Raw genomic sequence first — 113,446 nt, 5'->3', positions numbered from 1 at the left:
TCGGCGGCAAGGAGGACGTGGTCTTCGCGGATCACGAGGTGCTTCTGGAACAGCTCAGGGAGTTCCTCGACGAGGGGCACGATGACCCGTGGGGCGCGGTGTGCGCGGCTTCGGAGTCGGTCTTCGCCCACTTCGCGCACGACCCGGAACTCGCCAGGCGCCGCTATCAGATCGTGCGACAGGTCCCTGTGCTGCGCGAGCGCGAGATCATCACGGTCTTCCGCTACGAGCGACTGTTCGACGACTACCTGCGCGGGGCGCTCCCCGGCGTGGATCCCCTGGACGCGGTCGGCTTCGCCGCCTTGGTGACGGCCGTGCACAACCATGTGCTGCGCCAGCTGCTGCGTGGCCGCAAGAAGGTGCCGCTGGCGACACTGCAGACGGCGCTGGCCGACGTCCGCCGTCGCTACGGGGTCGCGGGCGAGGCGGCCACCGCCCCGGATGACATGGTGGTCGCGGTGTTCCCCCGCTCCATGCCGATCGCCGAGGTCAGCCGCAGGCTGCAGTCACAGCTCGACTAGCTCGACGTGCCGTCGGGTCGTGGAACCGAGTATCGAGGAGTACGATACTTGGTGCCACGAAGGAGTCCCATGAGCACTGCAGCCTCCCCCTTCCCCGGCGAGCGCGTCTCGTCATACGACATCACCGGACGTCAGGACAGCGACTACTACGCCGTCTTCACCGACATCCCCGCCGCCGATCGGGAGGCGTGGGACCGCGCGAAGGCCTACGTCGACGAGGTCGCCCCGCAGATGGCCGACGCCTGGGACCGCGCGGAGTATCCGCTCGATGCCGCGCGTCGGATGGGCGAGATGGACCTCGTCGTCGACGGGGTGCAGCACCCGTCGCTCACGAGCCTGTCGCCACTGGCCGCAGGACTGGTGAACATGGAGATCTCCCGCGGCGACGGCTCCCTGGGCACGATCCTCGCGGTGCAGGGCGGACTCGCACTGCGCACCCTGGCCCTGTTCGGCTCCCCCGCGCAGCAGGAGAAGTGGCTGACGGGCCTCGCCGACGGCTCGGTGCTGGGATCGTTCGCCCTGACCGAGCCCGATCACGGTTCCGACTCCGTCTCGCTGGAGACCGTGGCCCGCCGCGACGGCGACGGCTGGAGCCTCCGCGGAACGAAGAAGTGGATCGGCAACGGCGCCTCCGGCGGCATCACCTTCGTCTGGGCGCGCATCGACGACGAGGGCGCCGAAGAGCATGGCGCCGTGCGCTGCTTCCTCGTGGAGCAGGAGACCCCGGGCTACACAGGCAGCGTCATCCGCGGAAAGGCCTCGCTGCGCGCGATCCACCAGGCACACATCGTGCTGGACGACGTACGGGTGCCCCTCGATGCGGTGCTGCCGGGGACCAAGAGCTTCAAGGACGCCTCGATCGTGCTGTACGCGACCCGTTCCGGTGTCGCCTGGTCGGCGCTCGGACACGCGACCGCCTGCTACGAGGCCGCCCTCGCCTACGCCACCCAGCGGGTGCAGTTCGGAAAGCCCCTCGCCAGATTCCAGATGGTCCAGGAGCGTCTGACCCACATGCTCGAAGACCTCACCGCCATGCAGCTGTACTGCCGGCGGATGGCAGACCTCGAGACCGCCGGTGAACTGCGCCCGACCCAGGCCTCGCTGGCGAAGTTCCACAACACGCGTGCCGCGCGCCGCATCGCCTCGACCGCCCGCGATCTGCTCGGCGGCAACGGCATCCTGCTCGAGAACGGCGTGATGCAGCACATGGCCGACATCGAGGCCATCCACACCTACGAGGGAACCGAGAGCGTTCAGGCCCTGCTGCTCGGGCGCGACATCACCGGGATGAGCGCGTTCGCCTGAGGGCGGATCCCCGGAGTCGACTCACCGGCGTCGGGCGCTCACGTGGCGCTCTCGACTCGCCGCCGACCCCGCGACCGCCTGCACCGCGAGGAGCAGCACGAGCGCCAGGACCGGGACGACCCACCCACCGACCGCGGCGTGCAGGATGCCGAGGCCGAGCGGACCGAAGCCGGCCAGCAGGTAGCCGACTCCCTGCGCCATCGTCGACAGGTGCGCCGTGTGCCTCGCATCCGGCGCGCGGAGCACGATGTACGTCAGCGACAGCGAGATGGCGGCCCCCTGCCCGAGACCGAGCAGCGTCATCCAGAGCCAGGGCGCGGCTCCACCGGGCGCGACGAGGAGGCCGATCAGCCCCGCCGCGCAGAGCAGCGCGGAGAGCACGACGGGGAGCCACGTCGGCCGCATGCGGCGCATCATCGTCGGCACGAGGAGCGCCGCCGCGATCCCGGGAAAACTGGAGTACGACAGCAGCACCCCGGCATCCGACACCGAGACCCCGCCGTCCTGCAGCATCGTCGGAATCCATGTCAGGGCCGCGTAGTAGCTCAGGCTCTGCAACCCCATGAACGCGGTGACCGCCCACGCGACCGGGTCCCGCAACAGCGCCGACATCCGCGGCTCGTCGATGGGCTCCGTGATCGCATCGACGGGAACGCCCGCCACCGCCGGGGAGGTGACGACCCGACGCATCGCCCGGGGCAGCCAGACCACCAGGGCGAGTGCGGCAGGAATCGCCCAGACCCCCAGCGCGCCACGCCACGAGCCGTCCAAGGCGATCATGAACGGCACCGTGAATGCGGCCGCCGCGGCGGCACCCAGGAACAGCGATGTGGAGTACAGCCCCATCATCAGACCGAGACGGTGCGCGAAGTCCTGCTTGATCACGGCGGGCATGCAGACGTTCGCGACCGCGATGCCCGCCCCCACCAACACCGTGCCGCCGAAGAGAGCCACGGGTGAGGGAAGCAGGCGGATGCCGATGCCGAGTGCCACCACGACCATCGTCAGCGCGAGCAGCCGATGCAGTCCGATCCAGCGTGTCAGCGCGGGCGTCAAGAACGCGAAGGCGCCGAAGGCGAACACGGGGATCGTCGTCAGGAGCCCTGCCGCGGCTGCAGGGATCCCCAGGTCCTGCTCGATCGCGGGGAGGACGGGTCCGACAGAAGCGACGCCCATGCGCAGGTTCAGCGCGATCAGCAGCAGGCCGGTGCCCACGTAGATCCCGGTGAGGATGCCGCCGCGCCGGGTGGACGGCGTGGTCAACGGGGTCGGCGCGGTGTCGAACGGTTCCTGCATCGTGGTCATGCATCGAGTCCAGCATTCACCCGGTATGTCAGGAAACACGTACACTGCATTTTGATGTCGAATACCCGCCAATCCTCGCGAATGGTCGACCTGAATCTGGTCGACTTCGATTCCCTGGCGGCCCTGCCCATGGAGGGCGCCTACCGGTTCGCGCACGCCGAGACCTCCCCCCGCCACGCCCACCCGCTCGGACACCTGGTGCATGCCGCTTCCGGAGTGCTGTCGCTGCTCACCGACGAGGGTGCCTGGATCGCGCCGTCGACCCGCATGGCCTGGGTGCCCGCCGGCGCCGAGCATCGTCATCGCGCGCACGGGCGCACGGACATGCGCATCGTCCATCTGACCGACGAGCTCGCCGCATTGCTCCCGGCCTCCCCTGCGGTGCTCGTCGCGACGCCACTCGCGCGCGAAGCCGTGCTGTCGATGACGTCCGACCGCACTCGCAGCGACGAAGCCCTGGACCACCTGCGTCGCGTGATCGTCGACGAAGTCGTGACCGCGCCCGAGCAGCCGCTCCATCTCCCGGAGCCCCACGATCCGCGCCTGCGCCGTGCCGCACGCATCGTCGAGGATGACCTCGCCCTGCCCGTGCCGCTCGGAGAACTCGGCGCACGCACCGGCACCGCCGAGCGGACGCTGAGCCGCCTGTTCCAGCAGGAGACCGGCATGGGGTACCGGCAGTGGCGCCTGCAACTGCGCGTGCATCGGGCACTCGTCCTGCTCGCCGACGGCGCCACGGTGACCGACACGGCCTCCGCATGCGGGTGGGCCACGACCAGTCAGTTCATCGAGCAGTTCACACCGCTCGTCGGGATGACCCCCGGCCGATACCGGCTGTCACAACCGACCGCGTGAGGGGAAGGACCACGACTGCGGTCGGCTCAGACCACGCGCGCCATGCACACGAGGCGTTCGCGATCGTCCCACGAGGGCACCCGCTCGAATCCCCGCGATTCATACAGACGCACAGGACCACCACGCCAGTCCCACACCGACAGCCGCACCTGCGACGCACCGAGATCGACCGCATCGGCCACCGCCGCGTCCAACAGCGCCGAACCCACCCCGCGGCCGCGCACGTCGGGCTGCGCCCACAATCGCTTGATCTCCGCCACACCATCGTGCACGGACAGCACCACGACCCCGACGATGCGTTCGTCGAGCTGCGCGACCCGCACTCGATGCGCGGCATACGCCTCGGCCGGGTCATCGACCTCGCGGAGATAGCGGTCGGGCAGCGGCACGGCGGAATCGCGCTCGGATCCGTGTTCCTGCCGACTCTTCTCCCGCTCGGTCTGCAGCAGATACGCACGCACAGCCGCACCGACCTCGAGTGCGTCGGGTCCGGTCAAGTCGGCGAGCCGGATCGACGGTCGGTCGAGCCCGGATCCCGCCTCGGCGCTCACGGTCAGTCGCAGCCGCAGCCGCCGGACGGCGTCTTCACCATGAAGCACACGTCGCACACGCCGTAGTCGCGATCCTCGACCGGCTTCGGAGCCTTCTCGGCCCGCGGGGCGGAGACGCGAGGAGTCGTCGTGCGCTTGGCCGCGCGCGGCGGGGTGAGCGGGATGAACTCGCTGGGGTGGCTCACGTAGAAGTACGGCGCCCGGCCTTCGCTCGGCTGCAGACGCAGCGGAGCGGAACCGACGACGAGGCGCTCGTCCTCGGTGAAGCCGTTCGTGTAGGTGCGCCCGATGTGCAGAGGGGCGCCCTCACCTCGACGGATCGCTTCGATGTAGCGACCGCGGTCGATGAACGAGCTGATCCCGATCGCTTCGACGATGGCGGTGATGAACGCGTGGTTGGCCGGATCGATGCGGTGCGCGCGCAACGCCTCCGGGAGCGAACGGTATGGACGGGAGGTGCCTGCGGGGGTCGGCCCCTGTACTTCTTTCATCAGTTCCAGGATCGCACGCCCAGAGGGGTACAGCCGACCGTTTTCCGCTCGTATACGTGCCAAACTGACGTCATGGCCCAGGCGACGATCATCGGCTCCGGCCCGAACGGGCTCGCTGCCGCAGTGACGCTCGCGCGCGCCGGCTATCGGGTGCGAGTTCTGGAGGGCGCCGACACCATCGGCGGCGGGGTGCGCACACGCGAATCCACGCTTCCGGGGTTCCGGCACGACCTCTGCTCCGCCGTGCATCCGGCCGCCCTCTCCTCCCCGTTCTTCCAGGCGTTCGGCCTCGACCGGCGGATCGAGTGGATCCGTCCCGACGCCTCGTACGCGCATCCGCTCGATGACGGGCGCGCAGCGATCGCCTGGCGCGACATCGAGCGCACGGCGGCGGACCTCGGAGTCGACGGATCCGCCTGGACCTCACGTCTGCGTCCGCTCAGCAGCCACATCGACGGCGTGGTCGACTTCACCGGCAACCAGCTGCTCCGCATCCCCCGCGATCCGTTGACCGCCGCGCGTTTCGCGATCCGGATGCTGGACCAGGGCACTCCCCTGGCAGCTCGCGCCTTCCGCACGGAGGAGGCGGCGGCGCTCATCTCCGGGGTGGTCGCGCACGCCAACTCGCCGCAGCCCTCCCTCGCGGGTGCGGCGGCCGGGCTGCTGCTGGCCGCGCTCGGACACGCAGGCGGCTGGCCGTACCCGCGCGGAGGCGCGCAGCGCATCGCCGACGCGATGGTCGCCGACATCGAGCAGCACGGCGGAACGATCGAGGCGGGCACCCCCGTCTCCGATCTCGGTGCCCTGGACTGGGGCGACCCGCATCAGGGCGACCTGCTGCTGCTCAACACCTCGCCGCGACTCGCCCTCACGCATCCCGACGTGCCCGCCGGCTACGCACGGGCCCTCCGCTCGTACCGGTACGGGCCCGGAGCAGCGAAGGTCGACTTCGCGCTCGACGGCCCGATCCCGTGGACGAACGCCGACGTGGCAGCGGCCCCGACCGTGCATCTGGGCGGCACCCGCGCCGAGGTATGGGCGAGTGAGAACGCCGTCGCCGCCGGACGCGTGGTTGAGCGCCCGTATGTGCTCGCCGTGCAGCCATCGGTATTGGACTACTCACGCGCCCCCGCGGGGAAGGCCGTGCTCTGGGCGTACATCCACGTGCCCCCGGGTTCGGACCTCGACCCGACCGAGCTGATCACCGCCCAGGTCGAGCGCTTCGCTCCGGGCTTCCGCGACCTCGTCCTCGCGCACCACGCCGTCCCGGCGTCGTCGCGCGAGGCGATCAACCCCACGGAGATCGGTGGTGACATCTCCGGTGGCGTCTTCGACATGCGCCAGGCACTCCGGCGCCCGGTTCTCTCCCCCTCGCCGTGGCGCACGCCGATGCGTGGCGTGTACCTGGCGTCCGCCTCGACACCCCCCGGCCCCTCCGTGAACGGGATGGCCGGTTGGCATGCCGCCTGCACGGCGCTGCGGGATGCCGGAGAACCCGCCACCGTGACCGACCTCTTCGGCTGATCGTCCTCCCCTTCCGCCGCGGATCATCGGCGGCCAGGATGGGAGGATGCGCTACGACATCCCCGCGCCGATGCTCGCCAAGGCGGCGCCGGCCGTGCCCGACCCCGCGAAGACGCCGGGCGGATTGCTGTACGAGCCGAAGTGGGACGGCTTCCGTGGACTCATCGCCTGGGACGGGGAGACGGTGGAGATCGGGTCACGAGGCGCCAAGCCCCTGACCCGCTACTTCCCCGAACTGGTCGACGTGATCCCCCAGCTGCTTCCGGAACCGTGCCTGCTCGACGGCGAGATCGTCGTCGCCACCGGACCGGACGGCTCGCAGCGCCTGGACTGGGAGGCCCTCAGCCAGCGCATCCACCCCGCCGCCTCACGCGTCGCGAAGCTCGCCGTCGAGACCCCAGCCATGTTCATCGCGTTCGATCTGCTCGCCGTCGGGGTCGACGACCTGCTCACGCAGTCGTTCGAGACGAGGCGCGCACGCCTCGAGACCCTCATGGAGGGCGTCGGATATCCGCTGCACATCACCCGCACGACCCGCGATCGCGAGGCCGCGGTGCGCTGGCTCGCCGAGTTCGAAGGGGCAGGGCTCGACGGTGTCGTCGCGAAGCCGCTCGACCAGCCTTACGCGCCGGGAAAGCGCACTCTGTTCAAGATCAAGCACGCCCGCACCGCCGACGTCGTCGCGCTCGGCTATCGCATCCACAAGTCCGGATCGGGAGTGGGTTCCCTGCTGGTCGGGCTGTACGGCGACGACGGGGAGCTCCACCAGGTCGGCGGCGTGGCCGCGTGGAGCGATGCCCGTCGGCAGGAGCTCGTCGAAGAGCTCTCCCCGCTGGTCGAGCGCGACGAGTCGGGCGACGCCGTGACCGCCGAGGGCGAGCGGTCGCGATTCAGCGGATCGAAGGATGTGTCGTTCGTGCGGCTGCGCCCGGAGCGGGTGCTCGAGGTGCGATACGACCAACTCGAAGGCGCGCGGTTCCGCCACACCGTGCAGTTCGAACGCTGGCGCCCCGATCGCGACGCCTGCTCATGCACCTATGAGCAGCTGGACACCGTCGAGGGCTACGACCTCGCCGATGTCCTGAGCTGAGCGGGAGCCCTCACTCCTTCTCGGCCGGGGTGCCGTCCTCGTCCCAATTCGCTGCGACCTTCTTGCTCGGCTGCACGCGCGGCGGCTCACCCGGCATCTTCGGGAACTCCGGCGGGAAAGGCAGTTCGCCGAGACCGTTCTGCGTGTCACGCTCCCACCACTCCAGCAGCGTGTCGATGCGGCCAGGGTTGTGCGGCATCGACGCCCACGGGTCGTTGACCTCGCCCAGACGCTTCGGGATGCTGCGCACCGTGAACACCTTCGGATCGAGACCGTCGAGCTCGTCCCAGGCCACCGGCGTCGACACGGTCGCTCCGGGAAGCGCGCGAGGACTGTAGGCACCGGCCATCGTGCGGTCGCGGTTGGCCTGGTTGAAGTCGACGAAGATGCGCGCGCCCCGCTCCTCCTTCCACCAGTTCGTCGTGACCTGCTCCGGCATCCGTCGCTCCAGCTCACGCCCGGCGGCGATCACGGCGTGCCGCACCTCCAGGAACTCGTGGGTCGGCTCGATCGGCGCGAACACGTGCAATCCTCTGTTGCCGCTGGTCTTGGCGAACGCCTCCAGACCCGCCTCACGCAGCACCTCGCGCAGGGTGTGCGCGGCCGTGACCGCGTCTGCGAAGTCGGTACCGGGCTGCGGATCGAGGTCGATGCGCAGCTCGACGGGGTTGTCCGCGTCAGTGGCGAGCGACGCCCAGGGGTGGAAGACGATCGTGTTCATCTGCACGGCCCACACGATCGCGCTCGCACGGTTCAACACGATCTGCGGATGCTGGCGCCCGCTGTTGTATGTCACCGTCACCGCGTCGACGAAGTCCGGGGTACCTTTGGGCGGGTTCTTCGAGAAGAAGCCCTCGGCCCGCGCCCCGCCTGCGGGTCCGATGCCGTCACGGAACCGCTCGAGCGAGACCGGGCGGTTGCCGTTCGCCGCCAGGAACGGCACCGCGACGAGCTGCACATACTCGGCCAGCTCCGCCTTGGTGATGCCGAGGTCGGGCCAGACCACACGGTTCGGGCTGGACAGCGCGACCTCGCGTTCTCCATCGGAGTCGGCGACGGTCAGGGTCACGCGTTCTGAGGCCATGCTCCGACCCTAGAGCGCCGCCCGGACAGACGGAACCCCGCCGACGCGGACAGTGCGCGGAGTCCGGATCGTCCGTGTCCGGGTCGGTTCAGTCGCCGAGGTCGACCGCGAGCACGAGGACCGGCGTGAGCGCAGCCCGCTCGACGACGATCGACGGACCGGCCGAGTCCACGATCACTCCGGCGATGTCGGCGTGGCTCGTGAGGACCTTCGCCAGCTGCTCCGGCGCGAACGGGAGCGGACGGTCGCCGCGTCCGAGCGCGATGACCTCGAGCGGGTGCGAGAACAGCTGCAGGAACCGACGTCCGTCGGTCGTCTGCGCTTCGGCGATACCGACGGGGCCACCGCCGGAGCCGTCGTTGACCGCGACCCACATCCGCGTGGTCGCAAGGGCTTCGCCGACCTTGACGACGGAATCCTGTTCCCGGGGAGCGGCGAGGATGCTCTTCACCGTCATGTCGACATCGGCCTGCTCGAGCGTCTTCTGCAGCAGCTCCGTCGGGAACACCACCCGATGCGGGGCCGACGCGTTGTCGACGATGAGGCCGGCGAAATCTCCGGACACGACCTGCTGCAGCACCGAGGTGACCGGCTGGGCGACCGCCGAGGTCGACGACGGGTCCGCTTCGAGCTGCACGGAATCACGTACCGCGCCGGCCGAGCTGAACGCCAGCATGTACTGGTTGTCTTCACTGTCGCGGACGACGGCGACGGAGAGCGCCTTCCCTTCGCTGATCTGGGCACGCGCATCGCCGTTCACGCGGATGTAGAGGTGTCCCTGAAGCGCCTGACGCATGACGCCGAGGAGCTGGTCGTTGGTCGCGCCCGCCTCGATCTCGCTGAGGGCCTCACGCAGGAGGACATTGTCCTTCATGCCGGCGACGGTCTCGGTCTGCTCCGGCGGCAGCACGGAGGCCAGAGGCAGGCGCCGCTCCTGGGGCGTCTCGGGCTGAACGGGCGGAGAGGGAGAAGCCTGCGGCGCGGCGGGCGCCGCAGAGGCGGACGAGGCGTCGGAGTTCGAAGTGCCGTCGGACGTCGGAAGGGAGACCTCGGGGCCCGCCTCGGCACCGACGCCCCGGAACGCCTGCACCGAGATCCCGATCGAGGGCGCTTCGACGGGCTGCTCGGCGGTCGGGCTCTCTGATGTCGTGTGCTCTCCGGCGACCGCGCCCGCACCGTTCGGCGTGGTGTCGTTCGGTGTGGTGTCGTTCGGCGCGCTATCGCTCGCGACAGCCTCGGCGGTGGGGGCGACGACATCGTCACCGGACTTCTTGCGGCGGGAGAAGAGGGCCATATGAGCCAGCCTAACCGGCAATCCGGTCGGTGTTTCGCCGAGGCGGAAACACCTGCGGTGGGCTAGATCTTCTCGATCGGCGCGACCTTGATGAGGAGCTTCTTCTGCCCCGCCGAGTCGAATCGCACGTGAGCGATGCGCTTGGCCCCCTCGCCCGTCACCGCATCCACCCGCCCTTCGCCGAAGTCGACGTGACGGATGCGGTCGCCGGCGGCGAGCTCGAGATCACCGTTGTCGCGCATCTTGGCCGTGACCCGGTTGGGGAACTTGTCCATCGCCGTCGACAGCGGCTTCAGGGAGTCTCGACCCGGCAGCGACTTCACCGCGAAACGATCGCCCGAGCCCGAGCCGCCGAAGCCCCCCTGGCGACGCGCGTTCAGTGCGCGCGACTGCATCCCCCCGCGCGAGTTCACGTCGCCCGGAGACTGTCGCCAGTCGATCAGGCCCGCCGGGATCTCCTGCAGGAAGCGGCTGGGCATCGCCACCGTGACCTCGCCGAACTGCGCCCTCGTCATCGCGAGAGAGAGGTGCAGACGCTTGCGCGCACGCGTGATGCCCACGTAGAAGAGACGGCGTTCCTCCTGCGGTCCCCCGGGCTCGCCGGCCGAGATGCGGTGCGGGATGAGATCTTCCTCGACGCCCGTGACGAACACGGCGTCATACTCCAGGCCCTTCGCCGTGTGCATGGTCATGAGCGAGACCGAGCCCGACTCGTCGTCGAGGTCATCGGCATCCGAGACCAGAGCGACCTCGGTGAGGAAATCGACGATCGTGCCCTCCGGGTTGTTGCGCGCGAAATCACGAGCCACCGCGACGAATTCGTCGAGGTTCTCCACGCGCGCCTCGTCCTGAGGGTCGCGGCTCGCACGCAGGGCGTCGAGGTATCCGCTCTTGCCCAGCAACAGGCTCAGGCCGTCGGCCACCGCGGTGGGGGGAGGCAGCTCGCCGCTCGCGGGGGTCAGGATGGCGGCGGCTTCGGCGAGCACCGCGTCGAGCTGCCCGATCGCCGTCTGGATCTTCGGCCCGACCCCGAGCTGACCCGGCATCGACAGTGCATCGCGGAAGCTGATCCCGTGCTCCTCGGCGAACCGTGCGATGGCCGTCTCCGTGACGTCGCCGATGCCGCGCCTGGGCTTGTTCAGGATGCGGCGCACCGACATCTCGTCGGCCGGGTTCGCGACGGCGACGAGGTAGGCGAGCGCGTCCTTGATCTCGGCGCGATCGTAGAACTTGGTGCCGCCCATGATCTTGTACGGCACCGCCGAGCGGATGAAGATCTCCTCCAGCGCACGGGACTGCGAGTTGGTGCGGTAGAACACCGCCATCTCGGAGTAGGGCATGCCGGCGCGGTGCAGGGCCTCGACCTCGTCAGCCACGAACTGCGCCTCGTCGTGCTGCGAGTAGCCGGTGAAACCGATGATGGGATCGCCGTCGCCCTTGTCGCTCCAGAGCTTCTTGTCCTTGCGATCGAAGTTGTTGCCGATCACCGCGTTCGCCGCCGACAGGATGTTCTGCGTCGAGCGGTAGTTCTGCTCGAGCAGCACGACGCGGGCGCCGGGGAAGTCACGCTCGAACTCGCTGATGTTGCGGATGTCCGCGCCGCGGAACGCGTAGATCGATTGATCGGAGTCGCCGACCACGGTGAGCGAGGCACCGGGTTCGCCGGCGTCTGCCGTGGGGGCGGGATCGGGCTCGAAGATCATCATGCCGTTGGAGGCATACGGATCCGGCGCGGCACCGGCAGCACCGGACACGGGGCGCGTGAGCTCGTGGATCAGCGAGTACTGCGCGTGGTTCGTGTCCTGGTACTCGTCGACCAGGATGTGACGGAAACGACGACGGTAGGTGTCGGCGACGTGCGGGAACGCTCGGAACAGATACACGGTCTGCCCGATGAGGTCATCGAAGTCGAAGGCGTTGGCCTTCTGCAGCTGCCGTTGGTAGTCGGCGAAGACCTCGACGAAGACGCGCTCGGCTGGGTCGCTCATGTTGGCCTGACGCGCATACGACTCGGCGTCGGACAGCTCGTTCTTCAGCTTCGAGATGCGCGACTGCACGGACGCGGGTGTGAGCCCGTAGGCATCGGCCTCGTGCTCTTTGACCAGGCGCTTGAGGAGAGCCCGCGAATCGCCCGAATCGTAGATGGTGAACGACTTCGTGTACCCGAACTGCTCGGCCTCGCGACGCAGGATGCGCACGCACGCGGAGTGGAACGTGGAGATCCACATGCCACGGGCGGCATCGCCGATCAGCCCTTCGACACGCTCGCGCATCTCGCCCGCGGCCTTGTTGGTGAAGGTGATCGCGAGGATCTGGCTCGGCCATGCCTCTCGGGCCCGCAACAGCGAGGCGATGCGGCGGGTGAGCACGCTCGTCTTGCCCGATCCGGCGCCCGCGACGATGAGCAGCGCCGGGCCGCGGTAGGTGACGGCCTCGAGCTGCTGAGGGTTGAGGCCGGCGAGGAGATCGTCCTGCCCCGGGGCTCCCGACGAGCGAGGACCGGCGGTGGAGGGGACGATGAGAGGAGCTTCGGTCATGGCCCTATGAGTCTAGGCGTCGGCACCGACACCGCGGCACGGCCTCGCGCCGTCCGGAGGCCTGCTCACGACGCGGCGTCCCGAGCAGGCTACCGGGTCTCCAGCGCGAGACGTCCGGCCAGGAGCACGTACGTCGCGGCGAAGGAGCGGCGCAGCCACGTCATGACCCTCGGTCGCCCCAGCACCTGGGCGCGCATGGTGGCCGCGAAGACGCCGTACAGCGCGAAGACCACGAACGTGAGCGCCATGAACACCAGGCTGAGCCCGACCATCTGCCAGGTGCCGTTCGGCGTCTGGGCCGGGACGAACTGGGGCAGGAAGGCGAAGAAGAAGATCGTGAGCTTGGGATTGAGCACGTTGATGAGGACAGCGGTGCGGATCACACGCCAGGACGACAGCGGGGCGACGCTCTCGTCGGCCTGGATCAACGACTTGTCCCTCATGGTCTGCCAGGCGAGGAACAGCAGATAGGCGATGCCGAACCACTTGATGGTCTCGAACGCGATCGCGGAGGCGTTCAGGATCGCTGCGAGCCCCGTGATCGCGGCGATCATGTGCGGGATGACACCGAGGGTGCAGCCGAACGCGGCGATGACTCCGGCTCGGCGCCCTCGCGAGATGCCCGCCGCTATCGAGTAGACGGCACCGGTCCCCGGCGTCGCGACGATCACCAGGGTGGTCAGCAGGAATGCGATGCTCATCGACGGCCCTCCGCGCGCGGTCCTTCCGCGCCTCCCCCATGTCTAGCGGTGCCGGGGCCCGCGCGCATCCTCCATTGCAGATGATCCACGCGGAGCGGCGGGCACGTGACCGTCCGGCCATGGGAGGGCGCACACGAGCGCACGCGCGCGCCCCCTCCCATGGCTCATGCCGTGCGCTTGCGCCGCACGGCCACCGCACCGGCGGTGAGCAGCATCAGCGCCAGTGCGACGGCGGCGACGGGGAGTTCCGCACCGGTCGTCGCCAGCCCACCGACCCCTGCCCCGGCCTCTCCCCCGGCCCCGGCCCCGTTACCCGCCGCGACGCGGAGGTCCGCCCAACCGAGGAGCGCGCCGCTCGCGTCGAACACCGCGATCCTGTGCGCGCCGAGCGGAGCGTCCGCCGGGACGGTCACCGAGATGGTGCCCGCGTCCGTGAGCGTCCCCGACGCGATCCGCGTCGGGTCGGAGTACATCCACACCGACACGTCCGTTCCCGTGCCGCCGGCCCCGACCGTGATCGTGACCTTCTGCCCGCGGGTCGCGACCGACGGGTCCACCGTCAGACCGTGGCGATTGTCGTCGACGAGGCCGGTGCCCGGGAGCGGCGGGGTCTCGCCGCCGGGGGTGCCGTCGTCGACTCCCGGCAGCGTTCCCGTGCGCAGCGCCTCGGAGGCGAACCCGTCGGCGAACCACCACACCGGGCGCTGTCCGTCGACCGACAGCGAGGCCGGCGCGGTCGCGAAGCCCTCGTTGTTGATGTCGGGCATCCCGGCAGGGCGGGCGTAGTGCACGAGGCTCGGCTGCCCGGTGCCGTTCAGCGTGATCTCGGCGGAGCGGCCCTGGCAGCCGTCGTCGCACACGGCCCACAGGGTGTTGCGCACGGTGTCGTAGTCGAGCGCCATGACTCCGGTGAGACCGGGAGCGATCTCCGACACGAGCGTCGCGGAGCCGTCGGCCCCGAGGGCGAATGCGTAGACGTGACCGTTGTCCTCGACCGCGACGAAGAACAGCCCGTCACCGTGACCGGCGTAGTCCCTCGGGTCGTACGCCGCACCCGTCCTGTCATCGAAGAGCTTTCCGGCGAGCGCGGCATCCGGCACCCACTGCACGGCCTCCATGCCGAGGTTCGCCCCGACGGCAGGAAGCAACGCGGTCAGATCCCATTCCTGCTGGGCGACGAGATCGCCGTCCGAGGCCTCGGGGTCGACCTTCAGCACCACGTTCTGGTTCACGCCCTTGGCGCTGTTGTCGCGTTCGGACGCCACGTAGACGAAGCCGTCTCCGTCGACCGTGATGCCTTCGGTGTCGGGGCCCGCGGCTCCCGGATTCGCGGCGTCCTTCTGGAAGCGCACGCGCTTGCCCGCATCCCACCCTTCCGCCTTCTCGACCGAGCCGTCGGCGTGCGCATCGAGCTTCCAGATGCGGCCTTCACCGTTGTCGACAGCCCAGAGGAAGGCGCCGTCGGCGGTCTCCTGCACGTCGAGGCCCGAACTGTCCTCGAGGAACGTGGGGATGCCGTCCACCACGCGCACCTCGGCAGAGCCGGGCCACGGCGACACGGCGACCTCGCCGGGGCACACGTTCGCGGTGCCCTTCGTGGGCGCTGCGGTGACAGCGAACGCGCCGGTCGTGTCGGGGCAACGCCCCCAGGTGGTGGCGGCGTGGCCCGCGCCCCAGGTGGTCTCGTCCACGAGCAGGTCGCCGTCGAACACCCGCACCGCATCGCCGTCACCGAGACCGAAGCCGAACTGCGCCCGCTCGATCACGAGGTACTCCCCCGCGCCGAGGAGGGTTCCGGCCGGGATCGCGTACGCGTGGGTGTCGTCGTCGTCCTTCACCACGATGCCCGACACATCGAGCGCCGTGCTCGTCGGGTTCACGAGCTCCACCCAGTCGTCGGGCGAGCCGCCGTCGGATTCGACCTCGTTGATGCGCACGGGGTTGCCGCAGGCGTTGCGCAGCCCCTTGGTCGAGACCGCGATGTCGACGAAGTCGCCGGTGCCGTCGGCGCAGCGGGCGAGGACCCCTGCGGCATGCGCGGCGTACACGTGCTCATCGACCGTGTTGCCGTTCGCGTCGCGGATCGACACGGTATCGCCGTTACCGAGCCCGAAGACGAAGTTCGCCGGCTGATCGAAGACGAAGTAGCCTCCGGGCTGCAGGATCGTGCCTGCGGGCAGCGGGGTCGCCTCACCGGCATGACCGGCGGGATCGCTGTCCATCACGGTCCAGCCGGAGAGATCCACCGCCGTGCTGCCCGTGTTCACGACCTCGATCCAGTCGGTGGTGTCGCCGTTCGACTCGATCTCGTTGATCACGACGTCGGGCATGACGCACGAGTTCGTGGCGCCCGGGGTCGGGTGCGCGAGCACGAAGGAGCCGACGCCGTCGGGGCAGCGCGCCAGGGTGGCCGCGGCGAAGTCGCCGTCGATCGCCGCATGCCCCTGCCACGGGAGCGTGTCGTCGATCATCGCGCCCGAGGTGTCGTAGAGGCGGATGCGGTCGGCGCTGCCGATGCCGATCGGCTCGCGGAATGCAGCCTCGACGCCTCCGGAGACTCCGACCGTACCCTCTTCGACCACGAGGAACTGTCCCGCGCCGATCTGCGTTCCCGGGAGGAACTGCCAGCGGTGATCGTCCGAGTTGTCCCGGATCTCGTAGCCCGAGATGTCGAGCGCAGCGGTGCCGGGGTTGTAGAACTCCACCCAGTCGGCCGGCTGCGAGTCGACCTCGTTGATCACGATCGAACCGGCGACAGGAGCAACCGTGCAATCGTTCGCAGCGCCGGGCGTCACCTGCGTCGCCGGCGCCCAGGCACCCGTGCCGTCAGGGCAGCGCGCCCACACCGACAGCGGCGCGGTGTTCGCATACGCATAGGAGTCGACCTCGGTGCCGTCCGGGTCGAAGAGCACGACCTCGTCGCCCTTGCCGAGCCCGAACGCGAAGTCGACGTCCTTCACCAGCACCAGGAACTCCCCCGGGGCGAGCGACGTGCCATCCGGGGCCGCGCCGAAGGTGTCGCGCTTCTCGTCCGCGATCTTCCACCCCGCGAGATCGACCACCTCGGTCCCGGCGTTGTAGATCTCGACCTGGTCGGCGAGGCCGGTCGCCGCGTCGTCGTAGACGATCTCGTTCAGGACGAGACTCGGAGCGGTCGACGTCGCCACGGACGGGCGGATGCCGGGGTCGGCGCCGATCGCGGCGAGGGGAGTGGCGAGCAGGGCGGCGGCGCTCAAGGCGCACACCGCCGTGACCGCCGCTGCACGGTGCAGGCGGGGCATGGAGACTCCTGGGTGGCTGGGCCGGCAGACCCCATGGTGCAGGGCCGGACCGGAGGGGGGACTCAGTCGGGTACCCGCCCAGACCACCGACCCCACGTGGCCGCAGAGGATCCGCCGAGTGCACGGCAGATGAACGGAAGGTGGCCATCCGCTGCCCACGTCTTCGCCGTTCCCGGTTCCCGTCCCGGTCGCACTTGCCGCCGCATCAGAGCGTCCGGAACGGCGGGTGGTGCGACCGGAACGTGCCCGAGGGGAAGAGCCTCAGGCGATGCGCGTGCCCGGGGGCAGCCGGCGAGCCGGCGTCCGCGTGCGCGCCCATGCCCCCGCGAACAGCGAACCCGCGATGACGATCTGCACCCCCAGGCCGACGAACCAGCTCGGCACCGTCGAGTCGATCACCTCTTGGGGTGTGCGGTACCCGCCACCGGGGTCGCACTCGTCCCAGCGCTGTTCCAAGGGCGAGAGCTGCGCGCTGCGCAATCCGTACTTGATCTGACCGAACATGTCGACGGGATAACCCCCCGTCGCGTACTCGGTCGGGGTCGCGTCGGCGAGCACGACGAACGGGTTCGCGGCGAGCGTCCACCACACCAGATCGAACCGAGGCACATCCTGGGTGCTGTTCACCTCCCAGCGATCACAGTCCGGCGTGCCGTTCGCGTCGTACGGGCGCGAGTACACGGTCGCTTCGCTGCGCACCGCCATGCCGCCGAGTCCGAACACGATGAGCGTTCCGAACACGAGCGCGGCGACGACCAGGTAGGTCGTCGCGACCGAGAACAGCGGACGCGCGATGAGTCCACTCAACCCCACTCCGATCGCGGCCACGATGATGATCTCGGCCGCGAGCACGAGCAGGGAGATGAGCAGCACGGCCGGGTTCGCTCCCCCACCCAGCAACGACAGGGCCAGGAACGGCACCGCGACCACCAGGAAGGCACCGCCGGTCGCCACGGCCGCGACGAGCTTGCCGAGCATGATGTCGCCGGTCGACGCGGCGGTCACCTGCACGGCCGCGAGCGTCGCGGCATCGCGATCCCCGTTGATCGCGTTGCCGCTGAGCGTCGGCGACACCAGCACGACCAGCAGCAGCACGATGTTGACGACGATCGAGTAGACGCCGGCACCGACCGCATCGCCCCAGGAGTACACGGCGAACGAGAGCCCCGTGACCCCGAGCAGCACCAGGGCGAAGACCCCGAGCAGCACATACCAGCCCACGCTGCGCAAGCGTTGGGTCAGTTCGAGTCGGGCGATGATGCCGATGTTCGCGAGGCTCATGCGCCCGCCTCCGTTCCTGTGGATGCCTGGGGTGGTGTCGCATGATGCAGGTTCAGGAACGTGTGCTCCAACTGGTTCTGCGCCGGAGCGAACTCCACGACCGGGAGCCCCGCCTCGATCAGATGCCGAAGGGCCTGTGCCGCGGCATCCTCTCCCTCGAATCCGACGAGCACCGCTCCGCGATCCTGCGAGAGGGATTCGGGGGCGATACCGAGATTCGAGGCCACCTGCCAGGCATCGGCCTTCATCCGATCCTCGGTCGCACCGGCGAGACGCACCCGCCACGCGCGCAGCATGCTCCGCGCCGGTGCGGCATCGACGACGGCACCGGCGACGAGGAAGACCGCGTCGTCGACGACCTCTTCGAGCTCCGAGAGGATGTGGCTCGAGATCAGCACGGTGCGCCCCTCCGCCGCGAAACGGCGCAGCAGCACCCGCAGCTGCACCCGCGCCTCCGGATCGAGACCGGAAGCCGGTTCGTCGAGGAGCAGCACCTGCGGGTCGTTCACCAACGCGCGTGCCAGGCCCAGCTTCTGCTTCTGCCCTCGCGACAGCACCTTGGCCGGGGAGTCGGCGAGTTCGGTCAGCCCGACGAGGGCGAGCAGCTGCTCCGCACGGACCGCGGCCTGCGGCTTCTCGATGCCGTACAGGCGGGCGGTCGTGACGATGGTCTCCCGTGCGGTGAGCGACGGCCACGCACCGAGAGCGTCCGGCATCCATCCGAGCAGGCGTCGTGCGGCGAGCGGATCGACGGAGGGGTCGACGCCTCCGATGCTGATCGTCCCGGTGTCGGGAGCGAGGAGGGAGGCGAGCATCAGCAGCAGAGTGGTCTTGCCTGCTCCGTTCGGCCCCACGAGGCCGGTGACCCGGCCGGGCTCGGCCCGGAGAGTGGCGCCCCTCACCGCCTGCACCGTCCCGAACGCTCTGCTGACGTCTTGCACCACGATTCCGGTCATGCGGTCAGTCTGGCATCCGGAGTCCGTCGCCTCCGGGACCTCGGGGCGGATGCTCAGGCCCGGCCGCAGAGGGGTGACACAATCAGCTCATGCGCACGATCCTCAACATCATCTGGGTCATCCTCGCCGGCTGGGCCCTGTTCCTCGGGTACGTCCTCGCCGGCATCCTGCTGTGCATCCCGATCATCACGATCCCCTGGGCGATCGCCTCGTTCCGCATCGCCGCCTACGCGATCTGGCCGTTCGGCCGCGAGGTCATCAGCAAGCCCACCGCGGGTGTCGGGTCGTTCCTCGGCAACGTGCTGTGGGTGATCCTGGCCGGCTGGTGGCTCGCGATCGGACACATCGTGTCCGGAATCCTGCTCTGCATCACGATCATCGGCATCCCGATGGGCATCGCCGACTTCAAGATGGTCCCGATCTCGCTCATGCCGCTGGGCAAGGAGATCGTCTCCACCCGCCGCGGCGCCTTCGACCGCACCCTCTGAGCGGGAATCCGCCGACACGGGCCCGCTCTGCACCGGCCCCTCTACACTGGCCCGATGGATGCCGCCCGTCTGATCGCGTGGGATCAGGAGCTCCGATCGGCGCATTCGCGTCTGCGCGCCGCGCTCGCCGCCACGCGCGACGCCCTCGACCACGGCACGGACGTCCCCGATGCCGCATCGGAACTCGTGCTCTACTGCGTCGGATTCTGCGCCGCCCTCGACGGCCACCACGGCGCCGAGGATCGGCAGCTCTTCCCTGCTCTGCGCGCGGAGCATCCGGAGCTCGGCGGGATCATCGACAAGCTGATGCAGGATCACTCGATGCTCGCCCACCTGCTCGACTCGCTGCGCGGTGCAGCCGAGCGCGGCGACGATGCGACCGCGATCGGCGGTCACCTCGACGGGATCGCCGCGATCATGGAATCCCACTTCCGTTTCGAGGAACGCGAGATCCTCGAGCCCCTGCGCGCCCTGATGCTCGAGAGCGACGTGCAGAGCGTGCTCGGACCGCTCTGACGCCGCGGACCTGCGCGACCGCATCAGCTGCGGAAGAAGGCGACGCCCAGATCCGGATGATCGACGAACACGCCGTCCACGCCCTGACGTGCGATGACGCCCCACTCCGCCTCGTAGTCGCCGTAGGCGCCGCGCCCGCCCGGACCACGGAATTCCGCCGCGAGGAAGGCGTTCTCCGGCCGACACGTCCACGTGAAGACCTGCAGCCCTCGTGCATGCGCATCCGCGACGATCGTGTTGCCCCGGTCGAGCAGCATCTTCTTGCTCACGCTGATGCCGTCGACCTGTCCGACAAGGGCGTCGAGTCCCTTCGGGGCGACGGTCTCCTCGTAGGTGAGAGCATGTTTGCCCTCGGCCACCAGGAGGTCGTACGGACGCCCCGATGCCTCGATCAGGTAGATGTACGACGCGGAGATCCCGCGTTCACGCAGCTGCCCGAGCACGGTCGACTCGAAGCACTCGATCACCAGCGGCAGCTCCCCCTCGGCCCATCCGGCGTCGCGCAGCTCGCGGTCGATGAGGGGGGCCAGGTCGAGGCCGATGCTCGCGAAGTACGTGGCGTGCTTGACCTCGAGCACCACGCCGATCTCGCGTCCATGCTCCGCCGATCCGTCGCGCACGATGTCGAGCACATCGCGCAGGCGCAGGATCTGCTGGGCGCCGTCGAAGCTCGCGCTCGATGCCCGCACCTCGGGCAGCCGCTCGCGGATGCGCAGGGTCGACAACTCGTCCCACGTGAAGTCCTCGCTGAACCATCCCGTCAGCGCCTGCCCGTCGACGCGCTTCGTCGTCTTGCGGTCGGCGAACTCCGAATGTTCCGCGACGTCGGTCGTGCCCGAGATCTCGTTCTCGTGCCGCACGATGAGCACGCCGTCCTTGGTCGCCACGACGTCGGGTTCGACCGCATCCACCCCCATGGCGAGAGCGAGCTCATAGGAGGAGCGGCTGTGCTCCGGGCGATAGCCGGGCGCACCGCGGTGCCCGATGACGAGGGGTGATTTCCTGGGCACGCTCTCAGCGTAGAACACCCCGGCGATGCGCCCTCCCGAGTATCGTGGAGGAAAGAGACCTACTACCCCCCTTTTGGAGTGAGGCCCACCAATGAGCAACTTCGCTTTCAACAACCCTGCTTTCCAGCAGCAGGACCCGCGCAACGTCGCGACGTACCCGGGCGGACCTCAGGCTGCCCAGGGCGCGCAGAACGCCTCGCTCCAGCACGGGGCGATGGACGCTGCGGCCAACGCACAGCTCGAGGGCATGTACGCCGCCCCGCCGGCCGGAGCGATCGAGACCGACCGCATGTCGGTCGAGGACACGGTCTGGAAGACGGCCGGCCTGTTCGGCATCCTGCTCGTCACCGCCGCGATCGGCTGGGTGCTGACCCTCGGCGGCCTGGACGTGCCGCGATATGACCCGTACAACCCCGCGCCCGTCAGCATGCTGCCGTGGATCGTCGGCGCGCTCGGCGGCTTCGTGCTCGCGATGGTCATCACCTTCACGTCGCGCAAGAAGGTCCGTCCCGCGCTGATCTTCGCCTACGCCGCGTTCGAGGGCCTCTTCATCGGTGGCATCTCGGCGTTCTTCGAGGTCATCTACCCCGGCATCGTCTTCCAGGCGACGCTCGCGACCGTCTCGGTCGTCGGGGTGACCCTGGCTCTCTTCGCGAGCGGCAAGATCCGCGCGTCGAAGAAGGCGACGAAGATCTTCATGATCGCGATGATCGGCTACCTGGTCTTCTCGCTGCTGAACCTGGTCCTCATGTGGACCGGAGTGCTGCCCCAGGGCCAGGCCTTCGGCCTGCTGAGCGCCAACATCTTCGGCATCCCGCTCGGTGTCATCATCGGCGTGCTCGTCGTCATCATGGCGGCGTACTCGCTCGTGCTCGACTTCGATCAGATCCAGCAGGGCGTCCGCAACGGTGCTCCCCGCAAGTACGGCTGGCTCGGCGCCTTCGGCATCATGGTCACGGTCGTCTGGCTCTACGTCGAGATCCTGCGCATCATCGCGATCGTCCGCGGCAACAACTGACCGCGCACCGATCCGACCGCGTCGAGAGGCCCGACTCCCCTGGGGAGGCGGGCCTCTTCGCACATCCAGGCATGTGTGCGCAAGGGGTTGGCACGCGAGCAGCGATGTCGGCACTCTGGATACCAGAAGCCCCGGCACCCCGGGGCTCCCGATCCACAGGAGCTGACCATGAGTTTTCTCGGCTTTCTTCTTCTCGGCCTCATCGCCGGAGCCATCGCCAAGCTGATCCTTCCCGGCAAGCAGGGCGGCGGCTGGTTCATCACGCTGCTCCTCGGCGTCGTGGGCGCGCTGCTCGGCGGCTGGCTCGGCAGTCTGATCCTCAACCGTCCGCTCACCGAGTTCTGGGACCTCGGCACCTGGCTCCTCGCCATCGCCGGTTCCATCATCGTGCTCCTGATCTACGGCCTGATCGCCGGTCGCGGCCAGAAGGCGCGCAGCTGACGGCATCCGCCGTCGACGCCACGCGCGTCACCCTGATGCCCGTCCCCTTCGGATGCCTCGTGCACCCGAAGGGGGCGGGTCATTTCTGTGCCCCTCGTGCCTTCCGCTCCAGCAGCGATCTCTCCCGATCATTGCCGGCGAGTCCGGCGGCGACGGTGAACTCGCTCCGGGCTTCCTCCTCGCGCCCGAGCCGACGCAACAGTTCGCCGCGTGTCGCGGGCAGCAGGTGGTAGCCGTGCAAGGCGCCCGAACTCGACAGCTGGTCGATGATGAGCAGAGCGGACGCCGGCCCGGTCGCCATCGCCACCGCAGCCGCTCGGTTGAGCTCGACCACCGGCGACGGAGCGAGCCGCCCGAGCGCCTCGTAGAGCAGCACGATCCGTTCCCAGTCGGTCTCCTCGACAGACGCCGCCACGGCATGGCACTCGGCGATCGCCGCCTGCAGCCCATAGGCACCGCGCCCGCGTCCGAGAGCATCGGCGGTCGCCAGCGATGCACGTCCACGCGAGATGCGGCCACGATCCCAGCGCCGACGGTCCTGATCGGCAAGCAGCACCGGGTCGCCGTGTCGATCAACGCGCGCCCCGAATCGCGCGGCCGTCAGCTCCATCAGCGCCAGCAGGCCGTGCACCTCGGGTTCCTGCGGCATCAGCGCGGCGAGCACGCGCCCGAGACGGATGGCCTCGTCACTCAGCTCGGGGCGCATCCAGTCGGGCCCGCTGCTCGCGGCGTGGGCCTCGTTGAAGATCAGATACAGCACGCCGAGGATCGCACCGATGCGCGGCGCACGCTCCTCGCGGGAAGGCACCTCGAACGGGACGTTGGCGGCGGAGAGCGTCTTCTTCGCCCGCACGATGCGCTGCTGCACGTTGGCGGTCGGCACGAGGAACGCGCGGGCGATCTCCTCGCTGGAAAGCCCACCCACCACCCGCAGCGTCAGAGCGACCTGCGCCTCTTTCGAGAGCACAGGGTGGCAGGAGATGAAGATCAGGCGCAGCACGTCATCATCGACGGCGTCCGGATCCCACAGCAGGTCTCGCCCCTCCCGCTGCTCCTGCTCCAGGTCGTGTGCGAGAAGGGCGACCCGCTCGTCCAGACGTTCCTGTCGACGCCACCGATCGATGGCCTTGCGTTTCGCGACCGCGGTCAGCCAGGCCCCGGCCTTGCGCGGGACGCCGTCGACCGGCCACTGCCGCAACGCATCCACCAGCGCCTCCTGAGCCAGGTCCTCCGCGAGGCCGAAGTCACCGACCATACGCGTCAGAGCTCCGACGATGCGGGCGGACTCGATGCGCCACACGGCGGCGACGGCGCGCTCCGCAGACCCGGTATCGGGAGCGGAACGCGCCGTCTCGCTGTGTGGGGAAGAGTCCGTCACCGCTGTGCCATCACTGCCGTGCCATCACTGCCGTGCCGCGCGCTGAGCTGCTTCCTCGCGCCAGCCCTCTTCCTTCTGGATCCACTCGTTGTCCGCCGGGAAGTCCTCGACGCCGGTCACGCGACGCACCTCGAGGTACGACCCACGTCCGAGAGGTGCGCGACTCGCCCACTCCGCCGCCTCTTCGCGCGTGGGGACCTCGATGATCCAGAAGCCGTTGAACAACTCCTTCGTCTCGCCGTAGGGGCCGTCGGTGATGAGCGGCTTCTCGGTGCTGAAGTCGACCACGAAACCCTCGGCCGCATCGGTCAGGCCCTCGCCCGCGACGAGCACTCCGGCCTTGATCATCGACTCGTTGTACTTGCCCATGGCCTCGATGACCTGCTCGAAGGGCATGTCCTTGTAGGCCTCGACGGCCTCGTCGGTCGCGCGCATGATGAGCATGAACTTCATGATGTTCTCCTTGTTCGAAGGGCCGTCTCTCGACCCTCTCATCAATGACGTCGAACGGGAACGACTCGGATCGACATCATCCCGGAATTCTTTCTGAAGAACTTCTCGGGGCGGTCGTAGACTCGCTCCCGTGACCGCCGCAGACCTCGTACAGAGCATCCGATCCGCGCTCCGTGATGAGGCCGATCCGGAGCTGGCACCCGCGCAGCAGGCGTACATGAAGTCGGCGCTGCCCTTCCTCGGCGTACGTGTTCCCGGGGTGCGAGCCGTGACGCGTGGGCTCGCGCGCGAGGTGACGGACACGGCGGTGTTGCGCGGTACGGCACTCGTGCTGTGGCGGGAGGCGGCATTTCGCGAGGAGCGCTACGCCGCCAGTGCTCTGATGGCTCTGCGTCCGGTGCGAGCCCGACTCGACATGCTCGATGTGCATGAGGAGATGATCCGCACAGGAGCGTGGTGGGATCACGTCGACGAGGTCTCGCATCGGCTCACCGAGACGCTCGATGCGCACCCTGCCGAGATGACGCCGGTGCTGCGGACGTGGTCGCGCGACGACGACTTCTGGGTGCGCCGGGCGAGCATCATCTCCCAGCTCGGACGCAGAGGTGCCACCGATCGCGAGCTGCTCGCCACTGTGATCGAACCGAACCTCGCCGACACCGAGTTCTTCATCCGCAAGGCCATCGGCTGGGCGCTGCGCGAGCTCGGCAAGACCGACCCGGCGTGGGTGCGAGCCTTCGTCGAGTCGCACGAGCTGTCGCCGCTCTCTCGCCGCGAGGCGCTCAAGCTGCTCTAGATCACGCTCCGGTCGCAGTTCCTGCCGCGCGGGCCGCCGTGAGGCGACAGAAAGTGCGACCGGAGCGGTCAGCCGGAGCGGTCAGGCGACGCGGTCAGGCGACGCGGTCAGGCGACGCGGTCAGACGCGACGGGACGGGCGCGCGGCGACGTCGGCGATCGCCGCGGTCAGGGCGTCGAGCGAACGCTGCGGGCTCCAGGCCGCAGCAACCGACGGGGCCTCGGCGCTCAGCGCCGCGAGCCGATCGGGGTCGGTCAGCAGCGCGCGGATCGCCTCGCCCAGCGCCTCGACGTCGCCGCTCGGGACCAGGACGCCACCGCCCTGTTCCAGCACGTCACGGATGCCGTAGCGGGCGTCGTATGACACGACAGGGGTCCCATGCAGGAGTGCCTCGACGATCGACAACGGCTGGCCCTCGAAGGCGGTGGCCGTGACGATCATCGACGCCCGATCGAGCACGGTGCCGGGCGAATCGGTGTAACCCGCGAGCAGCACGCGGTCCCCCGCGCCGAGCTCCTCGATCAGCGCGCGCAGCCGATCCTCTTCGGGCCCGCCGCCCCAGATCTCCATCCGGGTTCCGGCGACGCCCGCGGCGAGGAACGCCCGGATCGCCTGATCGATGCGCTTGCCTGGCGCGAGACGACCGAGCACGACGACGAGCCCGTCTTCGCGGAGGTCGTCCCGATGCTCCACCGGGGCGATCGGGTTCGGCACCACGACATGAGAAGCCGCGGAGCCGAAACGCGCCACGACATCGTCGCGCTGGGTGGTGGTCGGCCAGATGACGGCGTCGAAACGGTCGGTCAGCCGGAACCAGCGCGTCCAGAGCGTGTTCATCGGAGCATCCGGGGTGTACGGCGCCTCCACGTGCATGGTGTGGATCGGGTGGACGATGCGCACACGCGGATCGGACCAGTCGGCGATGAGCTCGCCGAGCTGCCGGGATTCGCAGATCACGACGATGAGACGATCACCGAACGCGTCCGCGACGTGCTCGAGCCAGGCCCGGTAGAGCCCGCGGAACCCGTGCAGCGCCCCGACCACCTCGCCTGCGGCGTCGTGGACGAGAACGGGTTCCTCGGTCAGATGCCAGTCCGGATTGCCGGGGATGATCGGTAGCGCGGCGAACGGCCGGCCGTCGACATCCGTCAGCACGCGGTACTCGACGTCGGGGTCGGCGGTCACCGCGGGGTCGGCGGCAGCGCGCAGCCAATCGGCCGCTCCCCCACCGGAATCCGTGGCCTCGTCGAACAGGTTGCGCATGCGTGAGGGGTCGACGAGCGCCCCCTGCTCCGCGAACGTCCGACGTTGCGCGGCATGATCGGCAGCCGTTCCCGGGTCGAACGTGAGCAGCTGCGGACCCGCCCCCTCCGCGACCCCGGCCTCGGCGAGCTGCCGGGCACGTGTGAGCGTCGCGATCGTGTAGCCGCCGTCCATGCCCGGGATCAACCGACTGGACAGCACCACGTACTCGGCGTCGGGAAGCACCGGCGCCGCACCGGGGAGCATGGCGCTCCCTACTCCCACTCGATCGTTCCCGGCGGCTTCGACGTGACATCGAGCACGACGCGGTTGACGTCGCGCACGCCGTTCGTGATGCGGTTCGAGATCTTCGACAGCACGTCATACGGCAGACGCGTCCAGTCGGCGGTCATGGCGTCTTCGCTCGACACCGGGCGCAGCACGATCGGGTGGCCGTAGGTGCGGCCGTCGCCCTGCACACCCACCGAGCGCACGTCGGCGAGCAGCACGACGGGGCACTGCCAGATCTCCTGGTCGAGGCCGGCCTTGGTCAGCTCCTCGCGGGCGATGGCGTCGGCCTCACGCAGAATCTCGAGACGGTCAGCGGTGACCTCACCGATGATCCGGATACCGAGGCCGGGCCCCGGAAACGGCTGGCGTCCGACGATCGCCTCGGGGATGCCGAGCTCGCGACCGATCGCGCGGACCTCGTCCTTGAACAGGGCGCGCAGCGGCTCGATCAGCTCGAAGTCGAGGTCGTCGGGAAGGCCGCCCACGTTGTGGTGCGACTTGATGTTCGCCGTGCCCGCACCACCGCCGGACTCGACGACGTCGGGGTAGAGCGTGCCCTGCACGAGGAACTTCACGGGAGCGCCGCCCGAAGCCTTGGCCTCGGCGACCAGGTCGAGCTGCACCTTCTCGAACGCACGGATGAACTCGCGTCCGATGATCTTGCGCTTCTCTTCCGGGTCGGTCACCCCCTGGAGGTGGCCGAGGAAGGTCTCTGCCGCGTCGACCGTGATCAGACGCACGCCGGTGGACTCGACGTAATCCTTCTCGACCTGCTCGCGCTCGCCCTTGCGGAGGAGGCCGTGATCGACGAAGACCGCGGTGAGCTGGTCGCCGATGGCCTTGTGCACCAGTGCCGTGGAGACGGCGGAGTCGACACCGCCGGAGAGCGCGGAGATGACCCGAGCGTCGCCCACCTGCTCGCGGATGCGCTCGATCTGCTCGGCGATCACGTTGCCGCTGTTCCAGTCGGACGCGAGGCCCGCGCCCTTGTGCAGGAAGTTCTCGAGCACGCGCTGACCGTGGTCCGAGTGCTTGACCTCGGGGTGCCACTGCACGCCGTAGAAGCCGCGCTCCTCGTTCGCGAACGCCGCGACCTTGGTCGCATCCGTCGTCGCGAGCACGTCGAAGCCCTCGGGGGCCTTGGCGACCTGGTCGCCGTGGCTCATCCAGACGTTCTGCTCGGCCGGCTGACCGCCGAGCAGCGTCCCGCCGTCGCCGGTGATCACGGCATCCGTGGCGCCGTACTCGCGCAGACCGGTGTTCGCGACCTCGCCGCCCAGCGTCTGGGCCATGTACTGGAAGCCGTAGCAGATGCCGAGGGTCGGCACCCCGAGGTCGAAGACCGCCGGGTCCAGCTTCGGCGCTCCCTCCTCGTACACCGACGAGGGGCCTCCGGAGAGGATGATCGCGACCGGGTTCTTGGCGGCGATCTCCTCAGCCGTGGCGGTGTGCGGCACGATCTCGCTGTACACACCCGCCTCGCGGACGCGGCGGGCGATCAGCTGCGCGTACTGCGCGCCGAAGTCGACGACGAGCGCAGGACGCTGCTGGGTCTCGGACTGTTCGGTCAACGGACACCTTCCGGGGCGGGGGCGGAGGCCTCGGCGGCCTCTCTGGTGGCGAGATAGGTCTTGACTTCACGGGCGACGACGGCCTCCATGAAGAACGACAGCAGCGGCACGACGCCGCCGAGCGCGAGCAGGATGAAGCGCGGGAACCGCCAGCGCATCAGGCTCCACATGCGGAAGCACGCGAAGAGGTAGACGACGTAGAACCAACCGTGCGCCACGAGGATGAACAGCGACAGGTTGAATCCGTCGCCCAGCGAGGTCATCTCGCAGGAGTTGGTCATCGGGGCGAACAGCGACCACCACTGGCAGTCGGGCCCGGCGAGCACGCCGGCGAACCAGAGCGGTCCTCCGGAGCCTCCCATGAAGAGCTCGAGGTGGATCGGCGTGTACTTGAGCACCATCTCGGTCAGCAGCAGGAGCAGCATGACTCCTGTGATGATCGACGCGATCTGGTAGAACTTCAGCGCACCGCGGATCGCCGGAAAGCTGGCGACTTTCGGTTCGGGCATGCGTCCAGTCTAGCCGCCGGGAAATCGTGTCGAATCCGGGCACCATCGTGCGGAGAGAGCGCTGCGCATCGGTCAGGAATCGAGAAGCACGCGGGAAGACGCGCTCGTAGCGTCGTCGACATGAACACCACGATCGATTCCCTCACCCTCGACGTCCCCGACGTGGACGCCGCCCGCTCGTTCTACGCGCACGCGTTCGACCTCGGCGATCGCCTGCGATTCCGCACCGCGGATGCCGACACCACCGGCTTCCGCGGCTACACCCTGTCGCTCGTCGTCTCCCAGCCTGCGAATGTGCGTGCACTCGTGGATGCCGCGGTCACCGCCGGCGCCACGGTGATCAAGCCCGTGTCGAAGTCGCTGTGGGGCGTCGGCGGCACGATCCAGGCCCCGGACGGCGCGATATGGAAGGTCGCGACCTCGGCGAAGAAGGACACCGCTCCCCCGAGCCGGACGGTCGACGAGATCATCCTCCTGCTCGGAGCGGACGACGTCGTCGCATCGAAGACCTTCTACACGGAGCGCGGCATCCCGGTCGGCAAGAGCTTCGGCCGCAGCTATGTGCAGTTCGACACCGGAGCCGGCCCGATCGGCCTCGGCCTGTACCGGCACGCATCCCTCGCGAAGGACGCGGGCGTGCCCGCCGAAGGATCCGGCTCGCATCGGATCACGGTCAACGGCGTGCTCGGCGCTGCGGTCGACCCCGACGGATTCGTGTGGGCTCCCGTCGCAGTCGACGCCTGAATCCCGGACGACGTGGCGAAGGCCGCCGGGAGAGTCCCGACGGCCTTCGCCTGTGTCATCCCCTACCCGATCAGAACCACCGGGTCAGCAACTCCCAGAGCCAGTCGAGGATCGCACCGATGATGCCGCCGGCACGGTTGACGGTGACCGTGGCGGTCGCCGCGTCTCCATCGGCCTGCGACGCCGCCACGGTGTACTTGCCCGACGGGGCGCTCTTCGGCACGGTGACCGAGGTGCTGAACGTACCGTCGGCGCCGACCTGGACGGTGCCGACCTGCACCGGCTTGCCCTTCTTCGGGCGCAGCTCGATCGACACGGTCTCGCCGGGCACGTAGCCCTCACCGGTGACCTTGAGGCTCTTGCCCGCGGTCACCTTGGACGAGCCGAGGGCGATCGTGCCGGCGAACTCGGCTTCTCCCTCGATCGTGAACGGCACCTGCACCGTAGTTCCGGTACCGGCGACGTTCACGGTGAGCACCTGCTCGCCGAAGACACCGGACGGAACCGTGAAGGTCAGGCTGGCGCGCCCGCCCTCGTCGGTGGTGTCGACGACCGCCGGGTCGACCGCACCGGCCGCGATCTGCGTGTCGCCGAGCGACAGCGACACCTCACCCGGAGCCGGCTCGCCCGCGCTGAAGGCCAGCGAGGAGAGCGACACGGTCACCTGGTCTCCGGCGCTGTAGCCGTCGGCATCCGCGGGGCTGACCGCCACGCCGACCGCGCGCTGGGCGTAGTCGGGGCTCGCGGTCTTGTTCGCGTCGAACCAGTCGACCATGGACTGCAGGTCGACCTTGCCGGTGTCGCGCTTGCCCGTGCCCTCCTTGAAGGTGAAGAAGTTGTCTCCACCGGCCGCGAGGAACGAGTTGGCGGCGACCGTGTAGTTCTTCGCCGGATCGAGCGGGGCACCGTCGAGGGTGATCGAGGTGATCCGCGAACCCTGCGCTGCGGCGGGATCGTAGGTGTAGACCAATCCCTTCGAGACTCCGAGCTTCAGGAACGGACGAGCCGAACCTGCCGGCTGCCACTGCTCCTCGAGCACGCCCTTCAGCTGCGCCCCCGTGAGCGTCAGCGTCACGAGCGTGTTGGCGAACGGCTGGACCGTCGCCGCTTCACGGTAGGTGACGTTGCCGTCGGGGTCGGACGCGCCGGCCGACGCGTACGTGAGGTTCGCCCGGATGCCGCCCGGGTTCATGATCGCCACATCAGCGCCCGTGGACCACTTCTGCACATCGGCGACGAAGTTTCCGATGGTGGACTCGCCACCGCGGTTCTCGGATCCGTTCGTCTGACGCGCGCGGTTGAAGTCGGCCGTGATGTCGCCGACCTTGATCGCACCCAGCACATCGGCCTCGGCCTTCGCCTTGGCCACGATGTCCGCGACCTCGGGGACGGCCGGGTAGAGCGGCTTGCCCCCAGCGGTGAGGGGCTTGATCTCGTTGGTGATCGAGATCAGGTCCTTCGTCTTCGGGTCGACCTTGATGTTCATCAGGCCCAGGTTCTCGCCATACTGCCCCGCGGAGACGACCGGGCGGCCGTCGATCACGTGGTTGTAGGCGAGGTGGGTGTGCGCCGACACGATGGCGTCCACGTCGTCATCGACCCCGTAGACGATCTCGCCGAGGGGCGAGTCCGGCGTGATGCTGGAGAGCTCGACGCTGGACGCGCCTTCGTGCACGAGCAGGATGACGACATCCGCCTCGCCGTTGGACTCATCGCCGTCGCGCAGGTCGTCGGCCACCGCGTTCACGGAATCGACGATGCTGCGGACCTCGAGGTCCTTGATGCCCTCGGGCGAGACGAGCGAATCGAGGTCTTCGGTGACCGCACCGACGAAGCCGACCCGCACGCCGTCGAGCTCCTTCACCCAGGCCGGTGCGAGCGCGGGCTCGCCGGTCTCGGTGACGAACACGTTCGAGGAGATGTACTCCCAGTCCGCGCGCTCCTGCACGCGATCACGCAGGTCTTCCCAGCCCTGATCGAACTCGTGGTTGCCCGCCGCACTGACGTCGAGGCCGGCCGCGTTGAGCGCGTCGATCGTGGGGTTGTCGTCGTTGATGAACGAGGTGAACGTCGACGCGCCGATCAGGTCGCCGGCACCGGCGAAGATCGTGTTCGGGTTCGCCTCACGGAACTGCTTGACCGCACCGGCCAGGACCGCCGCACCCGCCGCAGCGCCGTCGGCCTCGATCCGACCGTGGAAGTCGTTGACCGTGACGACGTCGATGCTCACCGGCGGGATCTCCGAGGAGACGCCGACGATGATGGGGTCGTGGTCGCTGGAGCGGTAGGGCGTTCCCTGCTCGGTGGCGCCGAACGCGTAGCCGCGGTCGCTCCATTCCGGGGAGTTGATGCCCCACACGCCCGCACCGGTGATCGACGAGGCGAGCGACGGCGACGCGATCACGTGGTCGAGCGAGCCGAGCTCGCCGTCGAACGAGTACGTGTACTGGCCGGAGGCCTTGTCGGCGACCAGGTCGCTCCACCCGTTCGAGGTGAACACGTCGATCGGATCTTCCTTGCCATAGGCGTTGAAGTCGCCGATCAGCAGCATGTCACCGCTGCCGGTCGTCTGCTCGAGCTGGTCGGTGAAGGCGAGGATGGCGTTCGCCTGCTTCACGCGGTCGGCGTTGAAGAAGCCCTGTCCGTCGGCCGGCTCCGCTCCTGCTCCCTCGGGCGGCGACTTCGACTTCAGATGGTTCGCGACGACGGTGACGACGCGGCCGTCGATGTCGAACGCCTGCGCGATCGGCTCGCGGGCGTTGCCCCACACGGTCTCGTCGGTGACGGTGACGCTGTCTCCGACCCGCTTGACCGCATCCTTCTTGTAGATGATCGCGTTGGTGATGAAGTCGGTCGTCGCCGCGTTGTTCAAGGCGGCGGGAGTGGGCACGTAGCCCCACACGTCGCTGCCGGCGTCGGCGTTGAGGCCGGCGACGAGGTCCTTGAGGGCGGTGTCGATGGGCTTGCCCAGCTTGACCGAGTTCTCGATCTCCATGAGCGAGACGATCTCGGCGTCGAGCCCGTTGATCGCCGCGACGATCTTGGACTTCTGGATCGCGAACTGCGCCGCGTTCGCCGCACCTCGGGCGTTGGAGTTCTCGCTCTTCAACGTCGTGAAGTAGTTGTAGACGTTGAAGGACGCGACCTGGACGTCGCCGCCCACGGACGGCGCGCTGTCGGTGCGCGGGTTCGTCGCCTCGAAGCCGACCTTGAGGTCGGCCGACGAGGAGTCGTCGATCGGCACGACCGGCTGCAGGCGCCAATCGTTGAAGCCCCACTGCAGCACGTAGCCGTTGTCGCCGAAGTCGACGGTGTCGCCGTTGCGGACCACCGTGTCCTTCGTGAAGTAGGGCTGCTCGCCGGGGTGGCCGCTGTTGGACACCTGGATCGACCAGCCGTCGTCCAGCAGGATGCGGTTCGCCCGGTTCGCCGCGGCGATCGCGGCAGCCTCGGCGCCGGGACGCGTGGTCTCGGTGCTCTTCACGGCGAGTGCGTCACCGGCATTCAGCCAGAGCGTGCCGAAGTTGAAGAGCTGGTGGCTGGAGGCGAGACGGTAGGTCCCCTCCGGAGCCACGTACATGTTCTCGAACTGCTCGCGGTCGGCTCCCTGCACCGCGGCGGGCAGCGGTGTGACGGCGGGAACACCGACGCCTGCCGTGACGACGGAGACGTCGGCGGCCGCGGCCGGGTTGATCTGCGTCTGTCCGAAGTACTCGCTCACAGAGCCCGTCACCGAGACGAGGTCGCCGATCGCGAGGGTCGGGTTCAGCGCGTTCAGGAAGACGAAGACGCCATCCGAGGCACCGGGCGTCGCGTCCGTCGCGCCGCCGGAGCCCTGGGTCTGGATCACGATGCCCTTGTAGCCGCCGGTGCGGTAGTCGGCAGTGACCACGCCCTCGACCTGCACGGTCTGCCCGTTCAGCGGCGAGACGTCGGTCGTGCCCTGGACCTCGGCGATGGTGGCCGTGGTCGGATCCGTGCCCGGACCGGTGCCAGGGTCGGTGTCGCCGGAGTTCTGCGGGGTGATCGTGGGCGAGAGCGTGAAGTCGGCGCTGTTGACGTCGGTGTCGACGCCGCCTGTGCGGTTGAGCGACTTGACGTCGGTGTTGCCGGAGGGCGCGGTGGCCGCCGTGCCCTCGAAGGTGTTCGAGGTGCCGTAGCCCAGCAGGTCGACGACGCCGTCGACGCCGACGGCCGAGCCCGGCGTGAGGCTCACAGCCGCGGTGCCCTCGACGAGCGCGAGTGTACCGTTGGTCCCGCTCGGGGTCAGGGTGCTGACGGCATCCGGTGCGGGCAGCTCGGCACCGTTCGCGCCGTTGCTGTTGCCCTGCACCAGGTAGTAGCCGCCGGCGGGGATGACGCCGGTGAGCGGAGCCACGCCGTTGAACGCGGCCGTCCCGTTCGCCGAGCGGTACTGCAGCGACATGCCGTCGAGGGTGATCGGAGCCGAGGTGGGGTTGTACAGCTCGACGAACTTGTTCTTGAACGCCGCTCCCGCGCTGCCGCCGGAGAGATACGCCTCGTTGATCACCACCCCTGTGCCCGAGGTGTCGGCGGTGGCGGGAACGGCGGCCAGCGAGCCGAGGCTCAGCGCGGCGACACAGGTCACGGCGAGAGCGCCGATGCGCCCTCGACTTCTACGGTGCGAGACGGGAGCCATGCGGTTCCCCTCGTCTGGAGCGGACATCATCGGTGCGGTCTCCTCGGTCGGGTTCGACACTTCTCAGGACTGTCACGGCACACAGGGGAAACTCCCAGCGTGCTCACATGGTTGCGAGCATACGGAGCGGTCCGGACATCCTCAACGGAGTTTTCCGATTCGTCATCGAGCGATCACCGGATGGCCGGAACGACCCCTGACGAAGGTCACTACCCACACACGATGGCGCACAATTGCGCACATGAACGCGCGCGGATGCGCGTGAGATCAGGCGGTGGTGCCGCCCTGCGCCTCGTCCTCGAACTCCTCGACCTCGCGCTCCCAGGCATCCTTCGCGAGGCGATACCAGAGATAGAACGCGAAGCCGGCGAAGATGGCCCACTCGACCGCGTAGAAGACGTTGAGCCAGTTGACGGGAGACATCTCATCGGGTGCCGGCGAGGAGATGTCGACCAATCCTGCCGTCGCCGTGGTCGAGGCGAGGTAGGGACGGTAGACGTCGAGTTCCTCGACATCGTGCCAACGGCTGAGGAGCGCGGCCGGCGACATGCGATCCAGCCGCTGCGGATCGGAGTGCGGCGGTACACGGGGACCCTCGTCCGAGATGATGCGTCCGGTGACCTCGACCTCGGAGCCGTCGGCGCCGGCTTCCAGTTCTTCCACGGCCGCGTCAGCCGTCTGCTGATCGGGAGCCCAGCCGATCGCGACGGCGATGGAGGTGCGCTCGGCGACCCGCAGCTGACCGGTGACCCAGTAGCCCTCGACATCGTCGTTGAAGCGGCTCGACACCACGATGAAGTCCCCGGGAACCCAGGTGCCGGTGGTCTCGACCCGCTGACCCACGAGCGGCTCGGGCAGATAGGCGCCCGGCTCGAGGACGTCGGTGAGCTGCTGGACCTGCTCGGTGGCTCCGGGAGCGGGCGGATCGGTCTCGATCGCGCGCTCCAGCTGCCACTGTCCGAGCCAGGCGAAGACCCCGGCCACGAGGAGGCAGAGCAGGAGCATCCCGATCCAGCGTCCCCGCAGCATGACCTCGCGGAGAGTCGGGGGGAACAGAGCAGGAGTGGTCACGGTGGAGCGCAGGACCCTCAGGCCTCGTACGGTGCGAGCACGACCTCGACCCGCTGGAACTCCTTGAGGTCGGAGTATCCGGTGGTCGCCATCGACTTGCGCAGCGCACCGATGAGGTTCGCGGTGCCGTCTGCCACGGGCGCCGGGCCGTAGAGGATCTCTTCGAGCGTGCCGATGCCGCCGACCTCGACACGGTGGCCGCGCGGCAGCTTGGGGTGATGCGCCTCGGGCCCCCAGTGGAAACCGTGGCCCGGTGCGTCGGTGGCACGGGCGAGCGCGACACCGAGCATGACCGCGTCGGCGCCCATCGCGAGAGCCTTGACGATGTCGCCGGACGTGCCCACGCCGCCGTCGGCGATCACGTGCACGTAGCGTCCGCCGGACTCGTCGAGGTAGTCACGGCGAGCGGCGGCGACGTCGGAGACTGCCGTCGCCATCGGCGCGTGGATGCCGAGGGTGGCGCGCGTGGTCGACGCCGCTCCCCCGCCGAAGCCGACGAGCACACCGGCGGCGCCCGTGCGCATCAGGTGGAGGGCCGCGGTGTAGGTCGCGGCACCGCCGACGATGACGGGCACGTCGAGGTCGTAGATGAACTTCTTGAGGTTGAGGGGCTCTGCGACACTCGACACGTGCTCGGCCGACACCGTGGTGCCGCGGATCACGAAGAGGTCGACGCCGGCGGCGGCGACGGTGTCGTAGTACTCCTGAGTGCGCTGCGGGGTGAGGGACCCTGCGACCGTGACGCCCGCTTCGCGGACCTCGGCGAGGCGACGGGTGATGAGCTCGGGCTTGATCGGCTCGGAGTACAGCTCCTGCATCCGCACCGTGGCCCCGGCATCGTCGAGACCCGCGATCTCCGCGAGCAGCGGCTCGGGGTTCTCGTAACGCGTCCACAGGCCCTCGAGGTCGAGGACCCCGAGTCCGCCGAGCTGACCGAGCATGATCGCGGTCTGCGGGCTCACGACCGAGTCCATCGGCGCGCCGAGCACCGGGATCTCGAAGCCGAAGGCGTCGATCGTCCAGGCGGTGGACACGTCCTCCGGGTTGCGCGTGCGCCGCGAGGGCACCACCGCGATGTCATCGAACGTGTACGCGCGGCGTGCACGCTTTCCTCGGCCGAGCTCGATCTCCATGGTCACCCCACCAGCCTACCCGGCGGCCGGACGGGCCCGTGCTGGAAGACTGGCTCCGAGACCGGGAGGACGACATGAGGACCGAGACCGTGGACGTCGTGGTGGTGGGCGGCGGCGTGATGGGGCTGGCGACGGCGTGGGAGCTGGTGCGACGAGGACGTCCTCCCGTCGTGGTCGACCGGTTCGCACGCGGCCATCATGAGGGCGCTTCGCACGGGGCGACCCGCAACTTCAACAACGCGTACGACGAGGATCACTACCTCGATCTGCTCGTGCGCGCCCGCGCCGGGTGGGATGCACTGGGTGACGTCGACGGCGAGCCGCTCCTGCGCCTGCACGGACTCGTCACCCATGGCCACCCCGACCTCGCCGCGGTGCACGCGGGGCTCGACGCCCGCGGCATCCCGAGCGCGGTACTCTCCCCCGCCGAGGCGAGCGCCCGGTGGCCGGGGATGCGCTTCGACGGCGACGTGCTGTGGTCCTCCGACGCCGGAATCGTGCGCGCGACGGAAACACTCCGCGAGCTGGAACGGCGGATCGTCGCCGGGGGCGCAGAGGTGCGCTGGAACATGCCGGTCGCGCACATCGACGAGCACCGGGACGGCGCCGCGGTCGATCTCGCCGACGGCAGCCGGCTGCGTGCGGAGATCGTCATCGTGACCGCCGGCGCGTGGACGCAGAAGCTCCTCGCCCGCTTCGGCCTGCCGCGACTCGCCGTCACCGAAGAGACGCCGGCGCATTTCCGGCCGCTGACCGACGCGACCTGGCCCTCGTTCAATCACTACGTCGATCCCGCGGCATACCCTGCCACCGTCTACGGCATGCCGACGCCCGGCGAAGGCGTGAAGGTGGGTTTCCACCGCGTGGGAGATGTGGTCGACCCGGACGCCCGACCGCACCTGCCCACGCATCAACGCGCGCTGGCGGACTACGTGCGCGAGTGGATGCCGGGGCTCGACGCCGCGTCCGCCGTGCCGATCAGCTGCACGTACACCTCGACCGACGACGGGACGTTCGTGCTGGATCGCCGGGGCCGGATCGTGGTGGGCGCCGGATTCTCCGGTCATGGCTTCAAGTTCGCCCCGGGCGTCGGCGGGATCCTCGCCGACCTCACGATGGACCCCACCGCGCGCGCCGCTGCGCCCTTCCGGTTGCCCTGATCCGCGCCGGACGTCAGCGTGTGCGCGCCACCCGCTTCTCGTCCCACACCGGCTCGTCGGATTCGTACACGTCCCCGTCCGATCCGAACACCAGGAACCGGTCGAACGATCGCGCGAACCAGCGGTCGTGGGTGACGGCGAGCACGGTCCCCTCGAATCGCGCCAGCGCGTGTTCGAGCGCCTCGGCCGACTCCAGGTCGAGGTTGTCTGTCGGCTCGTCCAACAGCAGCAGCGTCGCCCCGGAGAGCTCCAGCAGCAGCACCTGGAACCGCGCCTGCTGTCCACCCGAGAGCGAATCGAACGTCTGCTGAGCCTGCCGCACGAGGCCGTACCGGTCGAGCGCCGAGCTCGCGGCATCACGCGGCATCCCGGCGCGTCGATCGTCGCCGCGGTGCAGGATCTCGAGCAGCGTGCGTCCGACGAACTCCGGATGCGCATGCGTCTGCGCGAACAGGCCGGGTACCACGCGCGCACCGAGTGCGGCTGTGCCGGTGTGCTCCACCGCGCTCAGCTGCTCGCCGGTCGAGGTGACATGGCCGAGCGTCGCATCGGGATCGCTGCCGCCGTGCGCCAACAGCCGCAGGAAGTGCGACTTCCCCGATCCGTTCGAGCCCAGCACGGCGACCCGGTCGCCGTACCAGACCTCGGCATCGAACGGACGCATGAGCCCGGTCAGCTCCAGCCGCTGCGCGACCACCGCCCGCTTGCCCGTGCGCGCGCCGCGCAGTCGCATGTCGAACTCCTGCGCGGGCGGCCGCTCCTCGGGCGGGCCGGCTTCCTCGAACTTGCGCAGACGGGTCTGCGCCGCCTGATACCGCGACGCGAAACCGTCGTTCGCCGAGGCTTTCACCTTGAGGTTCGCCACCAGGGTGCGCAGCTTCTCGTGCTGCTCGTCCCAGCGCCGGCGCAGCTCGTCGAGCCGGTCCATCCGGTCGGTCCTCGCCTGCTGGTAGGTGCCGAAGCCGCCACCGTGCACCCAGGCCGTCGCGCCGGCTCCCCCGGGTTCGAGGGTGATGAGCCGATCGACCGCACGAGCGAGCAGCTCGCGGTCGTGCGACACCAGCAGCACGGTCTTGGGCGTCTGACGCAGTTGTTCCTCGAGCCAGCGCTTGGTGGGCACGTCGAGGTAGTTGTCCGGCTCGTCGAGCAGCAGCACCTCGTCGGGCCCCCGCAGCAGCGCCTCGAGCGCGAGCCGCTTCTGCTCACCCCCGGAGAGCGTGGTGAGCTCGCGATACCGCGCCCGCTCGTACGGCACCCCGAGGGCAGCGATCGTGCACTGGTCCCAGACGGTCTCGTGCTCGTAGCCTCCGGCATCCGCGTACTCGGCGATCGCCGACGCGTAAGCCATCTGCGTGTCGTGCTCATCGCGTTCGATCAGCGCGTTCTCCGCCGCCTCGAGCCCTTCGGCCGCCGTGCGGATGCGTGCAGGAGCGACCCGCACCAGGAGCTGCTGGACGGTCTCGCCCGCCTCACCGTGACCGACGAACTGGTCCATCACGCCGAGTCCGCCGTCGATCGTCACCACGCCGTCATCGGCCGTCTGATCGCCGCGGATGATGCGGAGCAGGGTGGTCTTGCCCGCGCCGTTCGGGCCGATCAGCGCGCTCGTCGAGCCGGCGCCGACGCGAAAACTCGCCTCGTCGAGAAGAGGTCTGCCGTCGGGGAGCGTCAAGGAGACGCTGGATACATCGATAGAGCCCACGGTGCGTGGCCGTCCTTCCGCCCGCGCATGCCGAGCCGACCAGGCTATCAGCAGGAGCGGGCATGCTCCACACCGCGGCCGGAGATGCTCCGAACGGTCAGACCAGAACGCTCGACGTCGGCACGGGAGCGGCGAAGAGATCGAGCACGGGGCAGTGCGCGTCGACGACGGTACGCAGGTTCTCGTACTCCTCCGGGGTGTTCGGGCCGGTGATGTCGACCGCCACCCGCACGTCGTGGAATCCTGCACGCCCCGACTCGTCGAGGCCGAACAGCTTGCGCACGTCGAGGTCACCCTCCGCAGTGATCTCGATCCCGTCGATCGTGAGCCCGAGAGCCTGGGCGTAGAGCCGGTACACGACCACCTGACACGAGACGAGCGCACCCAGCGCATACTCGACCGGGCTGGCCGCCACGTCGTCACCCGCGAGCGCGCCCGGCTCGTCGACGATGAAGCGGTGCTTGCCTGCGCGGATCTCGGTCGCCACGGAGCCGATGCCGCGCCCAGTGACCCGATACGTCAGCCGGGCATTGGCGTCGTCCGCTGCGATCCGGTCGTTCCACGCCGATCCGGCGTCGGTGAGGCGCTGCGCGCGCTCGGGCGGTGTGACATCGGCGACACCGGCGAGCTGGTCCTGGAGAAGAGTCATGGCCCGACGGTAGCGGCCATCCCGCGTGCGCTGCCGGCCATTCGTCATCCGGCTTCACACCGGGACACGCAGCGTCACGACGCCGAGAAGTTCTCCGCTCGGGTCAGCGTCGCAGCTGCTCGATGCGCTCGGACTCGCCCCACGCGCGGTCCGCCGTGAGAACGGGCATGTCGAGACGTCGCGCGAGTGCGAGACACAACCGATCTCCGAGTGAGAGCCCGCTCCCGCGCTCCCATGACTCCGCGGCGGCTTCGGCGTCGCGCTGAGACACGGGTTCCACCCGCACTCGATAGCTGAGCAGCAAACCGGAAGCGACCTCCCAATCGGCACCGGATGCGCGCACCTTCTGCGCGAGCTCCGACCAGTTCGCCGCTCCGATCACCGACTCATCGAGGACTTCCTCGACCCGATCGGCGCCCGGGTCTCCCTGCAGGAACGCGAGGAGCGCTGACGCGTCGACCACCATCACGCAGCCGCGTCCTCGGAGTTCGCTGATCTGCGTCGCTCTGCAAGAAGGGACTCGAGGGCGTCCTTCCCTTCCAGCTGCGACCTCACCAGCGCCTTGGCTTGCTCCCGGGTGACGAGAATCACGCCTCCCGCCGTCTCGATCATGAGCAGGGGAACCCCCTGCTCCCAGTGCTGACGGGCACGGAGCTCGGCGGGGACCACCAGGCGCCCACGGTCGCCCATCGGTGCAACGAATGTGGTACCCATGCCCCGAGAGTACCCTCCGGCTCGATGAGGGACTCAGTCGGGCCGGCTCAGGCTCATCAGCACTTCGGTGCGAGGCGCTGCCGGCAGGAAGAAGCGGAACTCCGTCCCGACACCCTCCTGACTCGTCACGTCCATCGTCCCCCCATGCGCCAGCACGATGGCCCGGGTGATCGTGAGGCCGAGCCCCACCCCCGGTACCGCGTTGCGCGTCGCGGTCGATGCACGGAAGAAGCGGGTGAAGAGCATCCCCTGCTCGTCCTCCGGAATGCCCACTCCGGTGTCCGCGATCGAGAACTCCACGCCTCCGTCGAGCGTCCGCACTCGAGCGGTGACCGTACCGCCTCGCGGCGTGAACTTGATGGCGTTCGAGAGCAGATTGTCGATGGCCTGCCCGATGCGACCCGCGTCGACGAAGACGGGGATCGCATCCGCCCCGACTTCGGCCACGAGATCGATGCCCTCGCGCTGCGCATGCGGCCCGGCCGACGTCACGGCCGATCGCACCAACTCGGCGACGTCGGTCTCCTCGCGCTCGAGCGGGAACCGCCCCGACTCGACCTGCGCCGTGAAGAGCAGGTCGCCCACGAGGTTGAGCAGACGCTGCGCGTTGCGCTCGATGATGCCGACGAACTCCTGCTGGTCATCGGTGAGCGGCTGCCCCGGATCGTTCTGGAGCAGATCGAGGAAGCCGATGATCGCGCTGAGAGGCGTGCGGAGCTCGTGCGAGATCATCCCCACGAACTCATCCTTCATGCGGGCGACCTCGACGGCCCTGGTCTCGTCGGTCAGCACGAAGAGGTAGCCCTGCTGTGCGCCGGCGCCGTCCTTGTGCGGGCTGACCGTCACGCGTGCCGGAACCGTGGTGCCCCCTGCCGTGACCACCTCGATGTCGCTGTCCACCGTCGACCCGGCATCGGCCTGCGCGAACAGCGCTTCGATCCCGGCGGCGAGCTCGGCATCCCGCGGAGGATTCCCCCGCACGACCTGCGCGTCCTGCGCGTTCTCCGCGGCGAGCATCGAGAGCGCGGCGGTGGAGAAGAAGCGATCGATGCGCACGTCGCGGAGCGCCTCGTCGACCGGCAGCCCGAGAAGCCGCACCGCGCCGGGGTTCCACGCCGTCACGATGCCGCGCCGATCCGTGGCAATCACCGCCTGTGCCGTGATGGACGACCAGAGGCTCTCGAACGAGTCGAGCAGCTCACGGTACTGACGCTCCTTGTCGCGCAGCTGCACGATCATCGCGACGTTCTCCGACAGCGCCCTGGTGCGTTCGGCGACGAGCTCCTCCGCCTGCTCCACGCGCATGCGCTGCTGTCTCGAGAGCTGGTTGATGACCGCCGCCACCGCCGAGAACACGAGCGGTCCGACCACGCCGCGCAGCCATTCGACCGAGGTCTCGGGCGGGTCGGTGAAGTACGGCATGAGCAGGGCGATCGAGGTCAGCCCGCCGACCACGAACACCCAGCGGATTCCGGGCGCCGCGGCCAGCCAGACCACGGGGAGGAGCACGAGCGAGGAGAAGAGCGAGGTGGCGCCGCCGGTGCCGGTGCGGAAGAGGCCGAGCCCGGCGATGTCGACGATGGGGATGAGGAGGACGGCCCACCCGTCGATCGTGCCGCGCGCGGTGAGCACGGCGGCGAACGCGGTCGCCGCGAGGACCACCGCGATTCCCGCCACGGCCGGTGCGACGTGCGTGATCGGCAGGTCGGGGACCCACCAGGTCAAGATCGCCGCGATGACGGTCGCGATGACCGTCGGCGCCTGCTTGAGCAGCGGGCTCGGGTTGTCGAAGACCTGATACCAGCGGTTCTCCGCCCGGTCGAGCGGAGTCGCCCTCATCGCCGCACCGTCCCCACGATGGCGTGCAGGTCGGAGCCGGTGATCGGCTTCGGCAGGGCGGCATCGGCCGGCGGATAGTCGGCGGCGTCGAGCACGGAGCTGATCACGAGGAAGCACTCGGGGAACCGCTCCCGGACCAGCCGCGCGCACTCCTGACCCGAGATGCCGGGGAGGATGAGGTCGAGCACGGCCAGCACGGGATCGATCTCGGGGAACGCCGCGATCGCCGACTCCGCGTCGCGGGCGATGAACACGTCGAAGCCCTCACGATCGAGGTATCGACGCAGCAGGGCGGCCTGGTCGGGAGCGTCCTCGACGACGAGGGCCAGCGGCCTCCCGGTCATCGAAGGAACAGCTCTCGCACGACGACGATGATGACGACGACGACCAGGGCGAGCAGGGCTTGAGGGATCAGTCGCCGCTCTCGTCGGGCGTCCGCGGCGATCTCCTCGACTTCGGCATCGTGCGACGGGGTTGCGGTCATGAGTCGACACGTCCGATCTTCTCGGTCTTGATCCAGGAGGCGTCGGCTCGACGCCATTCTTTGATGTAGGAGTCCACGGTGATCGCACACAGCAGCGACCCGTAGCCGCAGATGTACAGCAGCAGACCGGCGAAGAACCGTCCACCGGGAAGAGGCTCCACCGCGCGCGCCAGCCAGATGCCGAGCATCGAGATCGGGCCCCACAGGTAGAAGATCACGGCCCAGACGAAGCGGGATTGATCCGTCAGCCCCAGCCCGACGGCGGTCAGGAGCGATTCGAACGCCCAGGGGAAGAGGGCGATCGCCATCAGGATCAGGGCACCGAGCCCCGGGAACATGATCGCCTCGCGCCAGGAATGTCTGCCGGTCCGCGGGTCGAGCTGCACGGAGTAGAGCATCGAGAAGAGGTAGATGCAGGCCGCGGAGATCCACATGAAGCGGAAGACGAACTCGGCGATGTCGCTGTGCAGGACGAGCAGTGCGAGCATCCCCGCAGCCGCGAGCAGCATGAAGGCGGGCAGCAGCAGGATCGTGAACCAGGCCAGCCCGAAACCGAAGCTGCCCAGGTTGTGTTCGCGGCTCGGGCGGAACCAGAGCTTGCGGTAGATCGAGGTCAGCTGCACGTTGCCCCGCGCCCAGCGCAACCGCTGCTTCCACAGGCTGTCGATCGTGCGCGGCTCCTCGGCCAGCACGACCGCGTGCGGCTCGAAGACCATCCGACGTCCCTTGAGCTGACCCTCGAAGGTCGTCATGGTGTCTTCGGCGAGCGTGCCCGTCGGGATGCGTCCCCCGATGGCCTCGAGGTTCGCCCGCGAATGCAGCTGCGCGCCACCGGCGAGGCAGGCGATCGCACCGCCCACGTTCTGCACCCGGCGGGCGGAGAGCTGGCCGATCACGTACTCGATCGCGATGAACCGGGTGAGGTAGTTGCGGTCGCGGCTGCCCTCAGCGATGTACGCCGTCACCGCGCCGACCTTCTCGTCGGCGAGGTGCCTGGTGAGCTTGCGCAGCGAGTCGCGCGCGAAGATCACGTCCGCATCCATGATGAGCACCGCTTCGGTCCACGAGTCGGCGAGGACCACATCGAGACCGTGGTTGAGCGTGTGCGCCTTGCCCTCGCCACCCTTCTCGCGCCGCAGGTGCACGACGCGACCCGGATGGGCCTGCGCCTTCGCGCCGACGATCGCCGGGGTGTCGTCCGTGGACGCATCGTCGACGACGAAGACCCGGAGGCGTTCGGCGGGATACTCCAGCTGCAGCAGTCGTTCGATGGCCGGACCGATCACCGCGCCTTCGTTCCAGGCCGGGATGATGACGGCGACGTGCGGGTGGTACGGCGCCGCCTTGCCGTAGTGATTGCGGAACGCGTGCAGCGGCAGCACGAGGAACTGCAGCCCGGTATTGATCACGGGCAGCGTTCCCACCAGCACGCAGAGCAGGAGGACGATGACCAGCACGGCCTCCAGCACCGAGAGATCCGTCATCACGACACCTCCATCGCGTCGAGCAACGCGATCACCCGGGAGTATCGGCCGACCTCCGAGGCGTCATGACTGTCGGTGGAGGCGACGATCTCGCCGCCGACGCGCCGCAGGGCGGTCAGTGCCGGGACGCCGGGGCACCCCCACTTCTCGTTGACCTCGACGAGGGTGTCGGTCTCGGCGGCGGCCCGGGCCCAGGCTTCCGTCCGCTCCGGGCCGAGATCGTCTTCAGACAGGCCGATCTTCGGCAGGATCGAGAAGCAGTGCGCGAGCTGGTTCCCCGGGTACCGGCGCATCGTGGCGACGAGCGCCTCGACGAGCTGATCGAGCACATCGTCGGTCGCCCAGCCGGCGGCGATCCGCTCCCGGACCGCCGAGGGCCCGAGAGGACCGGCCGCACCGGGGAACTGATGATCGGCGATGAGGATGCGGTCGATCCCGTCCGGGAGCGTCGGGATGTCCAGCGTTCCCGCGGCGTCGAGGATCTTCGCCTCCACTCCCGTGAGCACCGCGAGACCATCCGGCACCCGGAGGGCCCGCACCGCAGCGAGGTACTCCGGCACCCAGGTGGTGCCCTGTCGCACGTGATCGACCAGACGCAGAGTGGTGAGTCCCGCGGCCGCTGCCGCCTCGACGTTCTGGGCGAGCGTCGATACGGCATCGTCCGAGAACGTCGAGTGGACGTGGTGATCGCCGCGAAGCAGAGCGTGGCTCACAGCTCCTCCTGATGCCCTGCATGGGCGGAGACCAGCACGTCTTCGATCTCGACGATCACGTCCTCCAGGAAGCGCACGGAAGCGACCTCACGGAACGGTACCTGCACCGGCAGCTCGCGCCCCAGGAACAGGTCGGCCACGAGCGACGGGATGTCGACGCCCGCGGCTATCGTCAGCGGCAGGGCCCCGGGAAAGCGCGGATTGACCTCGAGCAGCACGGCACGACCGGTGCGATCGCGCCGCAGCTGCACGTTTGCGACGCCGACCAGTCCGATCGCACGCGCGATCGATGCCGCCGTCTCCTCGAGCTCCGGGTCGCGGACGGTGCGCCCGGCGATCGCCACGCCGGAATCGACCCGGGCACGGGTGCGGGGCACGGCCGCGACGACGTTGCCGGCGGCATCCGCGATGACGTCGACCGAGTACTCCTCCCCCGGGAGGAAGTCCTGCACGATGAGTCCCTCGTCCGTCGGCAGCGCCTCGAGAGCCGCGCGATCGGGGACGAGCCGCACGCCACGGCTTCCCGCGCCTTGACGCGGTTTGGCGAAGACCGGGAACTCCCAGTCGACGGCCTCGGCGTCACGTCCGGCGAGAACCGTGCGCGGGGTGTGTCCGGTCGGCGCGCAGCGCTCGGCGAGCGCGAGTTTGTCGAGCGCGGTGTTCAGGGTGTCCGCCGACGGAGCGGCCAGGACAGCGGGGGCCAGCTCCTCCCGACGCTCGGCGAGCGCGATGAGCTCGACGTCGACGGTCGAGATCACCAGGTCGAGGCCGTCTTCCGCGGCCAGGCGGGCGATCGCCGGTACGAAGTCGGCGTCCCTTCCCGGCGGCACCAGACGCCGCTGCGCCGGTGGAACCAGGTAGATGCCGCTCGCCCAGCCATCCATGTCGGCGGCGAACACGGTCAGATCGGATCGGCGCAGCAGCGACCGGATCACCGCCACTCCTGCCGGTCCCCCGGCACCGGTCACCAGCACCCGCTTGGTCATCAGCTCTCCCGTCGCGTGAGTTCGTGGGCGCCGATGAACTCGGCGGTCTCGCGGACCACTTCGAGAGGTTCGACCGCGGTGCCTCCGCCGAACCTCGACCAGTACCGGGCCGTTGCGGTGACGAACTCGGGCGCCAGGTAGTCGCGGCTCGCGGTCTGCGATCCGAAGCGCTCCAGCAGCCGCAGCTTCTCGTCGAGGTAGTGGTCGATGCGCACGAACCTCGTGGGACGGAAGTCGATCGTGGAGGACGGGCTCTGGTAGCAGGCAACGGTGCCCACGCGCCGCGTCGCGACGATGGTGGCCTCGCTCACGGCGCGGTGATCCTGATGGCGGTCGTGACTCGAATGCGTGTAGACGATCGTCGGCTGGATCTCCTGCACGACCTCTTCGATGATCCGCACCGTGGAGCCGCCTCCGGAGATCTCCGTGTCGACGAGGTCCTTCAGGAACAGACGGGCGCCCAACATGTCGGCCGCGGCCAGGGATTCGTTCTGACGGCTGTCGGCGTCGCCCCCTCTGGCCCCGCGGGAGAGCGTGAGGATGGTGATCTCATCGTGAGCCGCGGCGTGCGCCGCGAGCAGCCCGCCGACGCCGATCTCGACGTCGTCGGGGTGCGCACCGATCGCGAGCACCCGCTCGGGCTTGCGCGCCTCTTCACGGCGTCGCCGCCCCTCTTCGACGAGACGGGTGACCGCCTCCACGAGCTTGCCGTTGTCGAGCGGCTTGGTGAGGAACTCATCCGCCTGCGCCCGCAGAGCAGAGACGGCGTACTCCACCGAGACGTGGGCGGTCATCACCACGACCGGAACCGAGGGAACCGTCTTCCGCAACTCGGCGAGCAGTTCGAGCCCGTTGAGTCCCGGCATCTCGATGTCGGTGACGACGACGTCCGGACGCACTTCGGCGACGCGCTCCACAGCCGAACGGCCGTCTTCGGCGACGTCGACGATGCAGCCGGCTCGCCGCTCGAGCACGGTCTTCACGAGCAGGGCGACGTCCGGATCGTCATCGACGACGAGAACGCGAGGGGATTCCTCCATGTACAGCTCTCCTTGGGGAGGTTCCCTGACCGATGGGGGTCGGTCACGCGATCTCGATGCCCTTCAACACCGGGTCCGCAGGGAAAGTCGAGCGGGGTATGTCGATTCTGGCATACGGCACCGTCCTGGCGACGGCGCCTCTCCTACGCTCCGGCGCGGGCCGCGCGCTTCTCCTCCTGGAAGACCCGGATCGCCTCGTACCGCTCAGCGGATCGGGCCCGCCTCTTCGCCGCTTCGTCTTCGCGATTCTTCGGCGGCGCCGTGGTGACGAGCTCGCTCAGGAGCCGGCTGACGACCACGGCGATCTCACCGACGGCGCTGTCGAACGCCGGCTGGTTGGCTCTCGACGGGGTCGTGGTCCCGGCGATCTTGCGCACGAACTGCAGGGCGGCGTCGTGGCATTCCTCATCGGTCGCTGCGGGTTCGAGGTTGTTCAACGGGACGATGTTCCGACACATACCGGAACGCTACGCCGCCCCGCACGCAGACGGAAGAGGCCGACCGGAGGTCCACGGCGCGGAGGGGATGGTGCGGTCGTGGGGTGGTCGCTACGCTCGGGGGCAACCGGGACCGCCCGTGCGTTCCCTCCCGCCTCGTCGACAGGAAAGCACATGACCAACCCCCCGTTCCCCGAACCGCCAGCGCCCGACTCCTCGAACCCGGTGCCGCCGCCGGCAGCCGCCCCCACTCCGCCTCCGCCCGCCTCGGCACCGACCTGGGATACCGCTCCGGGCGCGGCACCCGCCTCCGGATACCCGGCTCCCGCAGCACCCGCGTATCCGCAGCCGGAACCGACCCCTCCTGGACGCGTGCTGTCCATCGTCGGCCTCGTCCTCGCGTTCGTGGCTGCACCGATCGGCCTCATCCTGAGCATCGTCGCCGTCGTGAAGCTCGGCAAGGCGGGGCAGCCGAAGGGACTCGCGATCGCCGGCATCATCATCGGCGCGATCCTGACCATCGCCGGCATCATCGGGATCATCCTGTTCGCGACGGTCATCGCCGGCCTCATCGGCATGTGTGCCGAGCTGGGCACCGGCGTATGGGAGGTCGACGGCGTCACCTACCGGTGCGGCTGAGCCACCCCCGACGAGAAGACGAGAGGGACCGGATGCGACACGCATCCGGTCCCTCTCGTCGTCTGTGGCGGCTACTTCTTGTAGTTCGGCGCCTCGACCACGATCTGCACGTCGTGCGGGTGCGACTCCTTGAGCCCCGCCGAGGTGATGCGCACGAACTTGCCACGCGTCTTGAGCTCTTCGATGGTGCGCGCGCCGACGTAGAACATCGACTGACGCAGTCCGCCGACCAGCTGATAGGCCACGGCGGAGAGCGGACCGCGGTACGGCACCTGCCCCTCGATGCCCTCGGGGATCAGCTTGTCGTCGCTGGGGACGTCGGCCTGGAAGTAGCGGTCCTTGGAGTACGAGGTCTGCTTGCCACGGGTCTGCATGGCGCCCAGCGAGCCCATGCCGCGGTACTGCTTGAACTGCTTGCCGGACTGGAAGACGATCTCGCCCGGGGACTCGTCGGTTCCGGCCAGGAGCGAGCCGAGCATCACGGCGTCGGCACCGGCGACCAGGGCCTTGGCGATGTCACCCGAGTACTGCAGTCCGCCGTCGGCGATCACCGGAACCCCCGCGGGACGCGCGGCGAGCGACGCCTCGTAGACCGCGGTGACCTGCGGGACGCCCACACCGGCGACGACGCGCGTGGTGCAGATGGACCCGGGACCGACACCGACCTTGACGGCGTCGACGCCCGCGTCGACCAGCGCTTGGGCGCCCTCGCGGGTCGCGACGTTGCCGCCGATGATGTCGATGTGCTCGAACGAGGTGTCGGCCTTGAGACGGCGGACGAGGTCGATGACGCCCTGCGACTGCCCGTTGGCGGTGTCGACAACGAGCACGTCGACACCGGCGTCGCGCAGCGCCTCCGCACGCTCCCAGGCATCGCCGAAGAAGCCGATGGCGGCACCGACGCGCAGGCGGCCCTGGTCGTCCTTGGTGGCGAGCGGGTACTTCTCGCTCTTGTCGAAGTCCTTGATGGTGATGAGGCCGGCGAGCTTGCCGTCGCCGTCGATGAGCGGCAGCTTCTCGACACGGTGCTTGGCGAACAGCGCGATGACCTCGCCCGCGGCGACGCCGACGGGAGCGGTCACGAGGTTCTCCCGCGTCATGACGTCCTTGACGAAGGTGGTCTGACGCTCGAAGCCCGAGACGAACCGCATGTCGCGGTTCGTGATGATGCCGACCAGCTTTCCTTCGTCGTCGACCACCGGAAGACCGGAGATGCGGTACTTCGCGCAGAGGTTGTCGACTTCTTCGACGGTCGCATCCTGCGTCGTCGTGATGGGGTCGGTGATCATGCCAGACTCGCTGCGCTTGACGCGGTCGACGTGCGCGGCCTGGTCGGCGATGGAGAGGTTACGGTGCAGGATGCCGATGCCGCCCTCACGGGCCATGGCGATCGCCATGCGGGATTCGGTGACCGTGTCCATCGCGCTCGACAGCAGCGGGGTAGCGACCGAGATGCGGCGCGTGATCCGCGACGAGGTGTCGGCCTCGCTGGGGATCACGTCGGTGTGCCCGGGGAGCAGCAGCACGTCATCGTACGTCAGTCCGACGAAGCCGAAGGGATCGTGCTGTTCCATGGATTCTCCTTCTGCGCGAGTCGCGCATGTCCGAGTGCGAGGGGGTGGTCGACGTCGGCCGGTGCGGGGCCGCGGCCCGTATGAAGATTCTAAGCGAGACACGCCCGAGAACATTCCCAGAGCCCCGTCGTTACCGGACTGTTGGCAGGGACCGTAGGCGAATCGCCGATCGCGCATTACGCTCAAGTGCGTCGTCCATCCCCGCGGTCGACCCGACACCGCGGAGACACAGCACTCAAAGTGGAGGTTGCGTGGGACCCACAACAATCGCCGTGCAGCGAAAGCGCCCCTGGGTGGTCGCGCTGCTCGCTATCCTCATGGCGCTCACCGCGTTCGTGTTCCTACCCCCCTCATCGGCTTCGGCCGAGACGACGGACGACGGGCAGGAGGTCACGGAGTTCTACTTCGCCGGTGTCGTCACCTTCGACGATCAACCTGTCGAAGGCGTCGTCATGTCCATCGAGGGCAAGGGCTTCAAGGGTGAGACCGAGACCGACGCCGAAGGCAAATGGCGTCTCTACGTGCCCGAGAAGGAGAAGTACACCCTGACGGTCGATGAGTCGACCCTGCCCGAGGGCGTGATCGTCGACGCGACCCAGTTGCCGGAGGGAACGCAGCCGATCGCGGGGACGACAGCCTCCTTCGAGGTCGAGTTCGGTCTCACCGGGACCAAGATCATGAATCTGTTCCTCGGCGAGGGCCAGCGGGTTACGGTCTCCTTCATCGACCAGCTGCTCTCGCGACTGGTCGGCGGCCTGAACTTCGGTCTCCTGCTCGCACTCGCCTCGATGGGTGCCGCGCTCATCTACGGCACCACCCGGTTGTCGAACTTCGCGCACGCGGAGATGGTGACGTGGGGCGGTCTCGTCGCCCTGGTAACGACCACGTTCTGGCATCTCCCGCTCTGGCTCGGCATCGCCGCGGCCGTCATCGGCGGCGGCCTGTTCGGCTGGGCGCTGGATGCGGGGATCTGGCGTCCGCTGCGGCGACGTGGGCTCGGTGTCGTCCAGCTCATGATCGTGAGCATCGGACTCTCTCTGGCCCTCCGCTACGCATTCCAGTTCATCATCGGCGGAGGCACGTACCAGCTCCCCGGCGCCAGCCCCACGCCGCTCCAGTTCGGTCCGATCTCGCTGTCCTACATCGACATGATCGCGATGGGCGTGAGCATCGTCGTGATCCTGGCGGTGGCGTTCTTCCTGACACGCACGCGGATCGGCAAGGCGACGCGAGCGATCTCCGACAACCCCCAGCTCGCCGCCGCCTCCGGCATCGACGTCGACAGGGTCATCCGCTACGTCTGGATCCTCTCCGGAACACTGGCCGCGATCTCCGGCATCCTCTGGGCCTACTTCCGCCCGGGTGTGAAGTGGGACATGGGCATGCAGATGCTGCTGCTGATCTTCGCCGCCATCACGCTGGGCGGTCTCGGCACGGCGTTCGGCGCCCTCGTCGGCTCCCTCATCGTCGGCATCGCGGTCGAGGTCTCGACCCTCTGGATCCCGTCGGACCTGAAGTATGCGAGCGCTCTCGTGGTGCTCATCGTCATCCTCCTCGTGAGACCGCAGGGTCTGCTCGGACGCAGGGAAAGGCTGGGCTGATCACCATGGACTTCGGAAGCATCTTCTCGAACACGGCCGTCTACCTGTTCAGCCCGGTCACGATCGCCTACGCCCTCGCGGCGACCGGCCTCGCCGTGCACTTCGGATACGCGGGTCTGCTCAACTTCGGCATGGCCGCCTTCATGGCCATCGGCGGCTACGGCTACGCCATCTCGGTGCTGAGCTTCGGCCTGCCCTGGTGGATCGGCATGCTCATCGGTCTGCTCGGCGGCGCGTTCTTCGCCGTCCTCCTGGGCATCCCGACGCTGCGCCTGCGTGCCGACTATCTCGCGATCGCGACGATCGCGGCCGGTGAGATCGTCCGCCTCCTGTTCACGACGCAGCTGTTCGACGAATGGACCAACAGCGCCGACGGCCTCGCGCAGTACAACGGCGGATTCCGCGATGCGAACCCCATCCCCACGGGCACCTACGGGTTCGGCCCCTGGATGTACAGCGCGAACGATCTCTGGAACCGCGTCTTCGGCGTGATCGTCCTGGCGGTCGCCATCCTCCTGGTGTGGGCGCTGATGCGCAGCCCGTGGGGTCGTGTGCTCAAGGGCATCCGCGAGGACGAGGACGCGGTGCGCTCGCTCGGCAAGAACGTCTTCGCCTATAAGATGCAGGCGCTCGTGGTGGGTGGTGTGATCGGCGCCGCGGGCGGGATCATCTTCGTACTCCCCTCCGCGGTCGTCCCCGGCAGCTACTCGACGTCGCTGACGTTCTTCCTGTGGACCATCCTCCTTCTCGGCGGCGCGGCCACGGTGTTCGGCCCCACGCTGGGAGCGGTGCTGTTCTGGGTGGTGTTCGCCTTCATGGCCAACCTGCTCCCCTCGATGGCGAAAGCAGGGCTGCTGCCGATGTCCGACAGCCAGGCATCGACGCTGGTGTTCGTCTTCGTCGGCATCGCGCTCATGCTGCTCGTGATCTTCCGCCCCCAGGGCATCCTCGGCGACAAGAGGGAGATGACCTTTGTCAAATGAACTGACCCCCGAACAGGTCCCCGGCCCCGGCGATGACGCCGCGACGGCTGCGCCGTCCACGGGGAGCATCCGCCGCCCGAAGACGACCGGCCTGACCAAGGGAGAGGTCAAGCCCGGCGTCGCCAAGGTGGATCCGATCCTCGTCGTCGACGCGGTCCAGCGTCGTTTCGGTGGCCTGACCGCCGTCGACGTCGATCACCTCGAAGTGCCCCGTGGCGCGATCACCGCTCTGATCGGCCCGAACGGCGCGGGCAAGACGACGCTCTTCAACCTGCTCTGCGGATTCGACAAGCCCAACAGCGGCACCTGGTCGTTCGACGGCACCAGCCTCTCCGGAGTGCCGTCGTTCAAGGTGGCCAGGATGGGGCAGGTGCGCACGTTCCAGCTGACCAAGTCGCTCTCGCTGCTGACCGTCCTCGAGAACATGAAGCTCGGTGCTCCGCATCAGCGCGGCGAGGGCTTCTGGTCGAGCCTGTTCCCCTTCCTCTGGCGCGCACAGGACACCGAGATCGAAGGCAAGGCACGGGAACTGCTGACACGCTTCAAGCTCGACGCCAAGGAGAAGGACTTCGCCGCGTCGCTCTCGGGCGGTCAGCGCAAGCTCCTCGAGATGGCCAGAGCGCTGATGAGCGATCCGACGCTGGTGATGCTCGACGAGCCGATGGCCGGCGTCAATCCCGCCCTCACACAATCGCTTCTCGACCACATCCTCGACTTGAAGGAGCAGGGGATGACCGTGCTCTTCGTCGAGCACGACATGCACATGGTCCGCCACATCGCGGACTGGGTGATCGTGATGGCCGAGGGCCGCGTCGTCGCGGAAGGGCCTCCCGACGAGGTCATGGAGAACCCGGCGGTCGTCGATGCCTACCTCGGTGCGCATCAGGACCTCGACCTGGGAGCGGTCACCGGGCGCATCCCCGTGCTCGAGGACGCCGCGGCGGTCAGACTCCGCGAGAAGATCGAAGCAGAAGCGGAGGCCGAGCTCGAAGCGAGCGATCCGGTCTCCGGGACCGAGGGGAAGGGCAGCGCATGAGCGCGGAGACGCCGACCAACGCACCGCAGGCCGTGCCGCAGGACGACGTCGTCGTCGAGCTGACCGATGTCCATGCCGGATACCTCCCCGGAGTGAACATCCTCAACGGTGCGAACCTCATCGCCCGCCAGGGGGAACTGATCGGGATCATCGGCCCGAACGGCGCCGGCAAGTCGACCCTGCTGAAGGCCATCTTCGGTCTGGTGAACGTACGCAGCGGCGACATCACGGTGAAGGGCGAGAGCATCGTGGGCCTGAAGGCCGACAAGCTCGTCCGGCGCGGGGTCGCCTTCGTTCCGCAGACGAACAACGTCTTCCCCTCTCTCTCGATCGAGGAGAACCTGCAGATGGGGCTCTACCAGAACCCCAAGATCTACACGGAGCGGCTCGAATTCGTGACCGGCATCTTCGCCGAGTTGGGAAAGCGGCTGAAGCAGCGCGCAGGCTCCCTCTCCGGCGGCGAGCGGCAGATGGTCGCGATGTCGCGCGCGCTGATGATGGACCCGTCGGTTCTGCTGCTCGACGAGCCGTCGGCAGGTCTCTCCCCCGTGCGTCAGGATGACGCGTTCATCCGGGTGTCCGACATCAACAAGGCCGGCGTCACGACGATCATGGTGGAGCAGAACGCCCGACGCTGCCTGCAGATCTGCGACCGCGGGTATGTGCTCGACCAGGGCAAGGATGCCCACGAGGGCACCGGGCGGGATCTGCTGAACGACCCGAAGGTGATCGGTCTCTACCTCGGAACGCTCGGCACCGACGCGGCCTGAACCGCCGACACCGACGCGGCGACACCACGACAGGACATCACACGACAAAGGCCCCGGATCGGATCCGGGGCCTTCGTCATGTGATCGTCTGATCAGTTGGTGCGGGTGATCATGTTGTCGGCACCGTACTTGTAGATGCCGATCGATGCGCCCTGCGGGTCGCCGGCCTCATCGAAGGTGATGTCGCCGGAGTAGCCGTCGTAGTCGGCCGTGCCGCCGTCGTTGATGATCTTGGCGCACTCGGCGAAACTGGTGCACTTCTTGCCGTCGCCGGAACCGCCCGAGACCTCCTGCATCTTGGCCGCGATGTCCGCGCCCTCGGTGGAGCCCGCCGCCAGCGACGCCAGAGCCACGAGGATGACGGCGTCGTATGCCTCAGCCGCGTAGGTGAAGTCCTTGACCTCGGGGTTGCCCTCGCCGGTCCAGTAGTCCTGCAGACGCGAGGTGAAGTCGTCCGCGAGCGCAGGACCGGCCTTGGTTCCCTGCGCGCCCTCGAGCGAGACCGGGATCTCCGTGCCGTAGTCGGACAGGTTGCCGTCGACCATGTAGAACTTGTCGGCCGAGATGCCGGCGTTCACCAGCAGCGGTGCGATGGTCTTGAACTGGTCGAACGACACGATCGCGACCGCGTCGGGGTTCTGCGCCTTGATCGACTCGACCTGCGCGTCGAACTGCGCGTCGCCCACGTTGAACGAGACCGACTCGACGACCTCGCCGCCGGTGCTCTCGAACGTCTTCGTGATGGCGTCGTTGAGGCCGGTGCCGTACGCGTCGTTCTGGTAGATGATGCCGAGCGTCTTCGCGCCGTCCTCGGCGATCAGGTTGCCGAGCACCTCGCCCTGCAGCAGGTCACTGGGGGCGGTGCGGAAGTACAGGCCGTTGTCATCCCACGTGGTGAAGTCGGGCGACGTGTTCGACGCCGAGATCTGCAGGATGCCTGCGCTCACGTTGCCGTCGAGGATGAGCTTGGAGACGCCCGACGCCGCGGCGCCGACGATGGCGGAGACGCCCGCGCCCTGCAGCTTGGTGATCGACGTCTCGTAGGCCTTGGTGTCGGTGTCGCCCTCGTCTTCGGCCGTCAGGTCGATCGTGACGCCGGCGGCGGCGTCGTTGACCTCCTGGACGGCGAGCCCGACACCGGACTCCATGGGCGGGCCGAGGAACGCCAGCGAACCCGTCTGCGGAAGCAGCGAACCGAGCTTGAGCGTCAGATCGGCGGCGGGCTTGTCGCTGCCGCCGCTCTCCGAGCTCGGAGTGCTGCTGCAGCCGGCGATGACGATGGCGGATGCACTGATCAGTGCGATCCCGGCGAAGACCTTCGCTGTGCGCGAGCCCTTCAATGCGTTCATGATGCTCCCTTGCGTAACTGAACGTGGATTGTGGCCACAATCGGGTGCTCTAACACTAGGGCGTGAGCTCGGCGCACAGGGGTCGCAAGTATCTCGGTGCGTTAACGATCCGACACCCGGTCCCTCTGCGGATGAGTCCGGGGATCAGGCGGGTTCAGCCCGCGGAATCCTGCGTCCCCGACGCGCCGCGAGCAGCAGGTCGACGATGAAGACGCCGATCGCGATCCACACGATGATGAAGCCCGCCCAGCGTTCGGCAGGCATCGGCTCATGCAGCACCAGGACACCGATGAGGAACTGCATCACGGGGGTGATGAACTGGATCATGCCGATCACGGTGAGGTTGATGCGTCGGGTCCCCGCGGCGAAGAGCAGCAGCGGGACGGCCGTGGCGACACCGGCGAAGGCCAGCAGCAGCGCATGCGCCCAACCGTTCGTCCCCATCGTGATCCCCGTGGTCTGTGCGACGACGATCAGCTGCACCACCGCGATGGGGATCAGCCAGAACGACTCCAGTGTCAGACCGCTGACCGCATCGACGGCAGGGCCGATCTTCTTCTTGATGAGTCCGTAGACCCCGAAGGACGCGGTGAGTGACAGCGCGATCCACGGGAACTCCCCGTAGGCGACGACGATCACGATGACGGCGATCGCGGCGATGCCGATCGCCGCCCACTGCAATCGGCGGATGCGCTCCTTCAGCACGAAGACGCCGAGCAGGACGGTCGTGATCGGGTTGATGAAGTAGCCCAGACTCGTCTCGACGACGTTGCCGCTGAGGGTTCCGATCAGGAACACCTGCCAGTTGACGTAGATCAGCAGCCCCGCGAGCGCCGTCCAGCCCAGCAGCCGGGGTTGCCGGATGATGACGCCGAACGCCGCCCAGCCGCGCATGACCGTGAGCAGCAGGAGGCAGAAGACGAACGACAGCAGGACGCGCCAGGCGACGACCTCCCACGGCCCCGTCGGCACCAGGAGGAGGAAGTAGAGGGGAAGCACACCCCAGAGGAGGTAGGCCCCACCGGCATAGGCGACGCCGGCGGTCTGCGCGGCGCGGGTGGTCTGTGGTGGCACCGCACAACCCTATGCCCGCGGCGGCGTCGCGAACGGCGCCGCCGGCCCGTCGATCGCAGTTCGGCAGGAATCGGACGCTCGCTGGCGGATGCAGAAGGGGCCCGGATGCGATACGCATCCGGGCCCCTTCGATGGCCTTGCCCGCCCCTCAGGAGAGACGGGAATCAGGTTCCGCAGATCAGCGGACGACGACCGCCAGGACGTCGCGAGCCGACAGGACGAGGAACTCGTCTGCGCCGAACTTCACCTCGGTGCCGCCGTACTTGCTGTAGAGCACGCGGTCGCCGACAGCGACGTCGAGCGGAACACGGTTGCCGTTGTCGTCGATGCGGCCGGGGCCGACCGCCACGACCTCGCCCTCCTGGGGCTTCTCCTTGGCGGTGTCGGGGATGACCAGGCCACTCGCGGTGGTCTGCTCGGCCTCGACCTGCTTGATGACGATGCGGTCCTCGAGCGGCTTGATGGAAACCGACACGGTCTACCTCTTCTTTCTTGACGCTGACACGAAAGACTTGTTCGCACTCTCAACCCGAGAGTGCTAATCCAGTCTAGGCGCTCGGCTGGCACTCACGCAATGCGAGTGCCAGTGCGCGCCGCAGTTCGACGACTCGCACGGGCAATTAGGCTGAGCGGGTGGAGATGTCCGAGCTGCGCGCCCTGCTGACCCCCGCCGGTCTCGAACTGCTCGACGCGGTCGGGCCCATCGAATCGACCGCCGATGTCGCCCGCACCGTCTCGCGGCTGCGCGCGGGCGGCCACTCCCCCGAGCTGGTCTCCGCCGTCGTCGGCCAGGCCCGCCTGCGCTCCAGGGCCACCGCGAAGTTCGGGCCCTTCGCCGCACGCATGCTGTTCACCCGCGCGGGGCTGGAGCAGGCGACGAGGCTGGGCGTCGCAGCCCGGCATGCGCAGCGGATCCGTCACGCCGGTTTCACCCGTGTCGCCGACCTCGGCTGCGGAATCGGCGGTGACGCCCTGGCCTTCGCCGGCGCCGGACTCGATGTGCGCGCCGTCGATGCCGACGACGTGACCTCGGCGATCGCCGCCTACAACCTGGCCCCGTTCGGCGACAGCGCGGTCGTCGACCATCGCACGGCCGAAGACGCCTTCTCGTCGCTGGACCCGGGAAGCGCGGTCTGGATGGACCCGGCCAGACGCACTTCGGGTCACAGCGAGACCCGACGCGTCTCGGCCGACGACTACTCCCCCTCGCTGGACTGGGCGTTCGAGGTGGCGGCTCACCATCCGACCGGTATCAAGCTCGGACCGGCACACGACCGCGACGCTCTGCCGGTCGACGCCGAGGCGCAGTGGGTCAGCGCCGACGGCAGCGTGGTCGAACTGGTCGTCTGGAGCGGCGCGCTCGCCCGGGAAGGGGTGCGGCGTGCGGCCCTCGTGATCCGCGACGAGCGCTCGCACGAGCTGACGGCGCCGGCGGACGCCCCCGATGAACCCGTGCGCGAGCTCGGCGCATTCGTGCACGAACCGGACGGCGCCGTGATCCGTGCGCGGCTGATCGGCGAGGTCGCCCGGAGCCTGGAGGCGGGAATGCTCGACGAGCACATCGCCTATCTGACCTCCGACGCGGCGTTGACGAGTCCTTTCGTGCAGTCCTTCCGGGTGCGCGAGACCCTCCCGGCCCATCCCAAGGCGATCAACGCCGCCCTGCAGGCGCAGGGCATCGGGCGCCTGGAGATCAAGAAGCGCGGAGTCGACGTCGATCCCGCCGCGTTCCGCAAGAAGCTCACGCTGCGTGGGGACCAGGAGGCGACACTCATCCTGGCCCGCATCGGCGATCAGCGCCGCGCGATCCTCGCCGACCGGGTGCCCGCAGCGAACTGACCCCCGCTCAACGCTCCGCGTCGCGACCCGGCGGCTCGACCACGATGGGGTCACCGGGAGGCGCGTCGACCCGGACGGTATCCCCCGGCTCCGCGCCGGTCACCGGCGCGTCGGTGATGGTCAGATAGGGCGTCTGCCACCTCGTGAACCGCGCCTCGAGCACCGAGGAGCCGACGACCCCGCCGGAAGCCCCGTCGACGTCATCGATCCGCGCTTCGATCCCGGATTCCGCTGCCGCGTCGAGAGATGCGCACGCCGTCAGATCGACGGCGTCGACGACGAGGCACTTCTCGATCTCGCCCTCGTGAGAGAGACGATCGCCGACCCACACCGGGGCCGTGCGGAAGTAACCCACGATCTCGATCGTGAACGCGAACCCCTCATCCACCAGTTCCTCTGCCCGCGTGCGCTCGTCGCCCGCGAACTGCGAGGGCGCCGTGGAGGGCATCGACCAGTGCTGGAGCACGACCATCGGCTCCCCCGTCGTCGATACGAGCATCGTGGCGTTCACACCCCCTACGCCACGCGGGTCGCCGTCCGGGTCGTCGTCCGGCGCGGCGAGCGGCACGGGAAACGACACGCTCAGGCCGCGTCCGGTGTCGGCGACCGGCAGACAGTTCGACTGCGACTGTTCGCCCGCATCGAGGATCACGCACACGATGCTGCCGTCGTCCTTGGTCGCGTACCATGCCAGGGCCTCCTCGTCCCGAGCGACAGCACGGAGCGAGCCGGGGTCGAAGTCGGCCGCGGCGAGCACCTCTCGGCGTTCCTGCTGCGCTGCCGTGAGCGTGATGCTCCCGTCTCGTGGCGCGAACACGACCCCACCGATGGCGGTACCGAGCGCCAGAAGCAGGACGGCGAGCGCCGACACGCCCCACCGATAGCGCCGAAGGGCACGGCGAACCGCGCCCCATGACCGTAGCGCATCCACCGGCTCAGACTCAGGCGCAGGCACAGGTACCGGCACCGGCACAGGCACCGGCACAGGCACCGGCGCATCCACCGGCTCAGACTCAGACAGAGGACGCTCCGGGCCGATGCTCACCGCGAGTGGCTCCGCAGGAGTCGGCGTGCTCGTCGACATCGCGGATCGTCGAGCGTCCTCGAGCTCACGCAACCGCCGGAGCTCGTCATCCGTCACCACACCGTCACGGGCGTAGGCCCTGCGCCGGAGCGCGCGGAGCTCGTCGGCGTCAGCCTCCCCCTGCACGGCCGGCACCCCCCTCACGCCTGATCGTCAGAGAGGAGTTCCCGTTGCTCGCGGTCGGAAGCTCGAGGCGCACGAGCTCGCCGCTCGCATCGTCGAGCACGTTCAGCACCAGCGTGGCACCCTGCTCCTGCATCGTGAGTGCATCCGCGCAGACGCGCGGGAAGCGGTCGTCCGAGCCGTCGTAGATCAGGCAGGTCTGGAAGCCCTCGAGCTCCATCCCCGTCCACACCGGCACCTCTCCGTCGTAGCCGATGACCCAGAGCGAGTTGATCTCGAACCCCTGCCCGGCGATCCGCTTCGCCTTCTCCGCCTCCTCGGCGTTCTCGTAGATGACGCCGTTGGTGGTGCCGGGGCCGTACTCCGACGTGTGGACGGCGACGGCGGGCTCCCCGGAGGGGGCGAACATCAGCTGCACATTGAGCTCGCGTCTGATCTCGTCCTTCGACTCCAGCGTGACCGCGCCGAAGAGCCCCGTCCTCTCGACCGTCTCGGTGCGCTCGCAGGTGGGCAGGGCCGACGGGGATGTCGCCACGAGCAGGCACGTGCTCTCTCCGTCGTCCTTGGTCGCCGCCCAGATGACGGCGCCCTGTTCCACCGCGAGGGCGCGCAGGGATCCCTGATCGTAGCGCCCACCCGCGATCAGGGCGCTCTGCCATTCCTGCTGCTGCGCACTCAGGGCGACCGAAGCGGTGCCGGATCTGCCGAAGAGCATCCAGCCGCACCCCACACCGACGATCAGCAGCACCGCGACGGCGATCGCGGCCGCCCGCCAGTGCACGCGCAGCAGTGGGAGGACGCGCGGGGCGATGTCGTGCGAGGCTGCGTCGTCGGCAGCCGTCCCCGCCGCAAGCGACGTCTCCGCATCCGATACCTCGGCGGCATGTGTGCCCTGGCGCTCGGTTCCGGCGTCCGGGAGATCGACCGGGGATCGTCCAGCCGCCTCCGACGCGGAGGAGGTCACGGCATCGACGGGTGGCGCCTCGCCGTGCGGCGCGATCGGACGCGCGACCCGGCGCTCCTCCAGCTCGCGCAGTCTGACCGCGTCGGCGCCCGTGAGCGAGGAGTCCCGGGCATAGGCCCGCGCCTGCAGGGAGCGCAGTTCCTCGAGCTCCGCCCCGTCCAGCACCGGTCAGCCGAGTCTCTCGAACTGCATGCCGGCCCAGACCAGCCAGCCCAAGCTGTAGACCGTGGCGCAGAGACCGAGCACGAGCGCCCACCGCGCGATCGCCCGGCTCTCGACAGGGCGACGCAGCGACATGATCGCCGCGATCACCGAGACCACCGCGACGGGGATGCCCCAGCCGACGAAGAACGATGCCCCGAGAGCCACGATCGCGGCCAACAGCGCCCACGGAGCGAGACGGGTGTCGTCGATCGGCACGGATCCCGTCGACGGCTCCCACTCCGTGTCATCGGGCGCATCGATGTCCGGCCCGGTCGCGACGACCGGTTCGATGCCGACCGGCCCGGTCGGCATCTTGGTGTAGCCGTCACGGCGGGCGCCGGGCAGACGAGCGCTGCCGGCCGGATGCTCGACCTCGCCGCTGGGACGTTCGATGCGCGCCGCCGGCGTCGTCGAGGGTGTCGCCTCGGGAGAGCCGGACACGTCGCTCATGCCGACACCGCCTCCGCGATCTGGATCTCGGTCACGGGAAGCGTCGAGTCCGCACCGAAGTCCAGGGTGGACGGACGGCGGCCGGACGAGATCAGCTCGGCGGCGAGCGCCGCGATCATCGCGCCATTGTCGGTGCACAGGGACAGTGGCGGAATGCGCACCGTGACCCCCGCGGCTCCGGCCCGTTCCAGAGCGACCTCGCGCAGACGCCGGTTGGCGATCACGCCGCCTCCGAGCAGCAGCCGCGGCACACCGAGGTCGGCGCAGGCGGCCAGCGCCTTCGTGACCAGAACGTCCACCACTGCTTCCCGGAAGCTCGCAGCGACATCGGCGACCGGGACCTCGACCCCCTCGGCTTCACAGCGCTCGACCCAGCGGGCCACCGCCGTCTTCAGCCCCGAGAACGAGAAGTCGTAGCGGTGCTTCGCCAGGTCGGAGGCACGGGACAGCCCGCGGGGGAACCGGATCGCGTTCGGGTCGCCGTCGGCCGCTGCCCGGTCGATCTCCGGTCCGCCGGGATACGGCAGCGACAGCAGACGGGCGACCTTGTCGAACGCCTCTCCCGCCGCGTCGTCCATCGTCTCCCCCAGCAGCTCGACGTCGGTGGTGAGGTCGCGCACATGCAGCAGCGAGGTGTGTCCACCGGACACGAGCAGCGCGACGGTCGGATACTCGAGCGGAGCGGAATCGGCGGTGAGGATGTCGGCGGCGATGTGCCCGACCAGATGGTTCACCGCGTACAGGGGCTTGTCGAGCGAGACCGCCAGGCCCTTCGCCGCGCCGACGCCGACCATCAGTGCGCCGGCGAGCCCAGGGCCGCTCGTGACGGCGACCGCGTCGAGGTCGTCCAGGCGCACATCGGCCTCGGCGAGTGCCGCATCGATCGCCGGCTGCAGCGCCTCGAGGTGCGCTCGGGCGGCGACCTCGGGCACGACGCCGCCGTATCGCGCGTGCTCGTCCATGCTCGAGGCGATGGTGTTCGAGAGCAGGGTACGTCCGCGTACGATGCCGATGCCCGTCTCGTCGCAGCTCGTCTCGATGCCGAGGACCAGCGGTTCGCTCATGACTTCGCCTCCTCGGCCGTGGCGCCCGGCACCGGGTGACCTGGCAGTTCTCGACGCATCACGATCGCATCGACGTCGTCGGGCTGATAGTAATGCGGGCGGCGGGCGATCTCTTCGAAACCCTCGGCCCGGTAGAGCCCCTCGGCAGAGGGGTTGTCGGCCCTCACCTCGAGGAAGATCTCGCGCGCACCACGCTCCGAGGCCGCCGCGAGCAGCGCCCGCAGCAGCGTCCTGCCCCGCCCCTGGCCGCGGTACTCGGCGAGCAACGCGATGGTCTGGACGTCGGCGTCGGCGCTTCCCTGCAGGGCGCGCACCCCGCCGTAGCCGACCACCGCGCCCTCATGCTCGTCGACCAGGTACCGTCCGTGCGGGCTCGCCAGCTCGGCGGCCATGGTCTCCGAGCTCCAGGCGTCCGACGGGAACGACCGGTTCTCGATCGCCATGATCGCGTCGAGGTCTTCGACGGTGGCGTTGCGAAGCGTCATGTGCCCACCTTCTTCGGGGCGCCGGGGAGCGTGACGTCGGGGTGACGCATGTAGAGGGGCTCGTCGCCGGCGAGGGTGCGACCGGCCGCGAGCGCGCGTGCGCCGACCCGCGCCAGATCCGTCCCGGAGAGCGTCGCCACATCGATACGTCGGATGCCGTCGAGGTACGCGTCGGCCTCTGTGGCCCGCACGAGCACGGTGTCGGAGACGGTCACCGGGATGCCGTCGTCGTCGAGGCCGTGGAACACGGTGATGGCGACCTCGCGGCGGCGGGCGTCCGTCACGATCGCGAACGGTGCGGTCGCGGCGTCGGCCTCGAGAGCGGTGAGTGCTGCCGCGAGATGGCTGGGGACGGGGATCACCGGCAGTCCGCGCCCGAGGGCGAAGGTGCGCGCTGCGGCTATGCCGATGCGCAGCCCGGTGAAGGGACCGGGTCCCATGCCCGCGACCACGTGGGTGATCTGGGCATCGCCCGCCTCGTGGAGAGCACGGACGAGGAGGTCGCCGATGACCTCGGCATGGCCGAGCGGGTCGACGGCACCGGCTTCGGCGCGTCGCGTCCCGTCGGCATCGATGAGGGCGACAGCCGTGCCCAGGGAAGTATCGACGGCAAGGATCACGACTCCAGATTAGCCGCCGCCGCCTGAGGAGAGCGGCCTACGGGAGCCCAGGTCCGGGGTCAGCCGAGCGGGGCGCGCAGCGGGTAGTCCTGATCCTCGAGGATCACCTGCGATGCGGCTCCCGTCGTCCGGTTGACGATCACCGGGGCGAGGAGATTCACGCTCACGCCCTCAGCGGACGGATGGGCGACCACGAGGATCAGCGCGTCGTCCGGCGATCCCAGCGCAAGCCCCTCCGCCTGCTCGTCGGTCAGGGTCGGCGCGTACTCGCTCAGAACGCTCCGGGGATCGACGAGGTAGAGGCGCAAGGCGGAGTCGTCGACAGCGCGCATCGAGAAGAGCCCGTCGGATCCGTCGACGGGTGCGAGCGCGAAGTCGACGTGGGGGGCGAGTCCCGGCGGCGGGGCGAGGAAGGTCAGTGCGGCGGTCATCGGAGGAAGTCCATGAGCGAGGGCTGGAGGACGCGCGCATTCACGGCGAGCGCCGAGCGGTACACGAGCTCCTGTGCCTGCAGACGCACGAGCACCTCGATCGAATCGACGTCCTCCACCGCCGTCCTGCGGGACTCGAGGGACACGGAATTCTGCACTGCCGCCTCCTTGGCGCGTTCGATCTGAGCCTGTCTGGTGCCCACGGAGCCCTGCACCGCGAGCATGGCCGTACGGCGACCGTCGATCTCGCCGAGACGGGGACCGACGTTCGTGCCGGATCGGAGGTCGGCGACGATCTTGTCGACGAGGGCGAAGACCGAGTCGTCTCCGGTGCCGTACACGGCGGCGCCGTCGGTGTCGACGCGGACGGATGCCGCGTCCGACACCCGTCGGGTGACCTCGGCTCCGGGTACCCCGCTGTGACTGTAATCGGCAGCGAAGGCCGCGGTGTCGGAGGTACCGGCGAACACGGAGCGTCCGAGCAGCCGGGTGTTGGCCTGGGAGAGGAGCTCTTTGCGGATGCCCTCGAGCTCGACGGCGAGGGCCTCCTTGGCGGTGGCGTCGAGCGCGCCGTCGTTCGCGCCCTGGGCGGTGAGGTCGCGGACGCGCCCCAGCAGGGCCGTGCTCGCGGTGATGGCCGTGTCGGCGGCGGTGACCCATGCCAGGCCGTCGTCGATGTTGCGGGCGTACTGCTCGGTGCGGCGCTGTTCGGCATGCAGTGCGAGTGCGGCTGCCGCGGCTGCCGGATCGTCGGATGGGGCGGCGAACGCGCGCTGGGACGTCGCCTGCTCCTGCAGACGCGCCAGCTCGGAGAGGTTGGACTGCAGCTGGCGCATGGCCGTCTGCGTCATCGCGGATGACGTCACTCGAGAGATCACGGTGCTCCTTCGCTCAGCGTCCGACGAGACCCGTGCGGTTGATGAGCACGTCGAGCGCCTCATCCACCGCGGTCATCACGCGGGCTGCGGCCTGGTAGGCGGTCTGGTAGGTGAGCAGGCTGATCGTCTCCTCGTCGCCGTCGACAGCCGCGACCGACTGCTGTGCGCCGACCGCGGCGACCGCAGCGGAATCGGAGAGCTTGGCGCGCTGCACGTCGGCGGCCGTCGCGACGCCGAACCGGGTGACCTGATCGGACCAGATCGCATCGGGAGAGCCGGCCCGCCGGCCGATCTGGGAGATCAGGTCGGCGTTCGTCGCGTCCAACGCCCCCGACCCCGGGGCGGCGAGCGCCAGTTCGGAGGCGGATCCGACCGCGACCTTCAGACCGAGCGCTGCGGATCCGGTGGCGGGGAGGGTGAAGAAGTCGCCGCCGGCCTGGCCCGTGGAGGTGACGCCCGCCCGGTGCTGCGCGTTCATCGCGTCGGCGAGGGCCGTCGCCACCGTGTCGTAGGTGGCCGCGAGTCCGGCGAGCATGCCGCCGTCGGCCGCGGGTGCCAGAACCGAGAGCGAGGCGCCGAGCTCACCGCCGTCGATCGACACGGGGAGATCGGGCGCGGACGCCCAGGAAAGGCTGAAGCGCTGACCGGAGTCGATCGAGGCCGGGCCCGTCAGCACGAGATGGCGGGCGTCGGAACCCGAGACCAGTGCATTGCCACCGAGGCGGACCGTCATCGTGCCGTCGGCCTCGATCGTGGCCGCTGCCCCGGACATCCTCGCCACGTTCTGCGCGAGGACGCTGCGCTGATCCATCAGTTCGTTCGCCGAGCGACCGGAGGCGAGCGCGTCGCGGATCTCGTCGTTGAGCACCGCGATCTGGTCGGCGGTCGCATTCACCTGCGAGACCGTGCGGTCGGCGGAGTCGCGGGCGTTGCTCCATTGCGTGGCGACGTTGCGATACCCGCCGGCGATGTGCGAGGCGAGCTCCTTCGCCGATTCGAGGATGCTCGATGCCGCCGCACCCGAATCCGGGGTGTTCGCGAGATCCTGCCAGCCCGACCAGAACTTCGACAGCCGCGCCGCGAGTCCGTTCGCGGTCGGCTCGGCCAGCGATGCCTCGATCGTGGTCGCGGCCACGGCCCGGGTGGACCAGTACCCCGAGGCACCGAGGGCGTCACGCACCCTGGCGTCGAGAAGAGCGTCACCCAGTCGCGCCACCCCGTCGATGGACACGCCGTGCCCAGGGAGGGCACCGACGCTGAAACGGCCGGTCTGCGCGATCGCGGCGACCGCGGAGGTCGTCACGCGCTGGCGCGTGTATCCCTCGGTCTTCTGGTTGGCGATGTTCTGCCCGACCACGTCCATGCCGCGCCGGGCGGCCGCCAATCCGCTGGCCGCCGTGTTCAGTCCACTGAAGGTCGACATGATCCCCTCTCGGTCACATCTCGGTGTCGATGATGCGCGCAGCGTCGTCGCGTGCGCGGTCACCCTTGGTCGTGTACTCGCCGGTGTCGTGTCCGAGTGCGGCGATGGTCTCCTGCGTCGCGCGGAGCACGCCGCTGAGCTGCTCGGCATTGGCGTCGCGCATCTGCTCGACCTCGGCGGCGAGCTTCGTGAGCGCGCGCAGGTGGTCGGCGAACACCTCCTGCCATGCGCCTTCGGGGGCGTGCGCGATCAGTTCGCGGATGGTCGTCGCGTCGGGAGCTCCCCACTCCTCGGCGACGGTCGCGACCTCGACGGTGCGGGCGAGCCCCGCGCCACGCAGCCTGTCGAGTACCTGATCGATCTCGCGCGCGGCAAACTGGATCCATTGGGATCTTCCGGCGGCGAGCAGCAACTGCTGCTCGTCGAGTTTGAAGAGCAGCATCTCGAGCAGTTCACGCTCGCGCCACAGCTGTATCGATAGTTCGTTGGCTCCCATGATCCCCTTTTCCCCAGTGATCGCCCCGCCTGACAACGCGGCCAAAGGTCACTATCGGCCAGCGCTCGCCTAACGTTACTATGTGGAACGGCGATGGACAGTTCTCCCCATGTACAGATCACGAGAAGTGTGATATGTGCATCTGTTCATCTCCTCGGAACTTCCGGAGTGCATCCAGAGAGGTGGATCATCCCCCATGTCGTCGCGCGCTGAGCGCAATCTGCTCATCGAGAGCAACCTCCCTCTGGTCGGATACCTCGCCGCCGAGACCCATGCCCGTGCCACCCATATCCCCCGCGACGAGCTCGCCGCCGTCGGAGCGCTCGCGCTCGTGACCGCGGCCGAGGCCTTCGACCCCGAGCTCGGAGTGCCTTTCGGCGCCTATGCCCGTCGTCGCATCCTCGGCGCCTTCGCCGACGAGATGCGCTCGATGGACTGGGCCTCCCGGGGCATCCGCAAACGCATCAAGGAGACCGTCGCCGTCCGCGAGACCCTGACCGCCGGTCTCGGCCGGACCGCCACGGCGACCGAGGTCGCCACGGCGATGGGCGTTCCGAAAGAGGTCGTCATCGAAGCGCTCGGCGATGCCGCCAGGACGCTCACCACCATCGACGACCCCTCGGCCCGGGACGTCGCCGCCGACATCCCCCTCCCCGAGGAATCCGCTCTGATCGGGGAACGGCGCGAGGTGCTCGAACAGGCCGTCGCCGCCCTTCCCGAACGGATGCGCCGGATCGTGCAGGCCGTCTACTTCGACGAGCGTCCGGTCAAGGAGATCGCCGAAGAGCTGGGCGTGACGCACTCGGCCGTGTCGCAGCAGCGGTCGGAGGCGATCCGGTTGTTGCGCGACGCCCTGGATCGGTTCTTCGCCGAGGGGACCGCACCGACCACCACGACGCGGGTCTCCGCCGGCGCCCGCGATGCCTACTTCACACGGATCGCCGACGTCGCGGGTTCCCGGATCGCCGGGGTCTTCCGCGATCCGGCACCCGCCTGAGCCGATTCCCGCACGCACGGCTAACGCCCGCGTCCCCTCCGCCGATAGGTGTGACCGGGAGACCACGGATGGTCTCCCGCACAACACCATTCACGGAGGAGAACCCTTATGGGTATGCAGATCAGCACGAACGTGTCGGCCCTCAACGCCTACCGCAACCTGTCCAACACCCAGAACGACCTGTCGAAGTCGCTCGAGAAGCTGTCCAGCGGCTTCCGCATCAACCGCGCGGCCGACGACGCTGCAGGCCTCGCGATCTCCGAGGGCCTGCGTTCGCAGGTCAACGGTCTGAACGTCGCGGCACGCAACGCCCAGGACGGCATCTCGGTCATCCAGACCGCGGAAGGCGCCCTGACCGAGGTCCACTCGATCCTGCAGCGCGTTCGCGACCTGACCGCTCAGGGTGCGAACGACTCGAACAACGCGAAGTCGCGCGACGCGATCCAGAAGGAGATCAACACCCTCGGTGATGAGCTCACCCGGATCGCCGGCAGCACGAACTTCAACGGCATCAAGCTGCTCTCGGGTGGCGACACGCTGACGTTCCAGGTCGGTGCGGGCTCCGTCGCCGCCGAGGACCAGATCTCGGTCGCCCTGACCGACTTCGCCACCCTCGGTGCCGACATCAAGACGCTCGCGGCGACCATGACGGACGCGGCGACGTACGGTACCGCACTGGCGGGCATCGACACGCAGATCCAGGCGGTCTCGACCGCACGTGCCGGCTACGGTGCGCTGCAGAACCGCTTCGAGTCGACCATCAACAGCCTCAACGTGTCGGCGGAGAACCTCGCCGCTGCCGAGAGCCGTATCCGCGACACCGACATGGCGTCCGAGATGGTCAAGTTCACGTCGAAGAACATCCTGTCCCAGGCAGGTACGGCGATGCTGGCCCAGGCCAACCAGGCCAACCAGGGCGTGCTCCAGCTCCTGCGCTGAACCATGCCATAGGGTCCGGGCGCCCACCGGCGCCCGGACCCTGTCCGCTCCCGACCTGGAAAGGCGACCATGTCCCTCTCGCTCGACGGCCTCGTCTCCGGCCTGAAGACCACCGAGGTCATCAAGGCGCTGATGGATGTCGCGGCCATCCCCCGTTCGCTGCTCAAGGCGAAGATGGATGACAAGAACGGCATCGTCACCCAGTTGCGGACACTGAACACCGCCGTGCAGAACCTCGCCACGGCGGCGGAGAAGGCCGCGACGCGCGACGGGCTGGCCCGCTTCACCACCACGTCGTCCTCTCCCACGGTCACCGTCGCCACCCGCGAGGGCGCGGCGCCGCTCGCGGCCGACATCGTCGTCGACAAGGTCGCCAAGAACCACACCATCGTCTCGGCCGCCTCCAACGGCTGGCCCGTCGACCCGCCCGTGATCACCCTCGAGAACGCGAAGGGCGAGCGCGTGCAGGTCACGGCCGACTCCTCGTCCATGCAGGATGTCGCGCGGGCCGTGAACGAAGCGGGCTTCGGCATCGTCGCCGCGGCCGTTCCCGCCGGACGCGACGCCGACGGCAACCCCATGCACCGCCTGCAGCTGCGTGCCGCCGATTCCGGGGAAGCCGGACAGTTCCGCGCCTATCGCGGAGACACAGCGGCGGTCGCTGCGGGCACCGCCTCCGACATCTCCACCGAAGCAGGAGCAGCCGTCATCGACGTCGGCGCCGATGCGCAGGTGCGGCTGTGGGCGGGCACCAGCGCCGAGCAGGTGTTGACGTCGTCGAGCAACACGTTCACCGACCTGTTCGACGGCGTCGACGTGACCGTCTCCGCCGTCTCCGCGGCCCCCGTCACCATCGGCGTCGCCGTCGACACCGCGGCACGCACCAAGGCGTCCGCCGACTTCATCGCCGCCGTCAAGGACATCCTGACCCGCATCGACAACGGCTCGAAGGCGACCGTCGCCGCCAAGCAGGGCGACAAGACCACACTGGGCGTCTTCACCGGCGACAGCGCGGTCCGAGGACTCCGCACGGCCCTCGCCGACGCGGTGCAGCACCCCGTGAACGGCGTCTCCCCGTCGTCTATCGGCATCTCGACCGACATGTACGGCGTGCTCAGCTTCGACGAGAAGAAGTTCGCCGAGGCGCTCGCGAAGGACCCCGACGCGGTCGCCGGGCTGTTCTCCGACATCGCCTCGCGGGTGCAGGACACCTCGAAGGTCTACTCCGACAAGTACGACGGCCTGCTCACCACGCGCATCACCGGCCAGGAGAGCGAGGTGAAGGGTCTCGGCGAGCAGATGGAACGCTGGGACGTCCGCCTCGCGCAGCGCAAGTCCACTCTCGAGCGCACCTACGCCCGCCTCGAGGTCATGCTGTCGCAGCTGCAGTCGCAGTCCTCGTACCTGTCGTCCCAGATCGCCGCCCTGCCGGGCTCGAGCTCGAACTCCGGGAAGTGAGCATGAACGCCGCCCTGCGCGCCCAGCAGCGCTACCGTGACGACGCCGTGCTGTCGGCACCGCCCGAGCGTCTCGTCACGATGCTCTACGACCGTCTCCTGCTCGACATCGAACGCGGAGAGGTCGCCCAGCGCGCCGAGGACTGGGAGGAGGCGAACGCCCAGCTGCAGCACGCGCAGGCGATCGTCTCGGAACTGTCCTCGTCGCTCACCGACGACTGGAACGGCAGTGCGGGTCTGCGCTCGCTGTACGTGTTCCTGTCGCAGACGCTCATCGGGGCCAACATCGGTCGCGATCCCGAGCGCACGCACGCCTGCCACGAGATCATCTCCCCCCTGCGCGACGCCTGGCACGAGGCCGCGCGCGCGGTGGCCGAGGCGCGGGCGTGAGCGTGGAAGAGTGGACCTCGCTGCTCGACCGACTCGAGCAGGAGGCCGAGCAGATCCTCGACGCCGCGCCCGGTGCCGCCGCCGAGGCCACCCTCGCCCCATGGACGCCCCCGCGCACGCCGCTTCCCGCTTCTCTCGCCGACCACGCCCGGCGGGTGATCGACCTCCAGCGCTCAGCGATGGACCGTGCCCGTTCCGACCTCGACGGCATGCGTCGGCATCTCGGCGCCGTGAGCCGCATCCCGAGCACGCGCCGTCCCGAAGAGCCCGCCTACCTCGACATCGACGGGTGAAACCGCTTCCTAACATCGCGGACGACCCTGCCGATAGAGCAGGGCGAGCACGGATGGCTCGCAAGACTCGGCCATGGATCGGCCATACCAGCCACACACGGGGAGCCGGTTCGTGTTCGATTCTGTGACCATCAACGCACTGACGAGTGCGCTCGACGGCCTCGCGCAGCGCCAGCGCGCGATCTCCGACAACATCGCCAACATCAACACCCCGAACTATCACGCCAAGCGCGTGCAGTTCGAAGAGGCGCTCGCCCGCTCGATCGATGCCGGCGACGGACGGGTCGGCGCGACGGTCGGCACCTCGCTCGAGCCCACGCGCCTGAACGGCAACAACGTCAACCTCGACACCGAAACCCTGTCCAGCATCGACACGATGCTGCGCTATCAGTTCGCGACGCAGGCCGTGAACGGATCGTTCACGTCGATGCGCACCGCGATGAGGACCTCATGACCTTCGACGCCATCGGCATCGCCGGCACCGGCCTGACCGTGCACCGCAAGTGGCTCGACGCCATCAGCGACAACATCGCCAATATCAACACCGCCGCCCCCAGCAACGGGGCGGCCTTCCGCGCCAGGTACATCCTCGCCCAGACGAGCGATCAGTCCCCGGGCGTATACGTGGCCGGAACCGCGCAGGGCAGCGCGCAGGGACGCCTCGTCCATCAGCCCGACCATCCCCTTGCGGACGCGGACGGCTACGTGCGCTACCCCGACATCGACCTGGGTGACCAGATGAGCCAGCTCATCCTCGCCCAGCGCGGCTACCAGGCGAGTGCGGCCATCGTCGACCGCGCACGCAACTCCTACGAATCCGCCCTCCAGATCGGACGCAGCTGATGGCCTCACTCCCCGGCATCGAAGCCATCTCCTCCGGTTTCACGCTCGCCCCGCCCGCCCCCGCGACGACCAAGGCCGCCGACGACACCGCCTTCGCGAGCAGCGTGACCGGGGCCATCGACGAGCTGCGTTCGCTGCAGTCCGAGTCCGACAAGCTCAAAGTCGCGGCCGTCACCGGCGACCTCGACGACATCCACTCCGCGATGATCGCGTCCTCGCGCGCATCCGTGACCCTCGAACTCGTCGCCGCCGTGCGCAACAAGGGTGTCGACGCGTTCAACGAGATCATGCGGATGCAAGCCTGATGCCCCAGGCCGTCACGAACGTGTTCCAGCGCATCGGACGCGTGATCGCGGGCTTCTCGCTCGCCCAGCGCACGATCGCCATCATCGGCGTCGCCGTGCTCGCCCTCGGCATCGTCGCGCTCTCCAGCTGGCTCAGCCGCCCGACGTACACGCCGCTGTTCTCCGGCATGAGCGCCTCCGACGCGAACGCCGTGGTCGAACAGCTGCGGTCGTCATCGGTGCCGTACGAACTCGCCGACGGAGGAGCGACCGTCCTCGTCCCCGAGAAGGACGTCTACGACCAGCGGCTCGCCGCCGCGTCGGCGGGGCTCCCCGGCACCAGCTCCGGCGGATACTCGCTGCTGGACAAGATGGGCGTCACGACGAGCGAGTTCCAGCAGTCGGTGACCTTCAAGCGGGCCATCGAGGGCGAGCTCGCCGCGACGATCTCCTCGATCAAGGGTGTGACCGCCGCATCGGTGCAGCTCGCGATCCCCGAGGAGAGCGTCTTCGTCTCGGAGACCGTCGATCCCACCGCCTCCGTCTTCGTGGAGACCTCCGGCAGCTCGACGCTGTCGCCGAAGCAGGTCGAGGCCATCGTGCACCTGACCTCTGCCGCGGTCAGCGGCATGAAGCCCGAGAACGTCGCCGTCGTGGACCAGAGCGGGCAGACCCTCTCCGCCGCGGGCGTCGGGACCACCGGCGGCATCGACCAGCAGGCCAGCGACTACGAGGCGCGGGTCACCGCGAACGTGCAGCAGATGCTCGACACCGTCGTCGGGCCCGGCAACGCCAAGGTGACCGTCGTCGCCGAGATCGATCACTCGGTCAACGAGCGCGTCGAAGAGACCTACACCCCGGCCGAGGGCGCTCCCCCGCTCACGGAGCAGACCAGGACCGACCGGCAGAACGGCTCGAGCTCGAACGCCGGCGTGCTCGGCCCCGACAACATCGCCGTCCCGTCCGCCGACGGCGACGGAACCTCCGAGTCCACCGAGACCTCGAAGACCAACGCCGTCAACAAGAGCACGCAGAGCACGTCCACTCCCGCCGGATCGCTGCTGCGCCAGTCGGTCTCGGTCGCGGTCGACGCGGGGGCGGGCGGTGACCTGAGCACCGCTCAGCTGAGCGACCTCGTCGAGAGCGCCGCCGGTATAGACACCGAGCGCGGAGACTCGATCGCGGTCGAGCTCGTCTCGTTCAACCAGACCAGCTCCGAAGCGGCGCAGGCCGCGCTCCAGGCCGCGAAGGACGCCGAGGGGGCCGCACGTCAGGCCGCGCTGCTGAACACGATCATCATCGCCGCCGCCATCGCCATCCCCCTGCTCGCCGGCCTCGCCGCCCTCATCATCCGTGCACGCCGACGCAGCAGCGCCGACACCGAGTTCGACCAGCTCTTCGGCGAGCGCCCGCCCGCGCTCACCGTCCTCGATGCCGGCGCCACCGCGGCGATCGACCAGGCGCCGACCACTCCGCTCGCCTTCCTCGAGACGACTCCCGACCCGGAGCCGGAGCCCGACCCGGAACCCGCGCAGGTCAGCCTCGAGCGCCGCCGCGCCGAGATCGACTCCCTCACCCGGCAGGACCCGAAGCGCACGGCCGACCTGCTGCGGACCCTCATCGACGACAGGCAGCAGGTATGACCGGACTGACCGACAGGCAGACGGCGGCGGTCGTGCTGATGAACCTCGATCGCGCGCAGGCGATCGAGGTGATGAAGCACCTCTCCGAATCCGAGGCGGAGGCGGTCGCCGCCGAGATCATCGACCTGCAGAACCTCGATGCGGCGACCACAGCGCAGGCTCTCGGACAGTTCCACCGGATCGCCTCGGGCCACCTGCCGCCCGCCCGTGGCGGCCGCGACATCGCCGCGGGACTGCTGGAGGCGACGTTCGGCGCCGAACGTGCCGCCGCCGTGCTCGGCAGAGTCGGTTCCTCCTCGATGACGTCGTCCTTCGAGTTCCTCGGATCCGCCGACCCCGCGCAGCTGGCGACCCTTCTGGACGGCGAGCTCCCGCAGACCGTCGCCCTGGTGCTCGCCCACCTGCCGACCGACCGCGCCGCCGCGGTGCTGGCCGCCCTTCCCGACCCCACCCGCACCGATGTCGCGCATGCGATCGCGACGATGGGAACCGCATCGCAGGAGGCCATCGCGATCGTGGCGGATGCGCTCAAGGCGCGGACCGGGACGTTCGCCGCACGCGACACCCCCGAAGTGCTCGGCGGTGTGGAACCGCTCGTCGAGATCATCGCCCGCTCCGGGGCGACGGTCGAGAAGGCCCTCCTGGCGAGCATCGAGGACAGGGACAGTGCCCTCGCGGAGGACATCCGCTCGCGCATGTTCACCTTCGCCGACATCGTCAAGCTCGACGACCGCGACACGCAGCGCGTGCTGCGGGGCATGGACATCCGCTCGCTCGCCCTCGCGCTGAAGGGTGCGCACCAGCCCATCGCCGACCTCATCCGGCGCAACGTCTCCGAACGGAACAGGGAGAACCTCGACGAGGAAGCCCGCACCCTCGGCCCGGTGCGCGTGTCGCAGGTGGAGGAGGCCAGAGCCGAGATCGTGCGCACGATCCGCGCGCTCGAGGCGGCCGGCGACATCACCGTGCAGCGCGCGGACGAGGACGAGTATGTCTACTGACGCCTTCTCTCCGGTGCTGTTCCCGCGTCTCGACGGACGCGGGAGCGGAGAGGAGCATGCCAGGGCGAAGACGCGCGGCTATGCCGACGGACACGCGGAAGGCTTTCGCGCCGGCCGCGCCGAGGCGGAGGCGGCACAGCGCGTGGCGGAGGAGGCATGGGCCGCCCGTGAGGCGGTCGAAGCCGGAGAGGTCGCGCGCGCGGTCGCCGTGCTCCACGCCGCCGCTCGGTCGCTGAACGAGCGCGAACGCGAACTGACCACGGCCGCGCAGGACCACGTGCTGCGGTGCGCGATCGAGCTCGCGGAGCTGATCGTCGCCGGTGAGCTCTCCGATGCCGGCGCCTCCGCCGCAGCCGCCGCGCGACGAGCCGTCAGCGGTGTCGACCCGTCGGAGATCCGCGAGGTGCGCCTGCACCCGGACGACCTCCGGACGCTTCGAGGATCGGCAGCCGAACCGGCCGGCATCGCGCTCATCGCCGACGACACGCTCGCCCGGGGTGACGCCATCGCGACCCTGCCCCACGGGCACATCGACGCCCGCGTCGCCCGTGCGCTCGAGCGCGCCCGCCGCGCCCTCGCCGAGGCCGGTGCATGAACGCCTGGGACGCGGTGCGCGAAGCGGTGCGACCGGAGCGGGTCGGCGAGGTCTCCCAGGTGCGCGGGCTGAGTGTGCAGGTGCGCGGACTCGAGGGAGCGGTCGGCGACGTCGTGACCCTCGACGGCATCGATGCCGAGGTCGTCGCGATCGGCGAGGGCGGACTACGATGCATGCCGCTCGCCCCCGTCGCCGGCCTCACGGTCGGCGCTCCGGCGCGCGCACGCGGAGGGGCGCTGCGTGTACCGACCGGTACCGCGCTGCTCGGACGGGTCCTCGACGGGCTGGGGCGCCCGATCGACGGGAAGGGGCCCCTGACCGGTGCCGTCCCCGTGAGCCTCGACCATGCTCCGCCCTCGATCATGGGGCGCGACCGGATCGACTCGCCTCTTCCCCTCGGCGTACGCGCGCTCGACACGCTCGTGAGCGTCGGACGCGGGCAGCGTGTCGGCCTCTTCGCCGGCTCCGGTGTGGGCAAGTCCTCGCTGCTGTCGATGATCGCGCGCGGCACCGAGGCGGAAGTCACCGTGATCGCCCTCGTCGGCGAGCGCGGTCGCGAGGTGCGCGAATTCATCGAAGACGATCTGGGACCCGACGGGCTCGCCCGCTCGGTCGTCGTCGTCTCGACCTCGGACCAGCCGGCCATGGCGCGCATCCGTGCGGCCTACACCGCCACGCGGATCGCCGAGGCGTTCCGCGACGACGGCGCCCACGCCATCCTGATGATGGACTCGCTCACCCGCGTGGCGATGGCGCAGCGGGAGATCGGCCTCTCGGCCGGGGAGCCTCCCGCCACCCGGGGCTATCCGCCTTCGACGTTCTCCCTCCTCGCCGGCCTGCTCGAGCGGGCGGGCACCGACACCCGCGGCTCGATCACCGGCATCTACACCGTGCTCGTCGACGGCGACGACCACAACGAGCCCATCGCCGACACCGTCCGGTCGATCCTCGACGGTCACGTGGTGCTCGATCGCGCCCTCGCTCTCTCCGGTCACCATCCCGCGATCGACGTGCTCGGCTCGGTGTCGCGGGTGGCCGGCAAGGTCACCGCTCCCGAACGCCGGGCGCAGGCGGCCACGCTGCGCGCCGTGCTCGCGGCGCGGCGGCGCGCGAACGATCTCATCGACATCGGCGCGTACCAGGCCGGGGCGGACGCCCGCATCGACGCGGCGATCGCCCACGAGAAGGCCATCAGCGCCTTCCTCACCCAGTCCCTCGACGAGACGAGCGAGATCGGCGAATCCTGGCGGCGGCTGGACGAACTCGTCACGGCGTTCGGAGGAGTCTCATGACGCGGTCCTTCTCCCTGGCCGGTCTGCTGCGCGTACGCGAGATCCAGGAGCGCGCGGCGGCTCAGCGGCTCTCGCGCGCCGTGATCGACGCCCAGCACACCGAGGCCCGCGACCGCTCGCTGCGCGCGCACCTGTCGGGCGTCGGGAGCGAGGCCGTCGACGTGCGCTCCCTCGCCGCCCTCGCTGCCGCCCGTGTGGCCGGCCGGACCCTGCTCGCCGACCTCGCGACGCTTTCGGAGCTGCAGGAGCAGACGGTCGATCAGGCACGGACCGAGCACGCGGACGCGCGACGAGCGATGCGCGGACTCGACAGGCTCGCCCAGGCGCACGCACTGCAGGTGCGGGCCGCCGAGCTGCACGCGGAGCAGGCCGAACTCGACGAGATCGGCGCGCGCGCCCAGACGGACAGGGAGGGCCAGGCATGACGTCTCTCGGCATCGTGGATCTGCTCGGCGCGCGGACGAATCGCGCATCGGGTACACCCGCCCATTCCCGGCAGGTCACGCCGGGAGCTGCGGCATTCGCCGACGTCATCCTGGATGCCTCGCGCGCCTCGACCGATGATGCTCTCGCCGGATCATCCGCCGCGTCGCCTGCCGCGTCGTCTGCCGACGGATCATCTGCCGGCGGATCATCGGCGGACGGTTCGGCGTCGGACGCGCCGATCCCGTCTCCCCCGGCTGTCCTCCCTGCGCCCACGCCGAGTCACCCGGCGTCTCCGGATGGTGCCGTGGTCGGCATCGCCGGCTCGGCGGCCCGAGCCCCCCTCGTGCCGGGGCCTGCGCCGGACGGCGCGGATCCGACGACGATCGCCGAGGGGACGATCGAGGACGAGGCCGGTGCCGCAGGGCTCGCCACGCACACCGGGTCGATCGGCGCTCCGGCTTCTCCGTCGGCGGCTCCGGCAGCGGTCCCCGCGAACGCAGAGACCCGCATGCTCGCGTCGTCGCAGAGTTCCACTCCCGGACCCACGGCCGCTCCTGTTCCGGGAGGCGTCGCGCCTGCGGTGACGGCCGCGATCGGCACGGCCGGCCACGCAGCGCCGTCGGCGAGCCCGGCTCTCCCGACCGTCCCCCGCATCAGCGTCGGTGGGAATCCGACCCCGACCGTCCTCGACGGTCCCGGAGCCCCGATCCCGACAACCCGGACAGGAACGTCGGAGACGTCCGCGACCGTCGGCGACAGCTTCCCGGATGCCGCGACATCCGCTGCTGCGGCGACCTCGACTCCCGTCGCTACGGCGTCTCCCTCGCCGACAGCCACGCCGACAGCGACGCCGGGTGACGCGGCCCTCCCTCCCGTGGGCACCACGCCCGCCCCTGCGCCCGTGACCTCCGTGGCGGCTCCGGTCGCGGTCCCCAGCGCCCGGCCCGCGCTGCTCCCGCAGATCGCCGCGCCCGTGGTGTCGCTCGCCCAGGCTCCGGACGGCGACCACAGCCTCACCCTGACGGTGTCGCCCGAGAACCTCGGTCCCGTGACCGTGCGGGCGCACATCTCCGGCGGTGCCATCCACATCGAGCTGCACGCGCCGAACGACCTCGGCAGAGAGGCGCTCCGTGCGATCCTCATCGACCTGCGCCGCGACCTGGCCGCTGCGGCACCGCACGCCTCGCTCCTGCTGTCGAGCGCGGACGACGGCGCGGCGTCGTCGAACCCGCAGCATTCCGCCCCGGGCAACGGCACCGGTTCCGGGAGCAACGGCGGTTCCGGGAACGGCGCCACCGGGACTCACGGCGGCCAGCCGGGAACCGGCACGGGTCGCGACGCGAATGCCCTGCCCACCACGCCCGACGGCGCTCTGCCGACTGATCCGTCGTCACCCGCAGGCCCCGCCTCTCCCCCGTCCCTCATCGCGCCGCACGGCGGCATCGACGTCTTCGCCTGATCCGAGAGGAACCCATGACCACGGTCGACCCCATCTCCGGCACCATCCCGCCCTCCGGCGTGCAGACGGGCAGCACCACGCCCCCGACGGAGCGCAAGAAGACTCTCGACTCCGAGGTGTTCCTGAAGCTGCTGGTCACACAGCTCACGAACCAGGATCCGAGTTCGCCCATGAACACCAACGAGATGATCTCGCAGACCACGCAGCTGGCCTCGATGGAGCAGTTGACCGCGCTCACGGCGACCTCGACCGAGAGCTTCGCGCTCAGCATGCGCCAGACCGCAGCCGCTCTGATCGGCCATGAAGCGCAGTACGTCGATGAGAAGGGTGTCACACAGAAGGGCATCGTCACCTCGGTGTCCTACGCCGGCGCCGTGCCCCTCGTCACCATCGGCGACGCCTCCATCCCGCTTGACGCCGTCTCCGGCGTCGCCCTCGCTCCCCGTTCGCAGTCCTGACCAGTCCCTTCCAGAAAGGCATCACCATGCTCCGCTCTCTGTTCGCCGGAATCTCGGGTCTGCGTTCGCACCAGACCATGCTCGACGTCACCGGCAACAACATCGCCAACGTCAACACGACCGGATTCAAGGCCTCGGCCGTGCAGTTCCAGGACTCGCTCTCGCAGCTCGTGCGCAACTCGATGATGCCGCAGCAGGCCGCCGGCGGTCAGAACCCCGCCCAGGTCGGTCTCGGCGTGCAGGTCGCCGGCATCAGCACGAACTTCGCCTCCGGGGCTCCGCAGCCCACCGGCGTGCCGACCAACCTCATGATCGCCGGCGACGGGTTCTTCGTCGTGCGCTCGGGCGGCGAGACCCTGTACACCCGCAACGGCGGCTTCTCGTTCGACGCGAGCGGCAAGCTGGTCTCGGCCGACGGCGCACTCGTGCAGGGCTGGACGGCCCAGAACGGCGTGATCGTGCCCGGTCAGGGCATCGGCGACATCCGTCTCCCGGTCGGAGCGCTGAGCCCCGCAACGGCCACCACCACCGCCCGCGTCACCGGCAACCTGCCCTCCGGTGCGGCCGTCGGCGAGCAGCTGGTGCGCGACATCAAGACCTACGACGCCGAGGGCACGGCCACGTCGCTCCGCCTCACCTTCACCCGCACCGCCACGGGATGGAACGTCACCGAGCCTGGCGGCACCAACACCGCCCTCACGTTCACCGACGGCAAGCAGCCGGCGGCCTCCTCCATCGTCTCCGGCGGTGTCACGGTCGACCTCTCGGCGGTCACCGGGTTCGCCGACGTCAGCGATGTCGCGATCAAGGAGCAGAACGGCAAGCCGGCCGGCACCCTGAGCTCGTACGCGCTGATGAACGACGGCAGCCTCGTCGGCACATTCAGCAACGGCGACACCGAGGTGCTCGCCCGCGTCGCACTGGCAGGGTTCGTCAACCCGGGCGGACTCGAGAAGGCCGGATCCTCCCAGTACCGCCCGAGCGGGAACTCCGGAGAGCCGACGCTCGGTCAGGCCGGCACCGACGGGCTCGGCGGCATCATCAGCGGCGCGCTCGAGATGTCGAACGTCGACCTGTCGCAGGAGTTCACCAACCTGATCGTCGCGCAGCGCGGCTTCCAGGCGAACGCCCGCATCATCACCACCAGCGACGAGGTGCTGCAGGAGCTCACGAACCTCAAGCGCTGACGCCGCCCTCGCACATCGCGTCTGCGTCGTCGCTGTCACCCGCTGCGGGTGAGAGCGACGACGCAGACCCTGGACCGCAGATGTGCGCTTACATAGAATCCTCAGGACATGACCACGTGGGCTCCGGCGTCGCACCACATCTGATCCGCTCATGCGGCATCGGCAGCCTGTACTCCTTCGTTGCCCTCGCGGCTTCCCCACGAAACGAGCACAATGTCCAGGACGAATCGACCCGCCGAGAACCAGCTGCGCCGCTTCCTCTTGGCCCTCATCGCCATCATCGGGCTCGTCGGTGCCGGACTGGTCGTCCCGCTGGCCGCCCAGGCCGCAGAATCCTCGCTCCGCATCGACAAGCTCGTCGACGGACTCGATACACAGGACTCCCTGCAGCCCGGCGATGAGTTCACCTACACGGTCGATCTGGTCTGCGACGACGTGGACTGCCTCAACGTGGTCCTCACGGACACCCTTCCGGCCGAGTTCGCCGGCTTCCAGTTCGTCGGCTCGTCGTACACCCCCTCCACTCTGCCGCTGAACGTCACCACGACCGGATGCGTCGAAGAAGGCGGTGTACCCGTCGAGGTCACCGACGACTGCTCGGTCATGGTCGTCTTCGAGCAGCCCGTGGATGGCGGAGTCGGCCTCGAAGCCGGCGGAACCCTCAAGCTCAGCGTGGTGCTGCGCGCACCGCTCGACCTGCCCGCCGACTGGGCGTACAACGGCGACACCGTGACGAACACCGCGACGGCGGACTGGGACAACGGTCCAGGAGACGTCCCCGCGACCATCTCGGACACGGCGGATGCGGTCGTCACGATCGACACGGTCATCGGGGTCGAGGCCAGCAAGAGCTGGTCGCCCGCCTCGCAGCAGTTCGACCCCGGCGCGACCTCCCAGATCACGATCGGCGCCCAGAACCAGTCGAACATCGGCGGCGACGCACTCGTGATCCAGGAGCCGACGGGCGCCGTCGACGGAGCGGCGACCCTCAGCGCCGACAATCCTTTCCGCATCGTCGACTTCCAAGGGTTCGTATCCACGACCCTTCCCCCGGACGCGACCACGGTCCAGGTCGACGCGTATGTCTACGACGAGGGAACGGGGACGTGGAGCTGGCAGACCGGCACACCGGGCAGCGCTCCCGGGCTGCCGGCCGGCGTCGACCCCGGTGATGTCGGCGGCATCCGCCTGACCTATGCCGGTGGCACCATCGCCTCGGATGCCACCGCCTCCACGGGCTTCACCGTGGAGCAGCGCGCGACGGATCGCAACGACGAGAGCTCGCTCGCTACGGGCGCCTCCGTCACGAACAGCGTCACGTCCATCGTGAACGCACCCGGCGGCGCGACGGCGAGCGACGAGGCAACGGCGCCCTACGAGATCGGTCCGCTGACCGTCGACGTGGTCGCGGGCAAGACGATCACTCCGGCGGAGCTCCCCGCCGGCGGAGACGCGATGGCGGAGCTCACGGCGACGAACACGTCGAACGGCCCTGTGCAGAGCCTCAGCATCTCCGATCTCGGCTTCTTCGACGCCGAGATGCTCTTCGGCGGCTTCCCCTCCGGCATCCCGTACCCGGACGGAGCCACCGCCGGCGCGATCACCTGGTACATCGACGGGGTCGCGCAGCCTCCCGTCCCGTTCGCGGACGGGGACGCGCCGACCCCGCCCACAGGCACCGTCACCGGCTTCGTCATCGACTTCACCGGCCAGATCCCTGCCGGCACGGTCGCGACGATCGACGTGGGAATCGAGCCCTCGCTCGCGCTCGTCAGCACCGAGGCACCGACGCACCAGCGGACGAACAGCATCGACGTGACCGCGACCAACGACGTGGGTACCGCTGACGACGCAGCGGCCGATGACATCACGGTCTACTTCCCGCAGATCGGGGTCGCGGTCGACAAGCAGATCACGCCGGGCGGCGCCGTCGAACCGGGCAACAGTGTGGTCGCCAGCCTGACCGCGACCACCGAGACGGGCGTCGCGCAGGTGGATCCGACCCAGATCGTCGTCGAGGACTCCTGGCGCGACGACCAGGCGGACGACTTCTGGAACGCGTTCGACATCGTGGCGATCGCGCCCACCCAGGTCCCGCCGAACACCACCGCGACGGTCGAGTACCAGCGGCCGGACGGATCGTGGGCGACGCTCGCCACGGTCAGCACAGGCGAGACCGCGCAGACGTTCCAGATGAGCCGTGCAGAGTTCGCGGCCGCGCTCACGCCACCCGATCTCCCCTCCGACGTCACCGGGATACGGTTCACCTTCGACAACCCGGACGGATTCTCCCAGGGGTTCAGCGTCGTGCCGAACGTCGTCTTCGATGCGCGGGCCGACCTGCGCGACGGATCCGGCCCCACCGACCCGCGGGATGCCCCCGAGGACGAGCAGTCCGCGCAGGAGCCCACTGTCTATGAGAACGAGGCGAGCGCGCAGAGCCACGGGGAGGTCGACGGCCTGCCCGAGGGGATCGACAGCGACGTCGTGACCGACCAGGACACGATCGGCGTGCAGACTCCCGCCACCGGCGAGGGCGTGGGCGTCGACGCGAACAAGCGGTGGGTCCAGACGAGCGACAAGACCACCGATGCCGACTTCCTCGATGCGCAGTCCGGCGCGATCGTCTCCACGCGCAACGAGTGGCGGACCGGGACCCGCGGAATCGACACCCTCGTCCTCACCGATCCCGCCACGGCTCCGGACATGGATCCCCCGGGCGCAGCGACCACCGTGTTCCAGGCTTTCGACCTGCTGAGCATCGATCCGGTCACTCTCGCCGACGATCCCCTGCTCGCCTGGGACGACATCACCGAGGTCTGGCTCTTCGTCGATGGCGTGTGGACCCCCATCGCCGCGCCGGGAGGAACCTGGATGGGAGCCGACGGATTCGTCGGCTACACGCTCACGCCCGCGCAGACCGCCGGGACGACGGGAGTCCGCCTGGTCTACGAGCCCGATGACGCCGCACGCACCGCGAGCACGGATCCCACGCGACCCGAACCAGGCTCCGGACTCGCGACCTCCGCCGTCGGAGAATACCGGCCGACCTTCCTCACCTGGGAGCTGCGCAACGTCGTGCGCGACGACACGGCGACAGGCGACCGCTGGGTGAGCGCCGACGAGACCTTCAACGACCCCGACCCCGGCATCGTGTGGAACAGCCTCCGCGGTGACTGGACCTCGGCAGCGGGCAACGGCAGCGACTCGGAGCAGGACAACATCACCCTGATCGACCAGCCGCCGCTCGTCTCGGTCGAGAAGACCGTCACGCCGTCGAGCGTGACGATCCCGGAGTCCGCCGACGTCGACCCCGCGAACTATCCGGACGTGACGTTCGACATCGATGCCAGGAACGACAGCACCGCACGCGCGTCGTACGTGCGCGTGACCGATCCGATCCCCTGCGCGGCCGGAGCGGCGGACCAGTGCGTGAGCGCTCCCGGCGCCTGGGCGGATGACCCGTTCGACGACGCGGTCTACGACGCGGACACCAACCCCTACGAGCGCCTCACCGTGCAATCGCTCACCTTCGCCTACCCGGTCGAACAGGTGGACCCCGCCGCGTCGACCGTCACGCTCTGGGACCGTGCGACCGATGGCACGCTCAGCACCCGCACACTCTCCGTGACCGACGCGGGAACGCTCACCGCCGTCGATCTGGCCACCGTGGTCGGGATCAGCGTCGTGTTCCACGGCATCGACCCCACGACCGAGGGCGGCAGCATCCGCGCCGGGGAAGATCTGAGCGTCGGGATCGTCACCAAGGTGCGGCAGTACGAGCGTTCGGATGCCGATCAGCTCGTGGAGCCCGGCACCGTCGCCAACGACGTGATCGCCCAGTCCTACGACCCGGTCCTGACCCCTTCCGGCAACGCCTCGACGCCGAGCGACACCGCGAACGACACCGTGGTGCTCGTCAGCGCTCTGCTGGATGCGACGCTCGCGAAGACCATCGATCCGGAATCGATTCTCGAGACCCAGCTGCAAGACCCCGTCACCGTGACACTCGATGCGACGGACGGCTCCTCCACCGCGGCGACCCAGCAGGTCACCATCACGGATGCGGACGCCGCCTTCTGGAACGCGATGCAGTTGGCCCCCGACCCTGCGCTGACCGTGGTGCTGCCGGCCGGTGCCGACCAGGTGCGGATCGACGCGCTCGTGGGATCGACCTGGGTCGAAGGTGCGTTCGCGGCGACTGCGGCGCTCCCCACGGCGGCGGATCCGGCCGCGATCGTCGGCCTTCGGGCGGTGTTCCGCAATGCCGCCGGAGAGGTCTTCTCGCGCAATGCACCGCCCGACGACTGGACCGCGCAGCTCGCGTTCGACATCGTCGCGCTCACCACACAGAGAGATGGCACCGACCTGTCGCTGCCGACGACGCTCCCGAACACGGCGACGGTCGTGAGCGAGCGACTCGATGGACTGTATGCGGATGCCGACGCCGACGCCGATGCCGACCTGACGATCGATCCCGGCACGCACGAGCTCGATGTCGTGAAGTCGCAGCCCGGAACCAGCCACGTCGTGTCCATCGGCGCCAGCCTCCCGTGGACGCTGCAGTTCACCAACACCGGCACCGGTTTCCTCACGATCGACCAGCTCGTCGACACGCTCCCCGAATACCTCGATTGGGACTTCTCCCCACCGACCTATCAGACCTCGGCGGGGGGCACGCTGTCGACGAATGTGTCGGCTCTGATCGACAACGCCGGCAAGAACGTGACCTTCACCTGGCCGGAGGGCGGGAATCGGATGTCACCCGGTGAGGTCTTCACGATCACCGTGAACCTCGTGCTGGCCCCGGGACTCGCTCTCGACGAGTTCACGACCAACACGTTCGTCGTCACGACCGATGAGGCGCTCACCGCCTGCACGAATGCGTCCGGCAACGGGGAAGGCACGGTATCCGGCCTCGACGACGACCAGTGCGGAACGACCAACTACGTCCAGCCGTCACCGGGAGGATCCCTCGCGGCGTACAAGTACGTCAAGGGCGAAGTCGACGGCGACCTGGTCGACGGCGAGGTCAACCTGAACAACCCCGACGCGGCCTGCCCGCTCGACCCCGACGGCTACACCCGCACACCGTGCGCCGCCTACACCGCTGTCGGCGCCACGGACGACTGGCGGCTCTCCGTCGTGAACAGCGGCACGGTCGGATTCGAGACCGTATCGATCGTCGATCCTCTGCCGCGGATCGGCGACCGGCTGCTGGCGACCGGCGCTGCACGCAACACCACATTCGACCCGGTGCTCCTCCCCGAGTCCCTGGCCGCGAACATCCTCCCGGTCGGAGCGACCCTGACCCTGGACGTGACGACCTCGGCTTCGCCCTGCGTGGGCACGGGATCGAGCTCGGCATGGTTCGGCGATCTGCTCTGCGACACCACCGCGACCTGGGTGCCCGTCCGCTCCTACGCCGGCGCGTGGGAGGAGGTGACCGGAATCCGGGTCACGATCGACTTCACCGCCACGGCGGCCGGGTCGTTCGGCCCTGGCCAGGTGCTGTCGCTGCACTACGAGACGCAGAACGTTCCGGAATCGCCGGAGTATCCGGACCTCGCTCCGATCACCGTCCCCGATGCCGGGGGCTTCGCGTGGAATCAGATGGGCGCGGTGGGCACGGATGCCGGCGGGCGCGAGTACTCCGTGGCCCCCGTGCAGGCCGGGGTCACCCTGCTCGACGGCGACCTCGGGGTGCAGAAGGTGCTGGCCGGCGACACGGGGGGAGCTCCGGACAGCTTCGATTTCCTCGTCGAGTGCACGGTCGCCGGCGTTCCCCTCGTGCTCCCCGCAGGCGGCACCCTCACCGTGTCGAGCGCGGACGACCTTCGCACGCGCCTCGACGGGATCCCGCTGGGCTCGGTGTGCCGAGTGTCCGAGACCGGTGCGGTCGGTGCCTTCGGAGAGGGGTCGAGGCTCAACGACGGCCAGACCGTCACGATCACCACCCCGGCCACCGGAGGTGAGCCGCCGACGTCTCAGATCGCGGCGATCACGAACGTGTACCTCGTTCCACCCCCGGATCCGAATCCGGACGGCGGCGGCGGCGGCCTCCCGTCCACCGGAGTCGACGGGCCCGCCGTATCCCTGTTCGCAGGGATCGGGATCCTGCTCATCCTCGCCGGGGGACTCCTGGTCCGCCGTCGACGTCACGGGGTCGCCCTCACCTGACCGTCTCGTCGTCGGGAGGTTCGGTCCGGCTGTTCCGACGTCGATGCTCCGGCTGCGGGTTGTCCGGCTATCCGAACTCGCGGAGCTCCGATGTCATCTCACCGCCGGCATCGCCCGTGTTGACGGTGCCCTTCGGCTCGAAGAGGATCGCGTGCACCTCCTGATCGGCGCGCGGGCAGTGCTCGACGCCCTTCGGGACGACGAAGACATCGTTCGGTCCGAGCACGACATCGCGGTCGCGCAGCTGGATCGTCAGCTCTCCGTGCACCACCATGAAGAGCTCGTCGGTATCGGGGTGGGTGTGCCAGACGAACTCGCCGAGCAGTTTGACGACCTTGACGTCGTAGTCGTTGATGCTCGTCAATCGATGCGGCTGCCAGTGCTCGGTGATGCTCGCCAGCGCCGCCTGCACGTTCCGTGTGTCTTCGTCCACCCCGTCAGCCTAGGCCGCCGGGTTTCGCCGGTACTGTCGTCTGAGGGAGAACGGAGCCGGTCATGAACGCGGTCGACGCTGTCGGCACCATCGCCGAGGTCCTCTCGTGGATCGGCCTCGGCATCGGGCTCCCGCTGCTCGCGATCGTGCTCCTGGTGAAACTGCACGACGGCTCCTGGGTGCCGCACGAGGTGGTCATCGTCGAGGACGACGGCGGCCGGGCGCGAGCACGCTGGTTCGCCGCCGGCGACTTCTGGGAGCGCCCGCTGCGCGCGGAGGAATCGGTCCATTGGCACGGGCGGGAAGAAGCCGACGCGTTCCTCAGTGAACGGCACCCGAGCCTGATGCGGTTCGAACCCCGACGGCCCCTGCTGCATGCGTTCCAGGTGCTGGGGATCACGCTGGCCGGGGTCGGCGCGGCCTCCGTCATCCTGTCGATCGTGCTCCTCTTCCTCGGCTGAACGGATGCGGTGTCCGCTGAGAGGGATCCCGGGCAGGATGGAGGCATGCCCGAATCCCCGCTCGCCTCCCGACCCTGGCTCGACTCCTACGCGGAGGGTGTCCCCGCGGAGATCGCGGATCCGTCGCAGACTCTGCCCGAGATGCTGTCGGCGACTGTGAAGTCTTTCGGGCGGCGCCCGGCACTGGACTTCTTCGGAGCGGTCACGACCTATCGCGAGCTCGGGGAGCAGGTCGAGCGGGCGGCCGAGGGTCTGCGGCGCCTCGGCGTCGGCCACGGCGACCGGGTGGCGCTGGTGCTGCCCAACTGCCCTCAGCACGTGGTCGCCTTCTACGCGATCCTCCGGCTCGGCGCGATCGTGGTCGAGCACAACCCGCTCTACACCGCGCGCGAGCTGCGGCATCAGTTCGAGGATCACGGCGCCCGCGTCGCGGTCGTGTGGGACAAATCGGTCGACACGGTCGCCGGATTCCCCGTCGATGTCAAGGTCGAGCACATCGTGAGCGTCGACATCACCACGGCGATGCCGCTGTCGAAGCGCCTCGCGCTCCGCCTGCCCCTGCCCCGGGCCCGCGAGGCCAGGGCGAAGCTCACCGGCGCCCCGAAGGCGCGGCACCTGATCGCGTGGAAGAGCCTCGCCGATCACCGACGCCTCTCCCGACGGGTGGGGGGACCGGGCCTGGAAGACATCGCCCTGCTGCAGTACACGAGCGGGACGACGGGTGTCCCGAAGGGAGCGATCCTCACGCACGCGAATCTCCGTGCCAACGCGATGCAGGGGCGGGCGTGGGTGCCGGGTCTCGTCGACGGCGAGGAGACGTTCTACGGCGTGCTGCCGCTGTTCCACGCCTACGGCATGACCCTGTGCCTCACCTTCGCGATGAGCATCGGCGCGCGACTCGTCCTCTTCCCGACGTTCGACCTGGGATTGGTCACCGCGGCGGCGCGTACGACGCCGCCCACCTTCCTTCCCGCCGTACCGCCGATCTACGACGCGCTCGCACGTGCGGCCGGCCGAGGAACGATCGACCTCTCGACCGTGCGCTTCGCGATCTCCGGCGCCATGAGCCTTCCGGTCGCCACGGTGAAGCGCTGGGAGGAGGCGACCGGCGGTCTGCTCGTCGAGGGCTACGGCATGACCGAGAGCTCACCGGTCGCGCTGGGCAACCCGATGGGCCCGACGCGTCGCCCCGGCACCGTCGGGGTGCCCTTCCCGAGCACGGAGATCCGCGTCGTCGACCCGGCCGACCCTGCGGTCGACCTTCCCGCCGGCGAGCCCGGCGAGCTCCTCATCCGCGGACCGCAGGTCTTCCAGGGGTACTGGGGGCGTCCGGGCGAGACGGCAGATGCCCTGCTGCCGGACGGCTGGCTCCGATCCGGCGACATCGCCCAGGTCTCCTCCGACGGGTTCGTGAGCATCGTCGACCGCCTCAAGGAGCTCATCATCACCGGCGGGTTCAACGTGTCTCCCAGCGAGGTGGAAGACGCGCTGGTCGCCCATCCCGATGTCGTCGCCGCGGCGGTCGTCGGTCTGCCGCGACCCCACGGCGGAGAGGAGGTCGCCGCCGCCGTGGTGCTCCGCGACGGTGCGGCCCTCGACGTGGATGCGCTGCGCGACTTCTGCCGCACCCGGCTCACCCCCTACAAGGTGCCTCGCCGGATCACCGCCGTCGACGACCTCCCCCGGTCGCTCATCGGCAAGGTGCTGCGTCGTCAGGTGCGCGACCGCCTGCTCGCCGACCGCTGAGTCGTCTCGGTCGCACTGCGAGCACGAAGCATCTCGGAGCGACACCCACGTGATCGCAGTCCCGCCGGTTGGCCCTTCAGTTGCCCATCTCCGCCTGGATCCGCCGGTCGAGGTCGTCGAGCTCCGCGAGCAGTTCGGCGGCGACCCAGACACGGTCCCGCTTGCGTCCGGTGATCTCTTGCACGAATCCTGCCGCTTCGAGCTGAGCGATGGCCTTGTAGGCCTGTTGCTCCGACGAACCTGAGCGCTGCTCGATCTCGCCTGCTGCCATGACGGGGTGATCGTAGAACCCGGGAATCAGCGCGGCGACCGCAGAACCGGCCCGCGGGCGCAGCTCGTTCGCCCACTCGGCTGGAAGACCTTTGATGCGGGCGATGGATTCGCGCGAGCACGAAGCCGCTGCGCGGGCCGCCCGGGCGAACAGCGCAATGAGCGGCGACGGCTCACCCCGCCGATAGTCGCCGAGCGCGGCGAAGTACTCGTCCCGTTTGGCGAGAAGCCCGCTCGCCAGGGGAACGACGGCGTTGACGGCAGCGCCACGGCGACGAAGCACGGCCGACACGAGGGCGCGGCCGAGACGACCGTTGCCATCCGTGAACGCATGGATGGACTCGAACTGCGCATGTCCGATCGCCGCCTGCACGATCACCGGGATGTCGTCTCGGTTGAGGAAAGCGATCAGGTCGTCCATCAACGCGGCGACTCGTTGCGGTGCCGGTGGCACATGAAGCGCACCTCGCGGCGAGTGGTCGCTTCCCCCGATCCAGTTCTGCATGTCACGCAAACGACCGGCATACGCCGCTTCGACGGGATCGTCCTTCATCAAGTCGTGGTGAGCGATGAGGAGGTCCTCGACCGCGAACAGACCTCGGTCGCCGACTCCGGCGACGAGGCCATGCAGTGCCGTGCTCGCCGCCACCATGCTCGTGGCCGAGGCGTTCGAACGGTTGCCGGCCAGCGCCCTGGCGTAGTCGGTCGCGCTGGCGGTGATCCGCTCGATCTTCGACGACGCGACGGATTCTGTGCGCATCATGAATCGGCTCAGCGCCGCCGAATGCCCCTCCGCGTCGGTATCCGCTTGCGCGATAGCAAGCAGAGCACCCTCCGAGGCGACGACTGTCGCCATGGGGGCGGCGTAGTCGAGACCCGCGATCATCGGGGGGATCGTGGCGTCGACGGATGCCAGCGTCCGATCGTCCCGAGTGTCGCCACGGACCTGTTGGCGCCACGGAAGCGTCTCCACGGTGTGTGCCGGCCACCTGGTTCCCGGCGTACTTGCATCAGTGTCCACAAAGACGAGTATCGCACTCGTTACTAAGGTTTAGATCAATTAAAGACGAGTAATGTCGGACTGCTCGCGCTTCTGCTCCACGCCGACGGCAACTTCGTCGCGCGAACCTCCCGAACCGGGCCTTGCTAACGACCGGAGCCGGCCGGCCGACAGTCACCCCCGACAGCCCAGGACGGGCCGTCGGGTCCGTGCTCCCCGGAACACGGACGGATCTTTCCAGGATGGAGCCCATGATCGTCCTCACGCGCCTGAACCGTTCGCGGTTCGCGGTGAACCCCGACCTGATCGAACGTGTCCAGGCCACGCCGGACACGACGCTCATCATGGTCGACGGTGCGACCTTCGTCGTGACCGAGACGATGGATGACGTGATCGCGCAGATCACCCGGTTCCGCGCCGGAGTGCTCGCCACGGCCGCCGCTCTGATCAGCACCGCCGGATCGGATTCCGCCGCCCCCGATGCCGAGGGCGGTCTCTGATGGATCCGTCTCTCATCCTCGGACTGGTCCTCGCGTTCGGCGCACTGATCGCCATGATCAACCTCGAGGGCGCCACCATCGGATCGCTGCTGATCCCCGCCCCGATGGTGCTGGTCTTCGGAGCCACGATCGCCGTCGGCATCGCGAGCGGCACGGTGCGCGATGCGCTGCATGCGGTCAAGTCGCTCCCCCGCGCCTTCCGCGGCGAGCGCCGCACCGCGTCGAGCATGATCGACACGGTGGTCGGCTACGCCGAGAAGGCGCGCGCCGAAGGGCTCCTCGCCCTCGAGCAGGGACTCGAGGACGAGAAGGACCCGTTCCTGCGCCAGGCGCTGCAGAGCATCGCGGACGGGACCGACGCCGAAGACCTGCGAACGCTGCTGGAGGATGAGCTCACCTCGACCGCCGCCCGCAACCGCACCGCCTCACGCTTCTACATGACGCTCGGCGGCTTCGCGCCCACGGTCGGCATCATCGGCACCGTCGTCTCCCTCACGCACGTGCTGGAGAAGCTCGACAAGCCCGACACGCTCGGTCCCATGATCGCGACAGCGTTCGTCGCGACACTGTGGGGTCTACTCTCGGCCAACTTCATCTGGTTGCCCATCGGCGGACGCCTCCAGCGTCTCGGCGAGCTCGAACTCGAACGCATGACCGTGCTCATGGAGGGCATGCTCGCGATCCAGGCCGGCGCACCGCCGCAGTTCGTCGGCGAGCGCCTGCGAGCCCTCGTGTCCGAACGCTCCTCCGCCCGCTCCGGCCGGAAGGCCCGCACCCGAGCAGCCGAGGAGACGGAGCAGGCGTCATGAGCGTCCGTGCCCGTCGCCGCGTGCCGCAGGAGGAGCACAGCGGTCCGGACGAGCGGTGGATGGCGTCCTACATGGACATGGTCACGGTGCTGATGTGCATGTTCATCGTGCTGTTCGCGATGTCGACCGTCGACCAGGAGAAGTTCGAGGCTCTCAGCGCCTCCCTCGCGACCGGCTTCGGGCAGGAGCCCTCGGACGAGATCGACGCAACGACAGGCGTGGTCGTGCCTCCCGAACTGGTCGATGAGAAGGGCGAGGACTTCGCCGACATCGACCTCGCCGCTGCGCAGACCGAGTTCAACGAGCTGTCGGCGCTGCGTGAGCGCCTGCGTCAGGTGCTCGCCCAGAACGGTCTCGAAGCCGACGTCACCTTCACGATCGATGAGCGCGGCCTCACGATCGGCCTCGTGAGTGCCGAGACCTTCTTCGACACGAACAGCACGACGCTCAGTGCGAAAGCGCTCCTCGTCCTCGACGCGCTCGGCTCGGTGCTGGTCACCACCGCCAACGAGATCTCGGTCGAGGGCCACGCCGACGTGCGCGGATCGGTCGCCCCGTACCCCACGAACTGGGAGCTGTCCGCCGGACGCTCCACCCAGGTGCTGCGGCACCTCGTCGAGGCCTCGGGGCTGCCGCCCGCGCACCTGAAATCGGTCGGATTCGGCGACACGAGGCCGGTCGCCCCAGGCGACTCCCCCGATGCCCTGGCCCAGAACCGACGGGTCGACATCGTCGTCCTCTCCGATGCGAACGAGGAGGTGCGCGCGCTCATCCCCCAGGCACAGGCGGGAAAGCCGTCCTCCTGACCCGCCTTCTCACCTAACGCACGCCGTTCACCGCCCGATAGTCCGGTTCGTGGTGATCGAGGACAGCGTGCGCTCCGACGTGCGCGCGGAAACGGCGACGAAGAGCGCCGACGTCGAGGTGTACGACTTCGGCCGTTCGGCGACCCTCTCGCGCGAGCACACCCGAGCACTGGAACTGGCCTTCGAGACCTTCTCCCGCCAGTGGTCCGCGCAGCTCTCGGCGAAGATCCACGTGCGCGCCACCATCGCGGTCGAGCACGTCGGCATGATGACATACGGCGAGTACGCCCAGTCGCTGCCGACGACGACCACGATGATCGTGTGCGCCCTGCCCGACTCGGAAGAGCGCCTCATCGTGCAGCTGCCGACCTCCGCCGCGACCGCCTGGATCGTGCAGATGGTGGGCGGACGAGCTTCCGCAGCCTCAGAGGACCGCACGTTCACCCCGATCGAGCAGGCCCTGATCCGATCGCTGATCGTCGACGCGATCGACCACCTCACCGGTGCGCTCGACGGTCTTCTCCCCACCGGGGTCGCCTTCAGCGGCATCCAGTACAGCTCGCAGTTCGCCCAGGTGGCAGCATCCGGCGAACCCGTCATCGTCGCACGGTTCTCGATGCGGCTCGCCGGTCGCACCGTGCCGACGAGCGTGATGCTGCCGGCCTCCGTGCTCGCCGGTTTCACCGTGCGTCCGTCCGACGACGAGCGCACCGCGGCACCCGCCCGGATCCGTCGCCAGGTCGAGATCGCCCCGGTCGAAATCGCGCTGCGACTCGCACCGCGAGCCGTGCTGCCCCGCGAGGTCCTGGATCTGTCCGTCGGCGACGTCATCGCGTTCCCGCACTCCGCCGATCGTCCGATGGTCCTCTCCGTCGGTGATCAGACCGTCGCCACGGCGGCCGTCGGCAGTGCCGGAGCGCGCCTGGCCTGCGTCGTCACCACCACCGTCCCCGATCCCGCTTTCGCCGAGGAGCCCGCGTGACCAGCACCACCACCTACGAGTCCGCCGTCGCCGCCGCCTTCGCCGCATCGTTGCCGACCGCCTCCCCTCTCGTCGCGCGCGCCTCGCAGGTCTCCGGCGACACCGGCGACGCCCTGGTCGTGCAGTTCGTCGGCGAGGCGAGCGCGCAGTTGGCGGTGCAGCTGTTCGAACCCGAGATCCTGGTCGACGGCCTCGGCGGCACGCCCCTGGCCGACCGGCTGCGCGATGCACTGGAGAGCGCGACCAGCGCGCTCGGTGCCGGTGCCCTCGGCGCAGGCACGGTCGGCGATGCCTCCTCCCTCTTCGCCGACCCGGCCGTGCAGCTCTTCGACCTCCAGGACGACGCCGACCACACGGTCGGCCGGCTCGCCGTCGTCGTGACGCGCGCGCCCGCCGGTGCCTCCTCGTCCTCGCGGCGGCTGCACCGCATCGCGGGCGTCGAGATGGAGCTCACCGTCGAGATCGGGCGCACCAGGATGGCGGTGCGCGATGTGCTCGATCTGGAACCGGGACGCATCGTCGAGCTCGATCGCTCCGCCGGCGCTCCGGCCGACATCAAGCTCAACGGACGCATCATCGCGCACGGCGAGGTCGTCGTCGTCGACCAGGACTATGCGGTGCGGATCACCCGCATCCTCGAGAACGTCGAGGCCTGACCCTGGACGACCTCCTGCTCGGCCTACGGGTCGTGCTCTCGCTCGCCGCAGTGCTCGGGGTGCTGTGGTTCCTGCAGCGACGCGTCGCGCGCACGCAGGCGCGTCGCCGCGACAGCGAGGCGATCACGGTGCTCGGGCGCCAGGGGGTCGGCCCGAAGGCGCAGATCGTCGTGATCCAGACGGAGGACGCCCGGTACGTGCTCGGCGTCACCGAGCACGGCGTGAACGTCGTCGACCGTCTGCCGGTCAGACCCGCAGATGAGCCGGAGGAGACCGCACGGTCGACGTGGTCGGCGACGACGTCAGAGGCGGCGTCCGACGCCGAGGAGTTCGACCGCATCCTCGCCGCCACCGCCCTGACCGAATCGGCGGCCGGCCCTCCCGTGACGCCGGCGCCGCAACGCCGGGTCCGTCACCGGAACGACCCGCTGCGTGGCTCCATCCTCTCCCCCGAAACCTGGCGGCAGACCGCCGAGGCCATCCGGCGCACCCGATGAGCGTCGCCCGTGGGGTCGTCGACGGGCGCGCGCTGCGGCGAATCGCGCTGATCCTCGCCGCGGCCGCGGTGCTGGTCGTCGTGATGACGCTCCTGTCGGGCACGGCCGCCCACGCACAGGTGACCCCGGACGACCCGGGCGAGGGCGTCACGATCGACATCAACGGCGTCGACGGCGGTCCGTCCGGCTCGATCCTGACCCTGCTGGGCATCACCCTGCTCTCGGTCGCCCCCGCGCTCCTGCTGATGATGTCGTCTTTCACGAAGATCTTCGTGGTGCTGGCGATGACCAGGAATGCCCTCTCGCTGCCGACCATCCCGCCCAACCAGGTGCTGGCCGGCCTGTCGCTCTTCCTGTCGCTGTTCATCATGTGGCCGGTGCTCACCGAGATCAACACGGTGGCAGTGCAGCCCTACATCGACGGCACGCTCACCTTCACGCAGGCCATCGACGTCGGCCAGCTGCCTCTGCAGGAGTGGATGCTCCGCTTCACGCGCGAAGAGGACCTCGCCCTGATGACCCGGATGGCGGGTCAGCCCAACCCCGAGGACCCTTCGAGCGTCCCGATGTACACGCTCATCCCCGCGTTCATGATCTCCGAGCTGCGGGCCGCGTTCATCATCGGCTTCGTGATCTTCGTCCCGTTCCTGGTCATCGACCTCGTCGTGGCCGCGGCGCTGATGTCGATGGGGATGATGATGCTCCCGCCCGTGATGATCTCGCTGCCGTTCAAGATCCTGCTGTTCATCCTCGTCGACGGCTGGGGGCTCATCATCCGGGCGCTGCTCGAGAGTTACGGAGGGGTGGGATGAGTCCCGAAGCCGTCATCGACATCGGAACGCAGGGGCTGCTCATCGCGGCGAAACTCGCCGCGCCCGTGCTGGTCACCGCCCTCGTGGTGGGCTTCGCCATCTCGCTGCTGCAGTCGATCACGCAGGTGCAGGAGGTGACGCTGTCGTTCGTGCCGAAGATCGTCGCCGTCGGGATCGCCCTGCTCATCGCGGGCAACTGGATGATCGCGGAGATGATCGCCTTCACGAACGAGATGTTCGCCCGTATCCCCTCGCTGCTGAGCGGATGACGACGTGTACATCCCGATCGACTTCGCCTGGCTGGAAGCCACGATGCTCACCGCCGTGCGCATCACGGCCTTCATCATGATCGCCCCGCCGTTCTCGTACGGGGCGATTCCGGTGCGGGTGAAGGCGATGCTCGCGATCGGGCTCTCCCTCGCGGTGGGCACGGCCGTGGCCCCCGGCTACGTGAACCTCGACACCGGCCCGTTCCTCGGGGCCCTGGTTCTGCAGCTGGTCACCGGTGCCCTGCTCGGCTTCCTCGTGCTGTTGTGCTTCTCGGCGCTGCAGGCGGCCGGCAGCCTGATCGACGTGTTCGGCGGGTTCCAGCTCGCTCAGGCTTTCGACCCGCACTCGCTCGTGAACGGCGCCCAGTTCACCCGGCTCTTCCACCTGACCGCGCTGACGCTGCTGTTCGCGTCCGGCGGGTATCAGCTGATCCTGGCCGGGCTCGCCCGCAGCTTCGAGGCCGTGCCCGTCGACGGCATGTTCCAGGCGGCGGGACCCGCAGAGCTCCTCGTCGACGGGGTCTCGCAGATGGTGCTCGCCGCCGTGCAGATCGCCGGGCCCCTGGTGCTCGTGCTGTTCCTCGCCGATGTCGGGCTGGGACTCATCACCCGCGTCGCTCCCGCGCTGAACGCGTTCGCGATGGGCTTCCCGGTCAAGATCCTGCTGACGCTGCTGCTCGCGGGCGCCGTCTACGCCGTCCTCCCCGGCATCGTCGATTCCCTCGCCGCGCAGGCCCTGCGCATGATGCAGGGGGTGCACGAATGAGCGGTACGGACAGCGGCGAACGCAGCGAGAAGGCGACGGACAAGCACCTCAGCGAGGCCCGCAAGAAGGGGCGGCTGTCACGCAGCCAGGATCTGACCGCCTGGCTGGGGATCGGCGCGGCGGCCGTCACGATGCCGGCGGCCATCGCCCTGGGGGCTTCGGCGGGAACCGAGCAGCTGCTCACGCTGACGTCCCTGGTCGATGCTCCGACACCGCAGGCGGCTCTGGCGGCCCTCGGGCGCGGACTCGCCTCCGTGCTCCCGACGCTCACCGTGATGCTGGCCGCCGTCGCGATCGTCACCCTGATCGGCGCGGTCATCCAGGGCGGGGTGCATCTGAAGCCGCTCACCGGCCGTTTCGAACAGTTCAACCTCGTCACCGGGATCCGCCGGGTGTTCGGCATGCAGGCCCTCTGGGAGGGCGCCAAGGCCCTCATGAAGACCGCGGCCATCGGCATCGCCCTCTGGTTCGTGATCGCGAGCCTGATGCCCGTGCTGACCGCGAGCGGCGCGCACTCGATCTCCCGCCTGCTCGGCACCGCGAGCGAGGGCACGACCGCGCTGCTGCAGACCGCGATCGGGGTCGGCCTGGCCCTCGCCGCGATCGACATGTTCGTGGTCATGCGCCGCAACCGCAAGCACACACGCATGACCAAGCGCGAGATCCGCGACGAGAACAAGAACTCCGAAGGCGATCCGCTGATCCGCCAGCAGCGACGTTCGCGTCAGCTCGCCGTCAGCCGCAACCGCATGATCGCGGCCGTCGCCGGCTCCGACGTCGTCGTGGTCAACCCGACGCACATCGCGATCGCCCTGCGGTACGAGCCCGGCCGCGCCGCCCCCAAGGTCGTCGCCAAGGGCAGCGGGGTGATCGCCGAGCGCATCCGCGACGAGGCCGTGCGCGCCGGTGTGCCGCTGGTGCGCGAGATCACCCTCGCCCGGGCCCTGCACGCCGCGTGCGAGCTGGGCCAGGAGATCCCCGAAGACCTGTACAACGCCGTGGCACGCGTGCTCGTGTTCGTCGACTCGTTGCGACGACGCGGGGCGGCCCGCGGCATCCACTCCCTTCCCTACCGGAGGACCGCATGAGACAGCTGCTTCCCAAGCTCGGGGTGCCGATCGGCGTCGTGGGCATCATCATGCTCCTCGTCGTGCCGGTGCCGCCGTTCCTGCTCGACATCCTCATCATCCTGAACATCATGTTCGCGCTCGTGATCCTGCTCACGTCGATGTTCGTCAAGAAGCCGCTCGATTTCTCCGTCTTTCCCTCGCTGCTGCTCGTGGCGACGCTGTTCCGGTTGGGACTGAACGTCGCCTCGACCCGTCTGGTGCTCGGCGAGGCGTACGCAGGGCAGGTGATCGAGGCGTTCGGCGCCATCGCGGTCGGCGGCTCGCTCATCATCGGCGCCGTCGTGTTCCTCATCCTGGTCGTCATCCAGTTCGTCGTGGTGACGAAGGGCGCAGAGCGCGTCGCCGAGGTCGGTGCACGATTCACGCTCGATGCGATGCCCGGCAAGCAGATGGCCATCGACGCCGATCTCAACGCCGGACTCATCACCGATGCGGAGGCGCGCGAGCGTCGCGCCGAGGTCGCTGCCGAGGCCGACTTCTACGGAGCGATGGACGGTGCGTCCAAGTTCGTGAAGGGCGACGCGATCGCCGGTCTCGTCATCATCATCATCAACGTCGTGGGCGGCATCGCCATCGGCATCGTGCAGCACGGCATGACGATCGACGAGGCCGTGAACACCTACAGCCTGCTCACGATCGGTGACGGTCTGGTCACGCAGATCCCGGCGCTGCTGATGGCGGTCTCCACCGGCATGATCGTGACCCGCTCCACGGCGGAGGCGGAGATGGGGACGGCGGCATCCGCCCAGCTCGGCCAATCCCGCAATGCGCTCATCATCGCCGGCTGCGCCGCGATCATCATGTCGCTCATCCCGCACATGCCGATGCTGCCGTTCGTCGCGATCGGCGCCCTCCTCCTCCTCATCGCCCAGCGCATCAAGGCGACCCAGAAGCGCGAGGAGGCGGCCGCCGCCGCGCAGAGCCCCTCCGCCGCCCCGGCCGACCAGCCCGAGGAACTCATCGAGAAGATGCGCGTGCATCCGCTCGAGATCCTCCTGGCCCCCGACATCATCGATCTGGTCACCGGCGGACCCGACGATCTGCTCGCGCGTGTCAAGGCCCTCCGACGCCGGATCGCCCTCGATCTCGGGCTCATCGCGCCGCCCGTCCGCACCCGCGACAGCATCGAGCTGCCGCAGGCGACCTACGTCATCCGCATCGCCGGTGTCGAGACCGGCCGCGGCACGGCGCCGGTCGGTTCCGTGCTCGCCCTCGGGCAGGGGCTGGACAGCCTCCCCGGCACCGCGACGCTCGACCCGGTCTTCGGGCTCGAAGGCAAGTGGATCCCGATGGAGATGCGCCACAGCGCCGAGTTCGCCGGTGCGACCGTGATCGACAGGGCGAGCGTGATCATCACGCACCTGTCCAGTGTGATCCACGCCCACGCTGCACGCCTGCTCAGCCGCGAAGACGTGCGCCAGCTCACGGACGCCCTCAAACAGGTCTCCCCCGCTGCCGTCGAGGAGCTCACGCCTGCGCTGATGTCCTTGGCCGAGGTCCAGCGCGTCCTGCAGGGCCTCCTCGCCGAACGGGTGCCGATCAACGACCTCAGCCGCATCTATGAGGCGCTCGCCCTGCGCGCCAGGGTCTCCACCGACCCCGAGGGCCTGATCGAAGCCGCACGGGCCGCGCTCGGCCCCGCGATCGCCGCCCGGTTCGCGGATGCCGGCACCCTGCGCGTGGTGATGATCAACCCGATGCTCGAACAGGCGATGCTCGAGAGCCTGCGCCCGGGCGACGACGGCAGCCAGATCGTGTTCGATCCGCAGCGCATGGAGGCGGTGGTGGATTCCGTGAAGCAGGCCGTCGCCTCGGTACACGAGGGCGGCGAGCCGGTGCTGGTGTGCGCACCGTCGCTGCGGCCGGCCGTGCGACGCCTCGTCTCGGCGCAGACGGACGGCCTCCCTGTGCTCTCGTACACCGAGGCGACCGCGGCCGCCCTCACGATCGAGACCGTCGGTGTCGTACGAGACATCCCCACGCCGTCGGTCGGCGTCGTCCCCGCAGCACTAGGCTGAACGAATGCTGGTTTTGACGAGGCGGATCGGTGAGAGCGTGCGCATCGACGGCGACATCGAGATCACGCTGCTCGAGATCAAGGGCGACAGCGTGCGGATCGGCGTGAAGGCACCGCGCGAGACGCGCATCCAGCGCACCGAGATCATCGAGGCGGTCGTCGCCGAGAACGTGTCCGCCGCCGCGGAGACCGATGCCGAGGCCGAAGGAGCGATCGCCGCCGCCCTCGCCCGCGGCCGGGAATCCCGCCCCGCCTAGCCGGACATCTCCTCAGGCCGACGTGAGATCCGCCGCGGTGGCGCGCTTCCACTGATCGCCGCCGGCATCCCGCGCCCTGACCGCTGCTCTGCCCGCCGCGGCGACGAGGGCGTCGTAGTCGTAACCGACGACCGAGGCGGTCGCCCAGCCGATGCTCGCCGAGGATCGGATCCCGGTGACCGCCGTCTCCCTGTCGATCACCGAGATGCGGGTCAGGATCCCCCGCAGGTGGTGCCGGACCGACTCGTCGCCACCGCGGATGACGACGATCGCGCGACCGTCGGCGACCCGATCGGCGTCGGCCGACGCGGGGAGCCCCTCCTGGATGTCGTGATGGAAACGGTCGACGATCATGGCGAACGCGGAACCCGTCGACGCCTCCCGGAGGTCGGCCGGATCGTCGAGCCGGATATCGAGGACCGACCACGGCAGGTCGTTCTGCGCCTCGGCCTTGCGGAGCCGGCGACGGGCGCGGTCGGCGATGTCATCGGCGTCCCTCGTCTTCTGCTCCGAACGCACCAGCAGCACCAGGGTGAACGCCGCGCACGTGCTCACCACCACCGTGCCGACGGCATTCATACCGCGCAGTGCGCTCAACTGCGCCTCGGTGCCGGCGCCACCGGAGACCAGGGCGGACACGGCGCTCACGACCGCCACCACGACGAAGCCGCATGAAGCGAGGGCCAACGGCAGCACGATGTCCCTGACGGCCGGCCTGTCCCGCAGCAGCTCGTAGGCCACCAGGCCTGCGAAGACGGCGCTCCCGAGGAAGACGAGCTGGAACGAGGGCAGATACCAGACGCTGCCGGCCGTGGCCACCAGGAGCGTGGGAGAGACCAGGATGAAGACGACGACCGGCCACCAGCGCGCTCGCCGACCGAGGTGCATCCGCAGGCCGATCCAGACCAGCGGTTCGAAGCAGAGCATCAACGCGGAAGCGGCTCCGCGCAACACCGGTTCCTCGGTCTGCTGGCCCGCGAGCCAGAGGTAGGCCGCCAGCATCCCCAGGCCGAAGGCCGCTCCCCAGGTCACCGTCGCCTTCGACGGGCGGGCGAGGGTGCCGAGGCCCACGACCATCACCGTGAGCACGGTGACGACGGCCACCATGCTCGTCGTGATGTCGACGTTGACGGGGACGAGCGGGTTCACGTCTGCACCTCTTCCGGGGAACGCGGCGGGAAGCGGAGTGTCACCCGGGTGCCGACCGCGATCTCGCTGGAGACGTCGATGCTGCCCTCATGCGCGGCGACGATCTCGCGCACGATCCCCATTCCCAGTCCCGTGCCGCTGATGCCGGCACGCACAGCGCTCTCGGTGCGGAAGTAGGGCTCGAACACCCGTGACAGATCCTCCGGGGTCATCCCGAATCCGTCGTCGACGATCGTGACCTCCGCCTGACCCGTCGTGGCCGTCCCCAGACCGATTTCGATGCGCCCTCCTGCAGGGGTGTACTTGGCGGCGTTGCTGAGGAGGTTGTCGAGCACCTGCCGCAGCCGGAAGGGATCGCCCGAGATCACCAGGCGTGCGGCGCCCCCGATCCCGAGTTCCTGTCTGTTGCCGGCGATGACGGGTGCGTACGAGGCGGCCGCCGCCTCGACCACCTCGCGCAGATCGACCGGGGCAAACGGCTCCTGCGCGGAGCGGCTCGTCTGCTGCAGGATGCTCGAGACCAGGTCCTGCATCCGCTCACCCGCGTGCGCGATGATCTCGAGCTGCGCCGGCACGCGTCCCGGCAGGTCGTCGCGCTCGCGGAGCAGGTCGACGTGACCGAGGATCGCGGTGAGCGGATTGCGCAGTTCATGGGAGACGACCGCATTGAAGGTGCGTCGTTCCTCGTCGACTTCGAGCAGCGCCGTCACGTCGTCGATCACGACGAGCGTGATGTCCTCGCCCTCTCCCGCGGTGGCCATCGGCTGTGTGCTCACCTCGAGCGCACGCCACTGTCCCGTGCCGTCGAACAGCCACACCCGTTCCGCCTGCAGCCGCTCGCCACCGGCGGCTCGGGCGAGCGAGGTGCGCGATGGCGGAAGCGCCGTGCCACGCCGCGCGTCGTACTCGACCGCGGCCGAGGGCAGAGCGGCACCGAAGCGATCACGACCGTAGAGCGTGCGGTAGGCGTCGTTCATCTGCAGGACGCGCCCGCCGGTCGTCACGACCACGAGCGCCACGCTCAGCGCGTCGACGATCTGCGTGACGCGTCGCTGGTTCGCCTCCGCCCGCTCGGCGGCGCGGTTGACCTGCTCGGATCGGCGCTGCAGGAGGCGGCGCGCGGCGCGGGAGCGCTGCGCGCCGATGCGGACCGTCACCCCGAGGAAGCCCAGGGTGATCACGAGGGTGAGCAGCCGTAGCAGGATGTCGGCCGGGGTACCGCTCTGATCGGCGAACAGCACGAGAGTGGCGCTGATGAAGGCGATGCCTCCGAGCACCCAGGGCATCGTAAAGTAGCTGGCCAGCCACACGACGGGAAAGACCCAGAGGAACCCGAGGCGGAGGTCGGGCGCGTTGGTCGTGAAGCCCACGGCGAGCGCGTCCAGGAGCGGCACGACGGTGGCGGCCGTGCGCGGGAGCCGGTGCCACGGCAGCGCCAGGGTCATGAGCGTGGTGACGATCACGAGACCGACGCCGGCGACCACCAGTGGGTTGGCGAAGGTCTGCGGCTTGAACGCGGTGATCATCACGACGATCGCCACGATGCTGCCGGTGAAGACGAGCTGCCAGCGCCAGATAGACACAGTGCGGACCATCAGCGCTCACCCTCCCCCTCGAACCTCAGCTTTGCCGCAAGATTACTCAAAGATCGATGCAGCCCGCTCTTCAGGTGGCCTCGCACCCCTAGCATTCTGAGTGGGGGCCGATACTGCGACTGGGGAACAACGCAGACGCTGGGGCCACGCGAGTGGGGATTCGCAGGCAACCGGGGCCGTGGTTGGGGAACCACGGTCCCGCCCCGCGGCATTCACGGACCATCGGCCGGCGTGAGACGATAGCCGACGCCGCGCACCGTCTCGATGTAGCGCGGCTGCGTCGTGCTGTCGCGGAGCTTGCGCCGCAGATTGGCGATATGGGTCTCGATCGCCCGTTTGTCCGGCTCGCTCACGTACTCGTTCGAGCCCTCGGGTGCGCCGCGCAACCCTCGCGCGAGATCGGCTTTGCTGCGCACGCGGAGCCCGGCCTCGAGCAGCATCGCGAGCAGGTCGAACTCGGTCGGCGTGAGGTCGATGCGCCGCTGCCCGATCAGGACCATCCTTGTGTCGAGGTCGAGGCTGAGATCCCGATGGACACGGCCCCGCCAGGTGAGGACGGTGGCACCGTCTGCCGCCGGGTCGGGCTCGACCGCCGCTCGTCCGGTCTCCGGGAGCCGGGGGAGCACGGAGCGGGGTTCGGAAGGGTGGGGTTCCGAGGGGCGGGGATCGGCGACGCGGGGGCGCCGCAGCAGCGCCTCGATGCGCGCACGCAGTTCGCGCGGACGGAACGGCTTCACCAGATACTCGTCTGCTCCCGACGTGAGGCCGAGGACAACGTCGGACTCCTCGGAGAGCGCGGAGAGCATGATGATGAAGGTGTCGCTGATCCGCCGGATGCGTCGTGCGACCTCGAAGCCGTCGATGCCGGGGAGATTGATGTCGAGCGTCGTGATCACCGGGTGGTGCTGCTCGATGGCCGCGAGCCCCTCCAACCCGGAACCGGTGAGGATCGTCTCGAAACCGGCGGCGAGGAACACCTCTTCCAGGAGGGATCGCACATCGGGGTCGTCCTCGACGATCACGGCGACGAGAGCGCGATCCACGGCCGGGGTCATGCGATGCTCTCTCGCACGATCGTGACGACCCTCGGCGCGTCGGCGTCGAGCTCCGACGGGTCCAGATCGGAGGATCCGACCGGGCGCTCCACCTCGACATCCCACCACGAGTCGGCCAGTTCCTCGGCCATACCGCGTCCCCACTCCACCACCACGACCGATCGCTCGAGGTCGAGATCGAGGTCGTCGAGCTCCGCGGCGGAACCGAGCCGGTAGGCGTCGACATGCACGAGTGGCGCTCCGCCGACCAGCGAGGGATGCGTGCGGGCTATGATGAAGGTCGGACTCTGCACGGGACCGCGCACTCCGAGCCCCTCGGCGAGGCCGCGGGTGAACGTGGTCTTCCCCGCGCCCAGCGGGCCCGTCAGGACGAGCAGGTCGCCGGCTTCCAGCTGTTCCCCGATCCGCACGCCCAACTGCTCCATCGCGTCGGCGGTCGCGATCTCTCGTCGACCGAGGAACGCAGGGTCCACGCTCACGAGGTCCGCCGGGGGACGCGCGGACCGATGCGGGTGACGATCTCGTAGTTGATGGTGTCGGCGGCATCCGCCCAGTCCGTCGCGGACGGTACGCCGAGGGTGGGGTCGCCGAACAGGACCACCTCATCGCCGATCGAGACCGGAGCGTCTCCGACGTCGACGACGAACTGATCCATCGCGATGCGTCCCACGTTCACGAACCGGCGTCCGCCGATCGAGACCGGGAGCTTTCCCGATGCGTTCCGCGGCACCCCGTCGGCGTATCCGAGAGGCACCAGGACCAACGTCGTGTCGCGGTCGGTGCGATGGTCGTAGCCGTAGGAGACGCCGGTTCCTGCGGGCACTCTGCGGACGGCGGCGATCGCACCGCGGAGCGTCATCGCCGGGCGCAGACCGAGCTCCGCGGAGCTGCGGTCGTCGAACGGCGAGAGGCCGAAGAGCCCCACGCCGATGCGCACCGCGTCGAGGCGCATCTCCGGCAGGTCGATGGCGGCGGCCGTCGCAGCGATGTGCCGGATCTCGGGGCGGATGCCGAAAGCCGCCGCCGCGGCGACGCCTTCCTCGAACTTCGCGAGCGCAGCTCTGTCGTCGTCGACCGACGTGTTGGAGAGGTGGCTGAACAGCCCGACGATGCGCAGGCGTCCGATGCGCTCGAGGCGCGCGGCCTCGGCCAGCACGCGGCCCCAGTCGGCGGGGGCGATGCCGTTGCGCGACAGCCCGGTCTCGAACTTCAGGTGCACGCCGACCGGACGGTCGACCGTGGCGGCAGCTCCGGCCGCCTCGAGCTGGTCGAACGACGAGATCCCCACCTCGATGTCCTCCGCGGCGGCGTGCTCGAATCGTTCCCCCGGCGCGTGCAGCCACGCCATGATCGGTGCACGCACGCCCTGTCGGCGCAGTTCGAGCGCCTCGGGGATCTCGGCGACGCCGACGCGGGTGGCACCGGCGGAGAGCGCCGCGACGGCCGCCGCCGCCGCGCCGTGGCCGTAGGCGTTGGCCTTCACGATGGCGATCACCTCGACCCCGGTGAGTCGTCGGAAATGACGCACGTTGTCGGCGATCGCGTCGAGATCGATGGTCGCTTCGCGGAACGGGACGGTCACAGCGGTGCTCCTTCGGCGACGACGAACGCTGCGGCGAGACCGGCGTCGTGGGTGAGTGTCAGATGCAGCGTCAGGATGCCGCGTTCCTCGACGACGGCGGCCGTCGAGCCGGAGAGCACGAAATGCGGGCGACCAGACGGCTCCGACGCGATCTCGATCTCGGTCCAGTGCACGCCGTCCGAGCCACCGAGCGCCTTGATCAGCGCCTCCTTGGCCGCGTAGCGGGCGGCGAGGGACGGAAGGCGGAGGGTGCGCTCCGGCGGGGCGAAGAGCCGTTCGCGCAATCGCGGCGTCCGTGCCATCGTCCGCTCGAATCGCGGGATGTCCACGAGGTCGATTCCGGTGCCGATGATCACCCGTTCAGCCTACCGAGCCTGATTCCGGTTGAAATCGCCCAAATGGCTCCGTTTCCACTGGAAACGAAGCCATTCGCGCGATTCGGAGGGCGGGTCTACTCGACCGTGACCGACTTGGCGAGGTTACGCGGCTGGTCGACGTCGAGGCCCTTCGCCGTGGCCAGCGCCATCGCGAAGATCTGCAGCGGCACGACCGCGAGCAGCGGCTCGAACATCGCTCCGGCGAGCGGGATGTGGATGACCTCGTCGGCGAACGGCAGCACGGCGGCGTCGCCTTCCTCGGCGATCACGATCACCCGGGCACCGCGCGCGCGGATCTCCTGGATGTTCGAGACGACCTTGGAGTGCACGAGCGCGGAGTGACGCGGGGAGGGAACCAGCACGAACACCGGCTGCCCGGGTTCGATCAATGCGATCGGTCCGTGCTTGAGCTCGCCGGCGGCGAAGCCCTCGGCGTGGATGTAGGAGATCTCCTTGAGCTTGAGAGCGCCTTCGAGGGCGATCGGGTACCCGACGTGGCGTCCCAGGAACAGCACCGAGCGGGTGTCGGCCATCCACCCGGCGAGCTGGGTGACGTGCTCCTGCTCGCTCTCGAGCACCTTGGCGATCTTCTCGGGAAGAGCAGCGAGTTCGTCGACGTCGACCGAGGCATCGGCGACCGCACCGCGCACCCGGCCCATGTGCAGGCCCAGCAGCAGGAGCGCGGTGATCTGCGCGGAGAACGCCTTGGTCGAGGCCACGGCGACCTCGGGGCCGGCATGGGTGTACACGACGGCATCCGACTCGCGCGGGATCGTGGCGCCCTGCGTGTTGCAGATCGACAGGGTGCGCGCACCGCGTTCCCTGGCGTACTTCACGGCCATCAGGGTGTCCATGGTCTCGCCCGACTGGCTGATCGACACGACGAGGGTGTCGGCGCCGATCACGGGGTCGCGGTAGCGGAACTCGTGGGCGAGCTCCACGTCGACGGCGACACGTGCCCACTGCTCGATCGCGTACTTGCCCACCAACGCCGCGTATGACGCCGTGCCGCAGGCGGTGATGATCACGCGGTTGATACCCACGAAGAGCTCGTCCAGTCCGTCGAGCTCCGGGATGACGACCTGTCCGTCGTGGATGCGACCGCGGATGGTGTTGGCGACGGCCTCGGGCTGCTCTGCGACCTCCTTGGCCATGAAGCTCGACCATCCGCCCTTCTCGGCAGCGGCGGCATCCCACGACACGTCGAACGGCTCGGGCTCGACGGGCGTACCGGCGAAGTCCATCACAGTGACGGCGTCGGGGGTGATCGAGACGATCTGATCCTGGCCGATCGCAAGCGCCTTGCGCGTGTGCTCGATGAACGCGGCGACGTCGGAGCCGAGGAAGTTCTCGCCCTCGCCGAGTCCGATCACGAGCGGGGAGTTGCGGCGGGCGCCGACCACCAGACCGGGGTGGTCCTGGTGCATCGCCAGCAGGGTGAACGCACCTTCGAGGCGGTTCACGACGCTGCGGAAGGCGAGCTGCAGGTCGCCGCCGTTGCCGGCGTACTCGCGTCCGAGGAGCGCAGCAGCGACCTCGGTGTCGGTCTCACTGCGGAACACGACGCCGTCGGCGAGGAGCTCGTCGCGCAGTGCGGCGAAGTTCTCGATGATGCCGTTGTGGATGACGGCGAGCTTGTCGTCGTCGGCAAGGTGCGGGTGCGCGTTGCCGTCGGTCGGTCCTCCGTGGGTCGCCCAGCGGGTGTGCCCGATGCCGGTCGACCCGTCAGGGAGCGGCGCGTCGGCGAGCGAATCGCGCAGCACGGCGAGCTTTCCCGCCTTCTTGCGCATGCCGAGCGAGCCGCCGCCATCGATGACGGCGACACCCGCCGAGTCGTATCCGCGGTACTCCAGGCGTGCGAGGCCTGCGAGAAGGATCTCCTGGCTGGGGCGCGGGCCCACGTATCCGACGATTCCACACATGCGATCAAGAGTAAGACGAGTTTTTTGCGAGTCGTCCGTACATTCTTCCGCCCCGTCGCGGGTCGCACGCGGGGTCAGAGCTTGCGCAGCAGCACCGTCTCGACATCGTGGTCGGCACCCTTGCGCAGCACCAGGCGCGCGCGGTGCCTGGTGGGCATCACGTTCTCGATGAGGTTGGGCATGTTGATCTCGTTCCAGTAGCCGAGAGCCGTCGTGATCGCCTCGTCGTCCGTGAGGTGCGCGAACACGTTGAAGTAGGACGAAGGGTTGCTGAAGGCCGCCTGCCGGAGTGCGAGGAAGCGGTCGACGTACCACTTCTCGATATGCGACGTATCGGCGTCGACGAAGATCGAGAAGTCGAACAGGTCGCTCACGGCGACATCGTTCGGAGCCGGCGGCGGCTGCAGCACGTTCAGCCCCTCCACGATGACGACGTCGGGGCGACGCACCACGACGTTCGCGTCCGGCACGATGTCGTAGCGCATGTGCGAGTAGAACGGGGCGCGCACCTCGGTGGCACCGCTCTTGACCTCGGTGAGGAACTCGATCAGCGCGCGCCGGTCGTACGACTCGGGGAAACCCTTGCGGTCCATGATCCCGCGGCGCTCGAGCTCGGCGTTCGGGTACAGGAAGCCATCCGTGGTGACCAGCTCCACCCGCGGCGTCCCCGGCCAACGGCTCATGAGCTCGCGCAGCAGACGGGCGATGGTCGACTTGCCCACCGCCACGGAACCGGCCACGCCTACGACGAACGGCGTCGTGGTGTCGTCCTCCTGGAGGAAGGAGGAGGTCGCCGCCCCCAGCCGTTTCGTCGCCGTGGCGTACAGGCTCAGCAGGCGGCTCAGGGGCAGGTACACCTCGCGTACCTCGGTGAGCGAGAGACGGTCCCCGATACCGCGGAGCTCGACGACCTCGGTCTCGGTGAGCGGCTGGTCGAGCCCGGCCGCGAGCCGCGCCCATTCCGCGCGTCCGATCTCCCGATAGGGCGACAGCGGCAGTGTGGGGTCGGCGGTGGTCACGGAGTACATCGTATCCGGGGGGCGAGTAGTCTCTTCCCGTGCGCCTGGGAGTCCTCGACATCGGATCCAACACCGTCCACATGCTCGCTGCCGACGTCCGTCCCGGTGGACGGCCGCTCGCGACGACGAGCGATAGGACGGTGCTGCGCCTCATGCGCTATCTCACCCCCGACGGCTCCATCTCGGAGGAGGGCGTCGCCGCGCTCGAGGAAGCGGTCGCGCAGGCACGGCGTGTGGCCGAGAGCGAGCGTGTCGACGCGCTGCTGGCCACCGCGACGAGTGCGGTTCGCGACGCGCGCAATGGCAGCGAGGTCATCGCCCGTATCGAAGCAGCCCTCGGCCAGCCGTTGCAGGTGCTCGACGGTGAGACCGAGGCCGAGCTGACGTTCCTCGCGGTACGGCGCTGGTTCGGCTGGTCCGCCGGTCAGATCCTGCTCCTCGACATCGGCGGCGGCTCGCTGGAGATCGCCGCCGGCGCGGAGGAGATGCCGGACGCGGCCGCGTCCGTTCCGCTCGGCGCCGGACGCATGACGGTGCAGTTCCTGCCGCACGATCCTCCGGGCGAGGCCGAGGTGGAGCGGCTGCGCGCGCACGCGACGACAACCTTGGCCGATGTGCTGCCGCGGTTCGTCGCCCTCCCCCGCCCAGACCATGTCGTCGGATCGTCGAAGGCGATCCGCTCCCTTGCCCGCCTGGTCGGGTACCCGGTACCGGGATGGTCGGGAAGCGAGCGGATGCTGCTCCCCCGCGCCTCCCTCGGGTCGTGGATCCCGCGCCTCGCACGCCTTCCCGCCTCCGCGCGGCAGGAGCTGCCGGGCATCACTCCGGACCGGACGTTCCAGATCGTGGCCGCCGCGGTCTCTCTGCATACGGCGATGACGGCCCTCGACGTCGACGAGCTCGAAGTGTCGCCATGGGCTCTGCGCGAAGGCGTGCTGCTGAGGTACATCGAACAGCTCAGCTGGTCCGCCTCTCGAACCTGAGCGGCGTCCGCCCCTCGAACATGAGCGGAGGACGACGCGGCACGAACACGCCCTGTTGCCGCGTACCTCCGGCGGGTATCCTCTGACGAAGCGAGCACCTCTCCCGCGGTCGCAGACCGCTGGCGGGAGGTACGAGCCCGGCGAGCCGACCTCATCGTTCGGCGCCGCCCATCGATCATCGGCGTCGGGGGGTGCTGAGTGAGTCCGGGAGAGGCATTGGCCATCGGCTCGGCCGAACTGATCTCGCACGGCGTACGCGCAGTCGACGATCCGGCGACGATCCGCGCGACGCGGCGGACGCCCGGGCCTGTGATCCTGCTGTCGATGCAGGGCACGGCGACCGAACTGGCGATCGACACCACCACCGCGCACCCGCACCACGCCGTCTTCGCCTTCGTGGAGGCAGGGGGAATCTCGGCGAAGGAGCAGCACGGCCCATGGGTGCCGCTCGGCAACGGGCTCGTGATCGCCCCGCCCGGGATCGACCAACGTGTTCGGTGCGACGGTGCCTGGCGCATCATCGCCGCCTTTGTTCCCCGCTCCGCGCTCGGGTCGTTCGTCGCGACGCTGCCCGCCACCAGTCGAGTCCTCGAAGAGCGGCGCCCGTTGGATCGCGCCATGCAGGCGTTCATCGAGCAGGTCCTCACCGTCGACGACGACGCGACGGCGATCGAGCGATATGCCATGGAGCATCTGATCGTGGAGATGAGCGGAGCGATCCTGCTCGACCGCGTCGACACGGCGTCCCCGCAACGCTCTCCCCACGCCGCGCTGCGCGACCGCGCCATCGCCGTGATCGCACAGCAGTGCGGCGACCCGGCGTTGAATCCTGACCTCGTCGCCCGCGAGGTTCAGGTCTCCCTCCGTCAGCTCCAGCTGGTCTTCGCCGAAGTGGAGAACAGTGTGGCCGGCGAGATCAGACACCAGCGCGCGCGCCGCGCCCGATCGCTTCTCATCGACAGCCGTTTCGATGCGCTGAGCATCGAGCAGGTGTCCCAGCGCTCCGGCTTCCATTCCCCCATCAGCCTCCGTCGCGCGCTCCAGGAGGACTACGGAGCCACGCCGCGGGCACTGCGCGCCCACAGCGGCACGGGATCGCAGAGCGACACGGGATCACGGAGCGGCGAACGCGAGACGGCCGATCGCTGAGATCAGCGATCGGCCGTCGTAGCGTCAGGTCAGGTCAGAGCGACAGGCGCTCTTGGACCACCTCTGCGAGGCGTCCGGCGTACGCATGCACGGATTCGGCATCGGCCGCCTCCACCATCACGCGCACCAACGGCTCGGTGCCGGACTTGCGCAGCAGCACCCGTCCGGAGTCGCCCAGCTCGGACTCGATGTCACGGACGGCTTGCTGCACGACCTCGTCATCGGACACGCGATCCTTGTCCACGTCGCGCACGTTGATGAGAACCTGCGGGTAGACCGTCATCACCGAGGCGAGCTCAGCGATCGACTTCTTCTGCCGCGCCATCTCGGCCACCAGGTGGAGGCCGGTGAGGATTCCGTCGCCTGTCGTGGCGTACTCGCTCATGATGACGTGACCGGACTGCTCACCGCCGAGGGCGTACCCGCCCTCGTTCATGTCCTCGAGCACGTAACGGTCTCCGACGGCCGTCTGGCGCACGGTGATCCCGTGCTCGCGCATGGCGACATGCAGACCGAGATTGCTCATCACCGTGGCGACCAGCGTGTCGTCCGTGAGGTGGCCGCGCTCCTTCATGGACACTGCGAGGATGGCCATGATCTGGTCGCCGTCGATGTGATTGCCCTCGGCGTCCACGGCGAGGCAGCGGTCGGCGTCGCCGTCGTGAGCGATGCCGATGTCGGCCCCGAGACGCACGACGGCCTCGGCCAGGTTGTCCAGGTGAGTCGAGCCGACACCGTCGTTGATGTTCCAGCCGTCAGGGTCGGCACCGATCACGGTGACCTCTGCTCCCGCATCGCGGAATGTCTCCGGAGAGACACCCGAGGCCGCGCCATGGGCGCAGTCGAGCACCACGTGGATGCCGTCCAGCCGGTTCGGGAGCGATCCGAGAAGATGCACCACGTAGCGGTCCTCCGCGTCGGAGAACCGGTCGATGCGACCGACGCCGGCACCCGTCGGGCGCAGCTTGTCGCCGGTCAGCGCTTCTTCGATGCGCAACTCGACCACGTCAGGGAGCTTGCGTCCTCCGCGGGCGAAGATCTTGATGCCGTTGTCGGGCGCAGCGTTGTGCGACGCCGAGATCATCACGCCGAAATCGGCATCGCGATCGGCGACGAGGAAAGCGAGAGCGGGCGTCGGGATGACTCCCGCCTCGAGCACGTCGACTCCGGAAGAGGCGAGACCCGCGGCGACGGCCGCGGCGATGAAATGTCCGGAGACCCGGGGGTCCCGGGCGACCACTGCGGTGAGTCGCTTGCCTTCGGCTTTGCGAGCCTCCGCAGTACGGCCCTGGCCCAGGACGACAGCAGTCGCCTGGGCCAGGGTGAGCGCCAGGTCGGCGGTGAGGGTGCCATTGGCGAGTCCTCGCACACCGTCCGTGCCAAAGATCGGCATCGGAGCAGTTGACCTTAACGCTTCGAGTACTGAGGCGCCTTACGGGCCTTCTTGAGTCCAGCCTTCTTGCGCTCCTTGACACGGGCGTCGCGCGAGAGGAAGCCGGCCTTCTTCAGGGTCGGACGGTTGTTCTCCTCGTCGATGCCGTTCAGCGAACGGGCGATTCCGAGGCGAAGCGCACCGGCCTGACCCGAGGGGCCTCCGCCGGAGATGCGTGCGATGACGTCGTACGCACCAGCGAGGTTCAGCACGGTGAACGGGTCGTTGATCAGCTGCTGGTGCAGCTTGTTCGGGAAGTAGTCCTCGATCGTGCGGCCGTTGACCGTGATCGTGCCCGAGCCGGGGACGATGCGCACGCGGGCGATGGCCTGCTTGCGACGGCCGACAGCGGCGCCCGGGACGCTGAGGACGGGGCGGGGAGCCGCCTCGACCACGTCGGTCTCGGGAGTCGACGTCGAGAAGTTCTGGGGGGTTTCGGTGGTGTCCTGGATGTCAGCCACGAGTATGTCCTTAAGTCTTTACGGCGCTTACTGGGCGACCTGGTCGAGGGTGTACGGCGTCGGCTGCTGTGCGGCGTGCGGGTGCTCGGCACCGACATACACCTTGAGCTTGGACAGCTGCTGGCGGCCGATGCTGTTCTTGGGGAGCATGCCACGGATGGCCTTCTCGACAGCGCGGACCGGGTTCTTCTCGAGGAGCTCGGCGTAGGTGACCGACTTCAGGCCGCCCGGGTAACCGGAGTGGCGGTAGGCCATCTTCTTCTGGAGCTTCTGACCCGTGAGCGCGACCTTCTCCGCGTTCACGATGATGACGAAGTCACCCGAGTCGATGTGGTTGGCGAAGGTCGGCTTGTGCTTGCCACGCAGGAGCGTTGCGGCGTGCGAGGCCAGACGGCCGAGAACGACGTCAGTGGCGTCGATGACGACCCAATCGCGCTGGACTTCGCCAGCCTTGGGGGTGTAAGTGCGCGTCACGATAGTGCTGCTTTCTTGTGTCGAACGGAGAAGTTCGTGAATCCCACTCCGGGGTGGTTCTTCCCGACAGGGAGGAACACGCCAGTGGAGGGCTCACGTTCGGACGATGCCCCTTCTCCGCGGACGGGGAAAGGCACCAAAGAGAAATCATACGCCACGCCGTGCGTATGCCCAAACCCTGGCCTCAGTCGGGCTTGACCGTGACGAGGATGGGACGGTGATCGCTCGCGCCCTGCGGGAGAGTCGTGATGCGTTCGATCTCGAAGCCGGTCGACGTGGCGAAGTCGTAATGCCCCCGGAACACGCGGTAGCGCGTATACGTGTGGTCGTCGCTGAGCGACAGCGCATACCCGTGCTCTCGAACGGCCTGACCGAGGTTCTCCTTGAAGATCGGATAGTTGTAGTCCCCGACCATCAACTGCGGCAGTCCCTCGCCGAGCGCAGCGAGCTCGGTGAGGGCGGCGCGGATCTGGTGACGTCGCAACGAGTTCAACGCGGTCAGCGGCGCGGCATGGAAGGAGGCGACGATGAAGTCCTGGCCATCGTCGATGTCGCGCAATCGTGCGCCGAGGACGCGCTCGTGCGCCGGCTTCGCGATGCGGTCGTGCAACGACTTCTTGAGGCCGAGCATGCGGATCGCCTGCAGATGGAATGTGCTCGCTCGATAGAAGAGCGCAAGCCCGAGACGATTGCCCTGCGTGGCGTCAGCCAGCACGAGGTCGCCGATCTGCGCGGGCAGCTCCGGAACATCGCACTCCTGCAGGCAGAGGACGTCGGGATCGTGCGCACGCACGAGCGCGGCGAGTTCGCCGGCTGCCCGGTGCTTCTGGAGGTTGTACGAGATGACCTTCATGATCGTTCCCACGCTACTCCCGACCGCTGTGCGTGGGCTCCGCGCAGCCGCCCGACGGCGTGTCCTGGACGTGATCGGTACCGGCGCCCGTGCCGATGAGGGCGCCGGTACCGACACGCATCGAGCCCTGTGCGGGGATGGGGAGTTG

General features: G+C 69.1%; 110 protein-coding genes (1 of these 110 cut by a window edge). 51 read left to right on the top strand and 59 right to left on the bottom strand.

What is annotated here, in order from left to right; genetic code table 11:
* Positions 1–521 carry the 3' portion of a TetR family transcriptional regulator gene (locus GLO27_RS01635; protein ID WP_029258576.1) on the top strand. It extends 139 nt beyond the left edge of the window, so 521 of the gene's 660 nt are visible here — the last part of the coding sequence; its start codon lies beyond the left edge, outside the window; its stop codon occupies positions 519–521.
* A gap of 69 nt (positions 522–590) precedes the next feature.
* The gene (locus GLO27_RS01630; protein ID WP_021198867.1) at positions 591–1,826 is read left to right on the top strand and encodes an acyl-CoA dehydrogenase family protein; all 1,236 of its coding nucleotides are present in this window, start codon (positions 591–593) and stop codon (positions 1,824–1,826) included.
* Positions 1,827–1,847: 21 nt separating this feature from the next.
* On the opposite strand, the gene GLO27_RS01625 is transcribed toward GLO27_RS01630, so the two are convergent.
* A complete protein-coding gene (locus GLO27_RS01625) occupies positions 1,848–3,131 on the bottom strand; it encodes an MFS transporter (RefSeq protein WP_167253305.1) in 1,284 nt (427 codons plus the stop codon).
* A 54-nt stretch (positions 3,132–3,185) separates the two neighbouring features.
* Here GLO27_RS01625 and GLO27_RS01620 point away from each other — a divergent pair, with 54 nt between their 5' ends.
* Positions 3,186–3,986 carry a helix-turn-helix transcriptional regulator gene (locus GLO27_RS01620; RefSeq protein WP_081860082.1) on the top strand — a complete coding sequence of 267 codons (801 nt, stop codon included), beginning with the start codon at positions 3,186–3,188 and terminating at the stop codon, positions 3,984–3,986.
* A 26-nt stretch (positions 3,987–4,012) separates the two neighbouring features.
* On the opposite strand, the gene GLO27_RS01615 is transcribed toward GLO27_RS01620, so the two are convergent.
* Positions 4,013–4,594, bottom strand: coding sequence for a GNAT family N-acetyltransferase (locus GLO27_RS01615; RefSeq protein WP_208323471.1), 582 nt, complete (start codon positions 4,592–4,594; stop codon positions 4,013–4,015).
* The gene (locus GLO27_RS01610) at positions 4,540–5,028 is read right to left on the bottom strand and encodes a hypothetical protein (protein ID WP_152525861.1); all 489 of its coding nucleotides are present in this window, start codon (positions 5,026–5,028) and stop codon (positions 4,540–4,542) included. The genes GLO27_RS01615 and GLO27_RS01610 overlap by 55 nt, the downstream gene beginning before the upstream one ends.
* Before the next feature lie 72 nt (positions 5,029–5,100).
* Between GLO27_RS01610 and GLO27_RS01605 the strand changes: the two genes are divergently transcribed.
* Both GLO27_RS01605 and GLO27_RS01600 read left to right on the top strand, forming a co-directional pair.
* Positions 5,101–6,552 carry an NAD(P)/FAD-dependent oxidoreductase gene (locus GLO27_RS01605; protein ID WP_167253303.1) on the top strand — a complete coding sequence of 484 codons (1,452 nt, stop codon included), beginning with the start codon at positions 5,101–5,103 and terminating at the stop codon, positions 6,550–6,552.
* 46 nt (positions 6,553–6,598) lie between these two features.
* Positions 6,599–7,642 carry an ATP-dependent DNA ligase gene (locus GLO27_RS01600; protein WP_167253301.1) on the top strand — a complete coding sequence of 348 codons (1,044 nt, stop codon included), beginning with the start codon at positions 6,599–6,601 and terminating at the stop codon, positions 7,640–7,642.
* Positions 7,643–7,652: 10 nt separating this feature from the next.
* Here GLO27_RS01600 and ligD read toward each other — a convergent pair whose 3' ends face one another.
* The 7 genes from ligD to GLO27_RS01565 all read right to left on the bottom strand — a co-directional run bounded on the left by ligD (position 7,653) and on the right by GLO27_RS01565 (position 18,776).
* Positions 7,653–8,726 (bottom strand): non-homologous end-joining DNA ligase, encoded by a 1,074-nt coding sequence (gene ligD / locus GLO27_RS01595; protein ID WP_167253299.1) that lies wholly within the window; start codon positions 8,724–8,726, stop codon positions 7,653–7,655.
* 88 nt (positions 8,727–8,814) lie between these two features.
* Complete coding sequence (locus GLO27_RS01590) at positions 8,815–10,020, bottom strand: SseB family protein (RefSeq protein ID WP_167253297.1); 1,206 nt, start codon at positions 10,018–10,020, stop codon at positions 8,815–8,817.
* Positions 10,021–10,082: 62 nt separating this feature from the next.
* The gene (locus GLO27_RS01585; RefSeq protein WP_167253295.1) at positions 10,083–12,557 is read right to left on the bottom strand and encodes a UvrD-helicase domain-containing protein; all 2,475 of its coding nucleotides are present in this window, start codon (positions 12,555–12,557) and stop codon (positions 10,083–10,085) included.
* A gap of 89 nt (positions 12,558–12,646) precedes the next feature.
* Positions 12,647–13,258, bottom strand: coding sequence for a LysE family translocator (locus GLO27_RS01580; protein WP_167253293.1), 612 nt, complete (start codon positions 13,256–13,258; stop codon positions 12,647–12,649).
* Positions 13,259–13,422: 164 nt separating this feature from the next.
* Positions 13,423–16,539, bottom strand: coding sequence for a lamin tail domain-containing protein (locus GLO27_RS01575; RefSeq protein WP_167253291.1), 3,117 nt, complete (start codon positions 16,537–16,539; stop codon positions 13,423–13,425).
* A gap of 261 nt (positions 16,540–16,800) precedes the next feature.
* A complete protein-coding gene (locus GLO27_RS01570) occupies positions 16,801–17,820 on the bottom strand; it encodes an ABC transporter permease (RefSeq protein ID WP_021198879.1) in 1,020 nt (339 codons plus the stop codon).
* Positions 17,817–18,776: an ABC transporter ATP-binding protein gene (locus tag GLO27_RS01565; protein WP_021198880.1), complete on the bottom strand. Its 960-nt coding sequence runs from the start codon at positions 18,774–18,776 to the stop codon at positions 17,817–17,819. The genes GLO27_RS01570 and GLO27_RS01565 overlap by 4 nt, the downstream gene beginning before the upstream one ends.
* An 89-nt stretch (positions 18,777–18,865) precedes the next feature.
* Between GLO27_RS01565 and GLO27_RS01560 the strand changes: the two genes are divergently transcribed.
* Positions 18,866–19,264 (top strand): YccF domain-containing protein, encoded by a 399-nt coding sequence (locus tag GLO27_RS01560; RefSeq protein ID WP_021198881.1) that lies wholly within the window; start codon positions 18,866–18,868, stop codon positions 19,262–19,264.
* 54 nt (positions 19,265–19,318) lie between these two features.
* The gene (locus GLO27_RS01555; protein WP_167253289.1) at positions 19,319–19,780 is read left to right on the top strand and encodes a hemerythrin domain-containing protein; all 462 of its coding nucleotides are present in this window, start codon (positions 19,319–19,321) and stop codon (positions 19,778–19,780) included.
* Between the two features lie 23 nt (positions 19,781–19,803).
* On the opposite strand, the gene GLO27_RS01550 is transcribed toward GLO27_RS01555, so the two are convergent.
* Positions 19,804–20,790, bottom strand: a complete 987-nt coding sequence (locus tag GLO27_RS01550) for a glycerophosphodiester phosphodiesterase family protein (RefSeq protein WP_167253287.1) — start codon at positions 20,788–20,790, stop codon at positions 19,804–19,806.
* Between the two features lie 91 nt (positions 20,791–20,881).
* On the opposite strand from GLO27_RS01550, the gene GLO27_RS01545 reads away from it, so the two are divergent.
* Positions 20,882–21,808: a Bax inhibitor-1/YccA family protein gene (locus GLO27_RS01545; protein ID WP_021198884.1), complete on the top strand. Its 927-nt coding sequence runs from the start codon at positions 20,882–20,884 to the stop codon at positions 21,806–21,808.
* A 168-nt stretch (positions 21,809–21,976) separates the two neighbouring features.
* Positions 21,977–22,249: a GlsB/YeaQ/YmgE family stress response membrane protein gene (locus tag GLO27_RS01540; RefSeq protein ID WP_021198885.1), complete on the top strand. Its 273-nt coding sequence runs from the start codon at positions 21,977–21,979 to the stop codon at positions 22,247–22,249.
* Positions 22,250–22,328: 79 nt separating this feature from the next.
* Here the strand turns inward: GLO27_RS01540 and GLO27_RS01535 are convergent, their stop codons facing one another.
* Positions 22,329–23,627 (bottom strand): RNA polymerase sigma factor, encoded by a 1,299-nt coding sequence (locus GLO27_RS01535; RefSeq protein ID WP_167253285.1) that lies wholly within the window; start codon positions 23,625–23,627, stop codon positions 22,329–22,331.
* Positions 23,628–23,651: 24 nt separating this feature from the next.
* The gene (locus GLO27_RS01530) at positions 23,652–24,080 is read right to left on the bottom strand and encodes a YciI family protein (protein ID WP_029258591.1); all 429 of its coding nucleotides are present in this window, start codon (positions 24,078–24,080) and stop codon (positions 23,652–23,654) included.
* Between the two features lie 130 nt (positions 24,081–24,210).
* On the opposite strand from GLO27_RS01530, the gene GLO27_RS01525 reads away from it, so the two are divergent.
* The gene (locus GLO27_RS01525; protein WP_021198888.1) at positions 24,211–24,876 is read left to right on the top strand and encodes a DNA alkylation repair protein; all 666 of its coding nucleotides are present in this window, start codon (positions 24,211–24,213) and stop codon (positions 24,874–24,876) included.
* 120 nt (positions 24,877–24,996) lie between these two features.
* On the opposite strand, the gene GLO27_RS01520 is transcribed toward GLO27_RS01525, so the two are convergent.
* Genes GLO27_RS01520 through GLO27_RS01510 form a run of 3 tightly spaced genes read right to left on the bottom strand, consistent with a single transcriptional unit; the run spans position 24,997 to position 28,489 of the window.
* Entirely contained in the window at positions 24,997–26,385 is a 1,389-nt protein-coding gene (locus GLO27_RS01520; protein WP_167253283.1) for a glycosyltransferase, read from the bottom strand.
* Between the two features lie 8 nt (positions 26,386–26,393).
* A complete protein-coding gene (gene guaA / locus GLO27_RS01515; RefSeq protein ID WP_021198890.1) occupies positions 26,394–27,980 on the bottom strand; it encodes a glutamine-hydrolyzing GMP synthase in 1,587 nt (528 codons plus the stop codon).
* Entirely contained in the window at positions 27,977–28,489 is a 513-nt protein-coding gene (locus GLO27_RS01510) for a DUF3817 domain-containing protein (protein WP_021198891.1), read from the bottom strand. Before GLO27_RS01510 ends, guaA begins: the two co-directional genes overlap by 4 nt.
* Before the next feature lie 120 nt (positions 28,490–28,609).
* On the opposite strand from GLO27_RS01510, the gene GLO27_RS01505 reads away from it, so the two are divergent.
* On the top strand, positions 28,610–29,233 hold the full coding sequence (locus GLO27_RS01505) for a glyoxalase (protein ID WP_029266983.1): 624 nt from the start codon (positions 28,610–28,612) through the stop codon (positions 29,231–29,233).
* A gap of 70 nt (positions 29,234–29,303) precedes the next feature.
* Here the strand turns inward: GLO27_RS01505 and GLO27_RS01500 are convergent, their stop codons facing one another.
* From GLO27_RS01500 to GLO27_RS01490, 3 genes are all read right to left on the bottom strand, one after another.
* The gene (locus tag GLO27_RS01500; protein WP_167253281.1) at positions 29,304–33,923 is read right to left on the bottom strand and encodes an ExeM/NucH family extracellular endonuclease; all 4,620 of its coding nucleotides are present in this window, start codon (positions 33,921–33,923) and stop codon (positions 29,304–29,306) included.
* Between the two features lie 237 nt (positions 33,924–34,160).
* Entirely contained in the window at positions 34,161–34,922 is a 762-nt protein-coding gene (locus tag GLO27_RS01495; protein WP_136024565.1) for an SURF1 family cytochrome oxidase biogenesis protein, read from the bottom strand.
* Positions 34,923–34,981: 59 nt separating this feature from the next.
* Positions 34,982–36,097 carry a GuaB3 family IMP dehydrogenase-related protein gene (locus tag GLO27_RS01490; protein ID WP_021198895.1) on the bottom strand — a complete coding sequence of 372 codons (1,116 nt, stop codon included), beginning with the start codon at positions 36,095–36,097 and terminating at the stop codon, positions 34,982–34,984.
* 74 nt (positions 36,098–36,171) lie between these two features.
* Here GLO27_RS01490 and GLO27_RS01485 point away from each other — a divergent pair, with 74 nt between their 5' ends.
* A complete protein-coding gene (locus GLO27_RS01485) occupies positions 36,172–37,257 on the top strand; it encodes an FAD-dependent oxidoreductase (RefSeq protein ID WP_167253277.1) in 1,086 nt (361 codons plus the stop codon).
* Between the two features lie 13 nt (positions 37,258–37,270).
* On the opposite strand, the gene GLO27_RS01480 is transcribed toward GLO27_RS01485, so the two are convergent.
* The 12 genes from GLO27_RS01480 to GLO27_RS01425 form a co-directional block, all read right to left on the bottom strand.
* Complete coding sequence (locus tag GLO27_RS01480; RefSeq protein ID WP_167253275.1) at positions 37,271–38,959, bottom strand: ATP-binding cassette domain-containing protein; 1,689 nt, start codon at positions 38,957–38,959, stop codon at positions 37,271–37,273.
* 97 nt (positions 38,960–39,056) lie between these two features.
* On the bottom strand, positions 39,057–39,608 hold the full coding sequence (locus tag GLO27_RS01475) for an OsmC family protein (protein WP_021198897.1): 552 nt from the start codon (positions 39,606–39,608) through the stop codon (positions 39,057–39,059).
* Positions 39,609–39,711: 103 nt separating this feature from the next.
* Positions 39,712–40,074: a type II toxin-antitoxin system VapC family toxin gene (locus tag GLO27_RS01470; RefSeq protein WP_208323491.1), complete on the bottom strand. Its 363-nt coding sequence runs from the start codon at positions 40,072–40,074 to the stop codon at positions 39,712–39,714.
* Entirely contained in the window at positions 40,074–40,322 is a 249-nt protein-coding gene (locus GLO27_RS01465) for an AbrB/MazE/SpoVT family DNA-binding domain-containing protein (protein WP_021198899.1), read from the bottom strand. Before GLO27_RS01465 ends, GLO27_RS01470 begins: the two co-directional genes overlap by 1 nt.
* A gap of 33 nt (positions 40,323–40,355) precedes the next feature.
* Entirely contained in the window at positions 40,356–42,161 is a 1,806-nt protein-coding gene (locus GLO27_RS01460) for an ATP-binding protein (protein ID WP_167253271.1), read from the bottom strand.
* Positions 42,158–42,505 (bottom strand): response regulator, encoded by a 348-nt coding sequence (locus tag GLO27_RS01455; protein WP_167253269.1) that lies wholly within the window; start codon positions 42,503–42,505, stop codon positions 42,158–42,160. Before GLO27_RS01455 ends, GLO27_RS01460 begins: the two co-directional genes overlap by 4 nt.
* Positions 42,502–42,645 (bottom strand): hypothetical protein, encoded by a 144-nt coding sequence (locus tag GLO27_RS01450; protein ID WP_021198902.1) that lies wholly within the window; start codon positions 42,643–42,645, stop codon positions 42,502–42,504. The genes GLO27_RS01455 and GLO27_RS01450 overlap by 4 nt, the downstream gene beginning before the upstream one ends.
* A complete protein-coding gene (locus GLO27_RS01445; protein ID WP_021198903.1) occupies positions 42,642–44,129 on the bottom strand; it encodes a glycosyltransferase in 1,488 nt (495 codons plus the stop codon). Before GLO27_RS01445 ends, GLO27_RS01450 begins: the two co-directional genes overlap by 4 nt.
* Positions 44,129–44,842 (bottom strand): PHP domain-containing protein, encoded by a 714-nt coding sequence (locus GLO27_RS01440; RefSeq protein ID WP_021198904.1) that lies wholly within the window; start codon positions 44,840–44,842, stop codon positions 44,129–44,131. The genes GLO27_RS01445 and GLO27_RS01440 overlap by 1 nt, the downstream gene beginning before the upstream one ends.
* Positions 44,839–45,828 carry an ATP-grasp domain-containing protein gene (locus GLO27_RS01435; RefSeq protein ID WP_021198905.1) on the bottom strand — a complete coding sequence of 330 codons (990 nt, stop codon included), beginning with the start codon at positions 45,826–45,828 and terminating at the stop codon, positions 44,839–44,841. Before GLO27_RS01435 ends, GLO27_RS01440 begins: the two co-directional genes overlap by 4 nt.
* Positions 45,828–46,868 (bottom strand): response regulator, encoded by a 1,041-nt coding sequence (locus GLO27_RS01430; protein ID WP_029258603.1) that lies wholly within the window; start codon positions 46,866–46,868, stop codon positions 45,828–45,830. The genes GLO27_RS01435 and GLO27_RS01430 overlap by 1 nt, the downstream gene beginning before the upstream one ends.
* Positions 46,869–47,011: 143 nt before the next feature.
* Entirely contained in the window at positions 47,012–47,326 is a 315-nt protein-coding gene (locus GLO27_RS01425; protein WP_029258604.1) for a DUF2277 domain-containing protein, read from the bottom strand.
* 153 nt (positions 47,327–47,479) lie between these two features.
* Here GLO27_RS01425 and GLO27_RS01420 point away from each other — a divergent pair, with 153 nt between their 5' ends.
* Complete coding sequence (locus GLO27_RS01420; RefSeq protein ID WP_081860083.1) at positions 47,480–47,944, top strand: hypothetical protein; 465 nt, start codon at positions 47,480–47,482, stop codon at positions 47,942–47,944.
* Between the two features lie 71 nt (positions 47,945–48,015).
* On the opposite strand, the gene guaB is transcribed toward GLO27_RS01420, so the two are convergent.
* The gene (gene guaB, locus GLO27_RS01415; protein WP_021198909.1) at positions 48,016–49,518 is read right to left on the bottom strand and encodes an IMP dehydrogenase; all 1,503 of its coding nucleotides are present in this window, start codon (positions 49,516–49,518) and stop codon (positions 48,016–48,018) included.
* A gap of 317 nt (positions 49,519–49,835) precedes the next feature.
* Between guaB and GLO27_RS01410 the strand changes: the two genes are divergently transcribed.
* The 4 genes from GLO27_RS01410 to GLO27_RS01395 all read left to right on the top strand — a co-directional run bounded on the left by GLO27_RS01410 (position 49,836) and on the right by GLO27_RS01395 (position 53,908).
* A complete protein-coding gene (locus GLO27_RS01410) occupies positions 49,836–51,119 on the top strand; it encodes a branched-chain amino acid ABC transporter permease (RefSeq protein WP_243844706.1) in 1,284 nt (427 codons plus the stop codon).
* Positions 51,120–51,124: 5 nt separating this feature from the next.
* Positions 51,125–52,102, top strand: coding sequence for a branched-chain amino acid ABC transporter permease (locus GLO27_RS01405; RefSeq protein WP_021198911.1), 978 nt, complete (start codon positions 51,125–51,127; stop codon positions 52,100–52,102).
* 67 nt (positions 52,103–52,169) lie between these two features.
* Positions 52,170–53,138, top strand: a complete 969-nt coding sequence (locus tag GLO27_RS01400; RefSeq protein WP_136024563.1) for an ABC transporter ATP-binding protein — start codon at positions 52,170–52,172, stop codon at positions 53,136–53,138.
* The gene (locus GLO27_RS01395) at positions 53,135–53,908 is read left to right on the top strand and encodes an ABC transporter ATP-binding protein (RefSeq protein WP_021198913.1); all 774 of its coding nucleotides are present in this window, start codon (positions 53,135–53,137) and stop codon (positions 53,906–53,908) included. The genes GLO27_RS01400 and GLO27_RS01395 overlap by 4 nt, the downstream gene beginning before the upstream one ends.
* Positions 53,909–54,000: 92 nt before the next feature.
* Here the strand turns inward: GLO27_RS01395 and GLO27_RS01390 are convergent, their stop codons facing one another.
* The 3 genes from GLO27_RS01390 to groES all read right to left on the bottom strand — a co-directional run bounded on the left by GLO27_RS01390 (position 54,001) and on the right by groES (position 56,806).
* Positions 54,001–55,257, bottom strand: a complete 1,257-nt coding sequence (locus tag GLO27_RS01390) for an ABC transporter substrate-binding protein (protein WP_021198914.1) — start codon at positions 55,255–55,257, stop codon at positions 54,001–54,003.
* A gap of 144 nt (positions 55,258–55,401) precedes the next feature.
* Positions 55,402–56,331 carry an EamA family transporter RarD gene (gene rarD, locus GLO27_RS01385; RefSeq protein WP_029266996.1) on the bottom strand — a complete coding sequence of 310 codons (930 nt, stop codon included), beginning with the start codon at positions 56,329–56,331 and terminating at the stop codon, positions 55,402–55,404.
* 178 nt (positions 56,332–56,509) lie between these two features.
* The gene (groES, locus tag GLO27_RS01380) at positions 56,510–56,806 is read right to left on the bottom strand and encodes a co-chaperone GroES (protein WP_017203655.1); all 297 of its coding nucleotides are present in this window, start codon (positions 56,804–56,806) and stop codon (positions 56,510–56,512) included.
* A 158-nt stretch (positions 56,807–56,964) separates the two neighbouring features.
* Between groES and GLO27_RS01375 the strand changes: the two genes are divergently transcribed.
* The gene (locus GLO27_RS01375; RefSeq protein ID WP_167253267.1) at positions 56,965–58,170 is read left to right on the top strand and encodes an SAM-dependent methyltransferase; all 1,206 of its coding nucleotides are present in this window, start codon (positions 56,965–56,967) and stop codon (positions 58,168–58,170) included.
* A gap of 7 nt (positions 58,171–58,177) precedes the next feature.
* Here GLO27_RS01375 and GLO27_RS01370 read toward each other — a convergent pair whose 3' ends face one another.
* From GLO27_RS01370 to GLO27_RS01325, 10 genes are read right to left on the bottom strand one after another with little or no spacing between them, the layout of a single operon-like run.
* Positions 58,178–59,398, bottom strand: coding sequence for a hypothetical protein (locus GLO27_RS01370; RefSeq protein ID WP_208323470.1), 1,221 nt, complete (start codon positions 59,396–59,398; stop codon positions 58,178–58,180).
* Positions 59,364–60,506 (bottom strand): hypothetical protein, encoded by a 1,143-nt coding sequence (locus GLO27_RS01365; protein WP_167253263.1) that lies wholly within the window; start codon positions 60,504–60,506, stop codon positions 59,364–59,366. The genes GLO27_RS01370 and GLO27_RS01365 overlap by 35 nt, the downstream gene beginning before the upstream one ends.
* Positions 60,507–60,509: 3 nt before the next feature.
* The gene (locus GLO27_RS01360) at positions 60,510–60,995 is read right to left on the bottom strand and encodes a hypothetical protein (RefSeq protein WP_021198919.1); all 486 of its coding nucleotides are present in this window, start codon (positions 60,993–60,995) and stop codon (positions 60,510–60,512) included.
* Entirely contained in the window at positions 60,992–62,059 is a 1,068-nt protein-coding gene (tsaD, locus tag GLO27_RS01355) for a tRNA (adenosine(37)-N6)-threonylcarbamoyltransferase complex transferase subunit TsaD (protein WP_021198920.1), read from the bottom strand. Before tsaD ends, GLO27_RS01360 begins: the two co-directional genes overlap by 4 nt.
* Positions 62,056–62,544 carry a ribosomal protein S18-alanine N-acetyltransferase gene (rimI, locus tag GLO27_RS01350; RefSeq protein WP_167253261.1) on the bottom strand — a complete coding sequence of 163 codons (489 nt, stop codon included), beginning with the start codon at positions 62,542–62,544 and terminating at the stop codon, positions 62,056–62,058. Before rimI ends, tsaD begins: the two co-directional genes overlap by 4 nt.
* Entirely contained in the window at positions 62,541–63,164 is a 624-nt protein-coding gene (gene tsaB, locus GLO27_RS01345) for a tRNA (adenosine(37)-N6)-threonylcarbamoyltransferase complex dimerization subunit type 1 TsaB (protein WP_167253258.1), read from the bottom strand. The genes rimI and tsaB overlap by 4 nt, the downstream gene beginning before the upstream one ends.
* Before the next feature lie 59 nt (positions 63,165–63,223).
* Complete coding sequence (locus tag GLO27_RS01340) at positions 63,224–63,595, bottom strand: flagellar assembly protein FliW (RefSeq protein ID WP_021198923.1); 372 nt, start codon at positions 63,593–63,595, stop codon at positions 63,224–63,226.
* On the bottom strand, positions 63,592–64,473 hold the full coding sequence (locus GLO27_RS01335; protein WP_029258616.1) for a flagellin: 882 nt from the start codon (positions 64,471–64,473) through the stop codon (positions 63,592–63,594). Before GLO27_RS01335 ends, GLO27_RS01340 begins: the two co-directional genes overlap by 4 nt.
* 13 nt (positions 64,474–64,486) lie before the next feature.
* The gene (gene flgK / locus GLO27_RS01330; protein WP_021198925.1) at positions 64,487–65,896 is read right to left on the bottom strand and encodes a flagellar hook-associated protein FlgK; all 1,410 of its coding nucleotides are present in this window, start codon (positions 65,894–65,896) and stop codon (positions 64,487–64,489) included.
* Positions 65,897–65,909: 13 nt separating this feature from the next.
* Positions 65,910–66,392 carry a flagellar protein FlgN gene (locus GLO27_RS01325; RefSeq protein ID WP_021198926.1) on the bottom strand — a complete coding sequence of 161 codons (483 nt, stop codon included), beginning with the start codon at positions 66,390–66,392 and terminating at the stop codon, positions 65,910–65,912.
* Positions 66,393–66,588: 196 nt separating this feature from the next.
* On the opposite strand from GLO27_RS01325, the gene GLO27_RS01320 reads away from it, so the two are divergent.
* The 17 genes from GLO27_RS01320 to GLO27_RS01240 all read left to right on the top strand — a co-directional run bounded on the left by GLO27_RS01320 (position 66,589) and on the right by GLO27_RS01240 (position 85,836).
* Positions 66,589–67,389, top strand: coding sequence for a sigma-70 family RNA polymerase sigma factor (locus GLO27_RS01320; RefSeq protein ID WP_029258617.1), 801 nt, complete (start codon positions 66,589–66,591; stop codon positions 67,387–67,389).
* Positions 67,390–67,497: 108 nt separating this feature from the next.
* On the top strand, positions 67,498–68,328 hold the full coding sequence (locus tag GLO27_RS01315; protein WP_021198928.1) for a flagellin: 831 nt from the start codon (positions 67,498–67,500) through the stop codon (positions 68,326–68,328).
* 69 nt (positions 68,329–68,397) lie between these two features.
* Positions 68,398–69,786: a flagellar filament capping protein FliD gene (gene fliD / locus GLO27_RS01310; protein WP_167253255.1), complete on the top strand. Its 1,389-nt coding sequence runs from the start codon at positions 68,398–68,400 to the stop codon at positions 69,784–69,786.
* Positions 69,787–69,788: 2 nt separating this feature from the next.
* A complete protein-coding gene (gene fliS / locus GLO27_RS01305; RefSeq protein ID WP_167253253.1) occupies positions 69,789–70,175 on the top strand; it encodes a flagellar export chaperone FliS in 387 nt (128 codons plus the stop codon).
* The gene (locus GLO27_RS01300; protein WP_167253251.1) at positions 70,172–70,468 is read left to right on the top strand and encodes a hypothetical protein; all 297 of its coding nucleotides are present in this window, start codon (positions 70,172–70,174) and stop codon (positions 70,466–70,468) included. Before fliS ends, GLO27_RS01300 begins: the two co-directional genes overlap by 4 nt.
* A 112-nt stretch (positions 70,469–70,580) precedes the next feature.
* Positions 70,581–70,922 carry a flagellar basal body protein gene (locus GLO27_RS01295; protein ID WP_021198932.1) on the top strand — a complete coding sequence of 114 codons (342 nt, stop codon included), beginning with the start codon at positions 70,581–70,583 and terminating at the stop codon, positions 70,920–70,922.
* Positions 70,919–71,311, top strand: a complete 393-nt coding sequence (locus GLO27_RS01290; RefSeq protein WP_021198933.1) for a flagellar basal body rod C-terminal domain-containing protein — start codon at positions 70,919–70,921, stop codon at positions 71,309–71,311. Before GLO27_RS01295 ends, GLO27_RS01290 begins: the two co-directional genes overlap by 4 nt.
* On the top strand, positions 71,311–71,616 hold the full coding sequence (fliE, locus tag GLO27_RS01285) for a flagellar hook-basal body complex protein FliE (RefSeq protein ID WP_029258621.1): 306 nt from the start codon (positions 71,311–71,313) through the stop codon (positions 71,614–71,616). Before GLO27_RS01290 ends, fliE begins: the two co-directional genes overlap by 1 nt.
* On the top strand, positions 71,616–73,238 hold the full coding sequence (fliF, locus tag GLO27_RS01280) for a flagellar basal-body MS-ring/collar protein FliF (protein ID WP_021198935.1): 1,623 nt from the start codon (positions 71,616–71,618) through the stop codon (positions 73,236–73,238). Before fliE ends, fliF begins: the two co-directional genes overlap by 1 nt.
* Positions 73,235–74,239, top strand: a complete 1,005-nt coding sequence (gene fliG, locus GLO27_RS01275; RefSeq protein ID WP_029258622.1) for a flagellar motor switch protein FliG — start codon at positions 73,235–73,237, stop codon at positions 74,237–74,239. The genes fliF and fliG overlap by 4 nt, the downstream gene beginning before the upstream one ends.
* A complete protein-coding gene (locus GLO27_RS01270; RefSeq protein WP_167253249.1) occupies positions 74,229–74,834 on the top strand; it encodes a FliH/SctL family protein in 606 nt (201 codons plus the stop codon). Before fliG ends, GLO27_RS01270 begins: the two co-directional genes overlap by 11 nt.
* Positions 74,831–76,126: a FliI/YscN family ATPase gene (locus GLO27_RS01265; RefSeq protein ID WP_167253247.1), complete on the top strand. Its 1,296-nt coding sequence runs from the start codon at positions 74,831–74,833 to the stop codon at positions 76,124–76,126. Before GLO27_RS01270 ends, GLO27_RS01265 begins: the two co-directional genes overlap by 4 nt.
* The gene (locus tag GLO27_RS01260; RefSeq protein ID WP_021198939.1) at positions 76,123–76,551 is read left to right on the top strand and encodes a hypothetical protein; all 429 of its coding nucleotides are present in this window, start codon (positions 76,123–76,125) and stop codon (positions 76,549–76,551) included. The genes GLO27_RS01265 and GLO27_RS01260 overlap by 4 nt, the downstream gene beginning before the upstream one ends.
* Positions 76,548–78,011: a flagellar hook-length control protein FliK gene (locus tag GLO27_RS01255; protein WP_167253245.1), complete on the top strand. Its 1,464-nt coding sequence runs from the start codon at positions 76,548–76,550 to the stop codon at positions 78,009–78,011. Before GLO27_RS01260 ends, GLO27_RS01255 begins: the two co-directional genes overlap by 4 nt.
* Before the next feature lie 14 nt (positions 78,012–78,025).
* Positions 78,026–78,469 (top strand): flagellar hook capping FlgD N-terminal domain-containing protein, encoded by a 444-nt coding sequence (locus GLO27_RS01250; RefSeq protein WP_021198940.1) that lies wholly within the window; start codon positions 78,026–78,028, stop codon positions 78,467–78,469.
* A gap of 26 nt (positions 78,470–78,495) precedes the next feature.
* Positions 78,496–79,656: a flagellar hook protein FlgE gene (locus GLO27_RS01245; RefSeq protein WP_029258627.1), complete on the top strand. Its 1,161-nt coding sequence runs from the start codon at positions 78,496–78,498 to the stop codon at positions 79,654–79,656.
* 213 nt (positions 79,657–79,869) lie between these two features.
* Entirely contained in the window at positions 79,870–85,836 is a 5,967-nt protein-coding gene (locus GLO27_RS01240; protein ID WP_167253228.1) for a DUF5979 domain-containing protein, read from the top strand.
* 67 nt (positions 85,837–85,903) lie between these two features.
* Here the strand turns inward: GLO27_RS01240 and GLO27_RS01235 are convergent, their stop codons facing one another.
* Complete coding sequence (locus GLO27_RS01235; protein WP_167253242.1) at positions 85,904–86,269, bottom strand: cupin domain-containing protein; 366 nt, start codon at positions 86,267–86,269, stop codon at positions 85,904–85,906.
* Between the two features lie 62 nt (positions 86,270–86,331).
* On the opposite strand from GLO27_RS01235, the gene GLO27_RS01230 reads away from it, so the two are divergent.
* Both GLO27_RS01230 and GLO27_RS01225 read left to right on the top strand, forming a co-directional pair.
* Positions 86,332–86,730: a hypothetical protein gene (locus GLO27_RS01230; RefSeq protein WP_021198946.1), complete on the top strand. Its 399-nt coding sequence runs from the start codon at positions 86,332–86,334 to the stop codon at positions 86,728–86,730.
* Between the two features lie 45 nt (positions 86,731–86,775).
* On the top strand, positions 86,776–88,476 hold the full coding sequence (locus GLO27_RS01225) for a long-chain-fatty-acid--CoA ligase (RefSeq protein WP_167253240.1): 1,701 nt from the start codon (positions 86,776–86,778) through the stop codon (positions 88,474–88,476).
* Between the two features lie 76 nt (positions 88,477–88,552).
* On the opposite strand, the gene GLO27_RS01220 is transcribed toward GLO27_RS01225, so the two are convergent.
* Positions 88,553–89,767 carry a Fic family protein gene (locus tag GLO27_RS01220; RefSeq protein WP_347878382.1) on the bottom strand — a complete coding sequence of 405 codons (1,215 nt, stop codon included), beginning with the start codon at positions 89,765–89,767 and terminating at the stop codon, positions 88,553–88,555.
* Positions 89,768–89,997: 230 nt separating this feature from the next.
* On the opposite strand from GLO27_RS01220, the gene GLO27_RS01215 reads away from it, so the two are divergent.
* From GLO27_RS01215 to csrA, 12 genes are read left to right on the top strand one after another with little or no spacing between them, the layout of a single operon-like run.
* The gene (locus tag GLO27_RS01215; RefSeq protein WP_167253238.1) at positions 89,998–90,246 is read left to right on the top strand and encodes a flagellar FlbD family protein; all 249 of its coding nucleotides are present in this window, start codon (positions 89,998–90,000) and stop codon (positions 90,244–90,246) included.
* Positions 90,246–91,055 carry a MotA/TolQ/ExbB proton channel family protein gene (locus GLO27_RS01210; protein ID WP_021198950.1) on the top strand — a complete coding sequence of 270 codons (810 nt, stop codon included), beginning with the start codon at positions 90,246–90,248 and terminating at the stop codon, positions 91,053–91,055. Before GLO27_RS01215 ends, GLO27_RS01210 begins: the two co-directional genes overlap by 1 nt.
* Complete coding sequence (locus GLO27_RS01205; RefSeq protein ID WP_021198951.1) at positions 91,052–91,861, top strand: flagellar motor protein MotB; 810 nt, start codon at positions 91,052–91,054, stop codon at positions 91,859–91,861. Before GLO27_RS01210 ends, GLO27_RS01205 begins: the two co-directional genes overlap by 4 nt.
* Positions 91,862–91,910: 49 nt before the next feature.
* Positions 91,911–92,843, top strand: a complete 933-nt coding sequence (locus tag GLO27_RS01200) for a flagellar motor switch protein FliM (RefSeq protein ID WP_167253236.1) — start codon at positions 91,911–91,913, stop codon at positions 92,841–92,843.
* A complete protein-coding gene (fliN, locus tag GLO27_RS01195) occupies positions 92,840–93,499 on the top strand; it encodes a flagellar motor switch protein FliN (protein WP_021198953.1) in 660 nt (219 codons plus the stop codon). Before GLO27_RS01200 ends, fliN begins: the two co-directional genes overlap by 4 nt.
* A gap of 32 nt (positions 93,500–93,531) precedes the next feature.
* Positions 93,532–93,996, top strand: a complete 465-nt coding sequence (locus GLO27_RS01190) for a flagellar biosynthetic protein FliO (RefSeq protein ID WP_021198954.1) — start codon at positions 93,532–93,534, stop codon at positions 93,994–93,996.
* Positions 93,993–94,808, top strand: a complete 816-nt coding sequence (fliP, locus tag GLO27_RS01185; RefSeq protein ID WP_021198955.1) for a flagellar type III secretion system pore protein FliP — start codon at positions 93,993–93,995, stop codon at positions 94,806–94,808. Before GLO27_RS01190 ends, fliP begins: the two co-directional genes overlap by 4 nt.
* Positions 94,805–95,077 carry a flagellar biosynthesis protein FliQ gene (fliQ, locus tag GLO27_RS01180; protein ID WP_021198956.1) on the top strand — a complete coding sequence of 91 codons (273 nt, stop codon included), beginning with the start codon at positions 94,805–94,807 and terminating at the stop codon, positions 95,075–95,077. Before fliP ends, fliQ begins: the two co-directional genes overlap by 4 nt.
* A 4-nt stretch (positions 95,078–95,081) precedes the next feature.
* Positions 95,082–95,843 carry a flagellar biosynthetic protein FliR gene (locus GLO27_RS01175; protein WP_021198957.1) on the top strand — a complete coding sequence of 254 codons (762 nt, stop codon included), beginning with the start codon at positions 95,082–95,084 and terminating at the stop codon, positions 95,841–95,843.
* A complete protein-coding gene (locus GLO27_RS01170) occupies positions 95,840–96,931 on the top strand; it encodes an EscU/YscU/HrcU family type III secretion system export apparatus switch protein (protein ID WP_021198958.1) in 1,092 nt (363 codons plus the stop codon). Before GLO27_RS01175 ends, GLO27_RS01170 begins: the two co-directional genes overlap by 4 nt.
* Positions 96,928–98,991 (top strand): flagellar biosynthesis protein FlhA, encoded by a 2,064-nt coding sequence (locus GLO27_RS01165; protein WP_021198959.1) that lies wholly within the window; start codon positions 96,928–96,930, stop codon positions 98,989–98,991. Before GLO27_RS01170 ends, GLO27_RS01165 begins: the two co-directional genes overlap by 4 nt.
* Positions 98,992–98,995: 4 nt before the next feature.
* A complete protein-coding gene (gene csrA, locus GLO27_RS01160; RefSeq protein WP_029258637.1) occupies positions 98,996–99,247 on the top strand; it encodes a carbon storage regulator CsrA in 252 nt (83 codons plus the stop codon).
* 12 nt (positions 99,248–99,259) lie between these two features.
* Here csrA and GLO27_RS01155 read toward each other — a convergent pair whose 3' ends face one another.
* The 8 genes from GLO27_RS01155 to coaA all read right to left on the bottom strand — a co-directional run bounded on the left by GLO27_RS01155 (position 99,260) and on the right by coaA (position 107,955).
* A complete protein-coding gene (locus tag GLO27_RS01155) occupies positions 99,260–100,396 on the bottom strand; it encodes a hypothetical protein (protein WP_029258638.1) in 1,137 nt (378 codons plus the stop codon).
* Positions 100,393–101,991, bottom strand: a complete 1,599-nt coding sequence (locus GLO27_RS01150; protein WP_021198962.1) for a PAS domain-containing sensor histidine kinase — start codon at positions 101,989–101,991, stop codon at positions 100,393–100,395. The genes GLO27_RS01155 and GLO27_RS01150 overlap by 4 nt, the downstream gene beginning before the upstream one ends.
* A 212-nt stretch (positions 101,992–102,203) precedes the next feature.
* Positions 102,204–103,046, bottom strand: coding sequence for a response regulator transcription factor (locus GLO27_RS01145; RefSeq protein WP_167253234.1), 843 nt, complete (start codon positions 103,044–103,046; stop codon positions 102,204–102,206).
* Complete coding sequence (gene tsaE, locus GLO27_RS01140; protein WP_167253495.1) at positions 103,043–103,471, bottom strand: tRNA (adenosine(37)-N6)-threonylcarbamoyltransferase complex ATPase subunit type 1 TsaE; 429 nt, start codon at positions 103,469–103,471, stop codon at positions 103,043–103,045. Before tsaE ends, GLO27_RS01145 begins: the two co-directional genes overlap by 4 nt.
* 50 nt (positions 103,472–103,521) lie before the next feature.
* Positions 103,522–104,628, bottom strand: coding sequence for an alanine racemase (gene alr, locus GLO27_RS01135; protein ID WP_167253232.1), 1,107 nt, complete (start codon positions 104,626–104,628; stop codon positions 103,522–103,524).
* Positions 104,625–104,984 (bottom strand): holo-ACP synthase, encoded by a 360-nt coding sequence (locus GLO27_RS01130; protein ID WP_167253230.1) that lies wholly within the window; start codon positions 104,982–104,984, stop codon positions 104,625–104,627. The genes alr and GLO27_RS01130 overlap by 4 nt, the downstream gene beginning before the upstream one ends.
* Before the next feature lie 95 nt (positions 104,985–105,079).
* Complete coding sequence (gene glmS / locus GLO27_RS01125; protein WP_021198967.1) at positions 105,080–106,927, bottom strand: glutamine--fructose-6-phosphate transaminase (isomerizing); 1,848 nt, start codon at positions 106,925–106,927, stop codon at positions 105,080–105,082.
* A 74-nt stretch (positions 106,928–107,001) separates the two neighbouring features.
* Complete coding sequence (coaA, locus tag GLO27_RS01120) at positions 107,002–107,955, bottom strand: type I pantothenate kinase (protein ID WP_021198968.1); 954 nt, start codon at positions 107,953–107,955, stop codon at positions 107,002–107,004.
* A gap of 29 nt (positions 107,956–107,984) precedes the next feature.
* Between coaA and GLO27_RS01115 the strand changes: the two genes are divergently transcribed.
* Together GLO27_RS01115 and GLO27_RS20210 are read left to right on the top strand one after the other, a co-directional pair.
* Complete coding sequence (locus GLO27_RS01115; RefSeq protein ID WP_021198969.1) at positions 107,985–108,929, top strand: hypothetical protein; 945 nt, start codon at positions 107,985–107,987, stop codon at positions 108,927–108,929.
* Positions 108,930–109,127: 198 nt separating this feature from the next.
* On the top strand, positions 109,128–110,078 hold the full coding sequence (locus GLO27_RS20210; RefSeq protein ID WP_152525865.1) for a helix-turn-helix domain-containing protein: 951 nt from the start codon (positions 109,128–109,130) through the stop codon (positions 110,076–110,078).
* A 34-nt stretch (positions 110,079–110,112) separates the two neighbouring features.
* Here GLO27_RS20210 and glmM read toward each other — a convergent pair whose 3' ends face one another.
* The 4 genes from glmM to GLO27_RS01090 all read right to left on the bottom strand — a co-directional run bounded on the left by glmM (position 110,113) and on the right by GLO27_RS01090 (position 113,298).
* Entirely contained in the window at positions 110,113–111,471 is a 1,359-nt protein-coding gene (glmM, locus tag GLO27_RS01105) for a phosphoglucosamine mutase (RefSeq protein ID WP_021198971.1), read from the bottom strand.
* A 14-nt stretch (positions 111,472–111,485) separates the two neighbouring features.
* A complete protein-coding gene (gene rpsI / locus GLO27_RS01100) occupies positions 111,486–111,971 on the bottom strand; it encodes a 30S ribosomal protein S9 (protein WP_017828210.1) in 486 nt (161 codons plus the stop codon).
* A gap of 27 nt (positions 111,972–111,998) precedes the next feature.
* Entirely contained in the window at positions 111,999–112,445 is a 447-nt protein-coding gene (rplM, locus tag GLO27_RS01095; RefSeq protein ID WP_017828209.1) for a 50S ribosomal protein L13, read from the bottom strand.
* A 184-nt stretch (positions 112,446–112,629) separates the two neighbouring features.
* The gene (locus tag GLO27_RS01090; RefSeq protein WP_021198972.1) at positions 112,630–113,298 is read right to left on the bottom strand and encodes an endonuclease/exonuclease/phosphatase family protein; all 669 of its coding nucleotides are present in this window, start codon (positions 113,296–113,298) and stop codon (positions 112,630–112,632) included.
* Positions 113,299–113,446: the final 148 nt, after the last annotated feature.

Origin of the sequence: Microbacterium sp. Be9 (genome assembly GCF_011754135.1) — a bacterium.
Classification (GTDB): Bacteria; Actinomycetota; Actinomycetes; order Actinomycetales; family Microbacteriaceae; genus Microbacterium; species Microbacterium maritypicum_A.
The sequence above is the reverse complement of the archived record's forward strand: the minus strand, read 5'-3'. Positions and strand labels throughout refer to the sequence as shown.

Coding starts and splice junctions, on each gene's coding strand:
- GLO27_RS01630 (WP_021198867.1), top strand. CDS start 591: ATGAGCACTGCAGCCTCCCCCTTCCCCGGCGAGCGCGTCTCGTCATAC.
- GLO27_RS01625 (WP_167253305.1), bottom strand. CDS start 3,131: ATGACCACGATGCAGGAACCGTTCGACACCGCGCCGACCCCGTTGACC.
- GLO27_RS01620 (WP_081860082.1), top strand. CDS start 3,186: ATGTCGAATACCCGCCAATCCTCGCGAATGGTCGACCTGAATCTGGTC.
- GLO27_RS01610 (WP_152525861.1), bottom strand. CDS start 5,028: ATGAAAGAAGTACAGGGGCCGACCCCCGCAGGCACCTCCCGTCCATAC.
- GLO27_RS01605 (WP_167253303.1), top strand. CDS start 5,101: ATGGCCCAGGCGACGATCATCGGCTCCGGCCCGAACGGGCTCGCTGCC.
- GLO27_RS01600 (WP_167253301.1), top strand. CDS start 6,599: ATGCGCTACGACATCCCCGCGCCGATGCTCGCCAAGGCGGCGCCGGCC.
- ligD (WP_167253299.1), bottom strand. CDS start 8,726: ATGGCCTCAGAACGCGTGACCCTGACCGTCGCCGACTCCGATGGAGAA.
- GLO27_RS01590 (WP_167253297.1), bottom strand. CDS start 10,020: ATGGCCCTCTTCTCCCGCCGCAAGAAGTCCGGTGACGATGTCGTCGCC.
- GLO27_RS01585 (WP_167253295.1), bottom strand. CDS start 12,557: ATGACCGAAGCTCCTCTCATCGTCCCCTCCACCGCCGGTCCTCGCTCG.
- GLO27_RS01580 (WP_167253293.1), bottom strand. CDS start 13,258: ATGAGCATCGCATTCCTGCTGACCACCCTGGTGATCGTCGCGACGCCG.
- GLO27_RS01575 (WP_167253291.1), bottom strand. CDS start 16,539: ATGCCCCGCCTGCACCGTGCAGCGGCGGTCACGGCGGTGTGCGCCTTG.
- GLO27_RS01570 (WP_021198879.1), bottom strand. CDS start 17,820: ATGAGCCTCGCGAACATCGGCATCATCGCCCGACTCGAACTGACCCAA.
- GLO27_RS01565 (WP_021198880.1), bottom strand. CDS start 18,776: ATGACCGGAATCGTGGTGCAAGACGTCAGCAGAGCGTTCGGGACGGTG.
- GLO27_RS01560 (WP_021198881.1), top strand. CDS start 18,866: ATGCGCACGATCCTCAACATCATCTGGGTCATCCTCGCCGGCTGGGCC.
- GLO27_RS01555 (WP_167253289.1), top strand. CDS start 19,319: ATGGATGCCGCCCGTCTGATCGCGTGGGATCAGGAGCTCCGATCGGCG.
- GLO27_RS01545 (WP_021198884.1), top strand. CDS start 20,882: ATGAGCAACTTCGCTTTCAACAACCCTGCTTTCCAGCAGCAGGACCCG.
- GLO27_RS01540 (WP_021198885.1), top strand. CDS start 21,977: ATGAGTTTTCTCGGCTTTCTTCTTCTCGGCCTCATCGCCGGAGCCATC.
- GLO27_RS01530 (WP_029258591.1), bottom strand. CDS start 24,080: ATGAAGTTCATGCTCATCATGCGCGCGACCGACGAGGCCGTCGAGGCC.
- GLO27_RS01520 (WP_167253283.1), bottom strand. CDS start 26,385: ATGCTCCCCGGTGCGGCGCCGGTGCTTCCCGACGCCGAGTACGTGGTG.
- GLO27_RS01510 (WP_021198891.1), bottom strand. CDS start 28,489: ATGCCCGAACCGAAAGTCGCCAGCTTTCCGGCGATCCGCGGTGCGCTG.
- GLO27_RS01505 (WP_029266983.1), top strand. CDS start 28,610: ATGAACACCACGATCGATTCCCTCACCCTCGACGTCCCCGACGTGGAC.
- GLO27_RS01500 (WP_167253281.1), bottom strand. CDS start 33,923: ATGATGTCCGCTCCAGACGAGGGGAACCGCATGGCTCCCGTCTCGCAC.
- GLO27_RS01495 (WP_136024565.1), bottom strand. CDS start 34,922: ATGCTGCGGGGACGCTGGATCGGGATGCTCCTGCTCTGCCTCCTCGTG.
- GLO27_RS01490 (WP_021198895.1), bottom strand. CDS start 36,097: ATGGAGATCGAGCTCGGCCGAGGAAAGCGTGCACGCCGCGCGTACACG.
- GLO27_RS01485 (WP_167253277.1), top strand. CDS start 36,172: ATGAGGACCGAGACCGTGGACGTCGTGGTGGTGGGCGGCGGCGTGATG.
- GLO27_RS01475 (WP_021198897.1), bottom strand. CDS start 39,608: ATGACTCTTCTCCAGGACCAGCTCGCCGGTGTCGCCGATGTCACACCG.
- GLO27_RS01470 (WP_208323491.1), bottom strand. CDS start 40,074: ATGGTGGTCGACGCGTCAGCGCTCCTCGCGTTCCTGCAGGGAGACCCG.
- GLO27_RS01465 (WP_021198899.1), bottom strand. CDS start 40,322: ATGGGTACCACATTCGTTGCACCGATGGGCGACCGTGGGCGCCTGGTG.
- GLO27_RS01460 (WP_167253271.1), bottom strand. CDS start 42,161: ATGAGGGCGACTCCGCTCGACCGGGCGGAGAACCGCTGGTATCAGGTC.
- GLO27_RS01455 (WP_167253269.1), bottom strand. CDS start 42,505: ATGACCGGGAGGCCGCTGGCCCTCGTCGTCGAGGACGCTCCCGACCAG.
- GLO27_RS01450 (WP_021198902.1), bottom strand. CDS start 42,645: ATGACCGCAACCCCGTCGCACGATGCCGAAGTCGAGGAGATCGCCGCG.
- GLO27_RS01445 (WP_021198903.1), bottom strand. CDS start 44,129: ATGACGGATCTCTCGGTGCTGGAGGCCGTGCTGGTCATCGTCCTCCTG.
- GLO27_RS01435 (WP_021198905.1), bottom strand. CDS start 45,828: ATGACCAAGCGGGTGCTGGTGACCGGTGCCGGGGGACCGGCAGGAGTG.
- GLO27_RS01430 (WP_029258603.1), bottom strand. CDS start 46,868: ATGGAGGAATCCCCTCGCGTTCTCGTCGTCGATGACGATCCGGACGTC.
- GLO27_RS01425 (WP_029258604.1), bottom strand. CDS start 47,326: ATGTGTCGGAACATCGTCCCGTTGAACAACCTCGAACCCGCAGCGACC.
- GLO27_RS01420 (WP_081860083.1), top strand. CDS start 47,480: ATGACCAACCCCCCGTTCCCCGAACCGCCAGCGCCCGACTCCTCGAAC.
- guaB (WP_021198909.1), bottom strand. CDS start 49,518: ATGGAACAGCACGATCCCTTCGGCTTCGTCGGACTGACGTACGATGAC.
- GLO27_RS01410 (WP_243844706.1), top strand. CDS start 49,836: ATGGCGCTCACCGCGTTCGTGTTCCTACCCCCCTCATCGGCTTCGGCC.
- GLO27_RS01405 (WP_021198911.1), top strand. CDS start 51,125: ATGGACTTCGGAAGCATCTTCTCGAACACGGCCGTCTACCTGTTCAGC.
- GLO27_RS01395 (WP_021198913.1), top strand. CDS start 53,135: ATGAGCGCGGAGACGCCGACCAACGCACCGCAGGCCGTGCCGCAGGAC.
- GLO27_RS01390 (WP_021198914.1), bottom strand. CDS start 55,257: ATGAACGCATTGAAGGGCTCGCGCACAGCGAAGGTCTTCGCCGGGATC.
- GLO27_RS01360 (WP_021198919.1), bottom strand. CDS start 60,995: ATGAGCGACGTGTCCGGCTCTCCCGAGGCGACACCCTCGACGACGCCG.
- tsaD (WP_021198920.1), bottom strand. CDS start 62,059: ATGAGCGAACCGCTGGTCCTCGGCATCGAGACGAGCTGCGACGAGACG.
- rimI (WP_167253261.1), bottom strand. CDS start 62,544: ATGACGCTTCGCAACGCCACCGTCGAAGACCTCGACGCGATCATGGCG.
- GLO27_RS01340 (WP_021198923.1), bottom strand. CDS start 63,595: ATGACCGCCGCACTGACCTTCCTCGCCCCGCCGCCGGGACTCGCCCCC.
- flgK (WP_021198925.1), bottom strand. CDS start 65,896: ATGTCGACCTTCAGTGGACTGAACACGGCGGCCAGCGGATTGGCGGCC.
- GLO27_RS01325 (WP_021198926.1), bottom strand. CDS start 66,392: ATGGGAGCCAACGAACTATCGATACAGCTGTGGCGCGAGCGTGAACTG.
- GLO27_RS01320 (WP_029258617.1), top strand. CDS start 66,589: ATGTCGTCGCGCGCTGAGCGCAATCTGCTCATCGAGAGCAACCTCCCT.
- GLO27_RS01315 (WP_021198928.1), top strand. CDS start 67,498: ATGGGTATGCAGATCAGCACGAACGTGTCGGCCCTCAACGCCTACCGC.
- fliD (WP_167253255.1), top strand. CDS start 68,398: ATGTCCCTCTCGCTCGACGGCCTCGTCTCCGGCCTGAAGACCACCGAG.
- fliS (WP_167253253.1), top strand. CDS start 69,789: ATGAACGCCGCCCTGCGCGCCCAGCAGCGCTACCGTGACGACGCCGTG.
- GLO27_RS01290 (WP_021198933.1), top strand. CDS start 70,919: ATGACCTTCGACGCCATCGGCATCGCCGGCACCGGCCTGACCGTGCAC.
- fliE (WP_029258621.1), top strand. CDS start 71,311: ATGGCCTCACTCCCCGGCATCGAAGCCATCTCCTCCGGTTTCACGCTC.
- fliF (WP_021198935.1), top strand. CDS start 71,616: ATGCCCCAGGCCGTCACGAACGTGTTCCAGCGCATCGGACGCGTGATC.
- fliG (WP_029258622.1), top strand. CDS start 73,235: ATGACCGGACTGACCGACAGGCAGACGGCGGCGGTCGTGCTGATGAAC.
- GLO27_RS01270 (WP_167253249.1), top strand. CDS start 74,229: ATGTCTACTGACGCCTTCTCTCCGGTGCTGTTCCCGCGTCTCGACGGA.
- GLO27_RS01265 (WP_167253247.1), top strand. CDS start 74,831: ATGAACGCCTGGGACGCGGTGCGCGAAGCGGTGCGACCGGAGCGGGTC.
- GLO27_RS01260 (WP_021198939.1), top strand. CDS start 76,123: ATGACGCGGTCCTTCTCCCTGGCCGGTCTGCTGCGCGTACGCGAGATC.
- GLO27_RS01255 (WP_167253245.1), top strand. CDS start 76,548: ATGACGTCTCTCGGCATCGTGGATCTGCTCGGCGCGCGGACGAATCGC.
- GLO27_RS01250 (WP_021198940.1), top strand. CDS start 78,026: ATGACCACGGTCGACCCCATCTCCGGCACCATCCCGCCCTCCGGCGTG.
- GLO27_RS01245 (WP_029258627.1), top strand. CDS start 78,496: ATGCTCCGCTCTCTGTTCGCCGGAATCTCGGGTCTGCGTTCGCACCAG.
- GLO27_RS01240 (WP_167253228.1), top strand. CDS start 79,870: ATGTCCAGGACGAATCGACCCGCCGAGAACCAGCTGCGCCGCTTCCTC.
- GLO27_RS01230 (WP_021198946.1), top strand. CDS start 86,332: ATGAACGCGGTCGACGCTGTCGGCACCATCGCCGAGGTCCTCTCGTGG.
- GLO27_RS01225 (WP_167253240.1), top strand. CDS start 86,776: ATGCCCGAATCCCCGCTCGCCTCCCGACCCTGGCTCGACTCCTACGCG.
- GLO27_RS01215 (WP_167253238.1), top strand. CDS start 89,998: ATGATCGTCCTCACGCGCCTGAACCGTTCGCGGTTCGCGGTGAACCCC.
- GLO27_RS01210 (WP_021198950.1), top strand. CDS start 90,246: ATGGATCCGTCTCTCATCCTCGGACTGGTCCTCGCGTTCGGCGCACTG.
- GLO27_RS01205 (WP_021198951.1), top strand. CDS start 91,052: ATGAGCGTCCGTGCCCGTCGCCGCGTGCCGCAGGAGGAGCACAGCGGT.
- fliP (WP_021198955.1), top strand. CDS start 93,993: ATGAGCGTCGCCCGTGGGGTCGTCGACGGGCGCGCGCTGCGGCGAATC.
- fliQ (WP_021198956.1), top strand. CDS start 94,805: ATGAGTCCCGAAGCCGTCATCGACATCGGAACGCAGGGGCTGCTCATC.
- GLO27_RS01170 (WP_021198958.1), top strand. CDS start 95,840: ATGAGCGGTACGGACAGCGGCGAACGCAGCGAGAAGGCGACGGACAAG.
- GLO27_RS01165 (WP_021198959.1), top strand. CDS start 96,928: ATGAGACAGCTGCTTCCCAAGCTCGGGGTGCCGATCGGCGTCGTGGGC.
- csrA (WP_029258637.1), top strand. CDS start 98,996: ATGCTGGTTTTGACGAGGCGGATCGGTGAGAGCGTGCGCATCGACGGC.
- GLO27_RS01150 (WP_021198962.1), bottom strand. CDS start 101,991: ATGGTCCGCACTGTGTCTATCTGGCGCTGGCAGCTCGTCTTCACCGGC.
- GLO27_RS01145 (WP_167253234.1), bottom strand. CDS start 103,046: ATGACCCCGGCCGTGGATCGCGCTCTCGTCGCCGTGATCGTCGAGGAC.
- tsaE (WP_167253495.1), bottom strand. CDS start 103,471: ATGGAGCAGTTGGGCGTGCGGATCGGGGAACAGCTGGAAGCCGGCGAC.
- glmS (WP_021198967.1), bottom strand. CDS start 106,927: ATGTGTGGAATCGTCGGATACGTGGGCCCGCGCCCCAGCCAGGAGATC.
- coaA (WP_021198968.1), bottom strand. CDS start 107,955: ATGTACTCCGTGACCACCGCCGACCCCACACTGCCGCTGTCGCCCTAT.
- glmM (WP_021198971.1), bottom strand. CDS start 111,471: ATGCCGATCTTTGGCACGGACGGTGTGCGAGGACTCGCCAATGGCACC.
- GLO27_RS01090 (WP_021198972.1), bottom strand. CDS start 113,298: ATGAAGGTCATCTCGTACAACCTCCAGAAGCACCGGGCAGCCGGCGAA.